We start from the raw sequence: 115343 nt of genomic DNA, 5'->3' as shown, positions 1-115343 counted from the left end.
TGTACCATGGTTCTCCTGAGGGAACGCCTACATTATTTTCATCAGAAACTAAAGCATAACGCTGTCCATCAAAGTCCTCAAATGTGATTGCTTTTTTCCCAAAGAACATATGATCTGATTCAAATGGAATTTCAAAGTGTGTAAATCGTTTTTCCCAGTACACAAGTGCTTCATCAGAAGCTACTCGAAAACTGGTTCGAGATAATTCATTCGTACCACGCTGCGATTTTGTGATATTTGGAAAATCGAAAAACGTCATATTCGTTCCGGGATTACCACGGTCATCTGCGAAATAAAGGTGGTAAGTATGAATGTCGTCTTGATTAATATTTTTCTTAACAAGACGCATTCCTAAAATATATGTATAAAATTTGTAAATTTCTTCTGCACTGCTCGTAATCGCAGTTACATGATGTAGTCCTTTTAACTGTTTCATAAGTACCTCCTACTTGTATTACTATAATATTTCGAATTCGAAATATTAGCAATGAATATGCTCAATACAAAATAAAAAGAATCCCAAGGATTCTTTAAACTTCTTTTTTTCGATATATTTCCCGCTTAACAACAATCGAACCGGGTTTATTTAATAAATTATCAAGATAATCATAATAGGCACCGGGTGTAATAACACCACTCATTTGAAATAATTTCATACCCGTAGATTGAATGACGTAATCAGCGATTAAAACACAATTTGTGGTAAAGACATTATAGGTTTTAAACTCACCCTCTTTAAACTTATAGTAATCGACAGCAGCGCCTGCATCAATTAAATTCGTAAGATGATGTTCTTTCTTAGTATCAAGTTGATATGGCCACTTAAAATAATAAGCGGACTTAAACAGCTCATCCAACCGATTTTCCACAAACTCACGTTGTTCATCCGATAATTCACAAATAAAGCGAAAGACAGTTGTATCATCGTCCACCGCATACTGAACATAATCAACTTCACTTCCCACAATCATGACACCATCTCCATATGCCATAGATTTCGCACGGTTGAACGGATCATGAGCACCATAAGAGTAAATAACCCCGTTATAACCAATATCCAAATGTCCCATTCGGTTATAACCGTGATCTTTCGCATAAATATAGATTGAGATGTAATTTCCTTCAGTCTTCACGACCTTATCAATCACAGCATCTGGATTACTTTGAACTAATTTTCGTGTTTCTTTAACCAGAAAATATGGATTCATTGCGGCTAAAAAGACAGGCGCTGATAAACGAACGCTTGTTTGATGACGCCACAATACGCGAGCTGAAGATATGATGGATACGATTCCAAAGAAAATCACGTACGAACCAATTTGAATATTCATTAAAAAGCGATTCGATACGCCACGCGTTAGTAATACAATACCCATTATTAAAGAAACTACAGAAGCGAAAAGTTTAAAAAGTTTGTTTTTTTGTTTCTCATGAATTGCGACATAAAATTCAAGTCCATGAACAAGTGCATTAAACAAAGCCCAAATACCAAAAAACAATGCCATAATTTCAATATAGAGGGCCTCTTTATAAATAATTAAAACTAGAAAAACACCGGATCCGAGCGCTATAAGTGCATCCGAAATACTTCGATTTTTCACAGACCGATATAAAAACAAAAGGATTGTTGCCGCTAACATCGCAACAAACATCCAATAGATTAACGACCATAAAATTTTATCTCTAAATATAAATAAAACACCAACTATCACTGTAAAAACACCTAATAGAAGTTGGAAGATTAACGTTATCTTGTCTTTTTTAGAAAGCGATTTAGTATAAGTTTCCATAATTGTCCTCTTCACATTTTTTCCCACGTTTATTATACCATTTATTCTTGATTTCCGCCCCAATTCCGTATATCATATAAGTAACAACTCGGAAAATAATGTAAGTTGTTACTGCAATTCATTGTCTCTCTTGAAATTTACTTCATGATTTCCTTCTTAACCACTTATGGAGTAAATGATAATGAAACGCACTATCTCTCTAAGAAAAGAGCACCGAGCTCTTTTCTTTTTATTTTATCGTGTATACTATCCTTATGAACTTTACAGAACGACTCATGGGCTGGTACCACGAAAACAAACGCGTGTTACCTTTTAGGTCTCAAAAAGACCCTTACAAAATATGGGTAAGCGAAATCATGGCCCAACAAACACAAATCGCTACCATGATCCCCTATTATGATCGATGGATAAAACGATATCCCGATGTTGAAACTCTCGCCAATGCAGAAATTGACGAAGTATTAAAAATGTGGGAAGGACTCGGTTACTATCGTCGTGCACGAAACCTACATGCGGGTGCTCAATATGTTATGGAACATTACGAAGGCACGCTTCCTGCTGACAAAAAAGAACTCATGAAAATTCCAGGTATTGGTGACTACACGTCCAGTGCAATCGCTTCAATTGCTTTCAGTCTCCCTGAAATTGCGATTGATGGAAATGTAAAGCGTGTTATGGCACGCTATCTTAATTACACTGAAAATGTTAATACACGGGCTTGCCATAAATACTTCGAAACGTTTCTTAAAGAGGAGTTATTGTTAAATGGTGCTGACCCCAGTGACTTTACACAAGCTCTTATGGAGCTTGGAGCCCTTGTATGTACACCAAGTAACACAAACTGCGAAGGTTGCCCTTTTAAAGAAATGTGCGCTTGCTATCGTGGTGAGTGTATCGGAACAATACCATTTATTCCTAAAGCAAAACCGGTACCCATTTATGAAAAATCAGTTCTGATATATCAGAAAGATGGTAGAATTCTAATTTCAGATGATCACGAGGATGGTCTGATGGAGGGACTTTTAAGATTGCCACAAATTGACGGTGTTTATGCAACTGATCCAATAATAACGTTAAAACATAAATTTTCCCATTTACAGTGGAACATTTCGGTATTTGAGGTTGATACCATTCAAGACTTAAATCAAAATTGGTACTTTATTCCTCGAGAAGAGTTAAATAGACTTGCCATCATTACCGCTCATAAGAAAATACTAAAAAAACTCAACTTATTATAAATAAAAAACCACTCAATGAAGAGTGGTTTTCTTTTTTTATAAGGATATATTGTTATGATATTAGCTCATTGCTGTAATTACAAAGTTAAGAATAAAGAGTAACGCACTTCCATAAACAATTGGATGGACCTTTGATGCACGTTTCATTGATACCTCTACGATAATATAAGCAATGAAACCACATGCAATACCATTTGAAATACTGTAAGTTAGAACTGTCATAATAACTGTGAAAAATGCTGGAACAGCTTTTTCAAAATTAGTCCATTCAATATCACCAAATGAAGCACTCATTAATATACCAACAACAATAAGAGCAGGTGCTGTAGCTGCTGCAGGGATTAAACTAACAACTGGTGCTAAGATAATACTTACTAAGAAACATGCTGCTGTAACAACAGAAGTAAGTCCAGTGCGTCCACCGGCCCCAATTCCGGCAGAACTTTCAACAAACGTCGTAACATTTGAAGTTCCAAGAACTGCTCCTGCGGTAGTTGCAATCATATCCGCAAACAATCCACGTTCTAATTTTGACTTCATTCCACTTCCAGATTCTAAAGAATCTTGATCTTCTTGAGAAAAAATCCCTGAACGACGACCCGTACCAATAAATGTACCGATTGTGTCAAAAGTATCTGTTAATGAAAATGCAAAGATAATTGGTAGAATTTTAGTTAAATTATAATTTGTAAAGAGACTCACAAGACCTTCTTGACCCAGTGCCTTACCAAAAATTTCCCCAAATTCTTTAAAGATTACTGAGAACCCAACAGTTGACTGTGCGGCTCCACCGAGTTGAACAACTCCCATTGGAATACCAATAACAGTCGTTGCAAGAATACCAATCAAAATTGCACCTTTAATTTTTTTAAGCATTAATACAATTGTAATGATAAGTCCGATCGCTGCTAAGACAATACTTGGATCTTTAAAGTTTGTAATTGATGGTACAGCTCCAAACTCGATAAACTTGATGTTAAGAAGTCCAATATAAGCGATAAACAATCCGATACCTGCACTGATTGCTAATTGTAATGTTTCTGGAATTGCTTTGATTAGATGTTTACGAATATTTGTGACCGTCATAAACATATTCAACAATCCACAGATAAATACCATAGCAAGTGCTTCATAAGGTGTAAAACCACCTACTAATACAACTGTATAAGTAAAGAACGCATTCAACCCCATTCCTGGTGCTTGTGCATAAGGGATATTCGCAAATAACCCCATAATTAATGTACCAATTACAGATGCAAGAATTGTTGCTATATAAACCCCATTATACGGCAACCCTGATTCAGATAATATTTGTGGATTAACAAACAGTATATATGCCATCGCAAAGAATGTTGTTATTCCAGCCAATACCTCCGTACCAACTGTTGTATTATTTTCCTTGAGCTTAAAGAATTTTTCCATTTTATCTCCTCTCCTTAGCTTTCTTCTGATTAAAAAACCAAATAAAAAAAGATCGGGAGAAAACGATCTTGCGAGTTTTCACCACGATAGTCGATGTGTTTACGGTACATCGGTAGATACTACCCAACCATATTATGGGTATTATATTTGGTTATTAATACATGGATAGTATAGGTTAGTTCAAGTATGAATGTCAACCACCATTTTTAAAAGGCTTTGATCCTAAAGATAAAAGCCTTTTAATTATGTACTAAATCCTCCAGATTACCTATTTAAGTGGCTTGTTTACGGTAAGTTTTATGTGTAAATGAGCATATGAACGATTATTTTATTTGATTAATATTATCCGTTATAATCCAATCATCCATGTTTTTAGTACGATTATACTTAAATGCTTCAATAGATTCCATCTTCGATATTTCATAAAGACCAATGTATTTCTTACCGTACCACCACAATTTTTGCTTCTCAGAGAGATTTAATTGTTTATTGAAACCATTTATATACTGCACGGACTCATCAGGTGTCAACTCATATTTTTCAATTACTTCTGTAAGAATGGCGCGATGTGTTACCATCATATCTCCACCTTTTTCCACAAAATAAATAACATCACCGATTTTAGCTCTTCCGCCAAGTGGTGATTTTTTGGCCGCTGCAGCACGAATAATCATAGTCTTTTCTTTATTAAGTAACTTTTGTAGTTCTTTACCCTCATTGTCTAGGTATACTAAATGTTCTGCTTTTCCTTCTTTTTTTTCATACCAATTATTATCAGCCATATAAAGGTCTCCTTTCCTTTAAAATGTTAAATATACTATACCACATCTTATCGAATCATAACTTTAGACGTCTCACAAAATAAAAAAGAAAACGGATAAAATATCCGTTTTCATATCTGCGTTAATCTTCAGAGTTCATTTGATCTGAATCTTCCTTACGAGCCTGCTTAATTGCAGTCACAGAGCGTTCAGCTAACTTGTCCATGTTAGGAACATATTTGCCTTGGTTCTTTTTTCCTTGATCATCAGCACCACGATATAATCCATAAAGTGCAACAAGAATACCGAACCATAATAATACTTCATTATTCTGTAAACCTATCCCAAGTAGCAAAATCGCAATTCCCGCTAGTTGTAGTCTTAATCCATTATCGGTCATATTGTCCTCATTTCTTATTTAATTATACAATTTATAAGCATTATTACAAATGAATTCTACACTCATGGTACAATGTTTACGAAGAGGTGAATTAATGTACGAAATTATTCAATTAAATGAGTGTACTCTGGGAGAATTAGTGAAAGTTGTTAATGATTCTTTTAAAGACTACGCTGTAAAAATTAAACTTACTGAACAACAACTTAAGAATAAACTTGAAAGTGTCAAAGCAAACTTAACTTACTCGTTCGGAGCATTATATCAGGGCGAGCTCGTTGGTTTTATTATAAATGCTACAGACGGAAGTCTAGCATATAATGTGATGTCTGGTGTGGTTCCTGATCATCGAAGAAAAGGCGTATATACACAGATGTTTGACTCAACAATCACTTTTTTTAGTCTTTATGGAATTGATACTTATCAACTTGAAGTACTTCAATCAAATGAAGATGCGATCAAACTCTATACAAGAATGGGTTTCGAAAAAACAATCTCGTATGCGTGTTTTAAAGGGTCAATTATAGATGCAGTAAAGTCACCGAATGTTGAAACTTACACAGGTTCAATGTCTGATGAACTTAGTCATTTATGGCCTGCGGATCCTTCCTTCTCTAATAAACATTTTAATGTTAATGAACATAACACATATATGATTGAAGATAATGTCGAAAAAGCGTTTATTACAGTATCTAATGCTGGTGGTATTCGTCACTTTGGTTATCATAAAATATCAGAGTTAGTGGAACTTATAAACCATGTGAGTTCGATACATAATGTTCTTATTATTAATAATATTGATATTCAATCACAAGAAATAATTGAAACTCTAATTGATTTAGGGTTTGATTTATATATGAAACAATTCCAAATGGAACTTCATATCTAAAAGACACATGAGAGTGTCTTTTTTTGTGTTAAAAAGCGTTCTACACTCTGTTAGAACAACGAAACAATCTATTTCACAGGAATATCTACGAAATCTCAAATTTCTTCTGATAAGGCCTTAAAAGCAACAATTGAAGATTCATTTGTTCTCTATATTATGGCATAAAAAAAGACACTCTAAATAGAGTGTCAAATTACCTGGCGATGAACTATCTTCACTAGCGCGTGGCTAGATATTGTCGCCGCTAAAGTGCTTAACTTCTGTGTTCGAGATGGGAACAGGTGTGACCACTTCGCTAAAATCACCAGATCATAGTGCATTAGAGAGATGAACTCTCAAAACTGAATAACAGAAATTTGATCTTTTTCGAATCGTTGTATCTTTGTGATTAAAACCTCGACCTATTAGTATCAGTCAGCTCCACATATCACTATGCTTCCACCTCTGACCTATCAACCTGATCGTCTCTCAGGGGTCTTACTACTTACGTATGGGAAATCTCATCTTGGAGTTGGCTTCGTGCTTAGATGCTTTCAGCGCTTATCCAGTCCATACTTAGCTACCCAGCGATGCCCTTGGCAGAACAACTGGTACACCAGCGGTATGTCCATCCCGGTCCTCTCGTACTAGGGACAGCGCTCCTCAAATTTCCTACGCCCACAACAGATAGGGACCGAACTGTCTCACGACGTTCTGAACCCAGCTCGCGTACCGCTTTAATGGGCGGACAGCCCAACCCTTGGAACCTAATTCAGCTCCAGGATGCGATGAGCCGACATCGAGGTGCCAAACCTCGCCGTCGATGTGAACTCTTGGGCGAGATTAGCCTGTTATCCCCAGGGTAGCTTTTATCCGTTAAGCGACGGCCCTTCCACTCGGAACCGCCGGATCGCTAAGCCCGACTTTCGTCCCTGCTCGACTTGTAGGTCTCGCAGTCAAGCACCCTTCTGCCTTTACGCTCGTCGATTGATTTCCAACCAATCTGAGGGTACCTTTGGGCGCCTCCGTTACTCTTTAGGAGGCGACCGCCCCAGTCAAACTGCCCACCTGACACTCTCCCGGTACCGGATCGCGGTACGCGGTTAGAACTTCAAACATACAAGAGTGGTATCCCAATGGCGACTCCACATATACTAGCGTACATGCTTCATAGTCTCCCACCTATCCTGTACATGTAGGCTCAAAGTTCAATATCAAGCTACAGTAAAGCTCCATGGGGTCTTTCCGTCTAGTTGCGGGTAACCGGCATCTTTACCGGTACTAAGATTTCACCGAGTCTGCTGCCGAGACAGCGCCCAAATCGTTACACCTTTCGTGCGGGTCGGAACTTACCCGACAAGGAATTTCGCTACCTTAGGACCGTTATAGTTACGGCCGCCGTTCACTGGGGCTTCAGTTCAATGCTTCGAACGAATTCTAACATATTCCCTTAACCTTCCAGCACCGGGCAGGTGTCACCCCCTATACTTCGTCTTGCGACTTTGCAGAGAGCTGTGTTTTAGTTAAACAGTCGCTTGGGCCTCTTCACTGCGGCTCTTACGAGCACCCCTTCTCCCGAAGTTACGGGGTCATTTTGCCGAGTTCCTTGGCAACAGTTCTCTCGCTCACCTTAGGATTCTCTCCTTGCCTACCTGTGTCGGTTTTGGTACGGGCCAATACATAATTAACGCTAGAAACTTTTCTTGAGAGCTGGCATCAGTTACTTCGCTACTTCCTCACGGGTTCACTCCTCGTAACGCCTTTGCTTTGCATGGCGGATTTGCCTACCATACAGCTCCTTCGCTTAAACCAGCACTTCCAGTCGCTGGCATAACCTAGCCTTCTCTGTCATTCCTTCACTTATGTATCGGGTACAGGAATATCAACCTGTTGTCCATCGACTACGCTTTTCAGCCTCATCTTAGGTCCCGACTTACCCAGGGAGGACGAGCCTTCCCCTGGAAACCTTAGGCAATCGGTGTGTCAGATTCTCACTGACATCTCGCTACTCACACCGGCATTCTCACTTCTATACACTCCACTGCTCCTTACGGTACAGCTTCAACGCAGTATAGAACGCTCCCCTACCATTTATTGAAACAATAAATCCATAGTTTCGGTATCATACTTAGCCCCGGTACATTTTCGGCGCAGGGTCACTCGACTAGTGAGCTGTTACGCACTCTTTAAAGGATGGCTGCTTCTGAGCCAACCTCCTAGTTGTCTGTGCATCCCCACATCCTTTTCCACTTAGCATGAATTTTGGGACCTTAACTGATGGTCTGGGCTGTTTCCCTTTCGACTACGGACCTTATCACCCATAGTCTGACTGCCAACTACTATCCACTGGCATTCGGAGTTTGATTATATTCAGTACCCCGAGATGGGGCCATCATACATTCAGTGCTCTACCTCCAGTGGCCTTACATTGACGCTAGCCCTAAAGCTATTTCGGGGAGAACCAGCTATATCTGAGTTCGATTGGAATTTCTCCGCTAGCCACAACTCATCCGCCAGCTTTTCAACGATGGTCGGTTCGGTCCTCCATTTGGTTTCACCCAAACTTCAACCTGGTCATGGCTAGATCACTCAGTTTCGGGTCTACCACAATGTACTATATCGCCCTATTAAGACTCGCTTTCGCTTCGGCTCCGTCTCTTCAACTTAACCTCGCACATTATGAGTAACTCGCCGGTTCATTCTACAAAAGGCACGCCATCACCCATTAACGGGCTCTGACTTCTTGTAAGCATACGGTTTCAGGATCTATTTCACTCCGCTTCCGCGGTTCTTTTCACCTTTCCCTCACGGTACTGGTTCACTATCGGTCACTAAGGAGTATTTAGCCTTACCGGGTGGTCCCGGTTGATTCCGACAAGGTTTCTCGTGCCTCGCCGTACTCAGGATACCACTAGAGTATCTTACGCTTTCGTCTACAGGGTTTGCACCTTCTTTGACTGGCCTTTCAATGCCATTCGACTAGCTTCGATATCCCACGTTGTGGTCCTACTACCCCATCACGAAGATGGTTTGGGCTCTTCCCGTTTCGCTCGCCACTACTCAGGGAATCACTTTTGTTTTCTTTTCCTCTTGCTACTAAGATGTTTCAGTTCGCAAGGTTGCCTCATCATAAACTATGTATTCATTTATGTGTAATACTGCATAACCAGTATTGGGTTTCCCCATTCGGATACCCCCGGATCGTTGTGTACGTACCACTCCCCGAGGCATTTCGCTGTTAGTCGCGTCCTTCATCAGCTCTTAGTGCCTAGGCATCCACCGTACGCCCTTACATATTTAATCACATGTAATTTCGCGCCCTAATTCTTAAAATCAGGTTTTTTTAACGCTTATCGCTTGATAAGCTGTGTGTTTGCTTTGATTGCTTACTTAATTGCTTAAGTTACTGTTTTTGTTTAACTTGATGTAAATCTAGTTTTATACAACTATTCGAAAAGATCGTGTTGATAACATTTATTTCTTTGTCTATCTCTTTTTCTTTTCTGTTATTCAGTTTTCAAAGATCATTTTTCTTGAGATTCCAACGGACTCTCAAAACTAAACAGGAAACTTTAGGTGTCAACTTCACGTCTTTCTAATTACTCCTTAGAAAGGAGGTGATCCATCCCCACCTTCCGGTAGGGATACCTTGTTACGACTTAACCCCAATCATCGATCCTACCTTCGACGGCTCCCTCCTAGTAAACTAGGTTAGGCCACCGGCTTCGGGTATTACCAACTCTCATGGTTTGACGGGCGGTGTGTACAAGGCCCGAGAACGTATTCACCGCGGCATTCTGATCCGCGATTACTAGCGATTCCGACTTCATGGAGTCGAGTTGCAGACTCCAATCCGAACTGAGACGTACTTTCTGAGATTCGCTCCGCATCGCTGCTTCGCTGCCCTCTGTATACGCCATTGTAGTACGTGTGTAGCCCAGATCATAAGGGGCATGATGATTTGACGTCATCCCCACCTTCCTCCGGTTTATCACCGGCAGTCTCTTTAGAGTCCCCAACTTAATGCTGGTAACTAAAGACAAGGGTTGCGCTCGTTGCGGGACTTAACCCAACATCTCACGACACGAGCTGACGACAACCATGCACCACCTGTATCCGCCATAACTATTACACATCTCTGTGCTTTTGCGCGGTATGTCAAGACCTGGTAAGGTTCTTCGCGTTGCTTCGAATTAAACCACATACTCCACCGCTTGTGCGGGCCCCCGTCAATTCCTTTGAGTTTTACGCTTGCGCGCATACTCCCCAGGCGGGATACTTATTGCGTTAACTACAGCACTGAATTTCTCCAACACTTAGTATCCATCGTTTACGGCGTGGACTACTAGGGTATCTAATCCTATTTGCTCCCCACGCTTTCGAGCCTCAGCGTCAGTTACAGGCCAGTTAGCCGCCTTCGCCACTGGTGTTCCTCCATATATCTACGCATTTTACCGCTACACATGGAATTCCACTAACCTCTCCTGCACTCTAGTCTACCAGTTTCTATGGCATCACGGGGTTAAGCCCCGAACTTTAACCATAAACTTGATAAACCGCCTGCGCTCCCTTTACGCCCAATAATTCCGGATAACGCTTGCCACCTACGTATTACCGCGGCTGCTGGCACGTAGTTAGCCGTGGCTTTCTGGTAAGGTACCGTCATATAGAAAGCATTCCCTCTTCCTATCGTTCTTCCCTTACAACAGAGCTTTACAACCCGAAGGCCGTCTTCACTCACGCGGCGTTGCTCGGTCAGGGTTTCCCCCATTGCCGAAAATTCCCTACTGCTGCCTCCCGTAGGAGTCTGGGCCGTGTCTCAGTCCCAGTGTGGCCGGTCACCCTCTCAGGTCGGCTACGCATCATCGTCTTGGTAAGCCGTTACCTTACCAACTAACTAATGCGCCATAAGCCCATCTCGTTGTGATGTATCCCATCTTTAATTAATCTAAGATGTCTTAGATTAACGTATCCGGTATTAGCAGAAGTTTCCCTCTGTTATCCCAGGCATCGAGGCAGGTTGCTTATGTATTACTCACCCGTTCGCCACTAAGTTCCAAGGAGCAAGCTCCTCTTCACTTCGTTCGACTTGCATGTATTAGGCACGCCGCCAGCGTTCATCCTGAGCCAGGATCGAACTCTCCATTTGATTCTTTCTCTTTTTAACTCTGACGAGTTTTGTTTATTTATTTATCCGTATTTCTTTTTGAAATTGACGTTTCCTGTTTAGTTTTCAAAGACCATTTTCTGCACCCGGTTTCCCTTAGCGCTTGTATATAATACCACCCTCTTTAGCCACCGTCAACACTATTTTCACTTTATTTTGACATTTCTTCTTTTTTTAGGTCTTTTCAGTTCATTCGTGATTTTCACGGTTCATATATGCCTATTCAACCTGTTTTTTTGTCCTTTTTTTAGCCTATTTGAGGATTTTTTTTTGCTTGTTTCACCCTTTCCGGTCTTACAGATTGTGCTTTTATAAGCTTTATGACGATCCATCATCAAGGTCCAGAATCTTTCTAAAGCCTGAATTCTTGATATTCTCATAGTGCCTTGTCATTTTATACAGAGATGATTGCTTACAGTAATGATTTAATGACATAAAAAAGACACTCGAAAGTGATAATGCTTTGACAGCATAAAAAAAGACACTCTAAATAGAGTGTCAAATTACCTGGCGATGAACTATCTTCACTAGCGCGTGGCTAGATATTGTCGCCGCTAAAGTGCTTAACTTCTGTGTTCGAGATGGGAACAGGTGTGACCACTTCGCTAAAATCACCAGATCGTAGTGCATTAGAGAGATGAACTCTCAAAACTGAATAACAGAAATTTGATCTTTTTCGAATCGTTGTATCTTTGTGATTAAAACCTCGACCTATTAGTATCAGTCAGCTCCACATATCACTATGCTTCCACCTCTGACCTATCAACCTGATCGTCTCTCAGGGGTCTTACTACTTACGTATGGGAAATCTCATCTTGGAGTTGGCTTCGTGCTTAGATGCTTTCAGCGCTTATCCAGTCCATACTTAGCTACCCAGCGATGCCCTTGGCAGAACAACTGGTACACCAGCGGTATGTCCATCCCGGTCCTCTCGTACTAGGGACAGCGCTCCTCAAATTTCCTACGCCCACAACAGATAGGGACCGAACTGTCTCACGACGTTCTGAACCCAGCTCGCGTACCGCTTTAATGGGCGGACAGCCCAACCCTTGGAACCTAATTCAGCTCCAGGATGCGATGAGCCGACATCGAGGTGCCAAACCTCGCCGTCGATGTGAACTCTTGGGCGAGATTAGCCTGTTATCCCCAGGGTAGCTTTTATCCGTTAAGCGACGGCCCTTCCACTCGGAACCGCCGGATCGCTAAGCCCGACTTTCGTCCCTGCTCGACTTGTAGGTCTCGCAGTCAAGCACCCTTCTGCCTTTACGCTCGTCGATTGATTTCCAACCAATCTGAGGGTACCTTTGGGCGCCTCCGTTACTCTTTAGGAGGCGACCGCCCCAGTCAAACTGCCCACCTGACACTCTCCCGGTACCGGATCGCGGTACGCGGTTAGAACTTCAAACATACAAGAGTGGTATCCCAATGGCGACTCCACATATACTAGCGTACATGCTTCATAGTCTCCCACCTATCCTGTACATGTAGGTTCAAAGTTCAATATCAAGCTACAGTAAAGCTCCATGGGGTCTTTCCGTCTAGTTGCGGGTAACCGGCATCTTTACCGGTACTAAGATTTCACCGAGTCTGCTGCCGAGACAGCGCCCAAATCGTTACACCTTTCGTGCGGGTCGGAACTTACCCGACAAGGAATTTCGCTACCTTAGGACCGTTATAGTTACGGCCGCCGTTCACTGGGGCTTCCAGTTCAATGCTTCGAACGAATTCTAACATATTCCCTTAACCTTCCAGCACCGGGCAGGTGTCACCCCCTATACTTCGTCTTGCGACTTTGCAGAGAGCTGTGTTTTAGTTAAACAGTCGCTTGGGCCTCTTCACTGCGGCTCTTACGAGCACCCCTTCTCCCGAAGTTACGGGGTCATTTTGCCGAGTTCCTTGGCAACAGTTCTCTCGCTCACCTTAGGATTCTCTCCTTGCCTACCTGTGTCGGTTTTGGTACGGGCCAATACATAATTAACGCTAGAAACTTTTCTTGAGAGCTGGCATCAGTTACTTCGCTACTTCCTCACGGGTTCACTCCTCGTAACGCCTTTGCTTTGCATGGCGGATTTGCCTACCATACAGCTCCTTCGCTTAAACCAGCACTTCCAGTCGCTGGCATAACCTAGCCTTCTCTGTCATTCCTTCACTTATGTATCGGGTACAGGAATATCAACCTGTTGTCCATCGACTACGCTTTTCAGCCTCATCTTAGGTCCCGACTTACCCAGGGAGGACGAGCCTTCCCCTGGAAACCTTAGGCAATCGGTGTGTCAGATTCTCACTGACATCTCGCTACTCACACCGGCATTCTCACTTCTATACACTCCACTGCTCCTTACGGTACAGCTTCAACGCAGTATAGAACGCTCCCCTACCATTTATTGAAACAATAAATCCATAGTTTCGGTATCATACTTAGCCCCGGTACATTTTCGGCGCAGGGTCACTCGACTAGTGAGCTGTTACGCACTCTTTAAAGGATGGCTGCTTCTGAGCCAACCTCCTAGTTGTCTGTGCATCCCCACATCCTTTTCCACTTAGCATGAATTTTGGGACCTTAACTGATGGTCTGGGCTGTTTCCCTTTCGACTACGGACCTTATCACCCATAGTCTGACTGCCAACTACTATCCACTGGCATTCGGAGTTTGATTATATTCAGTACCCCGAGATGGGGCCATCATACATTCAGTGCTCTACCTCCAGTGGCCTTACATTGACGCTAGCCCTAAAGCTATTTCGGGGAGAACCAGCTATATCTGAGTTCGATTGGAATTTCTCCGCTAGCCACAACTCATCCGCCAGCTTTTCAACGATGGTCGGTTCGGTCCTCCATTTGGTTTCACCCAAACTTCAACCTGGTCATGGCTAGATCGCTCAGTTTCGGGTCTACCACAATGTACTATATCGCCCTATTAAGACTCGCTTTCGCTTCGGCTCCGTCTCTTCAACTTAACCTCGCACATTATGAGTAACTCGCCGGTTCATTCTACAAAAGGCACGCCATCACCCATTAACGGGCTCTGACTTCTTGTAAGCATACGGTTTCAGGATCTATTTCACTCCGCTTCCGCGGTTCTTTTCACCTTTCCCTCACGGTACTGGTTCACTATCGGTCACTAAGGAGTATTTAGCCTTACCGGGTGGTCCCGGTTGATTCCGACAAGGTTTCTCGTGCCTCGCCGTACTCAGGATACCACTAGAGTATCTTACGCTTTCGTCTACAGGGTTTGCACCTTCTTTGACTGGCCTTTCAATGCCATTCGACTAGCTTCGATATCCCACGTTGTGGTCCTACTACCCCATCACGAAGATGGTTTGGGCTCTTCCCGTTTCGCTCGCCACTACTCAGGGAATCACTTTTGTTTTCTTTTCCTCTTGCTACTAAGATGTTTCAGTTCGCAAGGTTGCCTCATCATAAACTATGTATTCATTTATGTGTAATACTGCATAACCAGTATTGGGTTTCCCCATTCGGATACCCCCGGATCGTTGTGTACGTACCACTCCCCGAGGCATTTCGCTGTTAGTCGCGTCCTTCATCAGCTCTTAGTGCCTAGGCATCCACCGTACGCCCTTACATATTTAATCACATGTAATTTCGCGCCCTAATTCTTAAAATCAGGTTTTTTTAACGCTTATCGCTTGATAAGCTGTGTGTTTGCTTTGATTGCTTACTTAATTGCTTAAGTTACTGTTTTTGTTTAACTTGATGTAAATCTAGTTTTATACAACTATTCGAAAAGATCATGTTGATAACATTTATTTCTTTGTCTATCTCTTTTTCTTTTCTGTTATTCAGTTTTCAAAGATCGTTTTCTTGAGATTCCAACGGACTCTCAAAACTAAACAGGAAACTTTAGGTGTCAACTTCACGTCTTTCTAATTACTCCTTAGAAAGGAGGTGATCCATCCCCACCTTCCGGTAGGGATACCTTGTTACGACTTAACCCCAATCATCGATCCTACCTTCGACGGCTCCCTCCTAGTAAACTAGGTTAGGCCACCGGCTTCGGGTATTACCAACTCTCATGGTTTGACGGGCGGTGTGTACAAGGCCCGAGAACGTATTCACCGCGGCATTCTGATCGCGATTACTAGCGATTCCGACTTCATGGAGTCGAGTTGCAGACTCAATCCGAACTGAGACGTACTTTCTGAGATTCGCTCCGCATCGCTGCTTCGCTGCCCTCTGTATACGCCATTGTAGTACGTGTGTAGCCCAGATCATAAGGGGCATGATGATTTGACGTCATCCCCACCTTCCTCCGGTTTATCACCGGCAGTCTCTTTAGAGTCCCCAACTTAATGCTGGTAACTAAAGACAAGGGTTGCGCTCGTTGCGGGACTTAACCCAACATCTCACGACACGAGCTGACGACAACCATGCACCACCTGTATCCGCCATAACTATTACACATCTCTGTGCTTTTGCGCGGTATGTCAAGACCTGGTAAGGTTCTTCGCGTTGCTTCGAATTAAACCACATACTCCACCGCTTGTGCGGGCCCCCGTCAATTCCTTTGAGTTTTACGCTTGCGCGCATACTCCCCAGGCGGGATACTTATTGCGTTAACTACAGCACTGAATTTCTCCAACACTTAGTATCCATCGTTTACGGCGTGGACTACTAGGGTATCTAATCCTATTTGCTCCCCACGCTTTCGAGCCTCAGCGTCAGTTACAGGCCAGTTAGCCGCCTTCGCCACTGGTGTTCCTCCATATATCTACGCATTTTACCGCTACACATGGAATTCCACTAACCTCTCCTGCACTCTAGTCTACCAGTTTCTATGGCATCACGGGGTTAAGCCCCGAACTTTAACCATAAACTTGATAAACCGCCTGCGCTCCCTTTACGCCCAATAATTCCGGATAACGCTTGCCACCTACGTATTACCGCGGCTGCTGGCACGTAGTTAGCCGTGGCTTTCTGGTAAGGTACCGTCATATAGAAAGCATTCCCTCTTCCTATCGTTCTTCCCTTACAACAGAGCTTTACAACCCGAAGGCCGTCTTCACTCACGCGGCGTTGCTCGGTCAGGGTTTCCCCCATTGCCGAAAATTCCCTACTGCTGCCTCCCGTAGGAGTCTGGGCCGTGTCTCAGTCCCAGTGTGGCCGGTCACCCTCTCAGGTCGGCTACGCATCATCGTCTTGGTAAGCCGTTACCTTACCAACTAACTAATGCGCCATAAGCCCATCTCGTTGTGATGTATCCCATCTTTAATTAATCTAAGATGTCTTAGATTAACGTATCCGGTATTAGCAGAAGTTTCCCTCTGTTATCCCAGGCATCGAGGCAGGTTGCTTATGTATTACTCACCCGTTCGCCACTAAGTTCCAAGGAGCAAGCTCCTCTTCACTTCGTTCGACTTGCATGTATTAGGCACGCCGCCAGCGTTCATCCTGAGCCAGGATCGAAACTCTCCATTTGATTCTTTCTCTTTTTAACTCTGACGAGTTTTGTTTATTTATTTATCCGTATTTCTTTTTGAAATTGACGTTTCCTGTTTAGTTTTCAAAGACCATTTTCTGCACCCGGTTTCCCTTAGCGCTTGTATATAATACCACCCTCTTTAGCCACCGTCAACACTATTTTCACTTTATTTTGACATTTCTTCTTTTTTTAGGTCTTTTCAGTTCATTCGTGATTTTCACGGTTCATATATGCCTATTCAACCTGTTTTTTTGTCCTTTTTTTAGCCTATTTGAGGATTTTTTTTGCTTGTTTCACCCTTTCCGGTCTTACAGATTGTGCTTTTATAAGCTTTATGACGATCCATCATCAAGGTCCAGAATCTTTCTAAAGCCTGAATTCTTGATATTCTCATAGTGCCTTGTCATTTTATACAGAGATGATTGCTTACAGTAATGATTTAATGACATAAAAAAGACACTCGAAAGTGATAATGCTTTGACAGCATAAAAAAAGACACTCTAAATAGAGTGTCAAATTACCTGGCGATGAACTATCTTCACTAGCGCGTGGCTAGATATTGTCGCCGCTAAAGTGCTTAACTTCTGTGTTCGAGATGGGAACAGGTGTGACCACTTCGCTAAAATCACCAGATCGTAGTGCATTAGAGAGATGAACTCTCAAAACTGAATAACAGAAATTTGATCTTTTCGAATCGTTGTATCTTTGTGATTAAAACCTCGACCTATTAGTATCAGTCAGCTCCACATATCACTATGCTTCCACCTCTGACCTATCAACCTGATCGTCTCTCAGGGGTCTTACTACTTACGTATGGGAAATCTCATCTTGGAGTTGGCTTCGTGCTTAGATGCTTTCAGCGCTTATCCAGTCCATACTTAGCTACCCAGCGATGCCCTTGGCAGAACAACTGGTACACCAGCGGTATGTCCATCCCGGTCCTCTCGTACTAGGGACAGCGCTCCTCAAATTTCCTACGCCCACAACAGATAGGGACCGAACTGTCTCACGACGTTCTGAACCCAGCTCGCGTACCGCTTTAATGGGCGGACAGCCCAACCCTTGGAACCTAATTCAGCTCCAGGATGCGATGAGCCGACATCGAGGTGCCAAACCTCGCCGTCGATGTGAACTCTTGGGCGAGATTAGCCTGTTATCCCCAGGGTAGCTTTTATCCGTTAAGCGACGGCCCTTCCACTCGGAACCGCCGGATCGCTAAGCCCGACTTTCGTCCCTGCTCGACTTGTAGGTCTCGCAGTCAAGCACCCTTCTGCCTTTACGCTCGTCGATTGATTTCCAACCAATCTGAGGGTACCTTTGGGCGCCTCCGTTACTCTTTAGGAGGCGACCGCCCCAGTCAAACTGCCCACCTGACACTCTCCCGGTACCGGATCACGGTACGCGGTTAGAACTTCAAACATACAAGAGTGGTATCCCAATGGCGACTCCACATATACTAGCGTACATGCTTCATAGTCTCCCACCTATCCTGTACATGTAGGTTCAAAGTTCAATATCAAGCTACAGTAAAGCTCCATGGGGTCTTTCCGTCTAGTTGCGGGTAACCGGCATCTTTACCGGTACTAAGATTTCACCGAGTCTGCTGCCGAGACAGCGCCCAAATCGTTACACCTTTCGTGCGGGTCGGAACTTACCCGACAAGGAATTTCGCTACCTTAGGACCGTTATAGTTACGGCCGCCGTTCACTGGGGCTTCAGTTCAATGCTTCGAACGAATTCTAACATATTCCCTTAACCTTCCAGCACCGGGCAGGTGTCACCCCCTATACTTCGTCTTGCGACTTTGCAGAGAGCTGTGTTTTAGTTAAACAGTCGCTTGGGCCTCTTCACTGCGGCTCTTACGAGCACCCCTTCTCCCGAAGTTACGGGGTCATTTTGCCGAGTTCCTTGGCAACAGTTCTCTCGCTCACCTTAGGATTCTCTCCTTGCCTACCTGTGTCGGTTTTGGTACGGGCCAATACATAATTAACGCTAGAAACTTTTCTTGAGAGCTGGCATCAGTTACTTCGCTACTTCCTCACGGGTTCACTCCTCGTAACGCCTTTGCTTTGCATGGCGGATTTGCCTACCATACAGCTCCTTCGCTTAAACCAGCACTTCCAGTCGCTGGCATAACCTAGCCTTCTCTGTCATTCCTTCACTTATGTATCGGGTACAGGAATATCAACCTGTTGTCCATCGACTACGCTTTTCAGCCTCATCTTAGGTCCCGACTTACCCAGGGAGGACGAGCCTTCCCCTGGAAACCTTAGGCAATCGGTGTGTCAGATTCTCACTGACATCTCGCTACTCACACCGGCATTCTCACTTCTATACACTCCACTGCTCCTTACGGTACAGCTTCAACGCAGTATAGAACGCTCCCCTACCATTTATTGAAACAATAAATCCATAGTTTCGGTATCATACTTAGCCCCGGTACATTTTCGGCGCAGGGTCACTCGACTAGTGAGCTGTTACGCACTCTTTAAAGGATGGCTGCTTCTGAGCCAACCTCCTAGTTGTCTGTGCATCCCCACATCCTTTTCCACTTAGCATGAATTTTGGGACCTTAACTGATGGTCTGGGCTGTTTCCCTTTCGACTACGGACCTTATCACCCATAGTCTGACTGCCAACTACTATCCACTGGCATTCGGAGTTTGATTATATTCAGTACCCCGAGATGGGGCCATCATACATTCAGTGCTCTACCTCCAGTGGCCTTACATTGACGCTAGCCCTAAAGCTATTTCGGGGAGAACCAGCTATATCTGAGTTCGATTGGAATTTCTCCGCTAGCCACAACTCATCCGCCAGCTTTTCAACGATGGTCGGTTCGGTCCTCCATTTGGTTTCACCCAAACTTCAACCTGGTCATGGCTAGATCGCTCAGTTTCGGGTCTACCACAATGTACTATATCGCCCTATTAAGACTCGCTTTCGCTTCGGCTCCGTCTCTTCAACTTAACCTCGCACATTATGAGTAACTCGCCGGTTCATTCTACAAAAGGCACGCCATCACCCATTAACGGGCTCTGACTTCTTGTAAGCATACGGTTTCAGGATCTATTTCACTCCGCTTCCGCGGTTCTTTTCACCTTTCCCTCACGGTACTGGTTCACTATCGGTCACTAAGGAGTATTTAGCCTTACCGGGTGGTCCCGGTTGATTCCGACAAGGTTTCTCGTGCCTCGCCGTACTCAGGATACCACTAGAGTATCTTACGCTTTCGTCTACAGGGTTTGCACCTTCTTTGACTGGCCTTTCAATGCCATTCGACTAGCTTCGATATCCCACGTTGTGGTCCTACTACCCCATCACGAAGATGGTTTGGGCTCTTCCCGTTTCGCTCGCCACTACTCAGGGAATCACTTTTGTTTTCTTTTCCTCTTGCTACTAAGATGTTTCAGTTCGCAAGGTTGCCTCATCATAAACTATGTATTCATTTATGTGTAATACTGCATAACCAGTATTGGGTTTCCCCATTCGGATACCCCCGGATCGTTGTGTACGTACCACTCCCCGAGGCATTTCGCTGTTAGTCGCGTCCTTCATCAGCTCTTAGTGCCTAGGCATCCACCGTACGCCCTTACATATTTAATCACATGTAATTTCGCGCCCTAATTCTTAAAATCAGGTTTTTTTTAACGCTTATCGCTTGATAAGCTGTGTGTTTGCTTTGATTGCTTACTTAATTGCTTAAGTTACTGTTTTTGTTTAACTTGATGTAAATCTAGTTTTATACAACTATTCGAAAAGATCATGTTGATAACATTTATTTCTTTGTCTATCTCTTTTTCTTTTCTGTTATTCAGTTTTCAAAGATCGTTTTTCTTGAGATTCCAACGGACTCTCAAAACTAAACAGGAAACTTTAGGTGTCAACTTCACGTCTTTCTAATTACTCCTTAGAAAGGAGGTGATCCATCCCCACCTTCCGGTAGGGATACCTTGTTACGACTTAACCCCAATCATCGATCCTACCTTCGACGGCTCCCTCCTAGTAAACTAGGTTAGGCCACCGGCTTCGGGTATTACCAACTCTCATGGTTTGACGGGCGGTGTGTACAAGGCCCGAGAACGTATTCACCGCGGCATTCTGATCCGCGATTACTAGCGATTCCGACTTCATGGAGTCGAGTTGCAGACTCCAATCCGAACTGAGACGTACTTTCTGAGATTCGCTCCGCATCGCTGCTTCGCTGCCCTCTGTATACGCCATTGTAGTACGTGTGTAGCCCAGATCATAAGGGGCATGATGATTTGACGTCATCCCCACCTTCCTCCGGTTTATCACCGGCAGTCTCTTTAGAGTCCCCAACTTAATGCTGGTAACTAAAGACAAGGGTTGCGCTCGTTGCGGGACTTAACCCAACATCTCACGACACGAGCTGACGACAACCATGCACCACCTGTATCCGCCATAACTATTACACATCTCTGTGCTTTTGCGCGGTATGTCAAGACCTGGTAAGGTTCTTCGCGTTGCTTCGAATTAAACCACATACTCCACCGCTTGTGCGGGCCCCCGTCAATTCCTTTGAGTTTTACGCTTGCGCGCATACTCCCCAGGCGGGATACTTATTGCGTTAACTACAGCACTGAATTTCTCCAACACTTAGTATCCATCGTTTACGGCGTGGACTACTAGGGTATCTAATCCTATTTGCTCCCCACGCTTTCGAGCCTCAGCGTCAGTTACAGGCCAGTTAGCCGCCTTCGCCACTGGTGTTCCTCCATATATCTACGCATTTTACCGCTACACATGGAATTCCACTAACCTCTCCTGCACTCTAGTCTACCAGTTTCTATGGCATCACGGGGTTAAGCCCCGAACTTTAACCATAAACTTGATAAACCGCCTGCGCTCCCTTTACGCCCAATAATTCCGGATAACGCTTGCCACCTACGTATTACCGCGGCTGCTGGCACGTAGTTAGCCGTGGCTTTCTGGTAAGGTACCGTCATATAGAAAGCATTCCCTCTTCCTATCGTTCTTCCCTTACAACAGAGCTTTACAACCCGAAGGCCGTCTTCACTCACGCGGCGTTGCTCGGTCAGGGTTTCCCCCATTGCCGAAAATTCCCTACTGCTGCCTCCCGTAGGAGTCTGGGCCGTGTCTCAGTCCCAGTGTGGCCGGTCACCCTCTCAGGTCGGCTACGCATCATCGTCTTGGTAAGCCGTTACCTTACCAACTAACTAATGCGCCATAAGCCCATCTCGTTGTGATGTATCCCATCTTTAATTAATCTAAGATGTCTTAGATTAACGTATCCGGTATTAGCAGAAGTTTCCCTCTGTTATCCCAGGCATCGAGGCAGGTTGCTTATGTATTACTCACCCGTTCGCCACTAAGTTCCAAGGAGCAAGCTCCTCTTCACTTCGTTCGACTTGCATGTATTAGGCACGCCGCCAGCGTTCATCCTGAGCCAGGATCAAACTCTCCATTTGATTCTTTCTCTTTTTAACTCTGACGAGTTTTGTTTATTTATTTATCCGTATTTCTTTTTGAAATTGACGTTTCCTGTTTAGTTTTCAAAGACCATTTTCTGCACCCGGTTTCCCTTAGCGCTTGTATATAATACCACCCTCTTTAGCCACCGTCAACACTATTTTCACTTTATTTTGATAATGTTGTTAAATTATAAATATGTGTGATTTTAAAGGCTTGATTTGGTGGTTTAAGGCAATAAAAAAAGGGAATTATCCCTTTAAAATCACTTATCGTTCTATTTTTATTTCTTTCAAGAGTCTTAAACTGTTTAGAATTACTAGAATTGTACTTCCTTCATGACCCACAACACCTAAAGGCAGTGATATTCGATCAAAGAAGTTTGAAATCACCAACAGAAGTATAACCCCAATTGAAAAGCTCACATTTTGTATAACTATCTTACGAAGTTTGAGCGATAGTTCGATTGCATATTGAATTCCATGGATATCATCTTTAACTAATATAATGTCGGCTGCTTCCATTGCGATGTCTGTACCACTTCCCATAGCAATCCCAATTGTTGCATTCGCTAAAGCTGGCGCATCATTAATTCCATCCCCAATCATGACGACGGTTCCGTACTCTCGTTCTAAGTCTCTTATAATTGTTGCTTTTTCATCAGGTAGACATTCAGCAACAATCTTAGATACACCAATCTGCGATCCGATATATTCTGCTGTTTTTTTATTATCACCTGTAATCATTACTGTCTTAATATTGTTTTTGTTTAGCCAGTGTACTAAAGATAATGCTTCCGGACGAATAACATCTGTAAGTCCTAGAACACCAATAACATCATCATCCTGTTGGATATAAACAAGACTGTTTCCACTTTCCGCGAATTCCAGACCCTTATCTGTAACGATTTGATCTTCTGATGTCATGTGTTCAAACTTACCGATTCGATATTCTTTTCCCGCATAAACACCTTTAATACCAAAGCCGGCAATTTCCTCAACGTTGTTTGCAGATGGATAGTCTTCGATATTCAAATTCTTATAAAGTCCCGAAACTACTGCGCTTGCAAGTGGATGTGTCGAATATTGTTCAATTGCGATGACCGCTTCGCCCACCTCACGTGCATCGACATCATCAATATAGAATATATTCGTTAAGGATGGTACCCCTTGTGTTAAAGTTCCGGTTTTATCAAAAGCAACTGCTTTAGCATCCATCATGTTCTCAAAGTGAATTCCACCTTTTACTAATATTCCGCGTTTTGCTCCGTTTGAGATTGCAGAAAGTGTTGCTGGCGTAACAGATGCAATGAGCGCACATGGTGATGCTACAACAAGTAAAATCATTCCGCGATAAAATGCAGTTTCAAAGGATTGACCCATGGTAATTATAGGGATAAGAACCACCAATAAAACAACAACCAGTACTATGCGCGCATAGTAATCTTCGATGCGCTCAATAAATCGTGCTGTTTTTGATGGGTATTGCTGCGCTTCTTCAACCATCTTAACAATTTTCTGAATGAGTGTATCGTTTACCAAAGTATTTACTTCGATTGTAATTGGATGCGAAATATTCATTGTTCCACCAAATACTGAATCACCCACACCTTTTTCTTTAGGCATCGATTCCCCTGTAATTGCAGCTTCTTCAATACTGCTTTGACCCTTATAGATCATTGCATCGATTGGAACAGTCTCACCAACAGCCACAATCACTTTATCTCCAATTTGTAATGACTCAACGGACACTACTTCTGTACTTCCATTTTTATTAAGACGTGTAGCCTCTGTCGGTTGCAGTTCCATTAAAGAACGAATTTCTCGCTGGCTACGATCAAGCGTTAGTTCCTCAAGTGCTCCTGATAAAGAAAAAATAAATATTAATACTGCGCCTTCCATATAATAACCGATCAAGCATGCGCCAATCGCCGACAAAATCATAAGGAGTTCAACGTTCAAGTGTTTATTTTGAATTGTATCTGTAATTCCTTCTTTAGTTTGGTTATAGCCACCAATTGCAATTGCTAATATTAATAGTACATTGTTTTTAAGTAGTGCACCGAGCAATAATAAAATCCCACATAATATGGTTTCTTTTAAACTTAATAGTGTGTCTTTCCACATAACAAACCCTCCAGTAATAATGATAATGATTATCATTATATGTATATTATACCATTTTGAATTGATAAATCTACTACTCTCGGTTAACATTATTCTTTCTTTAAATAAAAAGATTCACAAGGTTGAATAAAAAAAAGAGCGTAGACGCTCTATTTAAAATTATATTTATTTGGATTCGTACCTAAACGTAGATTTTCATTAAGTTTATTCACAATTTCAACTTCATCATTTGTTAGTGCGAAATCAAATATATCAAAGTTTTCTTCCAAACGGTTCATCGATTGTGTTTTTGGAAAAACAATCCAGTCCGTTTGTATTTGCCATCGTAGTGTAATTTGTGCTGCAGTTTTTTGATACTTATCCGCCAACTTCAACACATCTTTACTTTCCACTACTTTATTGCGAGCTATCGGCATCCACCCTTCGCAGGCAATTCCGTAACGGTCACACATTGATTTCAATTCTGTTTGTACTAGAAATGGATGACGTTCTACTTGGTTCACCATCGGAACAATCTTCGCCTCTTTCAGTAACACTTCCAACTGTTCCGTATTGAAGTTTGACACACCAATCGCTTTTGCTTTCTTATTACGATAGATTTCTTCGAAAGCGCGCCATGTTTCATGCGAGCTTGGTTGTGGCCAATGAATTAGATATAAGTCAATATATTCCAAGCCAAGTTTTCGAAGCGATAATTCGAACGCTTTGAGAGTTGTTTCATACCCTTGGTCTTCATTCCAACACTTCGTTGTTATGAAGAGGTCTTCACGATCAACACCTGAATCCTTGATCGCACGACCGACCGCCTCTTCATTTTCGTAGATCATCGCAGTATCGATATGACGATATCCAAGATCAAGTGCTTTTAAAACAATACTATATGCGTCTTCTTCCAGTAAACGATAGGTTCCCAAACCAAGCATCGGAATCGATGTTCCATTACTCAATGTTTTATAAATCATTATACCCCTCCCAATTCTTCTTTTATACGTTCCCAAAGTGTTTTCTTCTTCACGAGGGCTTTTATATCATCCTTATGTTTTTCTATAACCAAATCTGCACGATCCATTGTAAAGCGACCCTTACCGAGTTCAAAAACCCAAACATCGTCTAGTGGTACATTAATATGGATATCCGCATTTTTAATAATATGATAGTCTTCTTCAATACGCATAAGATCCATACAACGCGTCGCAATAGCCATCAGCGAATTATACTCATGGAAATTTTCGTTGGAATGCATCGTCACAGCAATTGTTTTATCGGACCCGTATGCCTCGACTAATTCAAGCGGAAGATTCATTCTCACACCACCATCCACAAGCATGTACCCATGGTATTCCATAGCTGCAATCACAAATGGAAAGGAACAGGAAGCACGAACCGCTTTTGCTAACGGAATATCCGTCACAATATCCCACATCGGATCTAACACTTTAAAATCCTGTGGATGTGAAACAAAGCAAACTATTTTCCCTGTAGTTAAATCAACTGCCGGAATTGCAAGTGGAATTTTAACTTCTGAAATATTATTGACACCAATTTCATCCAAAACCCTTTGAAGCTCATCTTCCAACTCTTGTCCATCTACATAACCAGCTGTAAGTTTTTCTTTTGAAAAAGGAAGAAGCTTAAGACTTGGTTTTGAAAATATATGTTTCTCTTTAATATTTCGCTCTAACTTCAAAACAATCTCTGTTAATTCATCAGAACTTAATCCACATGCTACAAGCGCCGCAATCACAGAACCCATTGAGGTTCCAGATACCATATCAATTTTAATACCTTCTTCACTTAATGCTCGAATAACAGGAAGTTGGGAAATTGATTTCACACCACCGCCTGATAACGCTAATCCAATTTTATTCATACTGACACCTCTATCCTTATTATACTATAAAATGTCATTTCTACTCGATAAACACATGAAATTGACATGGTGATGCATAAGTGTCGTATAATAGTTTTAGTCAAAGGAGTCTATATGATACAAATTCTATTATTCATTATAATTGCACTATTACTTATCCTTATATATATGCAATTAAAAATACAACGAAATAGCGTCGAAAACGAAACGCTCCAAAATCAGTTTGCACAACTTAAAGATTTAATGATGAGTCAAGCAAACAATACGATAAATCAAATGGTCGCATTCGATTTCGAAAGTCGTGAGAAGACATCCGATAAATTTAATCAATTTACCGACCGAATGGATCTTCGATTTAATGACTTAACACAACGTAACATCGTTTTTGAAAAAGAAGTAAATCGCGCCTTGATTCTTTTTCACGATAAAATGAATCTTCAATTGGATCAACAGTTTACAAAACTTACCGAAAGCATCGAAAAGCGACTTCTGCTTATGGATGAAAAAGTTAATCAATCTCTAGATCAAGGATTCAAGAAGACAAATGATACCTTCACAAACATCGTTGAACGATTAAGTAAAATCGACGAAGCTCAAAAGAAAATTGATGCACTTTCCGTTGAAATTGTATCTTTGCAAGATGTTTTAACCGATAAAAAAACGCGTGGAACCTTTGGTGAAGTACAACTCCATCAGATTTTAGCTTCAATATTCGGGGATAAAAATGATCGCATCTACCAAATGCAGTATAATCTATCCCCCGGTGTTCGACCTGATGCAGTGCTTTTTGCGCCAGAACCACTCGGAACTCTTGTAATTGATTCTAAGTTCCCCCTCGAAAACTATCGTCGCATGATTGATAAGTCCCTTGAAACCAGCCAACGCCAAAACGCTGAACGACAATTTGTTCTGGATTGTAAAAAACATATTGATGCAATCGCTGATAAGTATATTATTCCCGGCACAACTTCTGATCAAGCTTTGATGTTTGTCCCAGCTGAAGCTGTGTTTGCGACCATTAATGCCTATCACTCTGATATTTTAGACTATGCTCAACGAAAACGTGTCTGGCTTGTTTCTCCGACAACACTAATGAGCACACTTACCACAATTCAAACAATTCTCGTGAATTTAGAACGTGAAAAGTATGCAAGTGTTATTCATGACGAACTAAAGCGCTTAAATGTTGAGTTTGATCGCTATCGATTACGTTGGGATAATTTAAGCAAGCATATCGAAAATGTAAATCAAGATGTTAAAGATTTACACATCACCTCTCGAAAGATTTCAAGTCGCTTTGAATCCATTTCGGAAGTTGACCGCGATGCTCTGTCTCAAAAGGATATTGAAAATCAATAAAGAATTTTTATGGGCTTATTACGCCCTTTCTATCGTGATCTATTGTAGGATACACTTGATAGATGTCTAGGTTTTATATTTTAAAAGAATACATCTTAATCATATAAAGGAGAATGTTTAATATGAAATTAGTAGCTTATGCTGTACGTCCTGATGAAAAGGAAGCTTTTGAACGCTATACAAAGGAAATGAATATCGACTTAAAAGTTGTGAATGCACAAATGAGTATTGACAACGTTAATGAAGCGAACGGATATGAAGCTGTTGCCTTTCTAGGTAATTGTGATGCGAGCAGAGAAGTTCTTGAAATTCTTGCGCAAGGTGGCACAAAGTATATCGCATCCCGCTCTGCCGGATTTAATAATGTGGATATGGATGCTGTACGTGATCTAGGTCTTAAGTTCTCAAACGCAACCTACTCACCGAATTGTGTTGCAGACTTTGCGGTGATGTTAGTTCTTATGTCGCTTCGTAACATGAAAGCAATTATGAAACGAACAGAAGTTAAAGATTACTCACTGCCAGGAATTCAGGGTAAAGAAATGCATAATATGACATTTGGCGTCATTGGTACAGGTCGTATTGGCTGTATAACCGCCCGCAATCTTTCTGGTTTTGGTGGTCGCATTATCGGTTATGACCTCTATGAAAATGATTCTATCAAAGATGTGCTTACTTATGTCGATCTCGAAACACTTTTAAAAGAAGCCGATGTTATTACTTTACATGCTCCACTTATCGAGTCAACACATCACATTATTAACGCGGAAAGCCTCGCCCTAACAAAACCCGGAGTTGTGATTGTAAACTGTGCTCGTGGTGAGTTAATTGATACCGATGCTTTGATTAAATACGTGGAAAATGGACATATTGGTGCTGTTGGACTGGATGTTCTTGAAGGAGAACTTGGAATTTTCCATAAGGACCACCGACTTTCAACACTTTCAAATCATCAACTTGCTCTACTTGAAAGCCATAAAAATGTTATCATTACACCCCATTGTGCCTTTTACACAGACCAAGCTGTTTCAGACATGGTAGAAGTTGCCTTACGTTCTTTAAATTCTTTTATGATGTCCAACGAGAGTCAGTGGGAAATTAAATAAATTTAGAGAAAAAGGATTAATTCAAATTAATCCTTTTTTACATCTACTATCTTTATACATTCCACCTTATAATCAATGTGATGAGGAGATTTTATGACAACATTTATTTTTGATATGGATGATACAATTTATGACCAAATCATCCCATTTACTAAAGCACTCGAAGACTCGGGACTCACAAACATAGAAGACGTTCAATCTTTATACATAAAAAGTCGTAGCTATAGTGACGCTGTATTTGATGCAACTCAAAACGGTACCATGACCAATCTTGATATGAGACGATTTAGAATTCAAAAACCCTTAGAAGATCTAGAATTTTAATAAGCAATGAGCAAGCGGATTTTTTTCAAGAACGCTATGCCTATTATTTGGATTGCTTAGAACTTCATCCCTCAATCCAAGATTTGTTTACAATTCTTGCGAAACGAGATATTCCATTTTACATTTTAACCAATGGACCTTCCGAACACCAATGGAAGAAAATCAAAGCACTGCGTCTTGAAAAATACTTACCTACCCATCGAATTATAGTATCTGGAGATATCGGACATTATAAACCGTCCTGGGAAATATTTCGTGCTATAGAAGCACAACAAGAAGGAACACTCACAATGATTGGCGACTCACTTCCTAATGATGTGATTGGTGCTAAAAACGCGGGGTGGGAAGCGGTCTGGTTTAATCATAGACGGCGTGAGGGTACTTATGAAGGATTAACGTTATTTTCATTTAGCCAAATCAAAGCCTATGTCTTAAATTCCATATAAAAAGAGGATTCCAGAATCCTCTTTTTTACTTTCTTTTTTCAATGTGGACAACTTGACCATTTCGGGTATAGTATCGCGTAATGCGTTCGCTTAATGATGAGAGTTGAATATATTTAGAAATTCCTGTAATTGCTTCAATTTCTGCACAGGTTCGATGAGGTCCGATAAGTTCAACATCATCACCAAGGCAAACACTTTCATCAATTCGAATCATTGTCTGATCCATACATATTTTCCCAACAATTGAATAGGGTTTTCCCTTAATGTAGACTGGAACTAAATTATTTCTAACATCGAAACAATCAGCATATCCAATTGGCATCGTTCCAAAGTATTCATTCTTTTCGACTTGGTAAGTATAGTCATAACCAATCGATTCTCCTGGGTTTACTCTATCAATATGGCGGATTTTCGAATGAAGTGATAACACCGGTTTAAGAGCCGGAATATCTACGCGATATCCATATACTGCCAAACCCATACGGAATCCATTGATTAAAGTATTGTCTTTAATTAGAGATACCGGCGCATTTCCTACGTGAATCCATTTAAAATTGCGTTCTGATGCATTAATTATATTCTCAAATCGTGTGAGTTGTTCTTTACCTTTTTCAAGATTTTCAGGACTTGGTAAATGAGTGTAAATCCCTTCAAGTGAAACATCACTTGATAGAATTTCTTCAATTTCTTTGTCGTTTTTAATCCCAATTCGATTCATCCCTACATTAATTTCAAGATGCATGCGAAGATTAAGGTTTAAGGCTATAACTTCGCGAAACCACTGGATTGATGGGATGGTATAAATAAAATGTTCTTTCCCTTGTTCCGCAATAATGTTTGGATCAACATAACTAAAAATTAGTATATCATGGTTGATTCCTTTATTAACTAAACGTTGTGCCTCATCAATTGATGATACACAAATAAATGGGAGGTTCTCCTCTATCATGATGCGACTGCATTCAACATCACCATGACCATATGCATTTGCCTTAACAACGCCAAAAAGCGACTTACCAGTCACTTCTTGTATTTTATTGATATTGTACGAAAGATTGTCGAGATTTATCGTTGCAATCGTCTCTCTACCATCCATTAAATAATCCTCGAATAGTTATAGCTAATATAAATCGCAAGCAATCTATAGGCAATCCATAAAACTGAATGAATTTCATTTTGTGCCGCATACTTGAAAATAATTTGGTAACTGCTCAAGTCAAAGAGTCCTGCAATCCCCATTACCGTAACAACATCACTCATGACAATCGCAAGGAATGTGAATAAGGCAGCTGCAATTGAAAATTTTATTTGAACACCGCGTCCAAATTTTTGAATTGCAAGTGCGATTAGATAACCGACCCCCACAATTACGAGTGAAAAGTTGGCTACTTTATTTCTAAAAATTCCAGATACAATTCCTAAGACTACAGCGGATACAAGTCCTACAAGCAGTGCTACATTAAATCTTTGTTTCTGTGTTAATGATCGAGTGTTAAAGATTTCCATTTAGTTTTAGTTCTCCTTTATATCATTTTATGATTAACATAATTAATAAAGTTATCATAAGCAATCGCGTTTGTAAATTTCTCACCAAATTCAATTTCTATTTCTTTTAGTAAATTCTGTGTTTTTGAAGCATCTTCTAAATTTTTGATTTTAGCTGCAATCCCATCAAAATCAGACCCGAGTCCAATTTGATTTGTACAGCCCATTTTTCTTAAATATTCAATATGACGTACCAAGTCTGAAATTTGTGTTTCTTTTTCTTCATCAGTTACAAAAGCATCATAATAAACAACATGAATCGGAAAACCATGTTCTACCATTCGGCGGATCTGATTATCATCTAAATTGCGTCGATGACTCGCGATAGCCTTAACATTAGAATGACTTGCGATTACATGCTTCGCATTATTTAATACATCATCAAAGCCCTTCAAACTAATATGTGATACATCCACAAATAGCCTACGAGCATTTAGTTCTTCCACTACATTAAACCCAAAAGCGGTTAATCCGGCGCCTCGCGGTTCACCAATACCATCACATGCAAGATTCGCATCATTCCATGTCATACCGATTGAAAGAACGCCTTCATCTAAAAGATGTTTCACTTTATTCATATCGCTGCCTACACAATCGAGTCCTTCTAAAGTTAGAAAAGTTCCGATTTCATCCTCGCCCAAGTTCTCAATATCATGAAAAGATTTTAACTGAACGACACCTGGAGTTGTAAGTACACGATGCTTATAAGCTTCGATTTGTTCTAAAGCAATTTGATATTTATCATCAAAATTCAAATCGGGATCAATAAAAATCGCCATTGCTTGAACTTTAGTATTACTGGCTTTTAATTTTTCATAGTTCACATCCAAATCTTCCGAATCTTTAAATTGAAGCGTTTGATCTTGCTGGAGTTTTAAAAGTACATCACAGTGCCAATCTATGATTTTATATTTTTTTGTCATACGCGAGTCTTTCTCCTCCATCTTTTAATGTTATTTTACCACAAAGTTGGTATCCTGTTTTCACCAACAATGCATTCATAGCAAGATTGTTTTTGTGGGTATCAATTCTAAGTACTGAATAACCCGCTTTTCCACAAGTACTTTCTATTTCTTGAAGTGCCTGTGTCGCAATCTTTTGACCATAGTATGTTGAATCAACTGCAATTCGATGAACGACAGCATATGGACCCTCTTGATGCCACTGTCCTTCTTCAATCGTATCATAATTTTCATCATCACCAAACTGAAGCATAAACGTTCCCACAATATCATGTTCTTTTAAAATAACATAACTGCTCGTATCACGTATATCTTTTAAAATTGTATCTACGTTAGGATAACCATTTTGCCATTGATCGATGCCTTTTTCTCGAAAAACGTTCTTCGCTTGTTCGATAATGTTCATGATTTTGGTTAAATCATCCATATTTGCTTTTCGAATTCGTAGTGTCATCATTAATCCCTCTTATCTTATTAATTTATAGGTTCAAATTCTTTCATAAAGAAACAATACTCTTAACACCGAGATTTTGTTATAATTGTAGTATGAAAAAAACAAAAAATTATTTACTCTGTATTACTGGTGCAATTATGTTTGCACTCTCTGTTAATCTATTTATTATTCCTGCACAGATTTACAATGGCGGTATGGTGGGGATAGCCCAGTTACTGCGCGATGCCATCCAATATGTCTTTAAATTTGAATTTGGTTTTGACATCGCTGGGATTGTTAATTTATTTTTAAACATTCCATTGCTCATCTTTGCATGGTTCAAGTTTTCGCATTCTTTTGTGCGTTATACACTTGTAACTATTGTAACACAAGCAATCTGTTTTACATTAATTCCTGTCCTAAATCAGCCAATTGTAGATGATGTATTTATTTCAATAATCATTGCGGCTGTTCTTGGTGCTTTTGGTGCCTCACTATCCTATCGTGCCAAAGGTTCTTCAGGTGGATTGGATGTTATTGGGTTTTATTTATCTCAAAAAAAGAAAGGAAGTTTGGGTTCATTATATTTAATGGTGAACTGTTCAATTTATCTTGTGTGTTTAATTGTTTATAATGCACAAACTGCACTTTATTCGCTCGTGTACTCCTTTATCTTTTCCTTCTGTCTTGATAAGTTTCATGAGCACAATATTGAAGTTAGTGTTATGGTTTATACAAAGAATAAAGATATTAAACGAGAAATTATTGAAGTTATCCACCGTGGCGTAACGTATTGGGATGGTTATGGTGCATATACCGGTAGTCAAATGGATGTATTTGTAACCATTGTTGCCCAAAGTGAAGTTGTTGAATTAAAACAACTTATTCGAAAACATGATCCCAATGCATTTATCATTGTTACAAAAAATTTAAAAGTAGACGGAGGATTTGAAAAACGTCTCATCTAGGAGGTAATTATGTTTGTTCCAGAATATAATGGCAACTTAAGATCGCACATTATTCGTGTGCCTGAATCGATTCAGGAAGCAAGTGGAATTAAATTATTTGGTCGTACGATTAAATCATTTTTATTCACGACTGATGTCGCAATTATTCGTAATTGTAATGCCGATGCGGTTATCGCAATTTATCCTTTTACACCCCAACCAATTATTACACACGCAATTAAGAATGTTGCGGATGTTCCAGTCTTTTCTGGAATTGGTGGTGGCACTACCCGTGGACTTCGCGTTATAGGTCTTGCAGTTGATGCTGAACAACAAGGTGCAACAGGTGTTGTACTAAATGCTCCAACTACAAATAAATTAATACGTCTTGTGAAACAAGCGATTGAGATTCCGATTATTATCACCGTTCTAAACGAAAATGAAGATATTCAGGCACGTCTTGATGCCGGTGCAACGATACTCAATGTATCCGCGGCAGCGCGCACACCTGAAGTTGTTGCAGCAATTCGAAAGAATCATCCGCAAGTACCAATTATCGCGACTGGTGGCCCTACGGAAGAATCATGTCGGAAAACCATCCAAGCTGGCGCAAACGCAGTATCCTTTACACCCCCAAGCACAGCCGATATGTTTAAAGACTTGATGGCTACCTATCGAGAGTAAGCATATTACATAATAATTCAACCAGAGTGTGATAACATAACTTAAAAGAGGTGACACAATGAAATTAGAAGTATCGAAAGAAGCAGCAGAGTGGTATATTCGCGAACTGAATCTTAAAGCAAACGACAGCATTAAATTTTTTGGAAAGGTTTATGGTCCTCACGGTGGTTTCTCATTTGCGTTGGCAATTATGGAACCAAGTAGACCACTGGAAATGATCAAAGTAGAAGGCATCAACTTTTATGTTGAAAAATCAGATGACTGGTTTTTTGCCGATAAAGACCTCAGCATTACGTTTGATAAAGAACGTGATGAACCAAAATACGACGTAACAATAATAGAGGGATAACCCTCTTTTTTTTACTTTCTTCTAGATATCATAGACTTTTAATATTTTATGATAAAATAATGTTAGAGGTGAGTTTATGTCACGAAATGAAGTTATTATTAATAATCAAAAATTTAAAGTGCCCACAGACTTTGTAAATCAAACCAAAAATTTCATTGCTTTAATGCTTTTATATGATTGCGCAGTACGCGAAATCACCACCAAACTTGAAATTTTGGACAGAGAACTTGGAACACTTACGACCCGAAATCCAATTACAACCATAAAATCACGCGTTAAAAAACCACAAAGTATTGTGGAAAAGCTGCTTAGACTTGAAGTCCCTTTGAATGTGGATTCAATCCCGCAGCACTTAAATGACGTTGCAGGCGTTCGGGTAATTTGTTCATACATCGATGATATCTATATTGTCGCAGATATGATTTCAAATCAAGATGATATCCAAGTCCTTGAAATTAAAGATTATATTCAATTTCCTAAAGAGAACGGTTACCGCAGTCTTCATTTAATTGTGGAGGTTCCCGTCTTTCTTTCAGATGGAAAACATTACGCTAAAGTAGAAATTCAGATCCGTACAATTGCCATGGATTTTTGGGCTTCGTTGGAACATGAAATCCGTTATAAAAAAGATCATCGTCATATTGAGTTAGTATCAGAAGAACTTTTTGACTGTGCAGAGACGATTGCGAAAACTGATCGAAAAATGCTTGATATCCGAAATTTAATCGACGATGAAAACTCAAAGAACAATTTTTAGAACGCTTATGCGTTCTTTTTATTGTTTTCTGGGTGTTCTTTTATTCATATAATGCTTTTTATTTAAGAAAAATTAAGTTATATTTATGAAAAAGGAAGTGATTTATGCGTAATCAAACAAACCGGCTTTTCTTATATTTAAGTGTTTTACTAATTGGCTCTGCTTTTGTTCTTGATTCACCTGAAGCTATTTTTTCTGGAATGATTCAGATCATTGTTCAGTCAGATATTTTGATTACCGATTATTTCGCAATCGGCGGCGTTGGCGCAGCACTCTTTAATGCTGGTCTGATCACGCTTGTTTCCGTTTTAATCATTATGTATTCTGAGACCGAATTTTCAGGTTCGGTCATTGCCTCAATTATGCTTATGTTAAGTTTCGGATTGTTTGGTAAAAACATTGTCAATATTATTCCGATTCTCATTGGTACATATCTTTATGCACTCGTTACCAAAGAGCCATACAAGGATATCGTACATATATCGTTGCTTGCTACAAGTTTTTCCCCAATTGTAAGTGAGTTAATGTTTGTCGTGAACTTACCTCTCTACTTACGATTGTTTTTAAGTATTACGGTAGGTCTCTCGATTGGATTTACGATTAAGCCCGTCGCACGTTCTTTATATAAAGTTCATGACGGTTATAGCCTCGCGAATATTGGTTTTGCGATTGGTATTATGAGTACGCTCTATGTATCCGTAATGAAATCATATGGTTATGTGCCCTATAAACGCATGATCGTAACGACTCAATATACGGTTCCCTCTGCAATTGTCTTATCAATTCTGTTTCTCTTGCTGTTTTATATCGGTTGGCTCAGTGATCATGATGCTTTTAAAAAATATCGCCAATTGCTTCATGAAACAGGTCATGGTGATAACGATTTTTATAAAAAATACGGTCTTGGCGCTGTCTTAATTAATATGTCCGTAAACGGGTTTTTAGCATTATTCTTTGTGCTTGTAGTTGCGAAAGGTGCACTTAATGGACCCAATATTGGCGGTATTCTCACAATAATTGGTTTCTCAGGAGCTGGGAAACATTGGAAAAATATTACGCCTATTTTTATCGGTATCTATCTCGGTGGACTTACCAAGAGTTGGTCTTTAGATCAACCTGCAGTACTACTTGGTGCTCTTTTTAGTACCGCCCTAGCACCGATTGCAGGAGACTTTGGATTTATTTGGGGTGTTGTTGCTGGATTTATAAACTCTTCTGTTGTTCTTAATTCGGGTTCCTTGCATGCAGGCATGAACCTATATAATACCGGGTTTGCGGTCGGTATTGTCGCAGCTGTGATGGTTCCGGTCCTTCGACTATTTATTCCTTTAAAGGAACAACGATCTAAGTAATCCCTGCTCAATTTTGAATGTCTTAGGAGTTGGTAACATGAACTGAACCCCAAATCTTGGACAAGCTAATTATCTTTTAAATTTAAGGATTGATTCCTGTATTGAACAGGGGTCAGTCCTTTTAGTTTGCTCTTAATTCTCTTGTTATTATAATAGTCGATATATTCATCAATTGCATCAACTAATTCTTCTACCTTTTTATACTTATGTTCTTGGTCATAATACATTTCTGATTTTAGTAGCCCAAAAAATCCCTCCATGAGTCCGTTATCAATACTATTTCCCTTTCTTGACATACTTCTAATCATCGAATGTGCTTCTAATTCTTTCACATAAAATTGATGTTGATATTGCCAGCCTCTATCCGAATGAATAATTGTTCCTTGCGTATCGTTACAAGAAAATGCCTTGTGAAGCATGTCTCTAGTTTGATCCAAATTAGGACTTGTAGATATGTTGTAAGATACAATGTATCTACCATATGCATCAAGTATTGGTGAAAGATAGATTTTCTTCCCTTGCACATTAAACTCAGTGATATCCGTAAACCATTTTTGATTGGGTTTATCAGCTTCAAAATCTCTTTGAACTCGATTCTCAACAATGGTTCCCACTGTCCCTTTATATGAAGAATACTTACGTTTCTTTCTTATGATTGAATGTAATCCCATTTTATTCATAAGTCTCAAGACTTTCTTGTGATTTACACGAATTCCTCGATTATTTAGTTCTAAAGTAATTCTACGATAACCATATCGTCCTTTGTGATCATAATAGATTTCTATAATCTCTTGCATAAGTTCGTCGTTTTTGGTATCAAAATCAATTTTTGAAACGTAGAAGTAGTAAGTAGATCGAGCGAGTCCGGATATTTTTAAAAGAATCTCTAAGGGATATTTTTGTCGTAGTAAGGAGACTACTCTGGTTTTTTCTTCTTTTCGCGCTCCACCCTTTGTTTCACTACGGCATTCAATTTTTTTAAATATTCATTCTCCGCTTCCAAATACTTGTTTTTTTTCTTCAATGCCTTTAGTTCATCATTAACTGTTAATAGTTTAGTTGGTTTTGTCATAGATGGTTTACCTCGTTTCCGTTCTATGACATTATAGCCGTTTTCTTTATAATTTTTAATCCAATTGTAAATCAATCCATCAGAACTTAATCCAAGTTCGATGGCGACAGCTATTGTACTTTCTCCATCCATTAATATCCGATTTATTACTTCTAACTTAAATTCATGAGAATAAAAGTGATTTTTGTTTCGTCTTAGAACATTGGGTCCATGTTGATCGATAAGTCTTACCAAATATTTAATACTTGATTTATTAATACCATACTCATTTACTAATGAACATACTGACTGTCCTAACTTTCGTTTTTCATATATTTCAATTTTTTGTTTTCGTGTTAGCTTAGCCATAAAAAACCGCACCTCCTCATCTTTGTCCAAGATTCGGGGTGCGGTTCAACACCAACTCCTTTTTTTATGCTTAAACGGTTCTGTTTGGCGTGATTGTGATATAATTCTAAAAAGGAGTGACACATATGAAACAATTAGAATTACAAGATTTTCTGAATTATACTTATTTGGCTTCACTTACGACAAGTCCTGCTAAGAAACACATGGCATTTATCAAATCAAATGCACGTTATGATGAAAATGATTATGTTCATGATTTATATTTAACGGATGGATCAACGCATAAACGTATTTTTGATTTAGGAAATGATTCGCGTTATTTTTGGGAGACTGATGATACGCTGCTAATCCCTACTTCACGTATCGAATCCGAAAAGAATGCTCTCAAAGCGAAGCATTCAGTATTTTACCGTTATGACATTCATTCTGGCGAATTAAATCACGCATATACTTTTAAGTTTCCAGTAGGATTTTTAAAAATTATTGATGATAATCATTTATTACTTTCAGGAAGTTTAAGTGTCACAGATCACGTTTTCCTTGAAAGTGATGATGAAGCACGCTCGAAATATAACGCGGAAACGGAAGCTAACACATACTATGAAGTGTTTGAAGAAATTCCGTTCTACTCAAATGGCGGCGGTTTTAATCAAGCGAGACGCAGTCAATTGTTTATCTATACGATTGATGAAGATCGTTACACTGCACTCTCAGATAAAAATGAAGACATTTCGCTTTATCATTTTGATAAAGAAAAACAGTGCATGATTTATGCACGTGAAGTAGCAATGGGTAAACCTGATTTCTTCCAAGATCTTTATTTGTATGATTTTAAGAAAAACGAAGAAACAGCGCTCTACACAAAACATGATTTTTCTTTTAGTTCTGTATTCATGATTAACGATACCGTTTACGCATTGGGAAGTAACCTCCAAAAACACGGTATTAATCAAAACAGTGATTTATATCAAATCACTCATAATGCCCTCATTAAGATCCAAGATTTTGGATTAAGTGCTTGGGGTTCAATTGGTAGTGATGTTCGTTTTGCTGGATCAGTAACCAACCGTGTCGTCGATGATATCTATTATTTTGTAGGAACATACCGTGATCGAACTGTACTCTATAGTTTTGATGGTACATCAATCAAACGTGCATTTGATGCATTAGGAAGTCTTGATGCGTGGGTCAAATTTAACGATGATTTTTACGGTATTGGACTCTATAACAATAACCTCCAAGAATTCTATCGTCTTGACCTAGCAAATAACACAGTCTCAAGGGTTTCTGAATTTAATCAATCAATTCTTAAAGATACATACATCGCAAAACCTGAACACTTTGAATATACCAATGACGGTCAATTGCTTGATGGTTGGGTTCTTTTACCGCAAGATTATGACCCTAGTCAATCTTATCCTGCTATCTTAGATATTCATGGGGGACCAAAAACAATCTATTCCGATGTTTTCTATCATGAAATGCAAGTATGGGCAAACAAAGGCTATATTGTCTTCTTTACTAACCCTCGTGGTGGAGATGTTTATGGAAATGAGTTTATGGATATCTTTGGTCGTTATGGCGATGTAGATTATGATGACCTCATGAAGTTTACCGATATTGTCTTAGATCGCTATGCAATTGATCCTAAGCGTGTTGGTGTAACGGGTGGATCGTATGGTGGATTTATGACTAACTGGATTGTTGGTCACACAGATCGCTTTAAATGTGCTGCGACCCAACGTTCAATTTCAAACTGGATTTCGTTCTATGGTACATCGGACATTGGCTTTTACTTTGCAGACGATCAAACGGCTGCAGATCCAATTGAAGACACTGAAAAAATGTGGCACCAATCGCCACTTAAATATGCTCGCAACGTGAAAACACCGTTACTCTTTATCCACTCGGATGAAGATTATCGTTGTCCGATTGAACAAGGTATGCAATTCTTCACATATATCAAAGAAAACGGCGTTGATACACGTTTTGTTTGGTTACGTGAAGAAAACCATGATCTTTCACGTACTGGTAAACCTAAAGCTCGTGTTAAACGACTTGAAGAAATTACCAACTGGATGGATAAATACTTAAAATAGTGAGGTCTTTTAATGTTTGGTAGTCTAACACTAAAGAATTTTAGATGTTATAGAGATTTAAGAGTTGAATTTAAAAATAAGCGTGGAACTGTAAAACCGCGTGTCTACATTTATGGTGATAATGCCTCTGGTAAGTCATCACTCTTGTTATCCTTCGCGTTTTTGAGAAAGATGAATAACGGTCTTTACCTTAATTATTTACTCGAAACACGTGATAATCCAAAATATGATCATCCTACTATAGCGTTCTTCAATCTTAAAGAGGAAGCAAAACGTCATTATCGTATTTTTGCACAAGAAAATATGGTTTTAGCGTATGAGATGATTCTTGAAGGACAAGTATTTGTTTATGAAATCGTATTTAATCAGTATCAAGAAATTGTAAGTGAAAGTCTCTTTAAACGAATTAATAACCGGGCCATTATTATTTTTACTGCATCACCCACCGACTTTTCATTCGGAAGAGGGATGATTCTTACCAAGGATATACCTGTAATTCAAAATTTATATGACATGTATTATGGTGAACATACAATGTTGTCAATTCTTAACTTTATTATCGAACGACAATCATTCTATAAAATTGCGATTAAATATACCCTCTTAGATGTTTGTATGTTTATCCGTCGCATGCACATTGGTGTTGAACCTTATTTCGATCATCAGGCCTATTTTAACTTCTTTACCGACAACAACATCACCCCTTTCTCTGGAACACATGATCCAATTGGCAAGTTAGCGTTTGAGAAGGCTCAACCCTTATTAAGTGATATGTTGGTAGCTCTTTTCCCAAATGTTATTGAAGCGTATTATGCTTTTACGCATAAGGGAAAGGACTTGTGGGATTATGAATTAAAAGTCGTTAAAAAAGGAATTGAAGGTAATTACACCATTCCATTTGGGGAATTCCCTTCAGGAACCTATGATTTTGTGAATAAAATATTTGCACTGTTTGATGCTTTAATGGGCAGTACTTTGATTGGTGATGATTTTGATTTATCACTTCGTACCTTCCTTGTACAACATATTATTGAGTATTATATGCCTCAAATTGAGGGTCAGACTTTTTTGACTATGGATAAGCTTTCAACCATGAATATCGTTGATCCTGCAAGTATTTATATTTGTAGTGCAAATACAGATTTAAGTTATACTGTAAATTGTATTGAAGATATTGCACCCACTCAAGCGAATCACAACGTACGAAATCGATATGAACAAGGTGTTTATGGTGAACTGCACCGACCTCAGTTTGTAAAGAATGATGCGTATTTTGTGGAATTTAAGAAATGGGTACAACAGGTACATCGCGTAATGTATAAAGAAGACTTGTTTTAGTCTCTATGAGGTGAATTATGAAAATTGGATTTATCGGCGTTGGTAATATGGCTAACGCGATCATAAATGGTATTGAGAATAAGGATTCAATCTATATTAGTGGAAGAACCTATGAGTCTACTTGTGATAAAGCATCTGTACTTGGCGTCCATGCATGTAAATCAAATCGTGACTGTGCGCAAAGTGTCGATTTATTATTTCTATCCGTTAAACCGGAAATGTTTGAAACAGTACTCTCTGAAATTAAACCCGTTTTAGATCGTCAAACCTTAGTTTCTATTGCGGCTAAAAAAACCCTTGAGGATATTGAATCCTTATCCGGTCCCATGCCAATCATCCGAGTTATGCCTAACTTGAATGTTGCAATTCAACGAGGTATTTCCGCGATTTGTCACAACAGCCGTGTCACTGCCGACGCGCTCGAGGAAGTACAAAGAATTTTCGATGCACTCGGTGGGTTTGTATCCATCCCTGAATCACAGTTTAGTGGTTTTATTGGGATAGCTGGGAGCTCTCCTGCATTTGTATTTAAGTTTATTGATGAACTTGCGAAGTCAGTACTTGATGAAGGCCTTGATTATGAGACCGCCCTTAGAATTACCTGTGCTGCAGTTTCAGGAAGTGCAGATTATTTAAGTCAAAGTGGCGAACCGGCAGATGTACTTGTCGATCGTGTTTGTTCTCCTGGTGGAACAACAATCGAAGGCGTTCGTGCCCTTGATGCAAATGGCTTTGCGAAAGCGATTCACGCTGCTTCGCACGCTACAATTCTTAAAGATAAACAAGGATAAAAGAGCTAAATGGCTCTTTTTCTCTTTTCTAACCATTTTCATCTTGTATGCTTTGGATTCATATTGTATCCTTTGTTTATATAGATTCGGGGTATTACTATGATTATACAAATAATGACATATAGTTTTATTGCATTGTTTTTTGGTTTTTTAAGTACACACTTAATGAACCAAGAACATCACAAGCAATCAATTTGGTTTAATCTTTTAGGTTATGGCATTCTTGTTAATGCGGTAACGGTATTATTCATCCGTTTTGGTTTGGAGAAACCTCAAGTTTTAATGAGCAGTGCTTATACTTTAAGCTTTGCACTTAAGTTTGTACTTGTTTCAATTCCAGTAGGATTACTCTTCATGTTTCTTCAGGCGATTATCAATAATACGATTATTTTTATTCCTGGAGAATATGTTCGTACACGTGGTCATCGTATCGTAAATAGTATTCTTGTCATACTTATTGTGATCGGCGCTGCATTTTTCTTCTTCTCACGTTGGTTTACAGCTTTCTTTGGTGCATTAACGCCAGAGCAGTTTATCTTTAACCTGATTTCACCCGTTAAGGGAACCGGTGACAGTGTAATGGCAGAATTATTAAAACCCGTCGTAAAGACTGCACTTGTTGGTCTTGTATTTGCGCTTATCCTCTTAAACAAAAAAGACTTACATATTTTTAGAAAACACCGTCGTGAAGTAATTACTGCTAAGCAATTACGAACATCAACCTTAATCATTGGTATTATACTCGCTTTAGTGGGTACGGTGTATGGGGTAAAACGCTTACGTTTAGATGAAGTCGCAACTTCTGTCGCAAGTAAATCTCCATATATTGAAGCCAATTATGTCAAACCAAGTGATGATTTACTTCGTTTTCCAGAAAAAAAACGTAATCTAATTCATATTTATGTCGAATCTGTGGAGAACTCTTACCTACCTAAAGAATTAGGTGGTCACATGGATATGAATTTAATGCCCGAGATGACTGAACTTGCGAAAGAAGGGATTAGTTTTTCTCATAATGACACATTTGGAGGACCTTTCCAGACTTATGGTTCTGGATGGTCTGTAGCGGCTATGGTAAATATGGGAATGGGAATTCCTTTAAAAGTTCCCGCAGAAGGTCAGGATTACGGTAAGTCTGGATATTTCTTACCGGGTGCTCGCGGTATTGGAGACATTCTTCATGATCAAGGATATGAACAAACAATTATGTTTGGGGCTGATGCTGATTTCGGTGGACTAACAACCTACTTCACCTCGCACGGTGAATTTAATATATTTGATTTAAATCATGCCCGTAATGAAGGCCTCATTCCTCAAGATTATCAAGTTTGGTGGGGTTATGAAGACGATAAACTGTATCGCTTTGCGAAAGATGAAATCACACGTCTTTCCACTACTGGTAAACCTTTTAATTTTACGATGGAAACTGCCGATACACATTTCCCCGACGGTTACTTACAAGAAAGTGCACCAACACCACACGATTCTCAATATGCTAACGTAATTCAATTTTCGCAGGCAGAGACGGTTAAGTTTGTGCGTTGGATTCAAGCACAGCCTTTTTATAAGGATACTACCGTTCTAATTACTGGTGATCACTTAAGCATGGATAAAAAATTCTTTAAGAATTTTGATCCAAGTTATCAACGAACTGTTTTTAACTTAATTCTTAATGCGCCCCAAAAATCAGCAGAAACTCATAACCGTGCATTTTCTCCTGTTGATTTCTTCCCGACAACGCTTTCCGCAATGGGTGTCGAGATTGAAGGCCATCGCCTTGGTTTGGGTACTGATTTATTCTCAAAAGAACCAACATTGGTCGAGCGTGATGGGCTTGAGACCTTTAATGAAGAGCTATCTCGTAGAAGTACTTTCTATGATCGTTCTTTAATGACAACACTCGATAAATAAAAAAAGGGTCAGACACGTGTCTGACCCTTTCCTTTTACGATATATTTATAAGATGTAAGCTGTTTTAAGCCCATTGGACCCCGTGCATGCAACTTTTGAGTACTAATACCTATCTCTGCACCAAAACCAAACTGTGAGCCGTCTGTAAAGCGTGTAGACGCATTCACATACACCGTTGAAGCATCAACCTCTTGCGTAAATCGTTGAGCCGTCTTCTCATTATTTGTAATGATTGCTTCAGAATGTTTCGTATTATAGAAATTAATATGGCTAATCGCTGCTTCTAAAGAATCCACAACCTTAACCGACAGTTCCAAATCCAAATATTCTTTTCCAAAATCATCGTCATTCGCGAGAACCATTGTATCCACAATTTCACATGCAACCAAATCACCATGATAAACAACATTAGGAAGTTTATTCACTAATAAAGGTAAAAATGTAGGTGCAATATCTTTATGTACGACTAAAGATTCCATCGTATTGCACACACCCAATCTTTGGCATTTCGCGTTTTCAATAATATCTAAAGCCATCGATACATCCGCATCTTTATCCACATAAATATGACAATTCCCTGCCCCAGTCTCAATAACGGGTATAGTACTGTTTTCCACAACGGCACGAATCAAGCTCGCACTCCCTCGTGGAATCAATACATCGATATATTCATTAAGTTTCATAAGTTGGGTCGTTACTTCACGTCGTGTATCTTTAATAACTTGGACACAGTTGGGATTCATATTTAAATCCGTCAAGCTGTTACGAACAATTCGTTCAAGTTCTATATTGGTATGTATCGCTTCTTTTCCACCTTTTAATACAACCGCATTGCCACTTTTAAAACATAAACCAAAAGCATCGACCGTTACATTGGGTCTTGATTCATAAATAATCCCAATAACACCCAGTGGTACGGATACTTTTTCAATGTACAATCCATTGTCAGGTTCTAAAACCTCTAAAACTTCACCCACTGGATCTTTTAACAACGTAAGTTCATTTAGACCTTGTACCATTGCTTCTATGCGTGCTTGATTTAAAATTAAGCGATCACGCAATGCACCCGTAATTCCATTTTGATCTGCCGCTTCCAAATCCAATTGATTCGCTTCGATAATTTGGGATGCATTACGTAATAAGTCCTCACCAATACGACCAAGGGCATCATTTTTCTGTTCTTGTGTTAATAATGCAAGTGAGCGTGATGCTTCTTTTGCCTTTATTCCAATGTCTTTCATCGTTCCTCCTACAAATAAGCTTCTAAATCAAACGATTCTGATTTATTTGCTTTAAAATAAGTTCCAACTACTTCTCCATCAAGAATTTGATGAAGAATGTTCACATCTTTCCCGTTCGCCAAGACCATATCCGCTCCTGAACTGGTCACAATGCGACCTGCATCAATCTTGGCACTCATACCACCCGTACCAACTGCAGATGAGCTTGTTTCTTTTCCCATTTTAAGATGACGCTCATCAATTTTCTCCACATATTCGATGAGTCGTGCATCTTCATTTTGTGAGGGATCATCCGTGTAAAACCCATCAATATCCGAAAGAATAATGAGTAAGTCTGCATCAATCATCGCAAGTACAAACGCACTGAGGTGGTCATTATCTCCAAACTCAATTTCGTGAGTTGCAACGGTATCATTCTCATTCACAATCGGAATAACGCCCATTTCTAGTAGTTCATGGAAGGTATTCTTCGCGTTATTACGACTTTCTTCTTTAAACATTGTATGTTTTGTAAGTAGGACTTGCGCAACAATTTGATTATACTCCGCAAATAAACGTTGGTATGTCATCATTAATTTGGCTTGACCAATCGCCGCTAATGCCTGCTTTTTAGCCATTTTATCGGGGATTTGAGATAGATTTAAAGCCTTTCGACCAACAGCTTGTGCTCCAGAAGACACAAGCACAACTTCTTTACCTTGGCTTTTTAAATCAGCCAAAACGCGGACGAGTTGCTCGAGTTTACGAAAATTTAAATCTCCTGATTCTTTATGCGTAAGGGATGATGACCCTACTTTCACAACAATACGTTTTTTATCTCTTAAAACTTCTCTATTCATGATTTCTGTCCCTCTATTTCTCTATCTATAATACACCATCTGATATTTTTAAAAAAGAGCTACGATAACGTCTAATTATTGTAGTTTTGCGGAAATATTGTTATAATGGTGGTCCTGGGGATGTCATGGTTTCGACAGGATTTCGTTTGATTCGAATTGCAGTGGAGTTGCTACCTAATAGCTAAAAAAAATTAACTGGAAACAACAGTTTACAATTCGCTGCTTAATTAGCGTTTAACGCTGCAGCCTGATATCGGGCGTTTGGTCTTTGGGCAAACGATATCAACTCACTCACAAAGAATAAGGGCCAGCACTGCTCGGTGTATGCCACGAAAATTTTAGAGCACATCAAAGGAAGGTTTGTCTGGAGCTTGAACTTTGATTATTTAGAAACAGACTAAACTATAGACATTCGAATGTGGAACACTTCTTGGACGCGAGTTCGACTCTCGCCATCTCCACCATATTAAATTTCAAACCACCTATCAGTGGTTTTTTATTTTACCTCCACACACATGCCAATGTTCAAAATATGATACCGCAACATTTTGCTATTAAAATCCGTTATAATTGAGATAAAGGGGGAAACATGAAAAAAAACTCAAGAATCATTGTTTTTATTGTTTGTATCGGTGTTTTAGTCCTGATGGGTCTTCCCAATTACTTATCCAAAGGAAAACTCCAATCTATTGATCCAACACAGATTGATTCAATATTATACAACTACAAAGAAACTGAAATCACGACTCAAGATACAAATCGTATTCTCGAGAGTATCACGCTCTTAAAATCGATTGAACTAAAAGGTACTACACGTCAGCTATCACAACCTGACGTAACCTATAATATGGAGCTCACATTTAAGGATGAGAAACACATGAAACTCTCAGTCTTTGAAGATAAGCTTGTGGTTGATCGAAAAGTTTATCGTATCGATCAAAACGACGCTACGATACTTATGAACCATATTGAAACACAAAAATAAAGGAGAACTTATGACAAAGAAAAGTCTACTTCATAATTATTTACAAATCATTATCCTATCAATTGTCGTCCTCTTAATTCCATTTGCACTTGGATTCCTCGATTTTGGAGTTGATCCATTAATCTCAGCAATTCTCATGATTATTATTGGGATTGTATCGATGTTACTGCAAGGACTTGTGGAGATGGTTGTTTTCTTCAGTCGTCTTGAAGATGCGGAACTGAATTGGGACCTCGTAAAACAAGTCGCTTCCTATGTTGACTGGGGACGCGCCTTGAAGTTTTACTTACTCTCTGGTCTTGCCATTATGCTTGGACTGATATTATTCGTTGTTCCTGGTATTATGATTGCAATTGCCTTCTCAATTTTAAGCTTTGTGATTGTGGATTTCCCAGAAGATAATAATCTCTTTGAGAAATGCTTTGAAATCAGCAAAGGCTATCGTTTACGCATTTTTGGTTTCACGCTTGCCATTGTCTTTGTTCAATTTTTATTAAGAACACTCTTGGATTCAATGTTTGGTCCTGGAACAGCTCAAGGAAACCTCCTAGAATATGCTTTCAGTATTCTAATATCGCCTATTTCTGTAAACTACTTCACAAATATTTATCTTGAAGCAACAGGCCGTTTAGCTTAAATCAAAAAATAAAAGCGTATTTCTCAAATTGAGAAGTACGCTTTTTTACTAATATCCAAATAATTGTACTGCGTATGCATAACCGTCTTCAATATAAACTGCTGTCGCAGTATATTTAAAGTCATTCATGATATTACCATAATGTCCTGGAGAATTCATCCATAGGTTAACTAAGAAATCCATATCAATGCGACCATATACAATATTCTCACCGTTGATATCATTAGCCATCGCGAGGACTGATTGCCCATTAGGACGGGTGTGTTCAAATAGAACTGAAATCTCTTTAGCTCTTATTTGTGCTGAATTATAAAGACTGTTTGACCATGTTAGATTACTTAACCCTTTAGCACGACGGTTCGCGTTAATAAGGTTATAAACCTCTGTCGCATAACCATCACTGATTGATCCTCTTGCTTCATAAGTTCCATTCACAATAATCTTATTAACGGGATTTTTGATAACTGAAGAGCTTTTCACAGTCCATTCTGTATCAACGCCATCCACAACTTTTACGCTATAGACAATTTCTTTCTTACCGTTTTCTCCATCACGCTGAACATAACTCTCACCTTTATTCATCGATGCATCCTCACGGTATTCCTCTGAAAATGCAATGGACTCATAGTCTTTCGCTTCACGATAAGTCACCGTTGGTTCTTTCTTCTCAGAAGGTTTGTCTTGTTTCTTCGCAGTTTCTTTTTTCTCTTCTTTTTTAGTTTCTTTAGAAGCCTCTGTTTTTGATTCTTTTTTCGAATCTTTTTTAGTGTCTTTTTTTGAATTTTTTTTCGGATCAGTATCTTTTTTAGATACCTCTTTCTGTTCCTTCAATGTTTCAGTTAATTTTTTATCTGCTTCTTTATCATCGAGTAAAGTAAATGGAACTCTAACTTCCTTTTCATCAACAGTAAAGATCATATTACCATCTTTATCAACCTTAACTTCATTACTCTCAGTAACATCCAAGCCATGTTTTTTTAGAAGTTCCACATCTTTTGTTGTAAGTGTTTTAGACTCAAGCACTTCTTCAGGTTCTGTCTTTGCACCACAACCTGTTAATAATACAATACATAATAATAGTGTAATTCGTTTTTTCATAAGTATCGACTCCATTCCTAGTTTATTATACGTTACAAATAATGGGAATTCATCCCACTCCTTTCTCTAATTTTTCATATTGTTTCGCTTTTGATGAACAAAAATCACGTTTTCGATACATTTACTTACTTTTTGATTTCAAATCGTTCATTATTTGTCCAAGAACCCGTATCTTAAATCATGTATAATAGAATTAAAAGTGAGGAAGATTATGAACTATGACGCAGTTATCTACGATCTTGATGGGACGGTCGTAAACACATTTGACATGAACCTTTACCCATTAATGAAAATTGTTGAAGAGGAACTCGGAATTCAAATGACATATGATGAGTTAATGCACTTAACGTGTTATGACGGACATGGTGTTTTAAATGCATTAGGAATCTCTACGGATGTTTATCCCCGTTGGGTTCAATATGTGAATGAATACCCTCATCCCGCAACATTATTTGAAGGAATTGAATCTGTAATTCGCGAACTGGATGACAAAGTAAAACAAGGTGTCGCTTCATCAAAACGACGTTTGCAATATGACATTGATGTCGTGGAAAATGGCATGGATGGCTATTTTAAAGCTGTTGTATTATCGGGAGATACTGAGCATCATAAACCACATCCCGAACCACTTCTCGTATGCGCAAAAATGCTTGATCTCGAGCCCAAACGTGCGTTATATATTGGAGACAGTATCTTTGACTACCAGGCTGCTAAAGCGGCAGGAATGGCCTTTGGGCTTGCTAGCTGGGGCAATATTTCAACAGAAGGAATGGATGATATTGACTATATACTGAAAACACCATCCGACATCCTAAAAGCGGTATTATAATGGATTCAATTCTAGATCAAGTACACAAGATGGTTGATGATGGATACGTAAGTGGTCTTGCTTTCTCCATCTATGAAAATGGAACCTGGACCGATACAATTTATGGGCACACGACATTTGGAGGACCAAAGCTTGAAGCGACACATCAATTTGATATCGCTTCAATCACAAAATTATTCACTACGACACGCATTCTTCAACTTTGCGATCAAGGTGTTCTTTCCTTAGATGCACCCATTCAAAAATACATCAATGCCTTTAAACAACCCAATATTACCATCACAGACTGTCTGCTTCATCGAACCGGTATGGCACCAAGTGTTACTGGACGCGCAGAAATGGATAGCCAACAAATCTATAATAGTATCATGAATTGTGTCGATTTTATAAATACACCAAATCAAATAATGGTCTACTCATGTATTAATTATTTAATCCTGGGATATCTTATCGAGGCTGTCGACACCAATTTAGAACAAAGCCTCCATAATTCGATTTTTAAACCCTTAAACATGACGAATTCGATGTTTAATCCTAAAAATATGCTCTTGTGTGTTCCTACAGAAAAAACGAAGAAATACGGCTTAATCCAAGGCATTGTCCACGATGAGACGGCGCGAAACTGTGGTGGTATTGCTGGTAATGCCGGTATCTTTTCCACATTACCAGACTTAAAACATTTTATGGAAGCAATGCTTACGTCCGATCCTCAACTCTTATCACCAAAACATTATCAACTGATACGAAATACCCATATTGATTCACGTTCGTATGGGTGGAATCGTTATGTCTATAACGATATGGATGCCTGTTACCATACGGGCTTCACGGGCCCCGTTGTCTTATTTCATAACGGTCGCGCAATGATTTTACTTGCACATCGCGTTCATCCAAGTCGCGAAGATCACGGTTATCTCAAACATCGTGATGCTCTTATTCAATCGTTTCTCCACAAAAAAAAGAAATAGCCTTAAGGTGCTATTTCTTTTTTTATCCCTATTCTTACAAGTATTGAATTCATGATTTTGAAAAGCACATCCTGATATTTCGTAACCTCGTATGCGATAAAAATTCCCAACACCGTCCCAACCAAAACATCAGATGGGTAGTGAACATATGCATAGAGTCTCGAGAATGCCATTAATATCGCTAAAGATATATAAATTGGTTTGTACTTAATATTATTGAAATACAAAATCATCGCGACTGCGAAAGAGCTGGCTGCATGTCCTGAAGGAAAAGAAGATCCCCTTGGGACCGAGATGATTAAGTCCACAGGATTTGCGTAGAATGGTCGTGGTCGCATGACAATTGGTTTAATAATGCCACTGATTAATACAACCTCTACCGAAATCGCAATGAGTCCTAGTATTGCGACCTTGCGTGTTTTTTTCATTACAAATAGAATTAATAGAATTATAAACCAAATCTCTCCATGATCTCCAAGTGATGTAAAAAGCGCGAAAAAACGATCCAACATCGGTGTTCTCAAAGTCTGTATCCAATTTAAAATTGATAGTTCCATATTTATCACCCTATTCATCATAACAAATACTTCCCACGAATTGGGGATTCTGATATAAAAAACCGCTATTGCTAGCGGTCAAAGATTGTTTCAGCATGATTGATACTTACTTCACGGCCTAAATCCGTTAGTTTAATTATATCTCGATCAATTGTGACATACTTTTTCATTTCTAAACTTTCAATAATTTTTTGTATCTTTGTTTGAGACCAGTTGAGGTGTTCATAAATACTCCATACGCCCGCTTCTTCTGCTTCTACATCACTTTCTTCGTGATTAAACAGATGGAATAAGACTGTAAGTTCAGCAAACTCGCTTTTTTGTTGGTGACGGCGAATTTTATTTGAAATTAAGCCCTCTCGTGGTGAGAAGAGAAATACGATACCAAATGATATTCCTGTCATCAGTGCCATACTTCCTGCGATAGAAACATCAAAGTAACTCGCAAATTGATATCCAGAAATTGCATTGAAAACTGCGAATCCGGAACTGATTAGAATTAATTTAACTAAGTCATGTGTCAATAAGAATGCTGTGATTGGTGGCCCAATCATAAATGCGATTACAAGAACAGATCCAACCGCATTAAATGCACCGACAGCCGTTACAGAAATTAACGTCATTAATGCATAATGCAAGAACACTGGCGCAAAACCAAGTGTCGCTGCGAGAAGTGGATCAAAACTTGTAAGTTTAAGTTCTTTAAAGAAAATTACTACAAAGATTAAGTCGATTACTAAAATTACAGACATGGTTACTAAGCTCTTTGGTAATTCCATACCCAACACAAGCATTGTATCAAATGGCGCAAATGCGATTTCACCCAAGAGTACGGCATCCGTATCTAAGTGAACCGAACCCGCATAACGGGTAATTAAGATAATCGCGATACTAAAGAGCAGAGGGAATACGACACCAATTGATGACTCTTCCGAAAGAAGCCGCGTACTCTGCAACATCTCAATTAAGTAAACCGTTAGAACTCCCGTAATGGAAGCACCTAAGATTAGTAAAGGTGAATTGAAATCATGTGTGATAAAGAATCCAATTACAATCCCTAACAGAATTGTATGCGTAATCGCATCACTCATCATCGCCATTTTTTTAAGTACTAAGAATACTCCAAGTAATGAACAAGATAATGCTACGACAACCGCAATCATCATAATTTGTACTGGAATTGATATTGTCATAACTGATCACCTCGATTTTGTTCATATTCTAATTTCGCAACACGTGTTAGTTTGAAGTACATTGAGTCATCCACACGTTCAACCATATGACGTTTCTTGAGGTTATTGAAGAGACGATCAAATGATTTTCCTTCGCGATGATGATCAATGATACATGCTTCTTGTAGTTGCTCTTTTGTAAAATGTGCATCAATATCTAACAACTGATGTGTCAATAAGTTAATAATCGCCATATCAGCTTCAAATGCTTGTTTTGCACCATGTTGTCGTATCCCTTTGTTGATAATTCCGCGTCCAGGAGCAAAAAGAAGACTGATAATAACAATGCTGCTTGCGATTACGACAATTGCAGGACCTGTAGGAAATTTATTTATGAGAGAACTTACGATTGTTCCACCAAGACCTGAAATTGCACCAAATACTGCAGCAAGAATTGTCATTCCCGTCAAAGAATGTGTCCATTGACGCGCAGCAACAGCAGGGGCAATGATAAGTGCAGACATGAGGACTACACCCACCATTTGAATTCCCATAATAATCGCTGCAACGATAAATCCTGATAATACAATATTGAGAAATTGTGTTGATAACCCTATTGAATGTGCATAAATAGGATCAAATGAGAATACTTTGATTTCTTTCCACAACAGAATCATGAGAACAACTACGACAAGTGTTACACCGATTACAAAGTAAACATCTCTTTGTAAGATCGTGGCTGCTTGACCAAATAGAAAGCGTTCCAACCCTGCTTGTTGTGAATCCGGCATTTTTTGAATGTGAGTAAGAAGAATAAATCCTACCCCAAAGAATACCGACATAACAAGTGCCATTGCACTCTCGAAGTTTATTCGAGTGTTATTTGAGATTGAATTAATAATAAACGTTGCAAGAAGCCCTGCAAGGAGCGCACCTAGAAGCAGTATTTCTGTGTTTTTAGTACCGGTCATAATAAATGCCATCGTAATCCCTGCCAATGCAGAGTGAGCGATACTGTCTCCAAGTAAACTTTGTTTTCGAAGTACCGCGAATGTTCCAGTAACTCCGGTAAGAATCCCTAACGCAATCGATCCAAGTGCAACGATTTGAAATGTATAATTACTAAACAAATCTATAATTGCATTTATCATGATTTTACAATACCTCCTACATCTGTATGGTATGTAAGTTTTAGGTTTTCTTGGGTGAAGGTATTTTGAACTGGACCCCACGCAACAAGTTTTACATTAACAAGCGCAATGTTATCAAAATATCCCTCAATACTTGTAAGGTCGTGATGCACAACAATGACTGTTTTACCCGATGCTGCAAGTTCTTTAAGAAGTGTCATTAAGATTTCTTCTGTCTTAACATCGACTCCTTTTAGCGGTTCATCTAAGATATAAATTTCAGCTTGTTGTGTTAATGCACGAGCAAGGAAAACACGTTGTTGTTGACCACCAGAGAGTTGACTGATTTGTCGATCTCGATAAGCACTCATCCCAACACGTTCGAGCATCTCATTAGCAATCTCACGGTCTTCTTTACGTGGACGTTTAATCCAGCCAATATGGCCATAACGTCCCATCAAAACGATGTCTTCCACGGTAGCGGGAAAATCCCAGTCAACACTTCCGCTTTGAGGTACATAAGCGATATTCTTATACTCATCTTTTTGATGTTGTCCGTTAATTGTTATTTTTCCTGAAATAGGTTTTAAAAGACCCATAATCGCCTTAATCATGGTCGATTTACCGGCACCATTCGGTCCGACAATTGCGGTCAATTTACCTTTCTCAAATTTCACGTCACAATCCCAAAGAACAGGTTTAACGTCATAAGTAACCGTCAAATCTTCTACTTCGATTGCATATTCCTTCTCTGCCATATTCACACTCCCTTTTCTTTTATTTTAAGTTGTCTACAATTGTATCAACGTTAATTTTATACGTTTCGATATAACTCGCATCTTCTTTTAAGGAGTCCGAATAAATTTCTCCACCAATTGAAACATCAAAGCCACGATCTTTTACAGCCGCTTGTAATGATTCAATTGTTTTCTTAGGTACGCTTGATTCTGTATAAATTGCTTTAATTTTTCGATCAACAATCAAATCTGAAACTTTATTAATGTCTGCAATACCTGCTTCAGATTGAGTTGAAATCCCTTGAATTGCTTCCACATGAACGCCAAAGTAACGACCGAAGTATGCAAAGGCATCATGGGCTGTAACTAATACACGTTGTTGTTCAGGAATCTCAGCGATACGGTTTTTAATGTATGTATCCATATCTGCTAACTCTGATACATATTTTGTTGCATTTTGTTGATAATAGTCTTTATTTTCTGCATCAAATTCTGATAATTTATTGGCTACATGTTGTGCACTTTTTTTCCATAGATTTACATCAAACCAAATATGTGGATCATGACCACCTTGTTCCTCATCATTGATAATATCGCTAGGATCAAGAGCATCTTCTAATTTGATAATTTTTTTCCCTGATCCTTCAAGACCCGAAAGTACATCATCCAATTTTGCTTCAAGATGAACGCCGTTAAATGCTACAACGTCTGCTTCTTGAATTGCTTTCACATCGCTTGGTTTTGCTTTATACAAGTGAGGGTCAACCCCTGCAACCATCATTCCATTTACTGATACCTTATCGCCACCAATAATTTCCACAAGATCTTTAATCATTGTAGTTGTCGCGACAACATTTATTTTCCCATCATTTTCTGTTGATGGATTATTCGGTGCTGATTTACACCCTGTTAATACTAAGAGTGAAACAAGTAAAACTGCTAATATTTTTTTCATACTATTCCTCGCTATCTAATATTACGTAGATTTCTTGTGATGCTTTATGACTAACCGGAACATGTCGATTGTCGATCAAGATATGGTGGGGTCCTTCATATGGATCAACTTCCACAACTTCAAAAGTTGCACCTAGATTCAATTTCACATGTTCTAAATAATTTAAGAGCTCTTCGTGATCACGAACTTTCGATAAAACGCCACGTTGGCCTTTTTTTAATGAACTTAATGGGACAGATTGGTTAATATCTTCCGTCGCATTACCATAAATCCGACTTCCGTGTGGACAGTGTTCTGGAAATCCTAAGAATTCATTCAGACGATTTGCAAGGAGTTCTGAAGTACCATGTTCAAGAACTTCCGCATCTTCATGAACCTCAGTCCAGGAATAACCGAGATGCTCTACGAGAAATACTTCCCAAAGTCGATGCTTACGAACCAAGGTTTGCGCCTCTAACGTTCCCTTCTCCGTTAAGGATAATCCCAATTCTTTATCTTTAACTACATGATCCGATTCAATAAGTTTACGAACCATCTCACTTGTTGAGGCGGGAGAAACGCCTAATCGTTCAGCAAGTTCCTTATTGGTTAGCTTTTCGTTTTTTTCATTACATGAGTAAATTGTTTTTATATAATCTTCACGATTCGGTGTCATTGCATACCTCTTTCTAATAATTAGGCTAACCTAATTCAATAGTAGTATACACCTAACCTTGTAGTTGCGCAAGCCTTTATTCATTACTTTTTTTTCACATCGGTTACACGCTATCCCGTGTTACACTAAGGTAAAGGAGGTTTTCTTATGGAATTTATTTGGCATGGACATTCGTGTTTTGAAATTATTTGTAGCGGGAACAAGCGTTTGATTATTGACCCCTTTATTACAGAGAACTCATTAAGTACCACAGATATCTCAAAAATATCTGTCGATGCTATCCTTATAACTCATGCACATGAAGATCATGTTGGGGATTCAGTATTAATCGCAAAGCAAAACAACGCACAAATAATCTGCATTGTGGAACTCGCAAACTTTTTAGAGCATGAAGGCCTCTCGACCATTGGTATGAATCTTGGTGGTACCTATCAGCTACCCTTTGCATCCATAAAAATGACTCCGGCACTTCATTCTTCTTCTTATAAAGGAAAGGAACTGGGTGTCGCTGCTGGATTTGTGATTGATGATGGACATAATCGCTTCTATCACGCTGGAGATACTGCACTTTTTAGTGATATGGAACTTATCGGCCCAGTTGATGTCGCGTGTTTACCCATCGGTGATCACTTTACAATGGGTATTGATGATGCAGCACATGCTACTCACTTTATATCTTCCCGCTACTATATACCTATGCACTATAATACATTTCCCCTTATCGAAGCCGATCCCGAATTATTTAAAGAAAAATGTTTACCCAAAAAAGTTATCATTCCTAAAATAGGCGAACTTTACCATGTAAACTGACATCTAAGCATTGATTTCTTGTATATAGAATGTTTTCGTCCATTCAGTATTGTTTAGTAAACAGAGTGGAGTATAATAAAATTAAAGGAGTGATAATTATGTTACAGGAAAGAATTAATCGTGTTATTAATAATCATCAAATGAGTTGCGAGCACCGCAGTCATTACCTCTATATACTAAAAGGGTTTAATGTCGTCCTTGATCGCTTCACGGTTCCAGTCGAAAATTTAGACGTCAATCGTATTGAAGAGCAGAAAAACTTCTATATTAAATATGAAGAAGCTATGACATTAGGGGATGGGATCATCCAACGACTTAAAGATAATAAGTATGATATATGGATTGTTGAGTTTAATTTATTCGATGGTGTGTATCTCGCCAAACGTGTCCTCACAGACTATTTAGATGCAACACCACTCGATGATCTCTTTTTGGTTACCTATCCAGAACTTACATGGGTAGAATCTCATAAGACAATCGCAATCTTTAATACTGATAACCCTCTAAAAGGGATTGTTGATGATTCATTGGATAACGAAGCTCGACTTGAATTGTTTAAAAACATGAAATAAAAAAAACTTAGTATGGTACTGACCTATAGTTTTGGTACCAAATAAAAAAAGTTACGAGCTGGAGTGTGATTTTCGATATTCGATCGGAGATTTATACCCCAGCTTTTCTTGTATTCTATATTCATTGTAATATTTTATAAATTGTATCACTGTTTGTGATACAATTTCATTAGAACTCTTTAGTTGAGGTTCTAAATGGAATGTTTCGTGTTTCAAGTAACCATGAAACATTTCTATTGGGGCATTATCAGATGGTTTTCCTGGTCGGGACATACTCATCGTAGTGCCTTTTTCTTTTACCTTAATTTGATATGAGTGTGCTGTATATACTGATCCTTGGTCACTGTGAAGGATACACGATTCATTTAAATTTGGAAGTTGGTTTAAGGTATCTAGCACACACTCGAGATCCTGATTATCACTAATCGTATACGCAATAATTTCTCGATTATATAAGTCCATAATACTCGATAAATAAAGCATTGACTTTCCAAAAAGTAAATAAGTTATGTCTGTCGATAACTTCTCAAAGGAACGATCTGCGTTAAAATCTACATTGATGATATTTTCTACTATCTTAAATGGTTGTCCAGTTGATTTTCTGCGTTTTGGCCTTACTTTACAGTTCAAGTTATTCTTTTGCATTATCCTTTGAACGGTATTCTTATTAGCTGTCATTTCTTTATTCACAAGATATGTAATTTTACGATATCCATATCTATACTTATTCTCTGCACAAAGAGTCTTCACTAGTTTGACAAGCTTTGAGTCTTCTTTACCGATTGGAATCTCTTTTTTCCATCTGTTGTAAGTAGTTCTTGAGATGTTTAAGGTTTCCAAGACTTTCTTTTGAGTTATTTTGCCTCTATAGAAATCTACGAGCTGAATGATTGCTTCCGGTTCCACTTCCTTTCCAACTCCCGATACTTTTTTAAGATATCGTTCTGCATTTCCAACTGCTTTATTCTTTCTTTATCACTCGTATTCTGAATTGTATCCGGACCATGTCCATAACTGTATTGCTTTCCAATTGGTTGATCAAAACGATAGAATTTTCCATCTCGATGCCGATAATACCACGTATAGACTTGCGAAGCACTCTTGATGTTTAACTCAGACATAATTTCCATTACAGGAACTCCAGCGAGCCTCATTTCAACTGCCTTTAATTTAACTTCTCTTGTATAAAACTTGTTTTTCATATAAAAAATACCTCCATCTTTCCATTTTACAATGAATTGATAGAAGTATTCTTTTTTTTATTAAGTACCACTAAACTAGGTCAGTTCAGTATATTGATTATACTAAGTTTTTTTTATTTAAATGATGATGGATCTATTGCCCAAGATTGTAATAACTCAAGATTATTATCCGTTATCGCTTCCATTTCCCGTGCAACTTGAATTAACGTGGAATAATTCGATAAGGTATGGAGTTTAATGTTTGCTTCATTGAAAGCCACAAGAGCTTTTTTAAGCTCATATGTAAAGACTGCATAAACACAAAGAACTTCGATGCCTTCGGCTTCGAGTGCATCATAAACCTTAATACAACTTCCCCCAGTTGAAATCAGGTCTTCAATAACAATTACTTTCGATCCCTTTGGAATCATGCCTTCAATCTGCTTCCCTTTTCCATGATCTTTTGGTTTAGGGCGAACATAAGCCATTGGTTTATCAAGCAAATCAGAAACCCAACATGCTTGTGGTATCCCTGCAGTTGCTGTTCCAACAATATACTCTACTTCTGGATATGACCGTCTAATTGCCTCCGCAAATGCTTCTGCAATATATTTTCGAACATGTGGATAACTCATCGTAATTCGGTTATCACAATAGATTGGACTTTTAATACCACTTGCCCATGTAAAGAGATGATCAGGGCTTAATGTAACAGCCTCTACTTCAAGTAAGTACTGTGCAATTTTTTTAGATGTATTCATGATGCTACCTTCCATTCTGATACAATTTGTTCATAGGCTAAAACAGGATCTTTAGCTTGAGTAATTGGTCTCCCGACTACAATATAGCTGGAACCATTTGCTTTAGCTTGGGCAGGGGTTGTGACGCGTTTTTGATCCCCTTTTTCCGAAGTGTTCGGTCTTATTCCAGGAGTAACTGTTAGAAAGTCACTTCCTAATGTTTCTCGGATATGTTTGGATTCTAAGGGTGAACATACAACCCCATCAAGTCCTGCATTACGTGTTAATACTGCGTAGTGTAATACAGAATCATTTAACGAGGCGTGAACTAATTGTTCTTGTTGCATCTGAAATTCAGATGTTGAAGTTAATTGCGTTACAGCAATCAGGATTCCTGCTTCACCAAAACCATTTCGTGCCGCTTCCATCATTTCAAGTCCCCCAGCTGCATGAACATTTGTCATATCAACACCCATTGTTTTTAATCGACGCATTGTACGCTCAACAGTATTTGGAATATCATGAAGTTTAAGATCGAGGAAGATTTTATGTCCTCTCTTTTTGATTTCATGAATAATTGATGGTCCACTCTGATAGTAAAGTTCCATACCTACTTTCACAAAAAGCTTTTGTCCCTCAAATAAATCTAAGAAAGATAGTGCTGCTTCCGTTCCTTCAAAATCTAGTGCAATAATAACATTTTCCATTATGTTCTCCTTCTACGTAGTTTCAAGCACAACTATATCTTTACCATCCGTCTCAATCGTTTGAACGTATATGCGTTCTTTACGAGAGCTTGGAATGTTTTTACCAATAAAGTCTGCGCTAATAGGTAACTCGCGATGGCCTCGATCTATAAGTACTGCGAGGGAAATTGAAGAAGGACGACCCAAATCAATAATTGCATCCATCGATGATCGAACACTTCTTCCAGTAAATAAAACATCATCCACAATAACCACATGTTTTTGTGTTAAAACATCAGAGCGTTCAATGATTTGTTTTGAACGTACATCATCTCGATAATCGTGTATATTTAAACTCAAACATGGAACAAGCCCTTCAATACTTTCAAGTTTCTTCTGAATCCGAGATGCGATATCGATTCCTCGTGTTTCAATTCCCACGAGCACGATATCTTCAATGCCTTGATATCGTTCTAAAATTTCGAATGCAATACGGTTAATTGCACGTTGTATTTCCTCTTGATTCATAATTGTTTTTGTCATAATTTCCCTCCAATCATAGAAAAGAGCCCCTTCTCGCGCACGAAAAGAGGCTCATCATTTGATGAAGTGGTTGTTTCTCTTTCCTTGCTTGCCTCTCTGGACAATTTTAAAGGTTCCTATTTCTTATTCATCATATGCGTTTATCGTTTATCTGTCAACTCTTAAACATAATATCCGTGTCAATCTGCAGTTTGTGATAGAATGAATTTAAAGGGGGTAATACGATGCTTGGAACACTATTAAGAAATGATCGGCTTAACCAAAACATGAGTCAACAAGCCCTTTGCGAAGGAATATGTTCGATATCTTATCTTTCTAAAATCGAATCAAATACCGTTACACCAAGTGAAGAAATATTATATTTACTGTTTGATTGTTTAGGAATTAATTTAGTTCAAGACCAATCAAAAATTGAAATGTTTACGAATGGTTATAATTCCTTTTGGAATGATTATTTGGCTTATACAACTCCACTTATTTCCAAAGAATTAAAGTCACTTGCAACATTGTGCTTATACTCGAATGAAACAATTAATGCGCATCTTCTACTTTATTATTCCACAAACGATGATCAATACCTTAATCGCCTCAAAGATTTTGAACCAATGTTTTCAGTTGATCAACGCCTTGCTTATACACTCGCTTTTTCCGAAACACTGACTTCAGAAAATAAGATTCATTATTTACTTCAAACAACCGGCATTGATAAATACGGTATTATTCACCAAGAACTTGGAATTACTTACTATATTACGGGACTTTATTACAGTGCAATTGAAACACTCAGTCAAGCTTACAAGTTCTTTTCAAAACAAGGTAATGTAAAAGGGATGTATCTGAGTTCTTTTACGATGGGTTCATCCTATGCGAATTTAACCTATACAAGTCCTGATCAGTTAGAAATGATGGAATTCTACTATAATCGGGGCTTAAAACTTAATCGTTATCTCGAAGAACCTAACGCTTCAAGTTCGATAAACTATAATCTCGGTGCAACGTATTTGTTAATTGGAGATTACACAAAAGCTCAATTGCATCTTACACGTGCATACGAAAACGTTCAAACTGAAGGAACTCAATTTCAAGAACTCAACACCTTAATTCTTCAAAAGTTGTGTCTTCTAAACATTCTCCAAAACCAACGAGATCTCGCCCACAACCATTTCAGTAAACTGGATGAGCCTACTGATCGACTCTCTAAAAATGTTTACGACTTACTTGAGTTTATGTTGGAGCGGCCAGGCTATATCCACGAGAAGGAATATGAGGATATTTTGATACTGTGTAAAGACACTGCAAATCTTCAAGCACATCACGGTTATGTACTTATGTATGTGAAGTTTCTCATTCAATACTACAAAGCCAATCGTCTTTATAAAAAAGCACTCAATCTTACGAGTGAGTACAAGATTTCTTAATATCGCTCAAATTATGTCTTAAAACGGCTAATATTACCTCACAATTTCCCAACAAAAGCCTCTTACATCCATTAAACAAAACGTGTTTAATAGATATAGGAGGCTTTTCTATGCATGAACCATTATGGAATCAAAATTTTATTCGCGTATTTTTAGGTACTATTTTCTCAGAAATGGGTGGTATCGGTCTTAACCTTGCCCTAAGCTTAATAATCTTTGACCAAACGCAATCGACTTTACTATCTGGAATCTTTGCAGCACTCTCTATGATTCCCAATTTAATGCTGCCACTTGTCATAGGGCCTCTTATTGATCGTAAAAACCCACTCAAAGTTCTCATAACTAACGAATCGATCTTACTTATAGTATTTGTTTTTTCTGGACTATACGTTTATTTTTTTCCGTTTAATTACTACTCGTATTTGTTGATAATTCTTGCCATCAGTTCTTTGGGAAACATTTCCGCAATTGCTTCTCAGTCCATCATCCCTCAAATCATCCTGCCCGAAAACTTTTCACGAGCTAATGCAATTCTCAATACCATTCACCCTTTATGTAGTGTTATCGTCACACCAATTGCTATCATGCTTTATCGCTATTTTGGCTTGGCTTTCATATTCTTTGCATATTCTCTTCTAACACTTATTGATGTACTAATTGAGTATACGATAAATACGGAATTTGACTATATTCGTTCCGATAACACGACCTTAAGTGATTTATTTAATGATTTGTATGGAGGTCTACTCTATCTGAAATCAGATCGCGCGCTTCGTTCTGTATTCATGTTCTTTGCGCTTGTGATTTTCTCAAGTGCCTCATCAACCCTAATGTACCCATTCTTCATGTCGAGTGCTTCTCTAAACGAAACTCATTTTGCCACATTACAGTCCCTCGCAAGTCTTGGTTATTTGATTGGAGGGTTGATTCACAGTATTCTTATTTTTAAGGATAATCATCGTTATGCAATCGCTGTCTCTGTCTATATTCTTTTTATCACACTTGAGAGTATTTTCTATTTTGTGTCATTTCCTTTTATGGTTCTTATTCGCATGACACTTGGTGTATTAGGGATGAATAGTGCAAATATCCGAATAAGTTCCGTCCAAAAACATGTCCCTGCACAATATCGTGCGAAAGTTAATTCCTTTTTCATTATTCTTGTTTCAGGAGCTGGAATGGTTGGTCAAGTTGTGTTTGGTGCTCTTGCGGAATACTTTCCGATTCCCCAAGTTCATCTTTTTGCACAGGTATTCTACCTTCTTGCATTAATTGCCTTTATACTTCCTCGAAAAAACAAGGTTAAGGAATTTTATAATTACCGTACAATCTAACTTACAACATTGTAAGTTAGATGTAAGTAAATTCAATGGCTAAAATTTCAATGTTTTTCTATCATAGTTATAGAAGGAGTTGATACTTTGTCCACACTACTTGAATCGATTAGTCAATATAAAAATTTCTTACTACTCATCAATCCACTCCTTGCATTATTAAGCTTTTATAGTTTTTATGCCTCAAAAAATAGAAAGATTATGCTTTATTGGCTTTTTGCTGGTAGCACACTTGTGTTTATACTTAATGCACTATTCAACGCTTTTGTCCTAGCACCACAGTATCAAGTACATGCAAATTTATGTTTTACACTTTTCTTAGTCTTCTTACTCTTATATTTGTATGAATATTTTATTACCGAGAAATATCCAACCTTCCAATTGATTGGTTGGTTCCTGTTACCTTTTGTACTCTTTCTCATTTATAAGTTTATTAAACACGCTAGTATCGTTATCGCTTTTCTTAGTATTCTATATATTTTTAGAAATTCTTATAATCATCAAGTATTTGGGTGGGTGATTCTGTCTTTGGTACTATCATTCTTACTGAATCCATTTTATTCATTAAGTATCTTATTGATACCCTTCTCTCAATTTAGAAACTCCGATTCGCTTCGAACACTTATTTCATCACTCATTCTTATTTATCCACTTACACTTTGGTCAATTAGCGTCTTCGCTACATTTTCCTAATAAAAACGTCCTGGTTATATCACCAAGACGTTTTTATTAAATCAATTGATCCGTATCCATCGTAATTTCTAAATCATATTTGATTCCTTCACTTCTTAAATACTCTGTAATTTCTTGTTTAATTCGTTCGGGTTCATGCTTCAGTGCATCACATAGAACAATTTCAAACCGAAGTACGTGGTTAATTATACGTAAATCATGAAACTTACATCCATCACACGCTTCTCTTAAGTATTTTTTAATTACACGTTGAATATTTAATATCTCCGGACTATCCATATCTAAAGGATCTAAATGAATTACAAGGTCAATATTTGTTTCCTTCTTAATCTTCTGTTCAATCACATCAATGATATTATGAGCTTCAATTAATGATAACTTAGCATCCACTTCTACATGCACAACACCATATACATGAAATTTACCATAGTTATAAATCATCACATCGTGATATCCTTCAATCTTAGGATTATCACACAAAATTTGTTTTACCTTTAATAAGGTATCTGTGTCCGGTCTACTACCCAAAAGCTCGTTCATAAACTCTCGAAGCATTGTAATTGATGAATAGATGATAAACACTGCAATGATAATCCCGAGATACGTATCAATACGCAAATCGAAATAATATTGTATAAAAAGAGATAATAAGATTGACCCTGTTATGAATACATCGTTTTGACTGTCTTTCGCATTCGCAACCAGTACATCAGAATCTGCTGCTTTAGCTTTCTTTGCATAATAAAACGACATTCCTAACTTCATCATAATCGAAAACACCAATACAAAAATCATAGCCATACTCATTTGCATAGGCATAGGATTTAAAATATCCTTCACGGATGATTTAATGATATCGACACCTAAGTAAAGCATAATGATTGATATCACAAAACCACTAATGTATTCAAAACGCTCATGGCCATAGGGATGCTCCTTATCTGCAGGCTTCGCAGCAATTTTAAATCCAACAATGGTGATAATCGACGATAAACTATCGGATAAATTATTAATTGCATCCGCAAGGATCGCAAAACTATGCGATAAGGTACCAATGATTAATTTTAAGGTAAAAAGAATCAAGTTACAGACTATCCCCACTATACCTGCCTTGATCCCAATCACATTTCTGTTTTCTAAGTTTTTCATATACCTATTATATCATATTAAATTTTCTCGAAGATAATGTTTATGTGAAATGGGTCGATGATTTTAAAATGATTTTCATCTAAATCAACAATCCTCTCGCCAGCCTGAATGAGTTCTTTCCTGTAAGTAGTAAATGAAGGTGTCGTCACTGTAAATGATTCCATACCACTTGTATTATCAGGTAAATCCGCAATATTGGGTCCTGCCCATTCATTAATCCCTATATGATGATGATATCCATCTCTTGAAACAAAAAGTGCCTTCTGCATTTCCGTTTTAAGCTCAAAGCCTAATCGATCCAAATAAAAACTACGAGCACCCTCAATATCTGATACTTGGAGATGAACATGTCCCAAGATAGTATGCTCAGGCATTCCGCTCCATGGTTGAGGATAAGCAATACGCATAAGTCCCTCTACATCAACCGCTCTTGTTCCACCTACAATCGTTCCATTGTTGTTGATAATCCAGGACGATCGTGGACGATCCGCATAAACCTCAATACCGTTTCCTTCGGGATCATTCAGATAAATAGCTTGTGAATAAAGATGATCTCCAAGCCCAGTAATCGGTTGTTTTAAAGCAACCAGGTGTTTAATGAATTGCCCAAGATACGCTTCCTCTGGCAATAAAAATGCCATATGATAAAGTCCACTGTAATTTTGATTAGGTTTTTCATAACGATTGGAAGTCTTTAATGTGAGTAACGGAATGTGATCAATTCCTAAAACAACGCTCTCTTTATGTTGATTTAGAACTGTAAGCCCTAATGTTTTTTCGTAGAAAGATTGCATTGATTCAATGTCTAAAACTTTAAGTACGACGTTTTTGATTGATATATTGTTTAATGTTTTCATAGTTTCACCTCTATTAACATATTACTACACTATGTTATAAAAGAAAGGATTATGCATAAAAAAAAGTGCTAAGCACTTTTTTGACACTCTGGACATAACCCGTAGAGTTCTAATTGATGTCGATCGATAATATACCCGCTATCACGCGCAACTTTACCTTCATAATCTCCAAGTGGACATCCCTCAATAATTGTGATGGTTCCACATTGGGTACAAATAAGGTGATGTTTATGAATATGTCGTTTATAGTCATATACACTTTGCGATGGCTCAAGTGGCACTGTCTTGGTTATAATATTTTTTTGTTCAAAGACATCCAAAACACGATAAATCGTGGATAAGTCCATGTATTCTCCAACTGCATCCAATGATTCACGAATTTGATTGATTGTGATGGGTGTATCACTGTCTTTTAAAATCGTTAAAATCGCTTCACGTTGACGTGTTGATTTTATGCCATGATGATTTAATTCTGTTTTGATATCCATAATCAAGACCTCCTAGATAAACTCAATTGATTCTTTAATAATACTTTTACTTATAGTTCCACGGGTTAAATCATTTAACGGTTCCAATAACATTGGATGCGTTACGCGTACTTGATAACGTGCTAACGAATCATAGTTACGATCTAAAACCGTTCCAACACTTGTAATGTGGAGTTCCACATCGTTAATAAACTCATACGGAAATGAGAGATCCATCGTAAATACTTTCTGAGGTGCTAATAAATCCGCTTCTTCAATCGTAAGCGAGACAGTTGATCCGTAAGCTCTGATCAAACCACCAACCCCAAGTAAGACCCCACCATAGTATCGCACCACAACTGCAATCACACCTTCAAGTTTGTGACCGCGAAGGACTTGAAGCATCGGTAATCCTGCTGACGATGCAGGTTCGCCATCATCATTTGATCGTTCAATCTCACCCGTTCGATAAGCACTACAATGATGCGTTGCTTTTGGATGCATTTTTTTAATTGATTTTAAGTATGCCTTTGCTTCTTCTTCAGATTGAATTGGCGCTAAAAAGCCAATAAATTTAGATTTATTGATTTCTTGTTCCGAAATTACTTCTGATTGAATTGTTTTATAGTCTAATTGTTCCATGTATGTATTATAAATCATTTTGGTTCTTTCATAAAGGAATATAATAGTTTGACATTCAAAGTATTATATTCTATAATGCTCTCATTGGAGGATATGTATGAAAAAATTAGCGATTGTCTGTGATTCATCAGTTTGTTTCACACCAGAAGAAATTAAAAAGTATAACGTTTTTATTGCGCCATTAACTTTAATCCATAACAACACTGAGTATTTAGATCAAGAAACCATTTCAAAAGAAGAGGTTCATGAATTACTGTCTAAGAAGGAAAAGATTATGACTTCTCAACCTAACCTAGGTTCATTGATCAATCTTTTTGAAGCAATTCGTGATGAAGGACATGATCAAATTCTTGCGGTAACACTCTCTTCGAATCTATCAGGTACTTACAGTGCCTTTAATCAAGCCGCATCACATGTAGATGGATGCGAGATTCATGTTGTAGACTCATTTACTTTAGGTGGTCCCGTTCAACAAACCGTAAAACTTATAAGAGCTATGGAACTTAACGGCGTGTCAATCGATGAGATGATAACACGAATCAATACATTTTTATTACGCACCGAGTCATTTGTATATCCACAAAACTTAGATCAATTACGTGTTAGTGGACGAATTTCAAAACATGCTGCGACTCTTGCATCACTTTTAAAAGTTAAACCCCTTTTATATCTTGAAAACCATGGTTTAACCATCGAAAAATTTGGAACTGCGCGTACAGAAACTAAGATTTTTGAACTGTTAATTAACCATATGAAAGAACAAGGCGTTACACCTGAATCATATGATTTTTATTACTTACACAGCGATGCGAAAGAAATAACAACACGCCTTCGTGATGCGATTTCCGAATCATTTGGTACTCATGATGCATATATTATGGACTTACCAGCTGCAGTCGCAACGCATGCAGGTCTCGGAACTGTCGCAATTCAATGGATTCCAAAAACCGATAAATATATCAAGTGAGGTCGTATGCCTATCAATATTAGTGTATAATGATAGTACTTGGAGGTTGTATTATGAAAACTGCGGTTATTGTCGATAGTAGTAGTAATTATTATAATGAAAATATCGAAATGGATGGTCTTTTCGCGATACCCTTACAGATCATCAATGAGGACGATGCTTCACTTGAAAGTGTTGAAATTTCAATTGATCAGGTTAATGCCCTCATGAGGGAAAATATTATGCTTCAAACATCATTACCAGCACTTGGCATGATTGAAGACTTATTTAGAGAGATTAAAGTTCAAGGTTATGAACGGATTCTTGCGATACCTATTACCACTGGAATCTCTGGAACTATTGGCGCAATGAATACAGCAGCCCAATTCGTGGATATTGAATTTGTTTTCATTGATTGCTTTACAGCTGCATCAATTGAACTTGATTGTGCAGTTGCTGCTCGAAAACTTCTTGATCAAGGATATGATATTCCTGAAATTAAGGAACGTATTGATGTAGCACTCAATAATGGCAACACATTTATTATTCCTGACGATTTGGCGCATCTGTCACGAGGTGGAAGACTTTCTCCTCTCGCCGCAAAACTTGGTGGTTTTCTCAAAATAAAACCAATACTTCATCTCAATAAAGATACGAAAGGAATCATTGAACCCTTTGATAAAGTTCGAACGATGTCCAAAGCAATTGATCGTGTCATTGAAGCGATGCAAGAAGCAGGCGTTGATGAAACATATAAAATTACGATTGTGGATGTGGATGCAAAGGAAGAACTTAATAAAACTGTTAAGAAATTCGAAGAAGCATTCCCAAACACAGAAATTTATGTGACTGAGTTAATTTCAACAGTAAGTGTTCATGTTGGGATCGGTTCTCTCGCATTTCAATATATGAAAAAAATCGAAGTCTAGAAGGACTTCTTTTTTTTGAGTTTGGTTATTGAGCGAAAAAAAGACATCCAATTTAAGGATGTCTTTTTCACTACTCACTTCTTAAAGCAATAACTGGGTCTTTCTTAGCAGCCATTCTTGAAGGGATTACTCCAGAAATGGATGTAAGGATAATACTAATAATGATTAAAATCACAGCATGTAAAGGATTAACAACAGCGATATTCTCTGTTTTTGTTAGGCTATAGATAATCGAATTAATTGGGAAGGTTAGGAGGTATGTGACTACAATACCTAATGTACCGGATACAAATCCAATTAAGAACGTTTCAGCATTAAACACGCGTGAGATATCTTTTTTACGTGCTCCTAAACTACGAAGTACACCAATTTCTTTTGTTCGTTCAATTACGGATACATATGTGATGATTCCAATCATCAATGATGAAACCACTAAGGAAATTGATGAGAAACCAATTAATACATATGAAATCGTATTAACAACAGTTTCCATAACACCTGTAATCATTTCTGACATGTCACTATATGTAATCTTATCAGCATCTTTTTTGTCTGTATTATAGGCATCAAGATGTGTTCGAATTTCTTTTTTAGCTTCGAAGTCTGCCGGAATGATTGAAATGTTTCGTGGCAATGAAGAGGATCCAAGTTCTTCTAGTTGATCTTTGTAGAGCGCATCAGCTTCTTTGAAAGGATGACCTTCAAATCCCATTCCAGAAACAACACTGTACTCTTTACCTACTTCTTTTTGTGCTTTAACTACTTCTGAATCTATAGAATCTTTAATGAATGATTTTACTAAGTCAGAACGGTAATATAATCCTGGTTGATACATTTGGAATGATGAATCTTCTTTTTGTCTCATAACCCCAACAATCGATAATGTCTTCGCATTTTCGCTACCATAAATTGTTTCATAATTTTGCTGACTTGCTTCTCGATAAAGTCCAAATTCATCTTTAACGAAATAATCATTGTTTTGAACTAATTTGAATTCCTGACCTACTATAGATTTTAGATCAACTTTATCATCTAAATCACCAAGTCCAAGTTCTTTAACCGTTTCTTTTGCAATTCGGTTATAGTTATCAACAACCAAAATCATTTCGTTATCGCCTTTAGGCATACGGCCCTCAAGAATATCGTATTGATCGTTGTTGAAGTCTTCGTTATCAAGTAATTCTCCCATGTGGGATGAACTTGATTGAACATGTACATATTTATCACCTGATTTACGAATCATATTCATATTCGCTTTATGAATATATTGAATTGAAATATATTTATCGGAATCGAGTTTATTAACGTGGTCAATATATTCTTGGGTAATATTGTTTGTTATAACGTTTGTTTGAACTTTAGGTTCATAGATTTGAAGTTTAGAGTCTGTAGGGAATTCATTCAAATCCGTCGTATCTTCTGTAACTATAGGACCTGAAAAATCAAAATCAGATGATCCAATGGTGATCGGTGATGTAGCCAATGTATCCGACTGCATTTTATTAATTGAATTTGATAACCCAGAAGAAAGTGCAAGAATTAATGCAATACCAATGATTCCAATACTTCCTGCAAAACTAGTAAGTACGGTTCTTCCTTTTTTAGCCCAAAGGTTTTTTCCACTAAGCCCCAATGCTGTCATATAAGGCATTTTTGTACGTTTACGCTTAGCAAGTTTTTCACTATTTATATCTGCATCATAAGGATTGCTATCACTTATAATTTGACCATCTAACAATTCCACAATGCGATTACTGTATTCATGTGCAAGTTCCGCATTATGGGTAACCATGATTACAAGACGATCTTGTGCAATTTCTTTAAGTAAATCCATGATAATAACACTTGTTTTACTATCAAGAGCACCCGTAGGTTCATCCGCAAGGATAATCTCAGGATCATTTACAATAGCACGAGCAATCGCAACACGCTGCATCTGTCCACCCGATAATTGGTTGGGTTTTTTATTCAAATGGTCCACCAATCCTACTTTTTCTAAAGCAGTACGAGCACGGGATTCCCCTTCTTTTTTTGAAATTCCTGATAATTTCAATGACAATTCAACGTTTTGAAGAACTGTAAGATGAGGTATTAAGTTATAAGATTGAAATACAAATCCTACTGAACTGTTGCGATAAGAATCCCAGTCACGATCTTTATAGTTCTTCGTCGAGATTCCAGAAATATTGAGATCTCCACTTGTATATCGATCAAGTCCACCGATAATATTCAACATCGTTGTTTTCCCACATCCAGAAGGACCGAGAATTGAAACGAACTCATTTTTTCTAAATGTCAAAGAGACGCCTTTAAGCGCTTCAACATCGCCATATTTTTTTGTTATTTTATCTAGTTTTAACATCGTCTATTCACCTCTAATGTATTAACACAGTAATACATTAGAGGGTTTTAGTCAATCTTTTTCGTATCATTGTCAAAAATAAACATCTCACTGTAGTACTTCGAAAACTCAAATACGAGCAAGAAAAATCCAATTGCAGTCGCAAACGAAAAGGCGATTTCATACTTACTTACATCATACACAAGCACACGAAGTGGGAGAAATAACATACTGAATAAAGGTGTTAGTGATAAATAGACTCCCCATCCTTCAGTCATTTGATAACGGGTGTTGAGAAAAATAGAAAGATAATAGATGCATAACATTAAGAAGTAGAGCGGTCCATGGACGCTCCCAGCTTCTTCAATAGACCGAATGCGTACAGCGAGAACAAGTAAAATTATTTGAATCGTTGCAATTCCTACCATGAGTATTAAAAATGCACACCCTATACTTAAATAATCAGATTGCGATAAGTTTAAATTTTTCATAATATCCAAAAACGTACTTCCTTCAAAATCAAGAATTCCAAGTGTTTGTAATAATTCAACTAATCCTTCGCCTTGATCATATACCTGGCGTACACATATCCAAAATCCAAAAATCATACCGAGACTTAATAATTGAATCGACATCATTATTAAACCTAAGACCACCTTCGTAATGAAGTAGGTTTTAACTTGAACTACCGAACACACCATCTCTAAAACATTTGATGTTTTTTCCATTATTACTTCGCTCATTGCAGACGAACTTAACGATGTAATGAGGAAATATAATGTTGTGAGTATCGAAAAAACAATTTCTAGATTAAGATTATTTTTTGATGTCGTCTTGTAAATGACTATGGGCTTTTCATGACTTCCGTTCTCATAGCTATCAATAATTAGCCCAAGTGTGCTTTTTTCAGTTGGACCTAGTGGTGTTTCTGTTTGAATGGTATAGAAACCATCATTTTTACTAATGATTATAGGAGCTTTTTCATCATATTTAATAATTTTCTCAAACCCATCTGAAAAGCGTTGCCAATCAATATCTATTGTCTTGATTGAGCTTGGCTCCGATACACTTGGTAAGAGGAGTGATATAAATTTATCACCAAACAAGAGACATCCCATCACAGTAAAGACAATTACGTAGAATAAAACTGTAGCTCGATTCATCATGCGTCGCTTAATCGAAAATTTAATAAGCGTCTTCATAAGTCATCTCCACCATTTCTTTTAAAGATACAGAATCAATTACAATTTTTTCAACAAACCGCTTTTCAATCAAAAGCGGCAATACTTTTTTCAATGTGTTCTTTTCATGAATAATAACATACACCTTATCTTCCACGAATTTATAATCCAATCCAAGATGTTTAATATCGTAATATTGTTCTTTTTCCACGATTAAGTAAGTTATCCCTGCTTGAATTTTTAGATCATTAAGGGATCCATACTTCTTCATAACGCCGTCTTTCAATATCAGAATATAATCTGAAACTTCTTCAACCTCTTCATATTGATGACTTGATATCAATATCGACTTTCCGCTTTTCGAAAGCTTGCGCAACAAGCCTTTGATGAGTCTCATATTATGAATATCTAAACCACTTAGTGGCTCATCCATAATTATTGTTTGCGGATCATGAATAAGTCCGCATAAAATTTGAACTTTTTGCTGATTCCCTTTTGAAAGCGTCATAATTTTTGAATTTAGATACATGCCTATTTCCAGATAATTCATCCAATATTCGATGTTTGATTCAATATCACCAAACTCCATGCTATGGAGTCTTGCATAAAGTTCAAGATGTTCCTTAACAGTTATATCTTTGTATAAAGAACGATTCTCGGGTATATAGCCAATTTCAGTGGCAAAAATCTCTCCTGAATCCTGGCGAATTAAACCAGTGATTGTTTTAAACAATGTCGATTTTCCACTTCCATTTACACCTAATACGGCTAGGATTTCTCCCTCACCGATTTCAAACGAAATATCCTTAATTCCCCGATTGTTTTTGTAAAGTTTTGTGAGTTTTTGAACTTTCATATTACACCCCTATAATAGGTGTGCCTTTTCAAAAAATTTTCCTAAAAAAAAGTGGATTTACCACTTTTCTAGATCACTTAGTACAAATTCAAGAGGATCTTCGTTAAATACGTCAATCCAAATACTTTCGGTTTGATGTTTAAACCATGTAATTTGACGCTTCGCAAGTCTTCTCGTATTAGTCTTTATCAGTTCTTGAACTTCATCAATTGAGTTATTCCCCTGGAAATACTCATTAAACTCACGGTAACCGATTGATTGCATACTTTGAAGTGAAAATAAATCCTGATGTTCTGTTCCCAGTTTACTCACTTCATCCAGAAGCCCTTGATCCATCATGTTATCTACCCGCTTATTGATACGCTCATACAGTTTGGCGCGTTCTCCTTGTAGAAAATATATACGAGCATCATAAAGACGTGTTTTTCCTTTATTTTCATTAACATCTGACTTGGGTAAATTCATCCCTTTTACCATTTGTAATGAACGAATGAGACGCTTGCGATTGTTTACATGTATATTTTCAGCTGTTACGGGATCAAGTTCTATGAGTTCTTGCATTAATTCTTGATTGGATAAGGACTCATCAATTTGAGGTAACTCTCGTTCTTCGTTAAATCTGTAGTCATTTAGTAAAGCATTAATGTACAGACCAGTTCCCCCAACTACAATGGGGGTTTTACCCTTACTTACGATTAAATCGATTGCCTCGCGCGCTTCTTTTTGAAATCGTGCAACATGATAGGAATCCGTAATTGAAACAATATCTATTAAATGATGAACAATACCATCTTGTTCTTCAACGGTTGGTTTAGCACTACCAATATTCAATTCCTTATAAACCGCGACAGAGTCAGCACTAATGATTTCTCCATTAATTTTTTTTGCTAATGAAACTGCGAGACTTGATTTCCCCGAAGCAGTAACACCTGCAATGACAATTACTTTTTTCATCGTTTGAACTCCTTGATGAGTTGTTTGTGCTCAACTGTTATAAAAGTTGGTCGTCCATGTGGACAATTAAAAGGTTGTTCACAGGCTCTAAGTTGTCGAACCAACTCAGTCATCTCATCCATTGACATGTACTCATTAAATCGTACTGAAGAATGACAGGCTAAGGTTGCAAGTACATTACGACGTAAATCTTCTTCACGAATTGTTCGCTCATCTTCAAACATATCTAAAACTTCATGAATAAATTCTGAAACAACTTTTTCTTCAATCCATAAAGGCGTACTTCTTAAAACAAACGCATCTTCTCCAAAAACTTCTAATTCAAGCTGAAATTCTTTGAGTATTTGGTTAATTTCATTAACACGACCGATTATAGGCTTGCGTCCTTCAATAATTAATGGAATTAAAAAATCTTGCGTTGGATTATTTTGATTAAGCATTTTGTTTTGGTAGTACTCATAGCGAACACGCTCCATCGCTGCATGTTGATCGATAATATAGAGTCCCTGATCCCCTTGAGCCAGAATATAACATCCGCTCATCTGTGATAAAACAGTAAGAGGTTCAATTTTTTCTGATTCCAATTGAGGTCCAATTTCACGCGGTTTAAAATCTGAAATTGGTAATGAATCAGGCATATAATCAGTTACATATATTTTCTTTGGTTCTTCAATGAGCGGTTCAAATCGTGGCATTGGTTCACCGAGTAGAGCTTCTTTTATATCGGTCTGAACGGGAACAGGACTTGGAAATGTTACGCGTTGAGGACGCATATTTTTATCTAAAATTGATGAAAAGCAATCCTGAATAAGTTCCACAAGAACATTATCTTTAGATAAACGAATCTCCCATTTACTAGGATGAACGTTCACATCTACTAACTGAGGATCAACATGGATGTTCATCACGACAATCGGATAGCGATCAGTAGGCATATGACGTCGATATCCATCAACAATCGCCTTCTGTATCTTAGGAAAACGAATCATGCGATTGTTAATATACAGCCAAATTGAATATCGATTCGCTCGGTTGTGTTGTGGAAGCGCCATAATACCATCAATTTTAAAATCATAATTTTCTGCACTAAATAACTGTGTATCTTGGGTTACTTGTGCACCGTAAACACGATGAAAAACATCTGCAAGGTCATTTCTTCCATAACTTCTAAAACTTACTTTGTCCTCATTATAAAGTGTGAATGATATTTGAGGATTACCCATCGCGAACTTTTGAATTGTATCGAGTACAATAGACGTTTCATAATGAACATTTTTAATATGTTTTAATCGTGCTGGTGTTTTAAGAAAGAGACTCGAAACAGAGATTGTTGTGCCTTGATTGCGAGCTGCTCTCTCTTTTACCTTTTTAACTCCATTATCGATGATCATTCGATGTCCTTCGACGCCATCATTCGAGATTGCCTCAACATGGCTTACAGATGCAATCGACGGCAAGGCTTCACCTCGAAATCCAAATGATGAAATCGTATTTAGGTCGAGAACGCTTTTAATTTTAGACGTTGAATGACGTTCAAAGGCTTGAGATAAATCTTCACCACTCATGCCCTCACCATTATCGCTTACTTCAATTAATCCCATTCCACCTTCAACAATGCGCACTTCAATACTTGTAGCATTCGCATCAATTGAATTTTCTACAAGTTCTTTGATAATTCCGGCTGGACGTTCTACAACTTCACCAGCAGCAATCATATTTGTTAGATGTGTATCCAGTACTTTGATTTTATTCATTGCCTTTGTCCTCAATGATTGATTTTAATTCAGAAAGAACCATGAGTGCTTCAATTGGTGTTAATTGATTCACATCCAGGCTCTGCAATTTATTTTTAACAACACTATAACCTTGCGGTTCAATTTCCACGGTTAAAACTTTTGAATCAATATCTAAGCGACTTTTTGATAACTCAAGAATCTCTAAGTTATGTTTTGCACGCTCAATGATACTTTGTGGCAGATGCGCCAACCGTGCTACATTTATCCCATATGATTTATCTGCACGTCCATCAATTACTTTGTATAAGAATGTCACATCATCATTTTCTTCGTGAACTTCGACGTGAATATTTTTAATGCCATCATACATTGATTCCAATGTCACCAATTCATGATAGTGTGTGGAAAAAATCGTACGACTCTGAATCGAATTATTAATATACTCGATAATCGCTTGCGCCAGTGCCATTCCATCATAAGTCGAAGTACCACGTCCAATTTCATCAAATAGAACTAACGAATGCTTCGTAGCACGAGATAAAGCAGCCTGAGCCTCCATCATTTCTACCATAAAAGTAGATTGACCCATGAGAATATCATCACTTGCACCCATCCTTGTAAAGATTTGATCTACAAGACTTAATGTCATTGTTTCACAAGGAACATAACATCCAATCTGCGCCAAAATAACATTAAGTGCAACCATTCTCATATAAGTACTTTTACCACCCATATTGGGTCCCGTTAAGATTAAAGTATTTCGACTTGTATCCATTAATACATCACTAGCGATATATTGATGATCTTTTAATGTAGACTCTAAAACAGGATGCTTACCATTTTTAATATCTAAGACATTTCCAGAAACAAACTGAGGTCGTTGATATCCAGGTAAAGATGAAATCTCAGAGAGTGATAATAAGGCATCCATCAATGCAATTGCTGAACCAATATTATGAATTTCCGAAGTATATTGGGAAATATAATGTGTCACTTTATCGAAAAGTTCATGCTCTATTTCCAAAATACGTTCACTCGCTTGGCTTGTTTTAAGTTCGTATTCTTGTAATGCTTCACTGATGTATCGCTCTGCATTCGTCAAGGTTTGCTTTCGAATATAACCAAAATCATCTCGAACATTCTCGACTTGACCTTTAGTAATTTCGATATAATATCCAAATGCTCGGGTGTAACCAACTTTTAGGTTTTTTATACCCGTTTTTTCACGTTGTTCCGCCTCAAAATTGACCAGCCATTTTCTTCCGTTTTTTGAAAGTTCTAATAACTCGTCCAATTCGGTATGAATCCCTTGTTTAAAAGTTCTACCTTCTTTAAGAGCAACCGGAGCATCATCTAATATATGTGTATCCAATAATTGATATACATCTAAAAGTGGATCGACAAGCATAAAACTAAAACAATCGATGCCATCAACCGTTTCTTGCATTTGTTTAAATGTACCTAATGTCTTCTTCAAACGAACAAGATCCTGTGCATTATGTTTAGCCGTTGATAAACGGGCAATAACACGATGAATATCGTAGGTTTCTTTCAAACTATGACTTAATGAATCTGCAAGTAAATAATCTTCAATTAGCGTCTCTATCTGGAGGTGACGCTTCTCAATTGACTCAACACTAACCAGAGGTTGCATCAACATTTCTTTAAGTGCACGTGCCCCCATGTTTGTTTTAGTACGATTAATAAAGTGAAATAGTGATAATTCTTTACCTTTTTGATGATCAATGAGTTCCAGATTCGTCATAGTTGCATAATCCATACGTAGATATGCTTCATCATTTAAAACGACAACATTAGACAGATGATTCAGACTTCGTTTATGTGTATAAATGAGATATTGAATTAAGCGTGCTTGTGTTTTGCGGATTGTAGGGTCTTGATGTTGGATATCCTCTGCCAATTCTTCTTGATATGAGACATATATTTCAGTTTTATTTTTAATTTCATTGATAATCTTAGCATCAAAATGTTCCGAAACGACAATTTCTTTAACTTGAAATTGTTGGAGTACTTTTATAATTTCGACGAAATCATTCATAACACGAATTGAGCGTAAATTACCCGAAACAATATCACAACTTACAATCGTTGCATAAACCAAATCAAGCGTAATTGAAGCAATCTCTCGTGTTTCGTTATCATCCATCTCAAAATAAGTACCTGGGGTAACTATCTCAACTACATCTCGTTTTACAATTCCCTTCGCTTCTTTAGGGTCTTCAACTTGCTCTACTATCGCTACTTTATAGCCAGCTGCTACTAATTTTTGAATATAACCTTGTGCTGCATGATGTGGAACACCACACATAGGCGCTTTTTGATCTTTACCTGCTGATCGTGCGGTTAAGACAAGATCTAAGACTTTCGATGCGGTAATTGCATCTTCAAAGAACAATTCATAGAAGTCTCCCAAGCGATAAAACACCAACGCATCATTGGTGTTTTTCTTTATGTCCATATATTGTTGTAGCATTGGTGTTAATGTTGCTTTAGTCATTCTTCAATTTCCTCTTTAGGGAGCGCATCAAGATGACGATTTACAGCACGTTGTAACATATACGATGAAGATCCAACGGAAAGTGTAAATCCTTGTCGTGTTTCAACGATACGCGTAACACCTTGACGGTGTAACCCCGAAACATTTAATTCATCACGATCACGCAATGCAACATGTATATGAGTTGGTGTACTTGATATTGCTTCAATATTTTCAAGACCACCAAGTCGTTCAATGAAATCATTAACACGTTCTTTTTTACTTCCAACATTTAAGACATCAATTGCCATTCTACTATAGTAGAAACGGGTCATTGCAAAGTAAATAATAAATGTAATAATACCAACTAATAGAATAATCATAATTTTATTAAACATGACTGTATTTCTCATAAGCCCAATAAAGTCAATGAGGTTACCGGGTGTTGCACTTGTTAATGATCCCAAATAAGAGAACCCGACAGTTGCTCCAAAACCTACAAGAATCGCATAAATAAATGCGGTCATAAAGAGATGGAAGAAATACAGAATCGGACTTGTTAAGAGCATTAATAATTCAACTGGGAAAATAATACCGCCAAGCATTGATGTTAAAATTACAATAATAAAGAGTGAAATATTCTTCTTTAAAACTTTTTTATTTGAGATTGTTGAAATTACTGCAAGAAGATAACCTGGAATTGCAAATAAATTAAGTACATAATATGCACTTGTATAGCGTCCAGCACCACTAATCATATTTAGACCCTCTTTAAGTTGAGCAGTCCATATATTAGCATCTCCCACAAACGTTTCTCCACCGATATTCATCCATGATCCACCCAATGACCCCAACCAGATTTCCTGATGCATCATTGTTTGAATATTACCGAGTGTTAAAAGACGTTCTAAGCCTCCATAGGCAAAGAGACTCATAGGATTATGTGAATCAGAAGAGATAAATTTCAATGCATTGTATATTCCATCAACAAACATAGGCCATCCATATGCAAAAATCGCCCCTACGATTGCTGAACCAATAATCGAATTTACTAATTTAATTGTATCTCTATCTAAATAAGAAACTTGAGAAAATCCAGTTGTTTCTTTATGGCTTCGATAACTATATCGAACCACTAATAATACGGCTAAGAAGCCAAAAATTCCTGTTTTAAACAAACCATATGTTTCGTTTCCAATTGTAATGTTTAGAATGTCTGAATACGCAGCTTTAGGTGAAGTCGTTGGTGACAATAAGGTCATCACAACTAAAAATACTAAATATGAAATGAATCCTGTAACCACAACATTGGTTTCATCATTTCGATGCGTTAACAATTTAATAAAAACATACAGTGGAAAATATGATAAAATGATACCACCAGCATACAACAACAATTTCGATGCTGTAACAAATAGTGGACTGTTAAATTTAAATATCATTACGATATATGGGTTTGCTATAATAGAACCGATTGTAATCAAGAAACAACCCAAGAATAATGATTTCAATGGGAGTTGTAACTGTTCATAATATGTCTGAAGACGATTCATTTTGAGCACCTCTAACTTTTCCATTCTATTATACACTATTACATTCATTCGCAAAAGGAGGCACGATGAACAAATTTATAAATGAAAGCAAACGACACTTCACCCTTGATGTGACTTTAATTGTCTTGCTCTTTGCACTTTTTGGAATAAGCCTCGTTGCAATTCATCTTGCAGCACCACTTATGAACCAAGATGGCGGTGTCAATTTAGTCATTAAGCAAATTAGTTGGATTGTCGTTGGTCTTGGAGTCGTTGCTTTTCTCCTCAAAATCGGTGTCGACCGTATCTTCACTGCAGTGGACATTGCCTATTGGATTTTGATGGTATGTCTACTCGGTCTCGTCATAGCACGGGTACTCTCTTTACGCTTTGGGATTCATATACCCTTTGCCGCTGAAATAAACGGTACACATGCTTGGTATTCTATTCCTGGTATTGGTTCCTTCCAACCGAGTGAATTTATGAAAATCGTACTCGTAATCAAAACAGCCAATACAATTCATGACCATAACACTTTAAAAACAGAATATTCATTCAAAAGTGATTTTGAATTAATCTATAAAATGATTAAGTATGTTCTTCCACCTTTTATTCTTATATTTTTCCAACCCGATACGGGTGTACCAATCGTAATTCTTGTCAGTCTTGCTACAATGTTCTTCTTATCCGGTGTTCGAAGAGAGTGGTTTATTGTTATTGTAGGGCTTGCTCTTGGACTTCTACTTGGTATCGTGTGGCTCTACTATAATAATCAAGAATTGCTAAATACCATTCTTGGTGGTGGAGCAACCCATTACCGTCTTACCCGCTTCTACGGTTGGCTGGATTATGAGAAATATCCACAGTCTTATGGATATCAACTCTTCCAAGCATTGCTTTCTCTTGGGACTGCTGGACTAACAGGACATCCCTTAGGATCTGTAATTGCACAATTCCCTGAACCCCAAACCGATTTTATTTTCGCAGTTATCTCGCAAAACTTTGGATTCCTGGGTGCTTCGTTGGTCGTTATCTTATCGTTTGCTTTTGATATTAAACTTGTAGTTAATACATTAAGAAGTAATTTATCAAAAGAGCGGTATATGATGATGGGGATTATTGGTATGATTGTATTCCAAGATTTACAGAATATAGGTATGATTCTTGGTATTCTTCCAATTACAGGAATTACACTCCCCTTTATATCGTATGGGGGATCATCATTAGTATCCTATATGATACCGATTGCTGTTGCACTGCATATGTATAGTGAAACCGTCAATCTACATAAACATTAAAAAAGAAGGTGTGACTTAATTGTCATACCTTCTTTTCATTTTAAAACAATGCATTTAACCGTTGAATGTGTGGAATATCATTGAAACGAGCAAAGCGCATTACTTTGGGATAACTCGATATTCTAATCTCATGAATGCCATCTAGATGTTCATGTAAGTGGTCATAACATAATAGAGCGTGATCAAACGAATCACTTTTCAAAATAATCTTTGAATCAGGTTGCATGATTAAGGGCGAATCCAAACTGCGTGCATAACGATGATGAATTCCTGATATTTCGGTAAGTTGTAATAAGTCCAATCCTGGAAAAATTACTGCACCTCCAATAGAACGATTATACGCCGTAGATCCATACTGACCTGAGATACAAACACCATTACCTCTAAAGGTTTCGAAATAGCAATCATCAATATATATCTCTAAAGCTTGTGTTTTAACGATATTCTCAACACGTATTTCATTTAAAGCACAGACATGAATTTCTCGAGTATCATTGATACAGAGCGCTTCAAGAATAGGTTTTTCTTCAATAACAGGCTCATTATGTACGACATCCTTAATGAATTGATCAACACAATCTTTTGTATAGTCCGTAGAAAAACCAAGGGTTCCTGAATGAATTCCTACGAAAGCTACGTCATCAATTATATGGATCCAATCATGAAACGCTTTTAAGAGTGTTCCATCTCCTCCAACACATATAATGAGTTCGGGATTTTCAGAATCAAATACAAAATTATTTTCCACAAGCGCATCGCGTATCTTCATGCAAATACCTTGTGACGCAGCATCACCACGTTGAACAAGTGTGAAACGTTTCATAATCCACTTCCTTTTCCTTTGAACTTATTGTACCATAGATGTATGAAACAACATCTCGAAATTGAATATAAAACGCAACTTACACAGGATGAATTTAATCTTCTTTTAGATTCTTTCCCTTTTAATGATCCAAAGTATCAAGAGAATACTTATTATGATACGCCTCAAGGTTCATTATTTAAACAACATTCCATGTGTCGTATTCGCACAATTGGAAGTACTTACGAATTCACATTAAAGGTGCCACAAGAAGAAGGTGTATTGGAATATGAGGTTACCTTAAATGAAAAGTCACTTATGGATGAACGAATCATTGATTTTTTGAACACAAAATCAATTGACGTGAATGAAATGGAAGTCATCGCATTTAGTAATACGGTTCGATATGAATATTCTGATATCTACGGCGTGTGGTGTTTAGACTATACCCGTTTCTTAAATGGTTCTGATTTCGAATTGGAATATGAACTCCATGAAAGCAATGAAAAAGCGTACCCACATTACCTTGATACGCTTAAATCCCTAGGAATTCAATATAAAGCCTCAAAACCTAAATATCTACGAGCTCTAAATTCATCCGTTGAATAAGATCTTGGTAAGGTTGTGAAACACTTTGATTCTTAGTACATAAGGCAATCGAGAACTTGAAATCATCAAGTTCTTTTTTTATTACCCAGGAAATACCCAACAATGGATAGATTTGGTTTTTAATTGAAGAACACGGCAATAAAACAGAGGCTTTCTTGTTACCATTATATGTATACCCTATTGAACCAATTTTGTATATTTCTTCATTTGAAGGAATCATAGTTTCTTGTATCTGAGTCCATTCCGCGCGTATACTTGCGATTACATCTCTTAACCGTTGGTGATCGATATCTTCTTTGATATCTTTTACACTTAGTGCGTGTTTATGGACTTTAGTAAACCATTCATCAATGCCTATTTCCAGTCCTTTGTTTAGTAAATTCAATACAATACTGTTCTCCTCATCTTCAAGATAGGTAAACGATTCGAGACGTTTAGTTAGCTTAAAGTCGACTTCATGTAAATAGATAGGAGCCGCGAAGAACTTAATATTTTCGAGTTCAATACTTTGAATTTGTTTCGGTAATTTATTATCTTTAGTTCGATTTAAAATCGCTTCTTCAAACATATCATAAGAGGTATATCCGTTCATGGTTCCATATTGATCCCATGTTCGTCTCACGCTCATGGTACGGATTGTTTTCGCGCGTCCATAACCAATAATCCCTTTTTCTTTTGTTTGAGGATGTGTATACCGTTTGTCTAAGAAAAAAAGCAAGTCACCAACATCAAACCGCTCGAATCCTTTAAGACTTAGTCTCCAAAAATTCACAGTTTGATTTCCATTAGTTCGATGATATTCAACCATCTTTTCATCGGAAATATACGCTATTGAGCTCATATGGACCTCCTATTTGACTTTACTTCGACCCTCAAAAGCTTTCATTAGTGTCATATCGTCTGCATAATCTAAATGTCCACCTATTGGTAAACCAAATGCTAAACGTGAAACATCTGTCTTGTCCTCTAATTTTTTTGCGAGATAGAGTGATGTCATTTCGCCTTCAACTATAGCATTAAGCGCCAAAATAACTTCAGTAACATTTTCATCTACACGATTAATGAGAGATAATATATTTAAATTCTCAGGAAGTATCCCTTTCTGAGTAGAGATTAATCCTCCTAATACATGATAGACACCATGGTATTCATTCATTTTTTCGATTGAGAATGCTTCTTTTGCAGTAGCAACCACACATATTATGGAACGATCACGTGTGTTATCTTTGCATATCTGACAAACTTCCTCATCTGAGAGGTTGTGACATACCTTACATGATTGAATCTCATGTCGTGCGATGGTTAGATCTTGTGAAAATTTATCAACATCTTGTGTTTGTTGATCCAAGATACTTAATGCATAGCGCTCAGCCGTTTTTTGTCCAACTCCTGGAAGCATCATAAACGACTCAATTAATTGTTCAAGTTTTTTAGGATACATATATTCACACCTACGATTCTATTATTTCAACAATGCCTCCAAAAAGTTCTTTTACCTTTTCGAGACTTTCATCTTTTTGTTCACGCTCTTCTACTTGCGTTGTATCGTGAAACGTTTTTGGTTCCATTGGTTCCGGTAAGGCGTTTTCTTTTGAAAGTACTAAGAATTTAAAAACTGCTTCAGAATACATTTCTTGTGTAATGGCTAAGATTTGTTTATCAGCACCAAAGAGCATTTTAGAGAATCCGTATAACTCAGTTTGATTTCTCTGTTCCGCAACTTCTCTTACTGCAGCCTCATTTACAAGCGCAATTACAGCGAAGAAATGACTACTTAATACCAATTTCCCTCCGCTTATCAAACGGCTAGCACGGGCCCACTTAAGATCGACCTTATAGCGATCGATTTCTTGATACGATGCATCATCTTGTATACGAATTGCTTTATCAGCTGTCACCATATATCGAACGACATCATCAACCGTTAAAAAAGATTCAGTTTGTTCGGTTGTCACTTCACTCAATACTTGTGTTTCAATAACAATTTCTTCTTCTACAGAATCTATATCATTATCTTCTTCGAATGGAATACTCTCTTCAACAGGTGCTGGCTTCTTAATTACTTCGATTTGAGTTGAAGTTTTTGGTTTTTGTGGCTTAATATTGTTTTCTGCTCGATAAATTTGTTCCGCTGTCATTGTTGGTTCAGTCTGTTGATTTAAATTCACGTTATTATTACTAAATGAATTAAAGACATCTACCATAGCGACTTCAAAATAAGTTGATTGATTCTGTGAGAATTTCATTTTGTCAGTATAACTTAATAATTTTTCGATAACTTTCAAACGTTCATGAACTTGGAGTGTTTCTGCGAGGTAATGAATAAACATTAGACTGTTCTCATTAACCAACGCATCAGACTTTGTATGTGAGTAGATAATTGAGTCTTTCAATCCACTGACTAAATCCATCATTAAACGATCAATATTAACACTTTTTTCATTCATCATTGCAATTTGATTAACTAGTGCTTCCATTTGTTGTTCACGAATGCTATCAAACAACTTGATTTTATCTTGGTCTGTAATAATGCCATTGGTGTCATAAATTTGATTTACTGTAATTTGATCATCTGCGAGTACAATCGCTTGTTCTAGGATTGTTAATGCATTTCTAAGCCCACCACCGGATAAGCTTGCGATCGGTTTTGATACACCTTGTTCGGCCTCTACATTTTCATTATTAAGGACATAGTCCAGTCGTTTCGCGATATCTACTTCACCAATACGATTAAAATCATAGCGTTGACAACGTGAAATTATAGTGGGTAATACTTTATGTATTTCTGTAGTAGCTAGGATAAATACCACGTGACTTGGTGGTTCTTCTAATGTTTTAAGAAGTGCATTGAAAGCCCCTTGCGAGAGCATATGAACCTCATCAATGATATAAACTTTATACTTCCCAAGTATCGGCGTATATTTCACTTTTTCGATTAGACCACGAATTTCATCTACACCATTGTTACTCGCTGCATCGATTTCGATGAGGTCTGGATGTGTACCATCAGCGACGGCTAAACAGTTATCACAGGTTCCACAGATTACTTGATCTGGGTTCTCACAATTCACTGCACGTGCAAATAATTTCGCGATTGATGTTTTTCCAGTTCCACGTGGACCACAAAAAAGATATGCGTGTGATATCTTATTTTTAGTAATCGAATTTTTTAATACATTAACGACATGTTCTTGCCCCACAACTTCGTCAAGATGTGCAGGTCTATATTTACGATATAACGATTGATACGACATATTATCACCTTTATCTCATTATATCATGGAGGACCTTATATTGATATTCTGTTTTACAATCTATATAATGTAATTAAGGTGGATAACTATGGAAAACAATACTAAGAAAAAGAAAAAATTTAATTTATTTGGTTTTTTAGGAATTATGATGATCCTCGCTGGATTGGGAATAATCATTTATGATGTCGGTTCTTCTTATCTTGAACGTGAAGCGCTCAAACGAGAATTACAAGATTTCCTTAATGCTCCCCTACCTCAAGATGATTCTGATGGTCCTTCAAAACAAGAAACTGATAAATGGGGATCGATCGAGATTGAAAAACTTGATATCAACCATTTAATTGTGAAATCTGACGACTGGGGTTATCTCAATCGTTATGTTGTAGCCTGGAATCGGTCAATAGACCCTCCTGGAGAAGGAAACTTCTCAATTGCTGGACATAATGGTCGTTGCGCAAGCTGTGTCTTCCGTGATTTTGAGAAGATTGAAAAAGGCGATACGATTAAATTACATCGTAAAGAAGATAACACTACTTATATATATAAGGTTTACGATAACTTTGAAGTTCCTTATACCGATACTTCTGTACTTAATGACGATGAATCTCGTGGAGCTACACTTACACTTGTAACATGTACCGAAGCGAATGATTACAGCGTTAACCGTACAATCATTAAAGCAGAACTTGAAAGTTCTGAACCAACTCGTTAAGTAAAGAAACAAAATAAAAACACCGGATCATGGAACTGACCTAGTTCCTTGGGACTAAAGAAAAAACCAAGTTAGGATGAAGTTAACCGATAATTTACGGGAGATTGATATCCTAGCTTTTCTTGTATTCGATTTTCATTGTAATATTTTAAATAGTTTATCACAGTTTGTGATACAATTTCAGTAGAACCCTTTAGGTCTGGGTTTAATTCGAATGTTTCACACTTTAGCGAGGCATGAAACGATTCGATAGGAGCATTATCAGCGGGTGTACCCTTACGGGACATACTCATGGTAATGCTTTTATTTTTTACTTTGAGTTGATACTCTTTTGATGTATAGACACTCCCTTGATCAGAATGAAGAATACATGGCTGAACGATATCCGGAAGTTGATTTAATGTATCAACCACACATTCTAGGTTTTGTCTGTCACTCAATGTAGACGCAATAATCTCACCATTATATAAATCCATGATCGTAGATAAATAGAGCATCTTATGGCCATAAGGGATGTAAGTGATATCTGTCACCAATTTCTCTAGAGGACGTAGTGATTTAAAGTCGCGATTAATGATATTGGGCATAATGATCTTCGGATTTTTGTTTTTTCTATACCGTTTGACCTTAACACGGCATTGACATTGGTGTTTCTGCATTATCTTTTGAACAGTGTTCTTATTGATAATTCTTTCTTTTCGAATTAATGCAGTTATTTTTCGATATCCATAACGAAATTTATTTTCTTTACAAAGTTCAATTACTAATGCTTCATTGACAGAATAATTATTAGACTCAAGTTGCTCTTTTTTAGTCCAACGGTAATACGTTGACTTAGGTACCCCAAAAAGATTCAAGATATCTTTAATAGATACAGTGTTGCGATACTCTTCAACGAGCTTGATGATTATTTCAGGAACCACATCCTTTCTCTTTCCAAATACTTTTTTAATAGTTCAATTTGTTGCTCCAAAGATTTAATTCTAAGTCTTTGTGTTTCTTCGACCGTGTCTCCTTCAGGCCCTTTTCCAAAAGTATATTGCTTGCCTACAGGTTGAGAAAATCGGTAGTGTTCACCATTTCGATACCATCTCCACCATGTTTTGACTTGTGTTACATTTTTTATTCCAAGTTCAGTCTGAATAAACCTGCTTGAGTAGCCTGCCAATTTCATTTCTATAACTTTCATCTTTGTCTCATAGCTATGCATAGTTCGTGTTCCCATATAAAAACCTCCTATATTGAACTATTTTACAATAATTCTCATACAAGAGGTTTTTTTCTTTAGTCCCAAGGAACTAGGTCAGTTCCCATATTCGATTCGGTGTTTTTATTTGTTTAGTCATTTTTATATGGGAAATACCCGCTTCTTCGAATATTTCCCCAGTTTCTTCAAACCCTTGTCGTTTATAAATGTTTATTGCACTTAATTGAGCGTTAAGTTCGATTAAATGAATTCCATTGTTCTCGGCTTGTATCATAGCATAACGAACCAACTTGGAAGCAACTTTCTTATTTCTAAAAGGTTTTAGCACAGCAAGTCTTCCAATTTTCATGGTTCTATTAGCGGATATGAGCCTCATCGTCCCAATTACTTGTTCTTGTTTAATGGCAACAATATGCGTAACGCGGTTGTTTTCAAGTGTATCGAGCGCATCGTACTCCTCTTTTGGATCAATGTTCTGTTCATTAACGAATACTTCTTCACGAACTTTAAGATAACTTTCAAATGTATTTCTATCTGCTTTTTTAATTTTTATTTGTTTATTACGTTGTTGTTTGAAAAAGTCTTGAATTAACTGTTTTGCTTTTTCTTCTTCAACTCCTGCAATTACTGTAGGATAGTGGTTATACCCCTCTATTTGAGTAAAATCGATAACCGATCCTAAGCAACCACTTTTTGGCTCCTTTGAACCGTATACAACAGTACTCACTCTTGATTGCATAATCGCGCCGGTGCACATTGCACACGGTTCGAGTGTCACATATAAGGTACACCCTTCTAAGTTCCATGACCCAAGCGCTTTCCCTGCTTGATCCATCGCAATGATTTCCGCATGGCCTGAGGGTTGATGTTGTGTTTCTCGAACATTATGTCCTCGTCCTACGATTTGATTGTTATGGACAACGACAGCGCCTACAGGTACTTCTTCTAGATTATATGCAAGTAGTGCTTCTTGGTATGCCTCATCCATATATTTGTAATGTTCGATTGATAACGCCCCCTTATATACAAAAAGAGCCACAACACACATAAGAGCTAATGTAAGGCTGCTGCATTCCTGCCCTGACCTGGTTAACTAGATTATGTTGTTGTAGCATAGTTATTATATCAAAACTGTCCTAAAATGCAACCTCTTAAACGACTATTTTAAATGTTCCACGTGAAACATTATGGTATAATTTTGATGGAGGTTTCTTATGATTAAATTAATAGCTACTGATATGGATCACACGCTTTTAGACGATGATTCAAATCTACCCCGTAATTTTGAAGAAGTACTAAAGACGCTTAAAGATAATAACATCCATATGGTCTTAGCCAGTGGACGTACTCTATTTAGCATTAAGAAAAAAGCGGTTAATTTCATTGATGATCTATCGTTTGTTTCTGACAACGGCGCCATTGTAGAGCACAACGGCGAGATACTGTATAAATCAGTATTCTCTAAACTAGACGTGGAAACTGTAACAAAGGTTTTCAGGACATGTATCGAAACTTCGATTATTGCATCAGGTATTGATTGTGCCTATGTTGAACTTGGCGACCCAATACACGAACAATATCTCGAAGAATACTATCCTGGGTTCGTTATTGTCGACGATCTCACAGCTATAGATGTAGATTTTGTTAAGATAACTGCGTGCAGTCTCAATCACACGGTTTCTAATTTTAATGAGATTGTTAAAGAATCTTTAGACGGTCACTTTAATGCAGTCACTGCGGGAGCGGTATGGATTGATGTAATGCATTCTAATGTTAATAAGGGAGTTGGAATCAAGCACTTACTAAAGGCTCTTAGTATCGACGCTGCGGACATTATTACGTTCGGGGATTATCACAACGATATCCAGATGTTAGAGCTGGCAGGAAGCTCTTACGCAGTCGCTAATGCACATGCGGATGTCAAAGGCGTTGTCACTGAAGTTATTGAATCGAATAATGAAAATGCTGTAATGAATCAAATTCAAAAATTAGTAAAAAAATAGAGCCTATTGATTAGGCTCTATTTTTTTCTTGAATCCCATGTAGGGTTGAAGTGCTTCAGGAATCAATACACTTCCATCAGCTTGAAGATTGTTTTCTAAAAATGCGATAAGCATTCTTGGTGGTGCTACAACTGTATTATTTAAAGTATGTGCATAGACACGGCCTTCTGGCGTATCAATACGTATTTTTAATCTACGCGCTTGAGCATCTGTTAAGTTTGAACAGCTTCCGACTTCGAAATATTTCTTCTGTCTTGGGCTCCATGCCTCAACATCAACACTCTTATTCTTTAAATCTGCAAGATCTCCAGAGCAACATTCGAGAACACGAACAGGAATATCTAGGGTTCTAAAGAAATCTACTGAATTGTGGTAAAGTTCTTCGAATAATACTGCACTGTCTTCGGGGTGACACACTACAACCATCTCTTGTTTCTCAAATTGATGGATACGGTATACCCCGCGTTCCTCAATTCCGTGAGCCCCTACTTCTTTGCGGAAGCATGGTGAATAACTTGTAAGTTTATGAGGTAGCGTTTCTCCGTCGATAATAGTATCAATGTATTTACCAATCATGGAGTGTTCACTTGTACCGATTAGATATAAGTCTTCTCCTTCGATTTTATACATCATGTTTTCCATCTCTTCAAAACTCATTACGCCACTTACTACGTCACGATGAATCATAAATGGAGGGATAACATAATCGTAACCACGATCAATCATAAAATCACGAGCATATGAAGTAACAGCGGAATGTAATCGTGCAATATCTTTTTGCAGGTAATAAAACCCAGCTCCAGCAACTTTTCGTGCTGCGTCAAGATCAATACCGCCAAACGACTCCATAATGTCTGTATGATAAGGAACATCAAATCCTTTATCGACGATATCCCCTACTGTATAACGTTCAACATTTTCACTATCATCTTTACCAATCGGTACATCGTCCGCGATGATATTTGGAATTTCCATCATTAAAGCTTTGATTTTATTAAACAATGGTTCTTCACGTTCTTCGATATCCTTTAGTTCAAGAGCGAAAGCCTGAACTTGTTCTTTCACGGCGTTTGCTTCATCAATCTTTTTTTGACCCATAAGCTGACCAATTTGTTTACTTAAAGCATTACGTTGCCCTCTTAGTTCATCCGCGCGAGTCTTAATTCCGCGATATTCAATATCTAGAGCAATGATTTCGTCTACCATATCCGCTTTATGTTCTTGGAACTTCTTCTTAAGGTTTTCCTTAATAAGCTCAGGATTGGTTCTAAATAGATTAATATCTAACATATTTTTCTCCTTTTGAAAATAAAAAAAACACCTCTTAAGGGACGTGTAAACGTGGTGCCACCCTTTTTCATATGTTCCACGTGGAACATACCTTTAACAGATAACGGTTGTCTTCCGAAATGAATCTCTCCAGGGTGGAACTATAAAGTTTTATAATGATTTTCACCAAGCATCATCTCTCTTAAATAAAACAGTTATATTAATCCCTCTCAACGAGTTAAGTAAATTATAGCGATTATCATATTTTAAGTCAAATAGAATCGAAAGAAAAAGCAAGGAGTTTCCTCCTTGCTTATGTTATTCTGCAATTTCTATTTCTTTTTCATTAACAGGTTCTACTTGATCTGTTGTTTGTTCTTCATTTGGTTCCTCAACTGTAGGTTGAAGAATCGCAACTTGCGACACAGAATCTGTTTCACCAACGTTAATCAAACGAACACCGATCGTTGATCGTCCATAAATTCCAATGTTACTGATTTCTGTACGAATAACAGTTCCTTCATTAGAGATGATTAATGCTTCCTCATCACCGTTAACTGCACGAAGTGAGACAAGGTTACCATTCTTCTCAGTAATGTTTACTGTTTTAACGCCCTTAGCCCCACGTTTGGTGCGTCGGTATTCCGAGATGTCAGTACGCTTACCGTAACCTTTTTCGGTTACTGCTAGGATATATTGACCTTCACGGTCAGTAGCAATTCCTACCACTTCACCTTCATCAACATTAAATCCAATAACACCTGATGCTGTACGTCCCATAGAACGGACTTCATTTTCATCGAATCGAACGGCCTTACCGTTGCTTCCTCCGATAATGATTTCGTTATCTCCGTTTGTCATACGAACACCTACGAGTTCGTCATCTTCACGAAGTGTAATCGCAATTTTACCGTTTTGGCGTATTGATTCAAATTCTTGAACTTCAACACGTTTCACAATACCTTGTTTTGTAACGAAGAATGCATATTTTGATTCGTCATCTTTCGCAACTTTAACGAGCGTTTTAACGGTTTCACCTTCTGTAAGGTTTAATAAGTTAATAACTGGTATTCCTTTTGATGTACGGCTTGATGACGGTACATTAAATCCGCGAATACGGTAAACTTTTCCGAGGTTTGTAAAGAGTAATAGATAATCATGTGTCGACATCGCTATAAATTGATCAACGGTGTCCTCATCGTATGTACTAATACCGCGTACACCTTTTCCACCACGGTTTTGTGTATTGAATGAATCAACTGTTGTACGTTTGATATATCCATTCATTGTCATCGTAACAACAATATCTTCAACTGGAATTAAGTCTTCATCTAACATATCAATATCAGCTTCTACAATTTCAGAACGACGATCATCACCAAATTTTGTTTTGATTTCGATTAATTCGTCTTTAATGATTGTAAGCAATCGATCGTGGTTCGCTAAAATATCTTTTAAATCAACAATTAGAATAGTTAATTCATTGAATTCATTTTCAACTTTATCACGTTGCAATCCGGTCAAACGACGCAATTGCATATCTAATACTGCTTTAGATTGAATTTCAGTTAAATCGAAGGCTTCATTGAGTCGAGTAATCGCTTCTGGATCGTCCTTGGATGTACGTATGATTGAAATAACTTCATCAATATGATCAAGTGCAATCATAAGTCCCTGTAGGATATGTGCGCGATCTTCTGCTTTCTTCAATTCAAACTGTGTTCTACGTGTAACAATTTCAATTTGATGATCACGATAGTGACTTAATACTTGTAATAGATTTAATAACTCAGGTCTTCCATTAACAAGTGCTAACATATTAACCCCAAAGGATGATTGGAGTGCTGTAAGACGATACAGTTGGTTTAATACAACTTCGGCTTGAACTTCTCTTCGTAGTTCTACTACAATACGAATTCCTTCACGGTTTGATTCATCTCGTAGGTCTGTGATTCCATTAATTTCTTTATCACGAACAAGTGTTGCGATTTTTTCTACTAAAGTAGCTTTATTAACTTGATATGGGATTTCTGAAATAATAATGCGTGGTTTACCATTCTTCATTTCTTCGATATCCACTTTTGCCCGCATAACTACAGAACCTCGTCCTGTTTCAAACGCTGACTTGATTCCACTACGTCCAAGTAAAAGTGCCCCTGTTGGAAAATCAGGACCAAAAATATAATCTTCCATTAGTTCTTTGATTGTTATATCTGGGTTATCGATTAATGCAATCGTTGCATCAATTACTTCTCCAAGATTATGAGGAGGAATATTTGTTGCCATACCAACCGCAATCCCAGTACCACCATTAACAAGAACATTAGGGAAACGCGATGGTAGTACAACGGGTTCATGCTCTTCACCATCATAGTTATCAATAAAATCTACAGTATTCTTATTGATATCACGAATTAATTCCATTGAGATTTTAGACATACGCGCTTCTGTATAACGCATCGCAGCCGCACCATCTCCGTCGATTGATCCGAAGTTACCGTGACCGTCAATCAACATATATCGATATGAAAATTCTTGTGCCATACGTACCATTGAATCATAAACAGCTGTATCACCATGAGGGTGATACTTACCAATTACTTCACCAACAATACGAGCAGATTTTTTATAAGGTTTATCACTTGTCATACCAAGATCATTCATCGCATATAAAATACGGCGGTGAACAGGTTTCAAACCATCACGAACATCTGGCAACGCACGTGAAACAATAACCGACATGGCATAGGAGACGAATGATTTTTTCATTTCTTCAGAAATATTACGTTGTTTTATTTTGTCATAACCCTGTGTATTATCTTCCATTATGTCCTCCTAAATATCCAAATCAGCATATTCAGCATTCGCCTGAATAAATTCACGACGTGGTGCTACTTCATCACCCATTAAGGTTTCAAAAATAACATCTGCTTCCATTGCATCATCAATTGTAACTTGTATTAATGTACGTGTTTCTGGATCCATGGTTGTATCCCATAACTGTTCAGGATTCATTTCCCCAAGACCTTTGTATCGTTGAACATTAAAACGGTCGCCAAATTCAACTTTCAATTCATCCAACTCTTCTTCCTCATAGGCATAAGCAATTTTGTTTCCCCGGGAAATTTTATAAAGTGGCGGTTGAGCTATATAGACGAATCCATTTTCGATGAGTGGTCTTAAGAATCGATAGAAGAATGTTAATAATAACGTTCTAATATGCGCACCATCGACATCGGCATCAGTCATGATAATAATTTTATGATAACGTAACTTTTCGATATCCATTTCATCGGATACTCCTGTACCAAACGCAGTAATCATCATACGAATTTCATTGTTATCAAAAATTTTATGTAAACGTGCTTTTTCAACGTTAATAACTTTACCTCGAAGTGGTAAAATCGCTTGGAATTTGCTATCACGTCCCTGCTTAGCACTTCCACCAGCAGAATCCCCCTCGACGATATAGATTTCACATTCGGATGGGTTTCGATTCGAACAATCCGCAAGTTTTCCAGGTAAAGAAGAAACTTCAAGCGCCCCTTTACGACGTGTTAACTCACGTGCTTTACGAGCTGCAACACGCGCTTTTGATGCGATTGCAGCCTTATCAACGATGATTTTAGCGTCATCTGGATGTTCCATCAAGAAACGTTCTAATTGTTCACCGAAGACACTGGAAACAATCTTACGAACTTCACTATTACCGAGTTTCGTTTTTGTTTGTCCCTCATATTGAGGATCTGGATGTTTTACAGAAATAATCGCGGTGAGTCCTTCACGAACATCATCCCCTAAAAATCCGTCATCATCTTTTTTAAGTAAATTGTGTTCTTTAGCGTAATTATTAATTACACGTGTTAACGCTAGTTTAAATCCATCTTCATGCGTTCCACCTTCGTGTGTATTAATATTATTACAGAATGAATAAATGTTTGGCGTAAAACCATCATTATATTGCATTGATACTTCAACAAGTATTCCTTCTTCTTCACCCTCACAATATACGATTTCTTCATGTATTGGAGATTTATTAGCATTCATATACTGAACATATTCACGAAGTCCATCTTCGTAGACAAATTCTAGATGTCTTGTCTCTTCAGGTTCGCGTTCGTCTTGGAAAACAAGTTTAATCCCCTTGTTTAAAAATGCAATCTGGCGTAAACGATCTCGTAACACATCGTGTGAAAATTCTGTCGTTTCAGTAAAAATTGTAGGATCTGCTTTAAATCGAACAGTTGTCCCTTTTTTATCAGTTTTACCAACTTCTTTGAGTGGTACCGCTACTTTTCCACCCTCTTCAAAACGAAGGTAGTATTCAATACCATCCAAATAAATTTTGACTTCTAACCATTCGGACAACGCGTTAACAACAGAAGCCCCAACACCGTGAAGACCACCCGATACTTTATATGCTCCACCACCGAATTTTCCTCCGGCATGAAGTACAGTAAAGATCGTTTCAGCTGTTGAAACACCTGTCTTCGCATGAATTCCAACAGGAATCCCACGACCATTATCTGATACAGAAATGACATTATCTTTATCCACATTCACAATAATTTCTGTTGCAAACCCAGCTAAAGCTTCATCAATACCATTATCTACAATTTCCCAAACTAAATGATGTAAACCACGAGATGCGGTAGTACCAATATACATCCCAGGTCGTTTACGTACCGCTTCCAATCCTTCAAGAACTTGAATATCGGAAGACGTATATGAATGATCTACTTTTGTATTCGACATTAAATAACCTCCTCTACATTACCACTGACAACTTTAAAGACTGATTTATCACGCTTCGATTTAACATAGTCTAAATCTATAGTAGTAATAAATACCTGCATTTCTTCGTGTAACACGTTTAAAACACGTTCACGTCTTACATTATCCAATTCAGAAAACAAATCATCTAAACACAAAATTGGATATGTTTTACGACTTTGAAAAATTAATTCCACAATCGCAAGTTTAAAAGCAATTATAAGCATTCGCTTTTGTCCCTGTGACGATACGTTCACAACAGGGATATCATTTATCATAAAAATAAAATCATCACGGTGGATTCCATTTTGCGTGACTTTGAAATCACAATCACGTTGGAATGAATCCTGCATTTTCGACAATAATTGCGCCTTCAAATCTCCTTCGAGATTGATTGGTGCCTTATAATGTAAAACGACATGATCTTTGGAATCACTGAGAAGATGATAATAGTGATTAATGATTGGATTGAGTGCATGTACAAACTTAGCTCTCATTTCAATAATCAAAATAGACGCATCCACTAATTTTTCCGTTAAAATTTCCAGATAATCTTGATCTACATTTTTATTTTTCAAATATGCATTACGCTCTGATAGTAACTTATTCGACAAACTTAATTGATTGAGATAACGCTTTGACATTTTCCCCAATTCAAAGTCAATTTCTCTTCGTCTTTTTCTCGGACTGTTAGAATAGAAATTAATATCTTCTGGATTAAACAGTACAACGTTACAACGACCGATAAACTCGGTCATTTTTTTTAAAGGTTGTTGATTAACTTGAAGATATTTTCCAGCACTACTCAGTACTACTTTAAGATTTTGAGTATTATTCTGATCCTCAATATCGGCAATAACACTTAAAAATTCCTTGCCGTATTGAATGAGATATTCATCCGAACTAACACGAAAGGATCGCCCTGAAGAAAGATAGACAAGCGACTCGATAATATTCGTCTTCCCTTGACCATTATCCCCTACAAAAACATTAATGTTTTTATTAAATGATAGATTGAGATTCGAGATATTTCGAAATTGCTTTAATTCAAGATTTTTAACCTTCATGTTTTGTTGTGATTTCGTGTTTATTACCGTTAATTACAACAACATCTCCAGGATACAACTTTCTACCGCGTCGGTTCTCTTCTTCACCGTTTACTTGAATTGAAAACGTATGAATCAGGTGTTTCGCTTCACCACCTGAATTAACATAATCCGCCACTTTTAGAAATTGTCCTAAAGTGATATATTGAGTCTCTTTTTTCATAGCACCCATCCTTTTTATTACCATCTTATTATACTATAAAATCGAATTAAAATCATCTTTTTACGGATCATAAAACGCACAAAAAACCACATTCTTTAAACGAAATGTGGTTTCATGATAATTGTGTTAAAAAAGAACTAAATACGCTTTAAAATACCCATTAAAAGCCCACTAACAACAGAACCAATAATGATAAATAAAATATACAAGAGTGGTTGACTCACAAGTAGAATAACAAAGAGTCCACCGTGTGGTGCATTAACCGTGATATTGAACGCTAAAGATAAAGCACCAGTTAATGCGGAACCAACAATAAAACTTGGTATAACACGAAGCGGATCACTTGATGCAAATGGAATTGCACCCTCAGTAATGAAAGAAGCTCCTAAAATCAAGTTTGTCATACCCGCCTGACGCTCTTCAGCTTTAAATTTATGTTTGAATAATAATGTAGCAACAAAGACAGCAAGCGGAGGAACCATTCCAGCAGCCATTACCGCCGCCATTACCGCACTCCCTTGCCCTGCTGCTGTAGCAGCTAAAGTACCTGTACCAAAGACATAAGCAGCCTTATTAATTGGACCACCGAGGTCTACAGCCATCATACCGCCCAAAAGTGCTCCCAACAATACCGCATTTGTGCCTGACAAGCCGTTTAAGAAGCCATTCATTGCTTCATTAACAGATTTCATAGGTATATTTATTAAAACCATCAATAAACCTGTCACAAGCACCCCTAGTACCGGATACAAGAGGATCGTTTTGATACCGTCTAAGCTTTGTGGAAGATTCGTAAGAAGTTTCTTAATCATATTCATTGTATAACCTGCTAAGAAACCACCGATTAGAGCACCTAAGAACCCTGCACCACCTGTCGATGCAATACCACCGGCAACAAAACCTACAACAAGACCTGGACGGTCTGCAATACTATAGGCAATATAACCTGCTAGAACGGGTAACATAAATCCGAATGCTTGGCCTCCAATATCTTTCAAGATAGCTGGAAATGCATTATAAGAACCCAGTTGACCTAACTCCGCTGTTGGCACACCAATGAGCTGGTCAAGCATAAATGCAATAGCAATCAGAATCCCACCACCAACAACAAATGGTAGCATATGTGACACACCATTTAAGAGATGCTTATAAAGATTACTTCCTTCAGACTCTTCATTTGAAGAATCGGTAGAAGATGCGGTATAAACGTCCGCTTCAGTTAATGCTTTATCAATCAATGAATCAGGATGACTTATTGCAGAAGCAACCGGAACTTTAATTAATTTTTTACCATTAAAACGATTCATCTCAACATTAATATCGGCAGCAACAATAACTGCATCCGCATTTTTAATATCGTCTTGTGTTAAACGATTTCCAACTCCAGATGATCCATTTGTTTCAACTTTAATCGCAATTCCTTTATTTTTAGCTGTTTCTTGTAGTTTTTCAGCTGCCATATATGTATGCGCAATACCTGTTGCACATGCAGTTACTGCAACTACAAATGATTCACTATCCACAACTTCCTGTTTTGGTTCATTATCGATATCAAATGCTTCAACCAATTCATCATAGGTTGAAGCAGTACGTATTGCTTCTTGAACTTCTGACTTCATCAATAGACCGGATAATGTGGATAAGATTGATAGATGATCATCGCCTGAATTTTCAGGGGTCGCAATCATAAAGAACAGATGCGCTGGTTTGCCATCCATAGAGTCAAAATCAATTCCAGTATCACTACGTCCAAAGACAACAACGGATTCGGATACGACAGAACTTCGACCATGAGGAATCGCAATTCCATCACCAACACCAGTCGTACTTATTGCCTCACGTTCTTTAAGTGTCTCAACAAAAGACATTTCATTCGCTACGATTCCCTCTTGGCTCAGTTTTCGAGCCATTTCAATAAGAACTTCATCTTTAGATGATGCATTTAAATCAAAAATTACAAGATTCGGTTTTAAAACTTGAGTGATATTTTTCATATTATAGATCGATCCTTTCGATAATTATTTTATCTTTTAGTTTTTCAATTGTTTCAAAAGACGCAAGATGATCAGAGAATGCAGTGGCACTTCCTGCAGCACAAGCTAATCGATACGTTTCAAGTAGCGAATAGTCATTTACATAACCATATATAAATGCTGCAACCATCGAATCACCAGCCCCTACAGAATCTATCAGAACCCCTTCAGGTGCATATGCGCGATAACAAGCTTCATCAGTAATTAACATCGATCCTTGTGATCCTAGTGAGACAATAATATTACGTGCCCCCCTTTCAATTAATTTTTTTGACTCACTTAATAATCGTTCAAAGGATAAATTCTCATTTTGTAAGCCGAGAATAGCACAAATTTCATCCTGATTTGGTTTTATTAAGAGTGGATGATAAGAAATCATATCAATGAGTTTATCTGAACTAACATCAACTGCAAAAGGGATATTTTGTTTATCCAGTGCCTCACAAACTGAGACATACCAGTCGTAAGACATTCCCGATGCAACACTACCAGTTAGAACCACAAAGTCCTCTGGCTTAAGTGTCGTTATAAATGTTGATAATGATTCAATTAGAGAAGCATCGATAGGATGACCACTCCCATTAATTTCCGTCTCTCCCTTATAATCAAGTTTAATATTGATGCGAGTTGGATGTTTAGAGTCTCTAAAACCATCAACAAGTAGAGGATATTTTTTTAATTCTTCACGAATGTGATTTCCTGTAAATCCGCCGAGAAATCCAACACATGTGGAAGATTGTCCAAGATTGTTGAGTACAACTCCGACATTAATACCTTTTCCACCAATACGTATCTGTTCTTCTTCAGAACGATTCGTTATCCCCAAGGATAATGTATTTGGGGACATTAAGTAATCAATTGAAGGGTTAAGTGTAACGATATAAATCATAATTATTTCCTCCTAAAAATAGAATAACATATTATGTAAGTGGTTTCAAACATTATTTATCATAAGATATCATTTATATTCAACACATAGAAAAAGGTGAACTTATCGCTCACCTTGTATTTTAATATCATAGTTATTATATGCTTTTCCTGGATCTTGATCCGTAATAAGAACTCCATCATTAGATGATGCGAAGCGCACACTTGATTTCTTATTAAACTTAGAACTATCCCCAATAAAATATACCTGTGATGATTGAGCAATAATTGTTGATTTCGTTACTGCTTCCATTTCATCCGGTGTGGAAAATCCGAAATCCACATCCAATGCATTAAATCCAATGAATGCTTGGTCAAAATTCATCTGTTTTAAATACTGAGTACTTAATCCCCCTACTGCAGCACGTGTTGTAGGCTTCACAAAACCACCAATTACATAACACTCGATACCATACTGAACTAAGGCATCAACATGATGTAAACCGTGCGTATAGACCGTAACATGCTTATCTTTGAGATATGGAATCATCCGTGAAACAGATGTTCCAGCATCAAGATATACAACAGCATTCGTTTTAACCAATGATGCAGCTGATTTTGCCAATTGGTCTTTAATATCAGAATTAACGTCGTTTCGTGTATGTAATTCAATATCATTAGAGTAATCTCGTATTGTGATGGATGTAGCACCACCATGAACTTTATGAACTAACCCTTTTTCATCCAATTCATTGATATCTCGACGAACGGTTATTTCGGAAACATCCACAAGTTGTGCAAGCTCTTCAACTTTTGCAAATTGATGCAAATCAATATAGTGGATAAGTTGTAAATGTCTTTGATTCTTTAACATACTATTTAATCGAAGGTTCTTACTGGTAATACGAGTTGAACAATCGAATCATCTTCTGGGTTTTTAAGAATGAACGCTTGCATTTCTCCCACGAATAAAATCTTAACGGTATCTGTTTTAAATGATTTCAGTGCTTCAATCATATAACGACCACTAAAAGAAATTTTTAAATTACCACCAATGTAATCAATTGGTTTTAAGATTTCTTCGGAGCTACCGATTTCTTGAGATTTTGAACTGATCAACACACCTTCATTCGATGCTTCTAATTTTACAGTCCAATAACCGTCACTCTTTAGAAAGGATGAGCGATCAATAGCACTAATCATATCGTGACTATTTACTGTTAATTCAAATCCATACTCTGCTGGAATTAATCGATTTACATCTGGGAATAATCCATCAATAAGACGTGATTGAATTAGGGTTGAATCCACATAGAATTGAACAAGTTTATCTGAAACTGCAATATGAACGTCTTTATTGTCACTGATTGTCTTCGAGACTTCATAAAGATTCACTGCAGGAATACAAATATTGAAATCCATAGGTGTTGGTAGATCAATTGATTTTTTAGCTAATCGATAGCTATCAGTCGCAACACAGTTCATGGTATTGCCATCTGCTTTAAAATTAACGCCTGTGAATATCGGACGATCTTCACTTGTAGAACAAACGAATGCTGTTTGTTGAATCACTTCGGAAAGTTTAAAACCAGGCATCTTAAATTCTTTAGTTGGTTTTGTAAAATCAATTGTTGGATAAAGTTCTGCTTTACTACCATTGATGTTATATTCGGCTTTATTTCCACTAATTCGTGTTAACGCACCATCAATAATTTCAAAATCAATAAAATCGCTATCAAGCTTACGAACTGCTTCTAGAATATAGCGTGACTCTAAAACTACTTCCCCTTCTTCATAAACGTTCAATTTATTTTCGTCATTCGCATAAAGAACTTCTTTAATGGAAATATTTGAATCACTTGCAATTAATGTTAAAGCATCGTCTCTTAACTCGAACTTAATTCCAGACAGAATTGGTAACGGTGAATGTGTAGATGCTGCACGTCCTACAGAGGACAATGCTTTATAAAATGATTGTTTCTTTATATTGAACTTCATATAACCCTCCAAATGATAAACACTATTGTCTTAATTATATCATATTATGAACTTTTTATTGTATTCTTTTTCGTAAAAATAAACCTATTTCCTAAAGAACTTTTAATTATATTGTTCTACAAGGCGATAAGTTTATTAGTATTAAATAATTAATTAGTATTACTAGGGCCTGTGGATAAGTGTATAACTTGTATTAACCACTGTAAACAAGCGGTTAATTGATGATAAAATACTGTTGCTAAATTGTGGATAACTGTTGATAACTATTTAATTTTAGCTTCAAGTTCATAAACAGCACGTGCAAGCATTTGGTCTGTTTTAAGTTTCTTTTCGATCTTATCGCAAGCACTGATTATTGTAGAGTGATCACGCTTTCCAAAATCCTCACCGATTTTATTATAAGGCAAGTCAAGATGTTTACGGCATAAGTAGATTGCAATATGACGTGCATTCGCAATTGCTTTTGTACGCGCTTTTGATACAAGTTGTGCTTGGGTTAATCCATAGTAGTCCGCAACGATGCGTTTAATGGTCTTTGTATCGAGTTCATTAGTTTTAATGGGTTCCCCATTTGTTTTAAAGGCATTCATCGCTATGTTGATATCAATATGATCATTTTGCGAAAACTCAATTGAGAAGAAGAGCAATCTGTTTAGAGCACCCTCAAGCATACGCACATCTTTTGAGAAATTTGATGCGATATAGCTTAGTACATCTTCATCAAACAATCCTGGATCAACACTTTTGTGTTTAATTTTTAATTCAAGAATTGCAAGTGATGTTTCAAATTCTGGAGAATCAACACCGACAGATAGACCTGAGGAAAAACGGCTTATTAAGCGGTCTTCAAGACCTTTAATTTCTGTTGGTAGACGATCACTTGTAATGACAATTTGTTTTTTATTGTAAATAAGCTCATTGAAGATATGGAAGAATATCTCATGGGATTTTTCTTTACCCGCTAGAAATTGAATATCATCGATCAGTAAAACATCAAGGTTATACATTTGCTCTTTGAAATCTTCTATTGTTCGATTTTGTATTGAATTAGCGACTTGTCGAACGAAATCAGAGCTAGAAGTATAGAGCACACGAGCATCCGGATTAAGTTTTTTAATATAATTACCAATCGCGTTTAAGAGATGAGTTTTCCCCAGTCCAGAATTACCGTATATAAAGAGTGGTGTGTAAAACTGTCCAGGACGATAAGCACATCCTAATGCTGCAGAATGACTTTCTTTGTTACTTGGACCAACAACAAAATTATCAAATGTTTGATTCGGGGCAATTCCATCATTACGAATGACGACGGGAATTTGAGGTTGAATGGGAACTTGAACTGCAATATTTTTTTTAAATTCATTTTCGAGTAAAACCTCACAAACCATTGAAGTTTTATCCAAAATTTGATTAATAACGTCGTTTAAAAAAGGAATCTCTTCCGAAAGAATAACTTTTTGGAGATAAGTTGGAACGACAATTACAGCCCTTGACTCATCTAATGCAGCAAGGTTTGTGTCTTCGATGTACGTATTATAGATTGGTTCATCGAAATGATTGCTTTCCTTGATCGCAAGTTTAACTTTTCCCCACACATCTTCTAAATAAAATTTCATAGTTGTCATATTCAAATACCCCTTTGCAAGTTCTATAATATCAAATTTAAAATACAATTCCATAGACAAAAAAACTCCCCACAAGTTATCCACACAAACTTTAGTGGAATACCGCTATTCTAATGCTTATATAGATAGTTATCCACAGTTGTCCACAAAATTGTGAATGTTTATAAAATGTGGAGTTCTTAAATAAGTTATCAACATAGCGTTGAAAGAATTTTCGATATGAATATTTTAAGAATTATACTCAAGCATATCAACACATAAATATACAGTCTAGAAGCCGTATTATGTAGTTTCCCACATTATCCACAATGTGTTGATAAACAATGTTATAAACTAGTCTAAAATGGTGTTTATAGTTTTCTAGGTGTTTTTAGGAGTTTAAATCCATCCACAGAATTTATCCCACAGATCTCCTAGGGTTACCAACATTTCATACAATAACCCTGGAAAAGTGGATAACTTTAGTATTTTTTAGTACATATCAACGAATATTGGTGAATAAAACACAAGCATCGGAGAATTTTTGATGTATGCTTGACGTTTTTTTGCTTATAAATTATATTGTGGATGCGATAAACTAAAAAAAACGAAAAAAAATATCGTGATTGAAAGATGAATGTGTTACAATAGCGGTGATAATTCTATAAAGTTAGAATGAAATAGTATCAATTAGATGGTGAATCAGATAATCAAAACGTTATTTAAGACACTTTATTGACATTGAAAAGTATTTCTTATATAATTTTAAAGCATTTGCTCTTCGTATATATAAAGAACTGGAGGTGGTTTTCATGAAGAGAACTTATCAACCGAGCAAACGGAAACACCAAAAGGTCCATGGTTTTAGAGCCCGTATGAAAACAGTAGGCGGTCGCCGCGTGCTTTCACGTCGTAGATCAAAAGGAAGAAAAGTGTTATCTGCATAACAGTCACCCTTATGGGTGACTTTTTTGTCATAGTGGAAGTGAAAAAAAATGAGAGAAGAATATAGAGTAAAAAAAGCCGCGGAATTTCAAAAAATCATGGGGGCTCGTCGATTTAAAAATACTAAAGCTTTTACAGTATATATAGATAGGAGAACTAAAGATAACTCACGTTATGGAATTGCAGCACCGAAAAAATTAGGAAATGCGGTAGTGCGTAACAAAACAAAACGCCAAATAAGAAGCATGCTCCAAGATATCAATATGTTTGATACTCCTTATGATTACATTGTTCTAGTTCGAAAAAAATATTACGAACAGAGTTATGAGGAAAATCAAAAAGACTTGGAAAACCTTATAAAAACGGTTAAAATATAAAGTGAGTATTTTTAGATTAGGAGATAGGTATGAAAAAATATAAAAAACTGATTATTTTCAGTATTTTGCTACTAGCATTAACTGGATGTACTCAAGTTATTGATCCACAAACGAAACAAGTTTATGCCGACAAGATCATTAGTTTAGGTGATTCATGGACATGGGGTAGTGACACATGGTTCGGAGCCTTATTTGTATGGCCAATTGCACAAGCATTAAACTTTTTCTCACAATACATTGGAACAATCGGTTCTATTGTTGTTGTAACATTAATCATTAAAATTATTACAATTAAGGGTTCAATTAAAGCAACTGTTCAACAACAAAAAATGCAATTAATTGGTCCTGAACAAGCTCGTATTGAAGCGAAGTATCAAGGTCGTAATGATCAACAAGCAAAGCTTCAAAAAGCTACAGAGATGCAAAAATTGTTTGAAAAACATGAAATTAATCCAATGGGTGCTTTAGGAGGAACATTCCTTCAATTGCCAATTATGATTGCAATGTATCAAGCAGTTATGCGTTCAGAAGCAATTATTAATGGTACTGTATTTGGACAAACTTTAGAATTAACGCCTATGCAAGGATTTACACAAGGAAATATTATTATTATTGGAATTTTTATTCTAATGGCTTTATCACAATTCCTATCAATGTTCTTGCCACAATATCTCGCTAAACAAAAGATTCGCAAACGTTCATATGAAAAACAACCAGCTAATCAAGCAAATATGATGATGTACTCATCATTAATCATGATTGTTGTTCTTGCTCTAAACTGGCAAGTAGGTATGAGTTTATACTGGATGGTTTCGGCTCTTGCACAATTAGTACAAACATTATTTATTAATCATAAATACGGCGCAAAATAATAAAAGGAGGAATACACGTGAAGCAATATACAGCTAGGTCTTTAGATGATGTTCTAAAAAATGTCGCTAAAGAAAAGAATGTTGAACAAAGTGATCTTATCTATTATGTCATTGAAGAGAAATCAGGTTTCTTAGGCATCGGGTCGAGTGTTACTGCTGAAGTGTTTGCCCTTGATGATGTCAAATTGTTTGTTGAAGAATATTTTGATAAATTCTTTACAGGTTTGGGATTAAAAGTTGAACAAGAAATTACTGTCAAAAATAATAACGTTAAGGTTTCATTAAATGCTGACAACAATGCAATCCTCATTGGTAAAAATGGGAAGTCATTGGAAGGTATGAATATGTTACTGAAACATGTAGTAAATTCAGAGTTTAAACGTCGTTTTTATGTCATGATTGATATAAACAACTATAAAACAGATCGTTATCAAAAGCTTAAGGCAATGGCAAAACGGATTGCTAAAAATGTAAGTCGATCAAAAATTGACGCATCTTTAGACCCTATGCCAAACGACGAACGTCGTGTGATTCATAAAGAATTGACTAATTTCCCAGGAATTCGCACACAGAGTGAAGGTTCTGGAAGAGATCGTCATCTTAAGATTGTATATGATCCAAACAAAGAGTAAGGGAAGTCCCTTATTCTTTTTTGCTTAATGGAGGAATGTATGAAAGTTATCGTAGGATTAGGAAATCCAGGAAAACAATATGAGAATACAAGACATAATGCCGGTTTTCTTGTGATTGATGAGGTTGCATCGAAATTAGGTGTCTCGATCTCAACCAATAAATTTAAAGCTCTCATTGCAGAGACATTTGTAGGAACAGAGAAAGTAGTTTTAGTTAAGCCACAAACCTTTATGAATCTCTCGGGTGAATCTGTAGGCGAGGTCATGCGTTATTATGATGTCGATTTAGAGGATCTACTGGTAATTAGTGATGATATGGATATAACTGTAGGATCACTTAGACTTAGAGAAAAAGGGTCATCGGGTGGACAAAAAGGTGTTAAGAGTATTATTGATCACCTAGGATCTAATGAATTCTTAAGACTTAAAGTTGGAATTGGTAAGAGCACCCAAATTAAAACTGTTGATTGGGTTCTCGGTAAAATTGATGAAGAGACAGCGATTTCTTTAGGTGCTCAATGTGTTGGTGATTTTATCAGTGGAAAACGCACCGATCAACTGATGAATGAATACAATATAAGAGTCTAGTGATGAATTGGTTATATAATTATTTAGAAAAACATGAACTTGTTAAAGAGTACACCCAGGGCAAAAGCATTTTTGCCCATTTAAGCGTGGTTCAAGAAGCACTTTTAGTCCTAGGATCAAGTAAAATTAGTAAGAAACCGTTATTCATTATTAAGGAAAACGAACAACAAGCATCAAATTTATATAATGAGATTAAACATCTTGATGAGAATGCAAATGTTGTTTATTACAATCATGAAGAATCACTTCGAGTTGAAGCCATTGTTCAATCAGAAATTATGAAAGCCAATCGAATTGACGCATTATTTAAAATTGTGAATGGTGATTTTGATATTTGTATTACGCATGCCATTGCATCTGTAAGAAAGCTGTCTTCTGCGGAGGTGCTTAAGGCATCAATCATAAAGATTAGGACCGGTGATGAGTGGGAGCCATTTCAGCTTGCTCGAGAACTTGAACGTTTAGGCTATACACGTGTTAAATATGTTGAGAAACCATTTACGTATGCCATTCGTGGAGGGGTTTGTGATGTGTTCTCAATCCAGATGAATCAACCGCTTCGAATTGAGTTTTTTGATGTGGAGGTCGACAGTCTTCGATATTTTGATATTGAAAATCAGCGATCTTTATCAAGAGTTGAAGAGGCGACGATTGCGTTCGCAACCGATATACTTCTTAAAGAAAATGATATAGAAGAAATTAGTAATGCATTAACTCATAAAATAGAGGGAATCGAAAATAATGATTTGATTCATGAAATGGAACAGAAGCGTGAGTTACTACAAATGAATCAATTTGATGTAACGTTGTATCCTCTTCTTTCTTTTTGGTCAAATTATGCAACCATCTATGATTATCTCAAAGACGCAAACACATATATGAGTCCAATTGAAGCGATCGAAAGAACGCTCAAGCAAAATGATTTGGATTCTCACACTTTTATTGAAGAACAGTATGAGATGAATCAGATGATTTATGTTTCAGATATTTTTGAGTCATTTGAACGTATTAAAGCGAAACATACGTATCGAGAGATTTTCGAATATCAGACTGAAGGCGAAGTGTTTATTCCTTGGCATTCGGCAAATATCGTATCCGAGAGTATTGAACAAACCATGAAATGGCTTCGAAAAGAAGCCATCACTCAAAAAGTAATTATCACTCTAGATGAAGATACAATGGAAGATTTTATTAAGACGATGCTCCAACAAGGTGTTGAGTATCAAGTTTTAACGGATAAACCAACCTCAAATGGAATCTATATTGACTATGGTCATATAACTTCAGGCTTTATTCTTGAGGATTTAAATACAGTTGTTTATACCGCTAACGAATTGTACAAGTACAAGAAAAAAATGTTCCGCTACGATAATAAATTCTTAAAAGCAGAATCTTTAAGTCAGCTTTCTGATCTTGATACATTGGATTATGTTGTCCACAGACAGTATGGAATTGGAAAATATATGGGAATCACGACAAAAGAAATTGAGGGAATCCATAAAGATTTCATGAGAATTCTTTATCGTGATGGTGATGAGTTGTTTGTACCACTCGAACAATTTAATCTCGTGAGAAAGTTTATGTCGCGTGAAGCGGCATCTGTGCGCCTTAGTAAGCTTGGAACAAGTACATGGCAAAAGAATAAAGAACGGATTAAACAAGATGTAGCGGATGTAGCAGATAAGCTTGTTACACTCTACTCTACAAGAATGGATGCAAGTGGATTTGCTTTCAGTCCGGATACAGAGTATCAAAAGCAATTTGAAGATGCATTTGAATATGAATTAACTCATGATCAGAAAACCGCAATTGATGAGATTAAGCGTGATATGGAACGAGATGTTCCAATGGATCGTTTGCTTTGTGGTGATGTTGGTTTTGGGAAAACGGAAGTCGCTATTCGAGCTGCATTTAAAGCTTTTGTAGATCATAAACAAGTAGTGTTCCTTTGTCCAACAACAATCCTTTCTCAACAACATGCTCGAACACTGAAAGCACGTCTCAGTGACTTTCCTGTGACCATTGAGGTTTTAAATCGATTTGTATCGGATAAAGAAAAAAATGAAATAATCCAACGCGTGAAGGACGGTAAAGTTGATATTTTAGTAGGTACACACCGTGTTTTATCGCGTGATGTTAAGTTTAAAGATCTAGGACTTTTAATTATTGATGAAGAACAACGCTTCGGTGTTGAGCATAAAGAACGTATTAAGGAGTTTAAGGTGTCTGTGGATGTATTATCGCTCAGTGCGACTCCAATACCACGAACACTCCAAATGTCTCTTATAGGACTCCGTAGTTTATCACAGCTTAATACTCCACCCTCAAATCGTCTTCCAGTCATGACTTATATTATTGAGAAAAACCAGAAAACGATTAATGATATTATTTCTAAGGAATTAAGCCGGGATGGACAAGTGTTTTACCTATTTAATAATGTAGAGCAAATATATTCTGTTGCTTCAGTCATAGCCAATCATGTTGAAGAAGCAAAAGTAGCCGTCGTACATGGACAAATGGAACGACACGAAATTGAAGATGTTATGATTCGATTTATAAGTAAAGAGATAAATGTACTGGTATGTACGACAATCATTGAAACAGGAATTGATATTCCAAATGCGAATACAATTATTGTTGATAATGCACATCGTTTTGGTTTGTCACAGCTCTATCAAATCAAGGGTCGTGTTGGTCGTTCAGATCGTCTCGCCTATGCATACTTTGTTGTTCCCAACAAACGTGGACTAACAGAGTTGGCACAGAAAAGACTTCAGGCCATCAAAGAATTCACTCAACTTGGTAGCGGTTATAAGATTGCGATGCGCGATTTAACCATTCGAGGTGCTGGAGAACTCTTAGGTGGAAATCAATCAGGGTTTATTGATACCGTCGGTATCGACTTATATGTACAACTTCTTAAAGAAGCCATTGCGAAAAGACAAGGTAAAGAAGTAATTGATGTTGAAGAACAAGAACGCTTTAATCTAAAAGTGGATGGATATTTACCAGAAGACTTTACCAGTGATGATGGTGAAAAATTAGATCCATACCAACAAATTAATCAGATACAAACGCTTGATGAGTTAAAGCATTTTAACGAGATGATCGATGACCGCTATGGGAAATTACCGAACTCTGTTAAGATGTTATTAGAAAAAACACGTCTTGAGTTGTTCTTAAACGATAAGCGTATTAAGTCCTTTAAGGAACGTGTTAATAAAGTAGAATTAGTCTTTACAGAGGAGTATAGTAGCCAAGTCGATGGTGTACATTTATTCGAATTAATCTCTGAAAAGTCGAGTGAAATCAAGATAAAGTATCTAAATCAAACCATTATTATTACCATGCCAATGTATACAGAGTGGGCAGAGGATCTGATTTATATACTTGAAAATTTAAAGGAGCAACAATTATGAGACTTGATAAATATTTAAAAGTATCACGAATCATTAAACGCCGTACTGTAGCCAAAGAACTTGCAGATGATGATCGTGTCTTTATTAATGGAAAAAAAGCAAAACCTTCATCTGAGGTTTCGCTAGAAGACGAAATTGAAATTCGATTTGAACACCGCCATATAAAAATTGAAGTCACATTTTTAAGTGATAAAATATTAAGAAGTAATCCACCAATGTATGAGCTTATTTCAGATCAACGCATCGATCGGAATGTTCAAGAAAACTGACAACTCTTGCATTTTTTGAGAATGTCAGTATAATGAGTGTAGATAAATAAACTAACAAAAAAAGAAAGAGAAGTGGAAAGATGGGACAAACAGTTACGAAAACGCGAATAGCTAAGAATCCAACAATTAAATTTGCATCAATCATTCTTGGTATTTTGATAGTATCCGTTTCATGCCTAATGTTATCTAAATCTGCAAAAGAATTAGTATCAACATTCCAATTGAACCAACAACTTAAAAGCGAACGCTCAAATTTAAAAGTACTTGAAACAAAACAAGGTGAACTTGCTCTTGAAAAAGCAAAACTTCAAGATCCTACTTATGTTCAAAACTATGCTCGAGGGAAACACCTCTTGTCAAAGTCAGAAGAACAAGTATTTATCTTACCTAAAACAGAATAATACGAAAAAGAGTAACGAAAATCGCTACTCTTTTTTTATGTCTAATTATAATTGATTCATGGTCTCTATCATCTGTTTACGCTTCACTTCGTAACGAACAATTTCATGATTATTAACCAGCAAGGGATCAAAATAAAATTGTTGGATTTGTCGATTCTCATAGGTTGAAATATTAATCGTTCGATTTTCTAAATCGTATGCTGAAGTGTACTGTGTGTACTGTACTTGTTCTTTTTCATCTACAATAAGACCATAAGGGATATCGACGGTATTTAGAATACGGAAAACTTTATCCAGAGCTTGATCATCATGAGGTTGATTCGAAAGACTATTAAATACAGTAGCTCGGACAAATCGTGATTGCGGTGTAAAATCACCAGGCAAACCAAATAAACCATTTCCCATTCCTGAGCTTAAAGTTTCAAACTTTCCAAATTTCCGCGATGGATAAATGTGGTTATTCATTGAAACATAATTTTGGAGGTTTTGAACATGCCAAGGAAATTCGGGTTGATTGGTAAATGTTCCAATTTCATTAGGATAAATATCAAACGAACCAGCTGAGGAAGGTTCGAGTACGATACTGGCACCGGTACGGTCTACAAAGACATAATGTTGTGGAATTACGTTGCCATGAATATTTGGCTCACTTGATATTGCGACTTCTTTAATAGCTTTACGGTGTAAATCAACGATCGAATCGCAGTTTAGAAGTGCCCAGGTAACAAATTCTTCGCCTCGTAAGGCTTGCTTACCCATTAACTCTATCGCACTACTTGGAGCGTAATCAGCATACTCATTTCCAAAATAAAAACTACCACCTGCGAGTCCATGTTCATTCATACCATCCATTAATAAAATATCTTGGGTCGAATCGTTAAGACTGATTCCTGCTGCAGCATTTTTCGCAACAATCGGAGAGAGCATATTATTAATGGCTGTTCCACGAGGGACAATCACTCCACAAACGGGTAAAAATGTATCAAATTCTTGGGTTCTTCCCCAATAAGTATTATTTTGCTTTGATATTACTTGTATTCCTGTACACATATAAGTACCGCCTTTCTCGTCTCTAATATATTAACATTTTATGTGAGCAATGGGTGAATAAGCATTAAAAAAGGCTAACCAAATGAACGGTCTAGCCTTTTATTTTTGAGAGAGATAATGGTTTACTTTGTAAGCAAGAGAAATCGTCTTCGCGTCTGTGATTTTATTTGCTTCGATATCATCAATGATGTCTTTAATATCTCGAGTATAAACATTTAGAACTTCATTTTCATCAAGGTCTTGACCAACGTAATCTAAATCAGTTGCATAATAGAGATACAGGACTTCATCTAGATATGCGGGAGATGGATGAATATATCCAAGAGGAACCAATGTTTTTGCGATAAACCCAATTTCTTCACGTAATTCGCGTAATGCGGCGTCAATTGGGAGTTCTTCTTGATCAATTTTTCCAGCAGGGAATTCTCGCATAATGTGTTCAACACCATATCGATATCGATCTACACAGTAGAATGCTTTATCATCATGGGTTGCGGCAATACACACGCCACCATCATGCTTTAAAATCTCAGCTTCAAACATTCCGGTCTGTGTTTCAAATTCAACGTTATAAACATCGACAATTTTTCCTTGATACTTCAGTACTTCATTCAGTTTTAAGCCGTCTCTTACCATCTAATCTTCCTTCTTTATAATGTGTTTAACCAGAACTCCAAAAGCAATACAGAACATGACTAATGTAAGGATTGTGAGAAAAGTAGTATTAAGAAAATAGTTAATTACAATTAATAGTACTACAATTCCTAAAACAAGCATATATACATTGTCATTTGATGCTTTTTCAAATCCTTTTTTAATTTGTTCAATCATAATTGTTTCCTCTAATAATTTCTTCTTCCCTTACATAATAATCCAAATTACTAAAACACACAACTTTTAGAATAGAGCGTGCGATACCATGCTATAATATTCAAAGAAGAGGTGGCAACATGACATTATTTGTATCATTTGAAGGTCCAGATGGAAGCGGTAAAACGACAATTACCAAGATTGTTTCGGAGTATTTTGAGAAGAAGAATCAACCGGTTCTCTGTACTCGAGAACCAGGCGGAATTCGTATTTCTGAAAAAATTAGAGAGCTGATTCTTGATCCAGAACATGAAGAAATGGATGATCGCACAGAGGCATTACTTTATGCTGCGAGTCGTCGACAACATTTAATTGAGAAAATAAAACCTGCACTTAGTAGAGGAGAACTTGTGATTTGTGATCGATTTATAGATAGTTCTCTTGCTTATCAAGGCTATGCACGTGGCATTGGTATTGATGATGTTTGGGATATAAATATGTTTGCTATCGATGGATTTTTACCAGACTTAACAATCTTCTTGGATTTAAAACCTGAAGAAGGTCTGAAGCGTATTGGTGTTCGTGGATATAAAGATCGAATGGAGCTTGAAGGGGATATCTTTCATGAAAAAGTGTACCAAGGGTACCAAGAAGTGATTCGTCGTTTTCCTAATCGGATTAAGATTGTAGATGCAGCCCAATCCATTGAAGATGTTGCTGCGGATGTGATTAAGATTATCGAGATGCAGTTAAGTCATGAATAATATCCAAAATCAAACCAAAGCTCTAAATCTATTTCACCGCCAACAATCTAAAAATCGTGTTTCTCACGCGTATTTGATTGTTGGTGATTATGGGACGCTTGATTACGCTAAATATATGGCTATGAGTATGATGTGTGGAGAACAGGACATCGGTGCCTGCGGATCTTGCAGTACATGTCAGCGAGTTGAGTCTGAAAACCATGCGGATTTCAGATTACTAAGTGGAAAAGAACAAAGTATTAAAAAATCTGAGATAATCAGTCTGAAAGAGTATTTTAGTCAATCTTCTATTGAAACTGCGGGTCATCAAGTCTACATAATCGAAGATGTTGATAATGCTATAGTTGAAGCAATGAATAGTCTTCTAAAATTTTTAGAAGAACCAGAGGGTGATATTGTCGCAATCTTAACTACACGCAATGAAAACCGAGTTCTCGAAACTATACGCTCTAGATGTCTAACGGTTCAACTCGAATCGATGAATCATAAAGTCTTATTTGATAAGGCAAGTGAACAAGGAATTGATGATGTAGATGCTTATTTATTATCGAGGATGAATCATAATTTGGAAGAACTTGAGCTTCAAAGTAATAGTGAAGTGTATAAAGAAGCTAGTTCAATCTTCTTTGATGTTCTTGAATGTTTGAATCAACGTGACTATTTATCCGCGATACTGACGCTACAAGTAGAAGGAATTAAGAAAAAGAGATTGGATCGAGAACGCTTGTTATTGTTATTCGAACTCTTGGAATTATCTTTTTCATCACAAGGACAACAAGAACAAACGATACACATTCGTACAAATAACATAACAAATGTAGATCGGATTCATTTACTTCAAATTGTTTTAAGTTTAAAAGATCGTATAAGACCTGGCGTCAATATTAATTTGGTTATCGATCAATTTGGATATGAATTAACGAAATACTACAAGAACCTTTAATCTCGATTAAAGGTTTATCTATTTTAGGAGAATCTAATGATAAAACAACAAAGCTTTAAAAATGAAAAACCAACACTATTCCTTGTCGCAACTCCGATTGGGAATTTAAATGAAATGACACCAAGAGCGATTGAGATATTAAAGACTATAGATATTATTGCTGCAGAGGATACGCGTAACGCTCGCAAACTCTGTTCACACTTCGAAATTAATACAAAAACGATCAGTCATCATATGCATAATGAACAAGAATCTACAAAAGGGATTATTGATTTGTTAGAGTCAGGGATGAATATTGGTTTGGTAAGTGATGCAGGATACCCACTTATCTCTGATCCAGGACAGACCTTAGT

At 37.4% G+C, this 115343-nt stretch carries 96 protein-coding genes, 9 rRNA genes, 2 other RNA genes, 1 riboswitch and 1 other annotated feature (2 of these 109 only partly in view); of the genes, 41 read left to right on the top strand and 66 right to left on the bottom strand.

The window, feature by feature from the left end:
• Both LLS04_RS03735 and LLS04_RS03730 read right to left on the bottom strand, forming a co-directional pair.
• On the bottom strand, positions 1–436 hold the start of the coding sequence (locus LLS04_RS03735; RefSeq protein WP_323612001.1) for a VOC family protein. The gene continues 551 nt to the left of window position 1, outside the view; 436 of the gene's 987 nt are visible here — the first part of the coding sequence; the start codon lies at positions 434–436; its stop codon lies off the left edge, out of view.
• A gap of 94 nt (positions 437–530) precedes the next feature.
• Positions 531–1790, bottom strand: coding sequence for an HdeD family acid-resistance protein (locus LLS04_RS03730; RefSeq protein WP_323611999.1), 1260 nt, complete (start codon positions 1788–1790; stop codon positions 531–533).
• 254 nt (positions 1791–2044) lie between these two features.
• Here LLS04_RS03730 and mutY point away from each other — a divergent pair, with 254 nt between their 5' ends.
• Positions 2045–3028, top strand: a complete 984-nt coding sequence (gene mutY, locus LLS04_RS03725; protein WP_323611998.1) for an A/G-specific adenine glycosylase — start codon at positions 2045–2047, stop codon at positions 3026–3028.
• Positions 3029–3088: 60 nt separating this feature from the next.
• Here the strand turns inward: mutY and LLS04_RS03720 are convergent, their stop codons facing one another.
• The 3 genes from LLS04_RS03720 to LLS04_RS03710 form a co-directional block, all read right to left on the bottom strand.
• Entirely contained in the window at positions 3089–4450 is a 1362-nt protein-coding gene (locus LLS04_RS03720) for an NCS2 family permease (protein ID WP_323611997.1), read from the bottom strand.
• A 66-nt stretch (positions 4451–4516) separates the two neighbouring features.
• Positions 4517–4619, bottom strand: a riboswitch (purine riboswitch).
• 154 nt (positions 4620–4773) lie between these two features.
• Positions 4774–5232: a hypothetical protein gene (locus tag LLS04_RS03715; protein WP_323611996.1), complete on the bottom strand. Its 459-nt coding sequence runs from the start codon at positions 5230–5232 to the stop codon at positions 4774–4776.
• Positions 5233–5353: 121 nt separating this feature from the next.
• Positions 5354–5611, bottom strand: a complete 258-nt coding sequence (locus LLS04_RS03710) for a hypothetical protein (RefSeq protein ID WP_323611995.1) — start codon at positions 5609–5611, stop codon at positions 5354–5356.
• A 94-nt stretch (positions 5612–5705) separates the two neighbouring features.
• Between LLS04_RS03710 and LLS04_RS03705 the strand changes: the two genes are divergently transcribed.
• Positions 5706–6497, top strand: a complete 792-nt coding sequence (locus LLS04_RS03705) for a GNAT family N-acetyltransferase (protein WP_323611994.1) — start codon at positions 5706–5708, stop codon at positions 6495–6497.
• Positions 6498–6692: 195 nt separating this feature from the next.
• Here LLS04_RS03705 and rrf (LLS04_RS03700) read toward each other — a convergent pair.
• The 12 genes from rrf (LLS04_RS03700) to LLS04_RS03645 all read right to left on the bottom strand — a co-directional run bounded on the left by rrf (LLS04_RS03700) (position 6693) and on the right by LLS04_RS03645 (position 26532).
• A 5S ribosomal RNA gene (gene rrf, locus LLS04_RS03700) occupies positions 6693–6806 on the bottom strand.
• 75 nt (positions 6807–6881) lie between these two features.
• Positions 6882–9779, bottom strand: a 23S ribosomal RNA gene (locus LLS04_RS03695).
• A 307-nt stretch (positions 9780–10086) separates the two neighbouring features.
• Positions 10087–11625 (bottom strand): 16S ribosomal RNA (locus LLS04_RS03690).
• 523 nt (positions 11626–12148) lie between these two features.
• Positions 12149–12262, bottom strand: a 5S ribosomal RNA gene (gene rrf, locus LLS04_RS03685).
• A gap of 75 nt (positions 12263–12337) precedes the next feature.
• Positions 12338–15236, bottom strand: a 23S ribosomal RNA gene (locus LLS04_RS03680).
• Between the two features lie 306 nt (positions 15237–15542).
• A 16S ribosomal RNA gene (locus tag LLS04_RS03675) occupies positions 15543–17080 on the bottom strand.
• A 522-nt stretch (positions 17081–17602) separates the two neighbouring features.
• Positions 17603–17716 (bottom strand): 5S ribosomal RNA (gene rrf / locus LLS04_RS03670).
• A 74-nt stretch (positions 17717–17790) separates the two neighbouring features.
• A 23S ribosomal RNA gene (locus LLS04_RS03665) occupies positions 17791–20688 on the bottom strand.
• Positions 20689–20996: 308 nt separating this feature from the next.
• Positions 20997–22535 (bottom strand): 16S ribosomal RNA (locus tag LLS04_RS03660).
• The 16S, 23S and 5S rRNA genes sit together here, the layout of an rRNA operon.
• A gap of 270 nt (positions 22536–22805) precedes the next feature.
• Positions 22806–24662, bottom strand: coding sequence for a heavy metal translocating P-type ATPase (locus LLS04_RS03655; RefSeq protein WP_323611993.1), 1857 nt, complete (start codon positions 24660–24662; stop codon positions 22806–22808).
• A 149-nt stretch (positions 24663–24811) separates the two neighbouring features.
• Positions 24812–25624 (bottom strand): aldo/keto reductase, encoded by an 813-nt coding sequence (locus LLS04_RS03650; protein ID WP_323611992.1) that lies wholly within the window; start codon positions 25622–25624, stop codon positions 24812–24814.
• Positions 25624–26532, bottom strand: coding sequence for a patatin-like phospholipase family protein (locus LLS04_RS03645; protein WP_323611991.1), 909 nt, complete (start codon positions 26530–26532; stop codon positions 25624–25626). The genes LLS04_RS03650 and LLS04_RS03645 overlap by 1 nt, the downstream gene beginning before the upstream one ends.
• A gap of 114 nt (positions 26533–26646) precedes the next feature.
• Between LLS04_RS03645 and LLS04_RS03640 the strand changes: the two genes are divergently transcribed.
• The 4 genes from LLS04_RS03640 to LLS04_RS03625 all read left to right on the top strand — a co-directional run bounded on the left by LLS04_RS03640 (position 26647) and on the right by LLS04_RS03625 (position 29767).
• Positions 26647–27891, top strand: coding sequence for a DNA recombination protein RmuC (locus LLS04_RS03640; RefSeq protein ID WP_323611989.1), 1245 nt, complete (start codon positions 26647–26649; stop codon positions 27889–27891).
• Between the two features lie 122 nt (positions 27892–28013).
• Entirely contained in the window at positions 28014–28997 is a 984-nt protein-coding gene (locus LLS04_RS03635) for a D-isomer specific 2-hydroxyacid dehydrogenase family protein (protein ID WP_123172023.1), read from the top strand.
• Positions 28998–29090: 93 nt separating this feature from the next.
• Positions 29091–29321, top strand: a complete 231-nt coding sequence (locus tag LLS04_RS03630) for a hypothetical protein (RefSeq protein WP_323611988.1) — start codon at positions 29091–29093, stop codon at positions 29319–29321.
• A 47-nt stretch (positions 29322–29368) separates the two neighbouring features.
• Positions 29369–29767: an HAD-IA family hydrolase gene (locus LLS04_RS03625; protein ID WP_323611987.1), complete on the top strand. Its 399-nt coding sequence runs from the start codon at positions 29369–29371 to the stop codon at positions 29765–29767.
• Positions 29768–29792: 25 nt separating this feature from the next.
• Here the strand turns inward: LLS04_RS03625 and alr are convergent, their stop codons facing one another.
• The 4 genes from alr to LLS04_RS03605 are packed head-to-tail and all read right to left on the bottom strand — an operon-like array spanning position 29793 to position 32731.
• Positions 29793–30863 (bottom strand): alanine racemase, encoded by a 1071-nt coding sequence (alr, locus tag LLS04_RS03620; protein ID WP_323611986.1) that lies wholly within the window; start codon positions 30861–30863, stop codon positions 29793–29795.
• On the bottom strand, positions 30863–31273 hold the full coding sequence (locus LLS04_RS03615) for a hypothetical protein (protein WP_003774054.1): 411 nt from the start codon (positions 31271–31273) through the stop codon (positions 30863–30865). The genes alr and LLS04_RS03615 overlap by 1 nt, the downstream gene beginning before the upstream one ends.
• A gap of 17 nt (positions 31274–31290) precedes the next feature.
• Positions 31291–32235 carry a dipeptidase gene (locus LLS04_RS03610; RefSeq protein WP_323611985.1) on the bottom strand — a complete coding sequence of 315 codons (945 nt, stop codon included), beginning with the start codon at positions 32233–32235 and terminating at the stop codon, positions 31291–31293.
• Complete coding sequence (locus tag LLS04_RS03605; protein ID WP_323611984.1) at positions 32219–32731, bottom strand: GNAT family N-acetyltransferase; 513 nt, start codon at positions 32729–32731, stop codon at positions 32219–32221. The genes LLS04_RS03610 and LLS04_RS03605 overlap by 17 nt, the downstream gene beginning before the upstream one ends.
• An 89-nt stretch (positions 32732–32820) precedes the next feature.
• Between LLS04_RS03605 and LLS04_RS03600 the strand changes: the two genes are divergently transcribed.
• From LLS04_RS03600 to LLS04_RS03580, 5 genes are all read left to right on the top strand, one after another.
• Positions 32821–33675, top strand: coding sequence for a YitT family protein (locus LLS04_RS03600; RefSeq protein WP_123172028.1), 855 nt, complete (start codon positions 32821–32823; stop codon positions 33673–33675).
• Between the two features lie 9 nt (positions 33676–33684).
• Positions 33685–34338, top strand: coding sequence for a hydrolase (locus LLS04_RS03595; protein WP_323611983.1), 654 nt, complete (start codon positions 33685–33687; stop codon positions 34336–34338).
• Positions 34339–34396: 58 nt separating this feature from the next.
• Positions 34397–34687: a HesB/YadR/YfhF family protein gene (locus tag LLS04_RS03590; protein WP_323611982.1), complete on the top strand. Its 291-nt coding sequence runs from the start codon at positions 34397–34399 to the stop codon at positions 34685–34687.
• 76 nt (positions 34688–34763) lie between these two features.
• Positions 34764–35444 carry a GTP pyrophosphokinase gene (locus LLS04_RS03585; protein WP_323611981.1) on the top strand — a complete coding sequence of 227 codons (681 nt, stop codon included), beginning with the start codon at positions 34764–34766 and terminating at the stop codon, positions 35442–35444.
• A 104-nt stretch (positions 35445–35548) separates the two neighbouring features.
• A complete protein-coding gene (locus tag LLS04_RS03580; RefSeq protein ID WP_013852417.1) occupies positions 35549–36796 on the top strand; it encodes a DUF1576 domain-containing protein in 1248 nt (415 codons plus the stop codon).
• A gap of 65 nt (positions 36797–36861) precedes the next feature.
• Here LLS04_RS03580 and LLS04_RS03575 read toward each other — a convergent pair.
• Positions 36862–38216, bottom strand: a protein-coding gene (locus LLS04_RS03575) for an IS3 family transposase (RefSeq protein ID WP_216822551.1) whose coding sequence is annotated in 2 segments (ribosomal slippage) — positions 36862–37725 and positions 37728–38216 — 1353 coding nt in all. Because the reading frame shifts where the segments join, the coding sequence is not laid out codon by codon here.
• A 125-nt stretch (positions 38217–38341) separates the two neighbouring features.
• Between LLS04_RS03575 and LLS04_RS03570 the strand changes: the two genes are divergently transcribed.
• From LLS04_RS03570 to LLS04_RS03555, 4 genes are all read left to right on the top strand, one after another.
• Complete coding sequence (locus tag LLS04_RS03570; RefSeq protein ID WP_323611980.1) at positions 38342–40315, top strand: alpha/beta hydrolase family protein; 1974 nt, start codon at positions 38342–38344, stop codon at positions 40313–40315.
• A 12-nt stretch (positions 40316–40327) separates the two neighbouring features.
• Positions 40328–41653: an AAA family ATPase gene (locus tag LLS04_RS03565; RefSeq protein ID WP_323611978.1), complete on the top strand. Its 1326-nt coding sequence runs from the start codon at positions 40328–40330 to the stop codon at positions 41651–41653.
• A 17-nt stretch (positions 41654–41670) separates the two neighbouring features.
• The gene (proC, locus tag LLS04_RS03560) at positions 41671–42444 is read left to right on the top strand and encodes a pyrroline-5-carboxylate reductase (RefSeq protein ID WP_323611977.1); all 774 of its coding nucleotides are present in this window, start codon (positions 41671–41673) and stop codon (positions 42442–42444) included.
• Positions 42445–42543: 99 nt separating this feature from the next.
• The gene (locus LLS04_RS03555; RefSeq protein ID WP_323611975.1) at positions 42544–44355 is read left to right on the top strand and encodes a sulfatase-like hydrolase/transferase; all 1812 of its coding nucleotides are present in this window, start codon (positions 42544–42546) and stop codon (positions 44353–44355) included.
• Between the two features lie 8 nt (positions 44356–44363).
• On the opposite strand, the gene LLS04_RS03550 is transcribed toward LLS04_RS03555, so the two are convergent.
• The gene (locus LLS04_RS03550) at positions 44364–45596 is read right to left on the bottom strand and encodes a glutamate-5-semialdehyde dehydrogenase (protein ID WP_323611974.1); all 1233 of its coding nucleotides are present in this window, start codon (positions 45594–45596) and stop codon (positions 44364–44366) included.
• An 8-nt stretch (positions 45597–45604) separates the two neighbouring features.
• On the bottom strand, positions 45605–46435 hold the full coding sequence (gene proB, locus LLS04_RS03545) for a glutamate 5-kinase (RefSeq protein WP_013852411.1): 831 nt from the start codon (positions 46433–46435) through the stop codon (positions 45605–45607).
• A 116-nt stretch (positions 46436–46551) separates the two neighbouring features.
• Between proB and ssrA the strand changes: the two genes are divergently transcribed.
• From ssrA to LLS04_RS03530, 3 genes are all read left to right on the top strand, one after another.
• Positions 46552–46899: a transfer-messenger RNA gene (gene ssrA, locus LLS04_RS03540) on the top strand.
• A gap of 125 nt (positions 46900–47024) precedes the next feature.
• Positions 47025–47420 carry a hypothetical protein gene (locus LLS04_RS03535; RefSeq protein WP_323611973.1) on the top strand — a complete coding sequence of 132 codons (396 nt, stop codon included), beginning with the start codon at positions 47025–47027 and terminating at the stop codon, positions 47418–47420.
• 10 nt (positions 47421–47430) lie between these two features.
• Positions 47431–48057, top strand: coding sequence for a hypothetical protein (locus LLS04_RS03530; protein ID WP_323611972.1), 627 nt, complete (start codon positions 47431–47433; stop codon positions 48055–48057).
• 48 nt (positions 48058–48105) lie between these two features.
• On the opposite strand, the gene LLS04_RS03525 is transcribed toward LLS04_RS03530, so the two are convergent.
• Positions 48106–49155 carry a G5 domain-containing protein gene (locus LLS04_RS03525; protein ID WP_323611971.1) on the bottom strand — a complete coding sequence of 350 codons (1050 nt, stop codon included), beginning with the start codon at positions 49153–49155 and terminating at the stop codon, positions 48106–48108.
• Positions 49156–49366: 211 nt separating this feature from the next.
• Between LLS04_RS03525 and LLS04_RS03520 the strand changes: the two genes are divergently transcribed.
• Both LLS04_RS03520 and LLS04_RS03515 read left to right on the top strand, forming a co-directional pair.
• Positions 49367–49984 (top strand): HAD family hydrolase, encoded by a 618-nt coding sequence (locus LLS04_RS03520; protein WP_323611970.1) that lies wholly within the window; start codon positions 49367–49369, stop codon positions 49982–49984.
• Positions 49984–50952, top strand: a complete 969-nt coding sequence (locus LLS04_RS03515) for a serine hydrolase domain-containing protein (RefSeq protein ID WP_323611969.1) — start codon at positions 49984–49986, stop codon at positions 50950–50952. The genes LLS04_RS03520 and LLS04_RS03515 overlap by 1 nt, the downstream gene beginning before the upstream one ends.
• A 2-nt stretch (positions 50953–50954) precedes the next feature.
• Here LLS04_RS03515 and LLS04_RS03510 read toward each other — a convergent pair whose 3' ends face one another.
• The 6 genes from LLS04_RS03510 to LLS04_RS03485 all read right to left on the bottom strand — a co-directional run bounded on the left by LLS04_RS03510 (position 50955) and on the right by LLS04_RS03485 (position 56158).
• The gene (locus LLS04_RS03510) at positions 50955–51509 is read right to left on the bottom strand and encodes a phosphatase PAP2 family protein (protein ID WP_323611968.1); all 555 of its coding nucleotides are present in this window, start codon (positions 51507–51509) and stop codon (positions 50955–50957) included.
• Between the two features lie 71 nt (positions 51510–51580).
• Positions 51581–52702, bottom strand: coding sequence for a metal ABC transporter permease (locus tag LLS04_RS03505; RefSeq protein ID WP_013852407.1), 1122 nt, complete (start codon positions 52700–52702; stop codon positions 51581–51583).
• On the bottom strand, positions 52699–53832 hold the full coding sequence (locus LLS04_RS03500; protein ID WP_323611965.1) for a metal ABC transporter permease: 1134 nt from the start codon (positions 53830–53832) through the stop codon (positions 52699–52701). Before LLS04_RS03500 ends, LLS04_RS03505 begins: the two co-directional genes overlap by 4 nt.
• A complete protein-coding gene (locus LLS04_RS03495; RefSeq protein WP_003774095.1) occupies positions 53829–54569 on the bottom strand; it encodes a metal ABC transporter ATP-binding protein in 741 nt (246 codons plus the stop codon). The genes LLS04_RS03500 and LLS04_RS03495 overlap by 4 nt, the downstream gene beginning before the upstream one ends.
• Before the next feature lie 19 nt (positions 54570–54588).
• Positions 54589–55503: a metal ABC transporter solute-binding protein, Zn/Mn family gene (locus tag LLS04_RS03490; protein WP_323611964.1), complete on the bottom strand. Its 915-nt coding sequence runs from the start codon at positions 55501–55503 to the stop codon at positions 54589–54591.
• 1 nt (position 55504) lies between these two features.
• Positions 55505–56158 (bottom strand): metal-dependent transcriptional regulator, encoded by a 654-nt coding sequence (locus tag LLS04_RS03485; protein ID WP_254007088.1) that lies wholly within the window; start codon positions 56156–56158, stop codon positions 55505–55507.
• A gap of 147 nt (positions 56159–56305) precedes the next feature.
• Between LLS04_RS03485 and LLS04_RS03480 the strand changes: the two genes are divergently transcribed.
• Together LLS04_RS03480 and LLS04_RS03475 are read left to right on the top strand one after the other, a co-directional pair.
• On the top strand, positions 56306–56968 hold the full coding sequence (locus LLS04_RS03480) for a metal-dependent hydrolase (RefSeq protein ID WP_323611962.1): 663 nt from the start codon (positions 56306–56308) through the stop codon (positions 56966–56968).
• A 98-nt stretch (positions 56969–57066) separates the two neighbouring features.
• Positions 57067–57540, top strand: coding sequence for a hypothetical protein (locus LLS04_RS03475; RefSeq protein ID WP_323611960.1), 474 nt, complete (start codon positions 57067–57069; stop codon positions 57538–57540).
• A 51-nt stretch (positions 57541–57591) separates the two neighbouring features.
• Here LLS04_RS03475 and LLS04_RS03470 read toward each other — a convergent pair.
• The 4 genes from LLS04_RS03470 to pyrR all read right to left on the bottom strand — a co-directional run bounded on the left by LLS04_RS03470 (position 57592) and on the right by pyrR (position 60690).
• A protein-coding gene (locus tag LLS04_RS03470) for an IS3 family transposase (protein ID WP_407933726.1) occupies positions 57592–58742 on the bottom strand; the annotation gives its coding sequence in 2 pieces (ribosomal slippage) (positions 57592–58478 and positions 58478–58742; 1152 coding nt in all).
• 113 nt (positions 58743–58855) lie between these two features.
• The gene (gene pyrE, locus LLS04_RS03465) at positions 58856–59482 is read right to left on the bottom strand and encodes an orotate phosphoribosyltransferase (protein ID WP_323611956.1); all 627 of its coding nucleotides are present in this window, start codon (positions 59480–59482) and stop codon (positions 58856–58858) included.
• Positions 59479–60168 carry an orotidine-5'-phosphate decarboxylase gene (gene pyrF, locus LLS04_RS03460; protein WP_323611955.1) on the bottom strand — a complete coding sequence of 230 codons (690 nt, stop codon included), beginning with the start codon at positions 60166–60168 and terminating at the stop codon, positions 59479–59481. The genes pyrE and pyrF overlap by 4 nt, the downstream gene beginning before the upstream one ends.
• Positions 60169–60180: 12 nt before the next feature.
• Entirely contained in the window at positions 60181–60690 is a 510-nt protein-coding gene (pyrR, locus tag LLS04_RS03455) for a bifunctional pyr operon transcriptional regulator/uracil phosphoribosyltransferase PyrR (protein ID WP_323611954.1), read from the bottom strand.
• Between the two features lie 224 nt (positions 60691–60914).
• Between pyrR and LLS04_RS03450 the strand changes: the two genes are divergently transcribed.
• Both LLS04_RS03450 and LLS04_RS03445 read left to right on the top strand, forming a co-directional pair.
• Positions 60915–62108, top strand: a complete 1194-nt coding sequence (locus LLS04_RS03450; RefSeq protein WP_323611952.1) for a helix-turn-helix domain-containing protein — start codon at positions 60915–60917, stop codon at positions 62106–62108.
• 110 nt (positions 62109–62218) lie between these two features.
• Positions 62219–63442 (top strand): MFS transporter, encoded by a 1224-nt coding sequence (locus LLS04_RS03445; protein WP_323611951.1) that lies wholly within the window; start codon positions 62219–62221, stop codon positions 63440–63442.
• Positions 63443–64171: 729 nt separating this feature from the next.
• On the opposite strand, the gene LLS04_RS03440 is transcribed toward LLS04_RS03445, so the two are convergent.
• The 4 genes from LLS04_RS03440 to LLS04_RS03425 all read right to left on the bottom strand — a co-directional run bounded on the left by LLS04_RS03440 (position 64172) and on the right by LLS04_RS03425 (position 67268).
• The gene (locus tag LLS04_RS03440) at positions 64172–65284 is read right to left on the bottom strand and encodes a cation diffusion facilitator family transporter (RefSeq protein WP_323611949.1); all 1113 of its coding nucleotides are present in this window, start codon (positions 65282–65284) and stop codon (positions 64172–64174) included.
• Positions 65285–65301: 17 nt separating this feature from the next.
• Positions 65302–66141 carry a VOC family protein gene (locus tag LLS04_RS03435; RefSeq protein ID WP_323611948.1) on the bottom strand — a complete coding sequence of 280 codons (840 nt, stop codon included), beginning with the start codon at positions 66139–66141 and terminating at the stop codon, positions 65302–65304.
• A 68-nt stretch (positions 66142–66209) separates the two neighbouring features.
• Positions 66210–66629: a Fur family transcriptional regulator gene (locus tag LLS04_RS03430; protein WP_003774120.1), complete on the bottom strand. Its 420-nt coding sequence runs from the start codon at positions 66627–66629 to the stop codon at positions 66210–66212.
• Between the two features lie 12 nt (positions 66630–66641).
• Entirely contained in the window at positions 66642–67268 is a 627-nt protein-coding gene (locus LLS04_RS03425) for an IMPACT family protein (RefSeq protein WP_323611946.1), read from the bottom strand.
• 79 nt (positions 67269–67347) lie between these two features.
• Here LLS04_RS03425 and LLS04_RS03420 point away from each other — a divergent pair, with 79 nt between their 5' ends.
• A complete protein-coding gene (locus LLS04_RS03420; RefSeq protein WP_323611945.1) occupies positions 67348–68217 on the top strand; it encodes a DegV family protein in 870 nt (289 codons plus the stop codon).
• A 53-nt stretch (positions 68218–68270) separates the two neighbouring features.
• Positions 68271–69125 carry a DegV family protein gene (locus tag LLS04_RS03415; RefSeq protein ID WP_323611943.1) on the top strand — a complete coding sequence of 285 codons (855 nt, stop codon included), beginning with the start codon at positions 68271–68273 and terminating at the stop codon, positions 69123–69125.
• A gap of 70 nt (positions 69126–69195) precedes the next feature.
• Here LLS04_RS03415 and LLS04_RS03410 read toward each other — a convergent pair whose 3' ends face one another.
• From LLS04_RS03410 to LLS04_RS03380, 7 genes are read right to left on the bottom strand one after another with little or no spacing between them, the layout of a single operon-like run.
• The gene (locus LLS04_RS03410; protein WP_323611942.1) at positions 69196–71487 is read right to left on the bottom strand and encodes an ABC transporter ATP-binding protein/permease; all 2292 of its coding nucleotides are present in this window, start codon (positions 71485–71487) and stop codon (positions 69196–69198) included.
• A gap of 47 nt (positions 71488–71534) precedes the next feature.
• A complete protein-coding gene (locus tag LLS04_RS03405; RefSeq protein ID WP_323611941.1) occupies positions 71535–72668 on the bottom strand; it encodes an ABC transporter permease in 1134 nt (377 codons plus the stop codon).
• A complete protein-coding gene (locus LLS04_RS03400; RefSeq protein ID WP_323611940.1) occupies positions 72652–73503 on the bottom strand; it encodes an ABC transporter ATP-binding protein in 852 nt (283 codons plus the stop codon). Before LLS04_RS03400 ends, LLS04_RS03405 begins: the two co-directional genes overlap by 17 nt.
• Before the next feature lie 57 nt (positions 73504–73560).
• Positions 73561–74457, bottom strand: coding sequence for a tRNA (adenosine(37)-N6)-dimethylallyltransferase MiaA (gene miaA, locus LLS04_RS03395; protein ID WP_323611937.1), 897 nt, complete (start codon positions 74455–74457; stop codon positions 73561–73563).
• Entirely contained in the window at positions 74454–76211 is a 1758-nt protein-coding gene (gene mutL / locus LLS04_RS03390) for a DNA mismatch repair endonuclease MutL (protein WP_323611935.1), read from the bottom strand. Before mutL ends, miaA begins: the two co-directional genes overlap by 4 nt.
• Positions 76204–78711 (bottom strand): DNA mismatch repair protein MutS, encoded by a 2508-nt coding sequence (gene mutS / locus LLS04_RS03385; protein WP_323611933.1) that lies wholly within the window; start codon positions 78709–78711, stop codon positions 76204–76206. The genes mutL and mutS overlap by 8 nt, the downstream gene beginning before the upstream one ends.
• Entirely contained in the window at positions 78708–80243 is a 1536-nt protein-coding gene (locus LLS04_RS03380; RefSeq protein ID WP_254007067.1) for a PTS transporter subunit EIIC, read from the bottom strand. Before LLS04_RS03380 ends, mutS begins: the two co-directional genes overlap by 4 nt.
• A gap of 65 nt (positions 80244–80308) precedes the next feature.
• Between LLS04_RS03380 and LLS04_RS03375 the strand changes: the two genes are divergently transcribed.
• Positions 80309–81520 carry an FtsW/RodA/SpoVE family cell cycle protein gene (locus LLS04_RS03375; RefSeq protein ID WP_323611931.1) on the top strand — a complete coding sequence of 404 codons (1212 nt, stop codon included), beginning with the start codon at positions 80309–80311 and terminating at the stop codon, positions 81518–81520.
• A gap of 40 nt (positions 81521–81560) precedes the next feature.
• Here LLS04_RS03375 and LLS04_RS03370 read toward each other — a convergent pair whose 3' ends face one another.
• Positions 81561–82343, bottom strand: a complete 783-nt coding sequence (locus tag LLS04_RS03370) for an NAD kinase (protein WP_323611930.1) — start codon at positions 82341–82343, stop codon at positions 81561–81563.
• A gap of 42 nt (positions 82344–82385) precedes the next feature.
• Here LLS04_RS03370 and LLS04_RS03365 point away from each other — a divergent pair, with 42 nt between their 5' ends.
• Complete coding sequence (locus LLS04_RS03365; protein ID WP_323611928.1) at positions 82386–82931, top strand: CYTH domain-containing protein; 546 nt, start codon at positions 82386–82388, stop codon at positions 82929–82931.
• Here LLS04_RS03365 and LLS04_RS03360 read toward each other — a convergent pair.
• From LLS04_RS03360 to dnaX, 3 genes are read right to left on the bottom strand one after another with little or no spacing between them, the layout of a single operon-like run.
• Positions 82894–83772, bottom strand: coding sequence for a hypothetical protein (locus LLS04_RS03360; protein ID WP_323611927.1), 879 nt, complete (start codon positions 83770–83772; stop codon positions 82894–82896). The genes LLS04_RS03365 and LLS04_RS03360 overlap by 38 nt on opposite strands.
• 9 nt (positions 83773–83781) lie before the next feature.
• Positions 83782–84372: a recombination mediator RecR gene (gene recR, locus LLS04_RS03355; protein ID WP_323611924.1), complete on the bottom strand. Its 591-nt coding sequence runs from the start codon at positions 84370–84372 to the stop codon at positions 83782–83784.
• A gap of 10 nt (positions 84373–84382) precedes the next feature.
• Positions 84383–86185, bottom strand: coding sequence for a DNA polymerase III subunit gamma/tau (dnaX, locus tag LLS04_RS03350; protein WP_323611922.1), 1803 nt, complete (start codon positions 86183–86185; stop codon positions 84383–84385).
• 88 nt (positions 86186–86273) lie between these two features.
• Here dnaX and LLS04_RS03345 point away from each other — a divergent pair, with 88 nt between their 5' ends.
• Entirely contained in the window at positions 86274–86897 is a 624-nt protein-coding gene (locus LLS04_RS03345; RefSeq protein ID WP_003774146.1) for a sortase, read from the top strand.
• A 71-nt stretch (positions 86898–86968) separates the two neighbouring features.
• Here LLS04_RS03345 and LLS04_RS03340 read toward each other — a convergent pair.
• The 3 genes from LLS04_RS03340 to ffs all read right to left on the bottom strand — a co-directional run bounded on the left by LLS04_RS03340 (position 86969) and on the right by ffs (position 89220).
• A protein-coding gene (locus LLS04_RS03340) for an IS3-like element ISErh1 family transposase (RefSeq protein WP_123171090.1) occupies positions 86969–88122 on the bottom strand; the annotation gives its coding sequence in 2 pieces (ribosomal slippage) (positions 86969–87849 and positions 87849–88122; 1155 coding nt in all).
• Positions 88123–88195: 73 nt separating this feature from the next.
• Positions 88196–89143, bottom strand: a complete 948-nt coding sequence (gene tadA, locus LLS04_RS03335) for a tRNA adenosine(34) deaminase TadA (RefSeq protein WP_323611920.1) — start codon at positions 89141–89143, stop codon at positions 88196–88198.
• Positions 89133–89220, bottom strand: an RNA gene (gene ffs / locus LLS04_RS03330) — signal recognition particle sRNA small type. The genes tadA and ffs overlap by 11 nt, the downstream gene beginning before the upstream one ends.
• Before the next feature lie 98 nt (positions 89221–89318).
• On the opposite strand from ffs, the gene LLS04_RS03325 reads away from it, so the two are divergent.
• A complete protein-coding gene (locus tag LLS04_RS03325) occupies positions 89319–90107 on the top strand; it encodes an HAD family hydrolase (protein ID WP_323611918.1) in 789 nt (262 codons plus the stop codon).
• Between the two features lie 3 nt (positions 90108–90110).
• Here the strand turns inward: LLS04_RS03325 and serS are convergent, their stop codons facing one another.
• The 10 genes from serS to dnaA form a co-directional block, all read right to left on the bottom strand.
• Positions 90111–91397, bottom strand: coding sequence for a serine--tRNA ligase (gene serS, locus LLS04_RS03320; protein WP_323611917.1), 1287 nt, complete (start codon positions 91395–91397; stop codon positions 90111–90113).
• 34 nt (positions 91398–91431) lie between these two features.
• Positions 91432–91619: a binding site (T-box leader), on the bottom strand.
• Positions 91620–91694: 75 nt separating this feature from the next.
• Positions 91695–94202 (bottom strand): DNA gyrase subunit A, encoded by a 2508-nt coding sequence (gene gyrA / locus LLS04_RS03315; protein WP_323611916.1) that lies wholly within the window; start codon positions 94200–94202, stop codon positions 91695–91697.
• Positions 94203–94211: 9 nt separating this feature from the next.
• Entirely contained in the window at positions 94212–96131 is a 1920-nt protein-coding gene (gene gyrB / locus LLS04_RS03310; protein WP_123170859.1) for a DNA topoisomerase (ATP-hydrolyzing) subunit B, read from the bottom strand.
• The gene (gene recF / locus LLS04_RS03305; RefSeq protein WP_323611915.1) at positions 96131–97216 is read right to left on the bottom strand and encodes a DNA replication/repair protein RecF; all 1086 of its coding nucleotides are present in this window, start codon (positions 97214–97216) and stop codon (positions 96131–96133) included. The genes gyrB and recF overlap by 1 nt, the downstream gene beginning before the upstream one ends.
• Positions 97206–97427: an RNA-binding S4 domain-containing protein gene (locus tag LLS04_RS03300; protein WP_323612131.1), complete on the bottom strand. Its 222-nt coding sequence runs from the start codon at positions 97425–97427 to the stop codon at positions 97206–97208. The genes recF and LLS04_RS03300 overlap by 11 nt, the downstream gene beginning before the upstream one ends.
• Before the next feature lie 128 nt (positions 97428–97555).
• Positions 97556–99412 carry a PTS fructose transporter subunit IIABC gene (locus LLS04_RS03295; RefSeq protein ID WP_323611914.1) on the bottom strand — a complete coding sequence of 619 codons (1857 nt, stop codon included), beginning with the start codon at positions 99410–99412 and terminating at the stop codon, positions 97556–97558.
• Position 99413: 1 nt separating this feature from the next.
• Positions 99414–100340, bottom strand: coding sequence for a 1-phosphofructokinase family hexose kinase (locus tag LLS04_RS03290; protein WP_323611913.1), 927 nt, complete (start codon positions 100338–100340; stop codon positions 99414–99416).
• A gap of 102 nt (positions 100341–100442) precedes the next feature.
• Positions 100443–101192: a DeoR/GlpR family DNA-binding transcription regulator gene (locus LLS04_RS03285; RefSeq protein ID WP_323611911.1), complete on the bottom strand. Its 750-nt coding sequence runs from the start codon at positions 101190–101192 to the stop codon at positions 100443–100445.
• A gap of 5 nt (positions 101193–101197) precedes the next feature.
• Positions 101198–102316, bottom strand: a complete 1119-nt coding sequence (gene dnaN / locus LLS04_RS03280) for a DNA polymerase III subunit beta (RefSeq protein WP_003774169.1) — start codon at positions 102314–102316, stop codon at positions 101198–101200.
• Between the two features lie 263 nt (positions 102317–102579).
• On the bottom strand, positions 102580–103941 hold the full coding sequence (dnaA, locus tag LLS04_RS03275) for a chromosomal replication initiator protein DnaA (RefSeq protein WP_323611910.1): 1362 nt from the start codon (positions 103939–103941) through the stop codon (positions 102580–102582).
• 791 nt (positions 103942–104732) lie between these two features.
• On the opposite strand from dnaA, the gene rpmH reads away from it, so the two are divergent.
• From rpmH to LLS04_RS03235, 8 genes are all read left to right on the top strand, one after another.
• A complete protein-coding gene (gene rpmH / locus LLS04_RS03270; protein ID WP_003774176.1) occupies positions 104733–104867 on the top strand; it encodes a 50S ribosomal protein L34 in 135 nt (44 codons plus the stop codon).
• 48 nt (positions 104868–104915) lie between these two features.
• The gene (gene rnpA / locus LLS04_RS03265) at positions 104916–105242 is read left to right on the top strand and encodes a ribonuclease P protein component (RefSeq protein WP_323611907.1); all 327 of its coding nucleotides are present in this window, start codon (positions 104916–104918) and stop codon (positions 105240–105242) included.
• 29 nt (positions 105243–105271) lie between these two features.
• A complete protein-coding gene (yidC, locus tag LLS04_RS03260) occupies positions 105272–106114 on the top strand; it encodes a membrane protein insertase YidC (RefSeq protein WP_323611905.1) in 843 nt (280 codons plus the stop codon).
• Between the two features lie 17 nt (positions 106115–106131).
• Positions 106132–106746, top strand: coding sequence for a Jag family protein (locus LLS04_RS03255; RefSeq protein ID WP_003774183.1), 615 nt, complete (start codon positions 106132–106134; stop codon positions 106744–106746).
• Positions 106747–106785: 39 nt separating this feature from the next.
• The gene (pth, locus tag LLS04_RS03250) at positions 106786–107334 is read left to right on the top strand and encodes an aminoacyl-tRNA hydrolase (RefSeq protein ID WP_323611904.1); all 549 of its coding nucleotides are present in this window, start codon (positions 106786–106788) and stop codon (positions 107332–107334) included.
• Positions 107335–107336: 2 nt separating this feature from the next.
• Positions 107337–110753: a transcription-repair coupling factor gene (gene mfd / locus LLS04_RS03245; RefSeq protein ID WP_323611902.1), complete on the top strand. Its 3417-nt coding sequence runs from the start codon at positions 107337–107339 to the stop codon at positions 110751–110753.
• Positions 110750–111022: an RNA-binding S4 domain-containing protein gene (locus LLS04_RS03240; RefSeq protein ID WP_323611900.1), complete on the top strand. Its 273-nt coding sequence runs from the start codon at positions 110750–110752 to the stop codon at positions 111020–111022. Before mfd ends, LLS04_RS03240 begins: the two co-directional genes overlap by 4 nt.
• 80 nt (positions 111023–111102) lie before the next feature.
• Complete coding sequence (locus LLS04_RS03235) at positions 111103–111423, top strand: FtsB family cell division protein (RefSeq protein ID WP_003774191.1); 321 nt, start codon at positions 111103–111105, stop codon at positions 111421–111423.
• Between the two features lie 45 nt (positions 111424–111468).
• On the opposite strand, the gene LLS04_RS03230 is transcribed toward LLS04_RS03235, so the two are convergent.
• The 3 genes from LLS04_RS03230 to LLS04_RS03220 all read right to left on the bottom strand — a co-directional run bounded on the left by LLS04_RS03230 (position 111469) and on the right by LLS04_RS03220 (position 113304).
• On the bottom strand, positions 111469–112473 hold the full coding sequence (locus LLS04_RS03230) for a linear amide C-N hydrolase (protein WP_323611899.1): 1005 nt from the start codon (positions 112471–112473) through the stop codon (positions 111469–111471).
• Between the two features lie 99 nt (positions 112474–112572).
• Complete coding sequence (locus LLS04_RS03225; protein ID WP_323611898.1) at positions 112573–113109, bottom strand: NUDIX hydrolase; 537 nt, start codon at positions 113107–113109, stop codon at positions 112573–112575.
• The gene (locus tag LLS04_RS03220; RefSeq protein WP_323611897.1) at positions 113110–113304 is read right to left on the bottom strand and encodes a hypothetical protein; all 195 of its coding nucleotides are present in this window, start codon (positions 113302–113304) and stop codon (positions 113110–113112) included.
• A gap of 119 nt (positions 113305–113423) precedes the next feature.
• On the opposite strand from LLS04_RS03220, the gene tmk reads away from it, so the two are divergent.
• The 3 genes in view from tmk to rsmI are tightly spaced (at most 36 nt apart) and all read left to right on the top strand, a layout consistent with a single transcriptional unit that may run on beyond the window.
• Complete coding sequence (gene tmk, locus LLS04_RS03215) at positions 113424–114047, top strand: dTMP kinase (protein ID WP_323611896.1); 624 nt, start codon at positions 113424–113426, stop codon at positions 114045–114047.
• Positions 114040–114990 (top strand): DNA polymerase III subunit, encoded by a 951-nt coding sequence (locus LLS04_RS03210; RefSeq protein ID WP_323611895.1) that lies wholly within the window; start codon positions 114040–114042, stop codon positions 114988–114990. The genes tmk and LLS04_RS03210 overlap by 8 nt, the downstream gene beginning before the upstream one ends.
• Before the next feature lie 36 nt (positions 114991–115026).
• Positions 115027–115343: the 5' end (the start) of a 16S rRNA (cytidine(1402)-2'-O)-methyltransferase gene (gene rsmI, locus LLS04_RS03205; RefSeq protein ID WP_323611893.1), read on the top strand. The gene runs 529 nt beyond the window's last position; the window shows 317 of its 846 coding nt (coding positions 1–317); it begins with the start codon at positions 115027–115029; its stop codon lies off the right edge, out of view.

It is taken from the genome of Erysipelothrix enhydrae (assembly GCF_035066605.1).
GTDB classification, from domain to species: Bacteria; Bacillota_I; Bacilli_A; order Erysipelotrichales; family Erysipelotrichaceae; genus Erysipelothrix; species Erysipelothrix amsterdamensis.
This window is presented reverse-complemented; position numbering and strand designations above follow the sequence as displayed.

Coding starts and splice junctions, on each gene's coding strand:
- LLS04_RS03380 (WP_254007067.1), bottom strand. CDS start 80,243: ATGAATCGTCTTCAGACATATTATGAACAGTTACAACTCCCATTGAAA.
- LLS04_RS03705 (WP_323611994.1), top strand. CDS start 5,706: ATGTACGAAATTATTCAATTAAATGAGTGTACTCTGGGAGAATTAGTG.
- LLS04_RS03730 (WP_323611999.1), bottom strand. CDS start 1,790: ATGGAAACTTATACTAAATCGCTTTCTAAAAAAGACAAGATAACGTTA.
- LLS04_RS03410 (WP_323611942.1), bottom strand. CDS start 71,487: ATGTTAAAACTAGATAAAATAACAAAAAAATATGGCGATGTTGAAGCG.
- LLS04_RS03420 (WP_323611945.1), top strand. CDS start 67,348: ATGAAAAAATTAGCGATTGTCTGTGATTCATCAGTTTGTTTCACACCA.
- LLS04_RS03535 (WP_323611973.1), top strand. CDS start 47,025: ATGAAAAAAAACTCAAGAATCATTGTTTTTATTGTTTGTATCGGTGTT.
- LLS04_RS03450 (WP_323611952.1), top strand. CDS start 60,915: ATGCTTGGAACACTATTAAGAAATGATCGGCTTAACCAAAACATGAGT.
- LLS04_RS03240 (WP_323611900.1), top strand. CDS start 110,750: ATGAGACTTGATAAATATTTAAAAGTATCACGAATCATTAAACGCCGT.
- LLS04_RS03600 (WP_123172028.1), top strand. CDS start 32,821: ATGAAAAAAACAAAAAATTATTTACTCTGTATTACTGGTGCAATTATG.
- gyrA (WP_323611916.1), bottom strand. CDS start 94,202: ATGGAAGATAATACACAGGGTTATGACAAAATAAAACAACGTAATATT.
- pth (WP_323611904.1), top strand. CDS start 106,786: ATGAAAGTTATCGTAGGATTAGGAAATCCAGGAAAACAATATGAGAAT.
- LLS04_RS03415 (WP_323611943.1), top strand. CDS start 68,271: ATGAAAACTGCGGTTATTGTCGATAGTAGTAGTAATTATTATAATGAA.
- LLS04_RS03405 (WP_323611941.1), bottom strand. CDS start 72,668: ATGAAGACGCTTATTAAATTTTCGATTAAGCGACGCATGATGAATCGA.
- LLS04_RS03655 (WP_323611993.1), bottom strand. CDS start 24,662: ATGTGGAAAGACACACTATTAAGTTTAAAAGAAACCATATTATGTGGG.
- LLS04_RS03370 (WP_323611930.1), bottom strand. CDS start 82,343: ATGAAACGTTTCACACTTGTTCAACGTGGTGATGCTGCGTCACAAGGT.
- rnpA (WP_323611907.1), top strand. CDS start 104,916: ATGAGAGAAGAATATAGAGTAAAAAAAGCCGCGGAATTTCAAAAAATC.
- LLS04_RS03720 (WP_323611997.1), bottom strand. CDS start 4,450: ATGGAAAAATTCTTTAAGCTCAAGGAAAATAATACAACAGTTGGTACG.
- mfd (WP_323611902.1), top strand. CDS start 107,337: ATGAATTGGTTATATAATTATTTAGAAAAACATGAACTTGTTAAAGAG.
- LLS04_RS03630 (WP_323611988.1), top strand. CDS start 29,091: ATGACAACATTTATTTTTGATATGGATGATACAATTTATGACCAAATC.
- LLS04_RS03210 (WP_323611895.1), top strand. CDS start 114,040: ATGAATAATATCCAAAATCAAACCAAAGCTCTAAATCTATTTCACCGC.
- gyrB (WP_123170859.1), bottom strand. CDS start 96,131: ATGTCGAATACAAAAGTAGATCATTCATATACGTCTTCCGATATTCAA.
- mutL (WP_323611935.1), bottom strand. CDS start 76,211: ATGAATAAAATCAAAGTACTGGATACACATCTAACAAATATGATTGCT.
- dnaN (WP_003774169.1), bottom strand. CDS start 102,316: ATGAAGTTCAATATAAAGAAACAATCATTTTATAAAGCATTGTCCTCT.
- recR (WP_323611924.1), bottom strand. CDS start 84,372: ATGTATCCTAAAAAACTTGAACAATTAATTGAGTCGTTTATGATGCTT.
- LLS04_RS03640 (WP_323611989.1), top strand. CDS start 26,647: ATGATACAAATTCTATTATTCATTATAATTGCACTATTACTTATCCTT.
- yidC (WP_323611905.1), top strand. CDS start 105,272: ATGAAAAAATATAAAAAACTGATTATTTTCAGTATTTTGCTACTAGCA.
- LLS04_RS03645 (WP_323611991.1), bottom strand. CDS start 26,532: ATGAATAAAATTGGATTAGCGTTATCAGGCGGTGGTGTGAAATCAATT.
- serS (WP_323611917.1), bottom strand. CDS start 91,397: ATGTTAGATATTAATCTATTTAGAACCAATCCTGAGCTTATTAAGGAA.
- LLS04_RS03610 (WP_323611985.1), bottom strand. CDS start 32,235: ATGACAAAAAAATATAAAATCATAGATTGGCACTGTGATGTACTTTTA.
- LLS04_RS03515 (WP_323611969.1), top strand. CDS start 49,984: ATGGATTCAATTCTAGATCAAGTACACAAGATGGTTGATGATGGATAC.
- LLS04_RS03580 (WP_013852417.1), top strand. CDS start 35,549: ATGCGTAATCAAACAAACCGGCTTTTCTTATATTTAAGTGTTTTACTA.
- LLS04_RS03430 (WP_003774120.1), bottom strand. CDS start 66,629: ATGGATATCAAAACAGAATTAAATCATCATGGCATAAAATCAACACGT.
- LLS04_RS03510 (WP_323611968.1), bottom strand. CDS start 51,509: ATGGAACTATCAATTTTAAATTGGATACAGACTTTGAGAACACCGATG.
- dnaX (WP_323611922.1), bottom strand. CDS start 86,185: ATGTCGTATCAATCGTTATATCGTAAATATAGACCTGCACATCTTGAC.
- mutS (WP_323611933.1), bottom strand. CDS start 78,711: ATGACTAAAGCAACATTAACACCAATGCTACAACAATATATGGACATA.
- proC (WP_323611977.1), top strand. CDS start 41,671: ATGAAAATTGGATTTATCGGCGTTGGTAATATGGCTAACGCGATCATA.
- pyrR (WP_323611954.1), bottom strand. CDS start 60,690: ATGACAAAAACAATTATGAATCAAGAGGAAATACAACGTGCAATTAAC.
- LLS04_RS03715 (WP_323611996.1), bottom strand. CDS start 5,232: ATGGCTGATAATAATTGGTATGAAAAAAAAGAAGGAAAAGCAGAACAT.
- dnaA (WP_323611910.1), bottom strand. CDS start 103,941: ATGACAACTATGAAATTTTATTTAGAAGATGTGTGGGGAAAAGTTAAA.
- LLS04_RS03710 (WP_323611995.1), bottom strand. CDS start 5,611: ATGACCGATAATGGATTAAGACTACAACTAGCGGGAATTGCGATTTTG.
- LLS04_RS03375 (WP_323611931.1), top strand. CDS start 80,309: ATGAACAAATTTATAAATGAAAGCAAACGACACTTCACCCTTGATGTG.
- LLS04_RS03520 (WP_323611970.1), top strand. CDS start 49,367: ATGAACTATGACGCAGTTATCTACGATCTTGATGGGACGGTCGTAAAC.
- LLS04_RS03300 (WP_323612131.1), bottom strand. CDS start 97,427: ATGGGTGCTATGAAAAAAGAGACTCAATATATCACTTTAGGACAATTT.
- LLS04_RS03475 (WP_323611960.1), top strand. CDS start 57,067: ATGTTACAGGAAAGAATTAATCGTGTTATTAATAATCATCAAATGAGT.
- LLS04_RS03605 (WP_323611984.1), bottom strand. CDS start 32,731: ATGATGACACTACGAATTCGAAAAGCAAATATGGATGATTTAACCAAA.
- LLS04_RS03565 (WP_323611978.1), top strand. CDS start 40,328: ATGTTTGGTAGTCTAACACTAAAGAATTTTAGATGTTATAGAGATTTA.
- mutY (WP_323611998.1), top strand. CDS start 2,045: ATGAACTTTACAGAACGACTCATGGGCTGGTACCACGAAAACAAACGC.
- LLS04_RS03490 (WP_323611964.1), bottom strand. CDS start 55,503: ATGAAAAAAATATTAGCAGTTTTACTTGTTTCACTCTTAGTATTAACA.
- LLS04_RS03220 (WP_323611897.1), bottom strand. CDS start 113,304: ATGATTGAACAAATTAAAAAAGGATTTGAAAAAGCATCAAATGACAAT.
- LLS04_RS03425 (WP_323611946.1), bottom strand. CDS start 67,268: ATGATTTATAATACATACATGGAACAATTAGACTATAAAACAATTCAA.
- rpmH (WP_003774176.1), top strand. CDS start 104,733: ATGAAGAGAACTTATCAACCGAGCAAACGGAAACACCAAAAGGTCCAT.
- LLS04_RS03435 (WP_323611948.1), bottom strand. CDS start 66,141: ATGAAAACATTAAACAATATATCAATCAAAAACGTCGTACTTAAAGTT.
- LLS04_RS03495 (WP_003774095.1), bottom strand. CDS start 54,569: ATGGCAGAGAAGGAATATGCAATCGAAGTAGAAGATTTGACGGTTACT.
- LLS04_RS03440 (WP_323611949.1), bottom strand. CDS start 65,284: ATGAAAAACTTAGAAAACAGAAATGTGATTGGGATCAAGGCAGGTATA.
- LLS04_RS03295 (WP_323611914.1), bottom strand. CDS start 99,412: ATGAAAAATATCACTCAAGTTTTAAAACCGAATCTTGTAATTTTTGAT.
- pyrF (WP_323611955.1), bottom strand. CDS start 60,168: ATGGAAAATGTTATTATTGCACTAGATTTTGAAGGAACGGAAGCAGCA.
- LLS04_RS03570 (WP_323611980.1), top strand. CDS start 38,342: ATGAAACAATTAGAATTACAAGATTTTCTGAATTATACTTATTTGGCT.
- proB (WP_013852411.1), bottom strand. CDS start 46,435: ATGAATAGAGAAGTTTTAAGAGATAAAAAACGTATTGTTGTGAAAGTA.
- LLS04_RS03400 (WP_323611940.1), bottom strand. CDS start 73,503: ATGAAAGTTCAAAAACTCACAAAACTTTACAAAAACAATCGGGGAATT.
- LLS04_RS03505 (WP_013852407.1), bottom strand. CDS start 52,702: ATGACAATATCAATTCCAGTACAAATTATGATGATTGCGGTTGTCGTA.
- LLS04_RS03500 (WP_323611965.1), bottom strand. CDS start 53,832: ATGATAAATGCAATTATAGATTTGTTTAGTAATTATACATTTCAAATC.
- LLS04_RS03595 (WP_323611983.1), top strand. CDS start 33,685: ATGTTTGTTCCAGAATATAATGGCAACTTAAGATCGCACATTATTCGT.
- LLS04_RS03365 (WP_323611928.1), top strand. CDS start 82,386: ATGAAACAACATCTCGAAATTGAATATAAAACGCAACTTACACAGGAT.
- LLS04_RS03555 (WP_323611975.1), top strand. CDS start 42,544: ATGATTATACAAATAATGACATATAGTTTTATTGCATTGTTTTTTGGT.
- LLS04_RS03235 (WP_003774191.1), top strand. CDS start 111,103: ATGGGACAAACAGTTACGAAAACGCGAATAGCTAAGAATCCAACAATT.
- LLS04_RS03360 (WP_323611927.1), bottom strand. CDS start 83,772: ATGAGCTCAATAGCGTATATTTCCGATGAAAAGATGGTTGAATATCAT.
- LLS04_RS03285 (WP_323611911.1), bottom strand. CDS start 101,192: ATGTTAAAGAATCAAAGACATTTACAACTTATCCACTATATTGATTTG.
- LLS04_RS03485 (WP_254007088.1), bottom strand. CDS start 56,158: ATGACACCGAATCGTGAAGATTATATAAAAACAATTTACTCATGTAAT.
- tmk (WP_323611896.1), top strand. CDS start 113,424: ATGACATTATTTGTATCATTTGAAGGTCCAGATGGAAGCGGTAAAACG.
- LLS04_RS03650 (WP_323611992.1), bottom strand. CDS start 25,624: ATGATTTATAAAACATTGAGTAATGGAACATCGATTCCGATGCTTGGT.
- alr (WP_323611986.1), bottom strand. CDS start 30,863: ATGGATGGTAGAGAGACGATTGCAACGATAAATCTCGACAATCTTTCG.
- LLS04_RS03550 (WP_323611974.1), bottom strand. CDS start 45,596: ATGAAAGACATTGGAATAAAGGCAAAAGAAGCATCACGCTCACTTGCA.
- pyrE (WP_323611956.1), bottom strand. CDS start 59,482: ATGAATACATCTAAAAAAATTGCACAGTACTTACTTGAAGTAGAGGCT.
- LLS04_RS03225 (WP_323611898.1), bottom strand. CDS start 113,109: ATGGTAAGAGACGGCTTAAAACTGAATGAAGTACTGAAGTATCAAGGA.
- LLS04_RS03290 (WP_323611913.1), bottom strand. CDS start 100,340: ATGATTTATATCGTTACACTTAACCCTTCAATTGATTACTTAATGTCC.
- LLS04_RS03585 (WP_323611981.1), top strand. CDS start 34,764: ATGTCACGAAATGAAGTTATTATTAATAATCAAAAATTTAAAGTGCCC.
- LLS04_RS03445 (WP_323611951.1), top strand. CDS start 62,219: ATGCATGAACCATTATGGAATCAAAATTTTATTCGCGTATTTTTAGGT.
- LLS04_RS03615 (WP_003774054.1), bottom strand. CDS start 31,273: ATGGAAATCTTTAACACTCGATCATTAACACAGAAACAAAGATTTAAT.
- LLS04_RS03480 (WP_323611962.1), top strand. CDS start 56,306: ATGGAATTTATTTGGCATGGACATTCGTGTTTTGAAATTATTTGTAGC.
- LLS04_RS03530 (WP_323611972.1), top strand. CDS start 47,431: ATGACAAAGAAAAGTCTACTTCATAATTATTTACAAATCATTATCCTA.
- miaA (WP_323611937.1), bottom strand. CDS start 74,457: ATGAAAAAAGTAATTGTCATTGCAGGTGTTACTGCTTCGGGGAAATCA.
- LLS04_RS03230 (WP_323611899.1), bottom strand. CDS start 112,473: ATGTGTACAGGAATACAAGTAATATCAAAGCAAAATAATACTTATTGG.
- LLS04_RS03325 (WP_323611918.1), top strand. CDS start 89,319: ATGATTAAATTAATAGCTACTGATATGGATCACACGCTTTTAGACGAT.
- LLS04_RS03345 (WP_003774146.1), top strand. CDS start 86,274: ATGGAAAACAATACTAAGAAAAAGAAAAAATTTAATTTATTTGGTTTT.
- LLS04_RS03590 (WP_323611982.1), top strand. CDS start 34,397: ATGAAATTAGAAGTATCGAAAGAAGCAGCAGAGTGGTATATTCGCGAA.
- LLS04_RS03525 (WP_323611971.1), bottom strand. CDS start 49,155: ATGAAAAAACGAATTACACTATTATTATGTATTGTATTATTAACAGGT.
- recF (WP_323611915.1), bottom strand. CDS start 97,216: ATGAAGGTTAAAAATCTTGAATTAAAGCAATTTCGAAATATCTCGAAT.
- LLS04_RS03635 (WP_123172023.1), top strand. CDS start 28,014: ATGAAATTAGTAGCTTATGCTGTACGTCCTGATGAAAAGGAAGCTTTT.